This window comes from Aliirhizobium wenxiniae (assembly GCF_014201355.1).
Classification (GTDB): Bacteria; Pseudomonadota; Alphaproteobacteria; order Rhizobiales; family Rhizobiaceae; genus Neorhizobium; species Neorhizobium wenxiniae.
Window position 1 is genome coordinate 1 of sequence record NZ_JACHEG010000007.1, and the last position, 114,017, is coordinate 114,017.

General features: G+C 59.8%; 103 protein-coding genes, 1 tRNA gene and 1 pseudogene (1 of these 105 running past the window's edge). 50 read left to right on the forward strand and 55 right to left on the reverse strand.

Annotated elements, in window-relative coordinates:
* Positions 1 to 253: 253 nt before the first annotated feature.
* Positions 254 to 970: a response regulator transcription factor gene (locus HNQ72_RS23055; protein WP_183995705.1), complete on the reverse strand. Its 717-nt coding sequence runs from the start codon at positions 968 to 970 to the stop codon at positions 254 to 256.
* Positions 971 to 972: 2 nt separating this feature from the next.
* On the reverse strand, positions 973 to 2,217 hold the full coding sequence (locus tag HNQ72_RS23060; RefSeq protein ID WP_183995707.1) for a GAF domain-containing sensor histidine kinase: 1,245 nt from the start codon (positions 2,215 to 2,217) through the stop codon (positions 973 to 975).
* Between the two features lie 243 nt (positions 2,218 to 2,460).
* Between HNQ72_RS23060 and HNQ72_RS23065 the strand changes: the two genes are divergently transcribed.
* The 5 genes from HNQ72_RS23065 (at position 2,461) to HNQ72_RS23085 (ending at position 7,842) form a co-directional block, all read left to right on the forward strand.
* On the forward strand, positions 2,461 to 3,468 hold the full coding sequence (locus HNQ72_RS23065; protein ID WP_183995709.1) for an ABC transporter substrate-binding protein: 1,008 nt from the start codon (positions 2,461 to 2,463) through the stop codon (positions 3,466 to 3,468).
* 86 nt (positions 3,469 to 3,554) lie between these two features.
* Positions 3,555 to 5,015, forward strand: a complete 1,461-nt coding sequence (locus HNQ72_RS23070) for an ATP-binding cassette domain-containing protein (RefSeq protein ID WP_183995711.1) — start codon at positions 3,555 to 3,557, stop codon at positions 5,013 to 5,015.
* Entirely contained in the window at positions 5,012 to 5,953 is a 942-nt protein-coding gene (locus tag HNQ72_RS23075; RefSeq protein ID WP_183995712.1) for an ABC transporter permease, read from the forward strand. Before HNQ72_RS23070 ends, HNQ72_RS23075 begins: the two co-directional genes overlap by 4 nt.
* The gene (locus HNQ72_RS23080) at positions 5,950 to 6,897 is read left to right on the forward strand and encodes an ABC transporter permease (protein WP_183995714.1); all 948 of its coding nucleotides are present in this window, start codon (positions 5,950 to 5,952) and stop codon (positions 6,895 to 6,897) included. Before HNQ72_RS23075 ends, HNQ72_RS23080 begins: the two co-directional genes overlap by 4 nt.
* 27 nt (positions 6,898 to 6,924) lie before the next feature.
* The gene (locus tag HNQ72_RS23085) at positions 6,925 to 7,842 is read left to right on the forward strand and encodes an SMP-30/gluconolactonase/LRE family protein (protein WP_183995716.1); all 918 of its coding nucleotides are present in this window, start codon (positions 6,925 to 6,927) and stop codon (positions 7,840 to 7,842) included.
* A gap of 7 nt (positions 7,843 to 7,849) precedes the next feature.
* Here HNQ72_RS23085 and HNQ72_RS23090 read toward each other — a convergent pair whose 3' ends face one another.
* From HNQ72_RS23090 to HNQ72_RS23105, 4 genes are all read right to left on the reverse strand, one after another.
* Complete coding sequence (locus HNQ72_RS23090) at positions 7,850 to 9,532, reverse strand: ABC transporter permease (protein ID WP_183995718.1); 1,683 nt, start codon at positions 9,530 to 9,532, stop codon at positions 7,850 to 7,852.
* A gap of 62 nt (positions 9,533 to 9,594) precedes the next feature.
* The gene (locus HNQ72_RS23095) at positions 9,595 to 10,572 is read right to left on the reverse strand and encodes a Fe(3+) ABC transporter substrate-binding protein (protein ID WP_244654517.1); all 978 of its coding nucleotides are present in this window, start codon (positions 10,570 to 10,572) and stop codon (positions 9,595 to 9,597) included.
* Between the two features lie 182 nt (positions 10,573 to 10,754).
* The gene (locus HNQ72_RS23100; RefSeq protein ID WP_183995722.1) at positions 10,755 to 11,789 is read right to left on the reverse strand and encodes an ABC transporter ATP-binding protein; all 1,035 of its coding nucleotides are present in this window, start codon (positions 11,787 to 11,789) and stop codon (positions 10,755 to 10,757) included.
* Between the two features lie 114 nt (positions 11,790 to 11,903).
* Positions 11,904 to 12,056 carry a hypothetical protein gene (locus HNQ72_RS23105; protein ID WP_183995724.1) on the reverse strand — a complete coding sequence of 51 codons (153 nt, stop codon included), beginning with the start codon at positions 12,054 to 12,056 and terminating at the stop codon, positions 11,904 to 11,906.
* A gap of 155 nt (positions 12,057 to 12,211) precedes the next feature.
* Here HNQ72_RS23105 and HNQ72_RS23110 point away from each other — a divergent pair, with 155 nt between their 5' ends.
* From HNQ72_RS23110 to HNQ72_RS23125, 4 genes are all read left to right on the forward strand, one after another.
* Positions 12,212 to 13,861, forward strand: a complete 1,650-nt coding sequence (locus tag HNQ72_RS23110) for a phosphoethanolamine transferase (protein WP_308422360.1) — start codon at positions 12,212 to 12,214, stop codon at positions 13,859 to 13,861.
* Complete coding sequence (locus HNQ72_RS23115) at positions 13,858 to 14,325, forward strand: diacylglycerol kinase (RefSeq protein ID WP_183995726.1); 468 nt, start codon at positions 13,858 to 13,860, stop codon at positions 14,323 to 14,325. The genes HNQ72_RS23110 and HNQ72_RS23115 overlap by 4 nt, the downstream gene beginning before the upstream one ends.
* A 95-nt stretch (positions 14,326 to 14,420) precedes the next feature.
* The gene (locus HNQ72_RS23120) at positions 14,421 to 15,083 is read left to right on the forward strand and encodes a response regulator (protein WP_148145010.1); all 663 of its coding nucleotides are present in this window, start codon (positions 14,421 to 14,423) and stop codon (positions 15,081 to 15,083) included.
* Positions 15,080 to 16,456, forward strand: a complete 1,377-nt coding sequence (locus HNQ72_RS23125) for a sensor histidine kinase (protein ID WP_244654512.1) — start codon at positions 15,080 to 15,082, stop codon at positions 16,454 to 16,456. The genes HNQ72_RS23120 and HNQ72_RS23125 overlap by 4 nt, the downstream gene beginning before the upstream one ends.
* A gap of 65 nt (positions 16,457 to 16,521) precedes the next feature.
* Here the strand turns inward: HNQ72_RS23125 and HNQ72_RS23130 are convergent, their stop codons facing one another.
* From HNQ72_RS23130 to HNQ72_RS23140, 3 genes are all read right to left on the reverse strand, one after another.
* Entirely contained in the window at positions 16,522 to 17,100 is a 579-nt protein-coding gene (locus HNQ72_RS23130; protein ID WP_183995728.1) for a YceI family protein, read from the reverse strand.
* A gap of 76 nt (positions 17,101 to 17,176) precedes the next feature.
* Entirely contained in the window at positions 17,177 to 18,040 is an 864-nt protein-coding gene (locus HNQ72_RS23135) for a hypothetical protein (RefSeq protein ID WP_183995730.1), read from the reverse strand.
* Positions 18,041 to 18,093: 53 nt separating this feature from the next.
* A complete protein-coding gene (locus HNQ72_RS23140; protein WP_183995732.1) occupies positions 18,094 to 19,077 on the reverse strand; it encodes a glutathione S-transferase family protein in 984 nt (327 codons plus the stop codon).
* 126 nt (positions 19,078 to 19,203) lie between these two features.
* Between HNQ72_RS23140 and HNQ72_RS23145 the strand changes: the two genes are divergently transcribed.
* A complete protein-coding gene (locus tag HNQ72_RS23145; RefSeq protein WP_183995734.1) occupies positions 19,204 to 20,136 on the forward strand; it encodes a LysR family transcriptional regulator in 933 nt (310 codons plus the stop codon).
* A gap of 43 nt (positions 20,137 to 20,179) precedes the next feature.
* On the opposite strand, the gene HNQ72_RS23150 is transcribed toward HNQ72_RS23145, so the two are convergent.
* The 3 genes from HNQ72_RS23150 to repA all read right to left on the reverse strand — a co-directional run bounded on the left by HNQ72_RS23150 (position 20,180) and on the right by repA (position 23,516).
* A complete protein-coding gene (locus HNQ72_RS23150) occupies positions 20,180 to 21,052 on the reverse strand; it encodes an MBL fold metallo-hydrolase (protein WP_183995736.1) in 873 nt (290 codons plus the stop codon).
* 134 nt (positions 21,053 to 21,186) lie between these two features.
* Positions 21,187 to 22,248 (reverse strand): plasmid partitioning protein RepB, encoded by a 1,062-nt coding sequence (repB, locus tag HNQ72_RS23155; protein WP_183995738.1) that lies wholly within the window; start codon positions 22,246 to 22,248, stop codon positions 21,187 to 21,189.
* A gap of 23 nt (positions 22,249 to 22,271) precedes the next feature.
* A complete protein-coding gene (repA, locus tag HNQ72_RS23160; RefSeq protein ID WP_244654516.1) occupies positions 22,272 to 23,516 on the reverse strand; it encodes a plasmid partitioning protein RepA in 1,245 nt (414 codons plus the stop codon).
* A gap of 299 nt (positions 23,517 to 23,815) precedes the next feature.
* Between repA and HNQ72_RS23165 the strand changes: the two genes are divergently transcribed.
* From HNQ72_RS23165 to HNQ72_RS23180, 4 genes are all read left to right on the forward strand, one after another.
* Entirely contained in the window at positions 23,816 to 24,934 is a 1,119-nt protein-coding gene (locus HNQ72_RS23165) for an anhydro-N-acetylmuramic acid kinase (RefSeq protein ID WP_183995742.1), read from the forward strand.
* 136 nt (positions 24,935 to 25,070) lie between these two features.
* Positions 25,071 to 26,069, forward strand: a complete 999-nt coding sequence (gene gnd / locus HNQ72_RS23170; protein ID WP_183995744.1) for a phosphogluconate dehydrogenase (NAD(+)-dependent, decarboxylating) — start codon at positions 25,071 to 25,073, stop codon at positions 26,067 to 26,069.
* Between the two features lie 65 nt (positions 26,070 to 26,134).
* The gene (locus HNQ72_RS23175; protein WP_183995746.1) at positions 26,135 to 27,247 is read left to right on the forward strand and encodes a carbohydrate kinase; all 1,113 of its coding nucleotides are present in this window, start codon (positions 26,135 to 26,137) and stop codon (positions 27,245 to 27,247) included.
* 14 nt (positions 27,248 to 27,261) lie between these two features.
* Positions 27,262 to 28,185: a pseudouridine-5'-phosphate glycosidase gene (locus HNQ72_RS23180; protein WP_183995748.1), complete on the forward strand. Its 924-nt coding sequence runs from the start codon at positions 27,262 to 27,264 to the stop codon at positions 28,183 to 28,185.
* Between the two features lie 24 nt (positions 28,186 to 28,209).
* Here the strand turns inward: HNQ72_RS23180 and HNQ72_RS23185 are convergent, their stop codons facing one another.
* The 3 genes from HNQ72_RS23185 to HNQ72_RS23195 are packed head-to-tail and all read right to left on the reverse strand — an operon-like array spanning position 28,210 to position 32,271.
* Positions 28,210 to 29,871 carry a urocanate hydratase gene (locus HNQ72_RS23185; protein WP_183995750.1) on the reverse strand — a complete coding sequence of 554 codons (1,662 nt, stop codon included), beginning with the start codon at positions 29,869 to 29,871 and terminating at the stop codon, positions 28,210 to 28,212.
* Between the two features lie 54 nt (positions 29,872 to 29,925).
* The gene (locus HNQ72_RS23190) at positions 29,926 to 31,014 is read right to left on the reverse strand and encodes a DUF917 domain-containing protein (RefSeq protein ID WP_183995752.1); all 1,089 of its coding nucleotides are present in this window, start codon (positions 31,012 to 31,014) and stop codon (positions 29,926 to 29,928) included.
* A 9-nt stretch (positions 31,015 to 31,023) separates the two neighbouring features.
* Positions 31,024 to 32,271 (reverse strand): Zn-dependent hydrolase, encoded by a 1,248-nt coding sequence (locus HNQ72_RS23195; RefSeq protein ID WP_183995754.1) that lies wholly within the window; start codon positions 32,269 to 32,271, stop codon positions 31,024 to 31,026.
* Positions 32,272 to 32,606: 335 nt separating this feature from the next.
* Between HNQ72_RS23195 and HNQ72_RS23200 the strand changes: the two genes are divergently transcribed.
* The 6 genes from HNQ72_RS23200 (at position 32,607) to HNQ72_RS23225 (ending at position 37,762) form a co-directional block, all read left to right on the forward strand.
* The gene (locus HNQ72_RS23200) at positions 32,607 to 33,434 is read left to right on the forward strand and encodes a transporter substrate-binding domain-containing protein (RefSeq protein WP_183995756.1); all 828 of its coding nucleotides are present in this window, start codon (positions 32,607 to 32,609) and stop codon (positions 33,432 to 33,434) included.
* Between the two features lie 98 nt (positions 33,435 to 33,532).
* Positions 33,533 to 34,174, forward strand: coding sequence for an amino acid ABC transporter permease (locus HNQ72_RS23205; RefSeq protein ID WP_183995758.1), 642 nt, complete (start codon positions 33,533 to 33,535; stop codon positions 34,172 to 34,174).
* Positions 34,171 to 34,839 (forward strand): amino acid ABC transporter permease, encoded by a 669-nt coding sequence (locus tag HNQ72_RS23210; protein WP_183995760.1) that lies wholly within the window; start codon positions 34,171 to 34,173, stop codon positions 34,837 to 34,839. Before HNQ72_RS23205 ends, HNQ72_RS23210 begins: the two co-directional genes overlap by 4 nt.
* Positions 34,836 to 35,627: an amino acid ABC transporter ATP-binding protein gene (locus tag HNQ72_RS23215; protein ID WP_183995762.1), complete on the forward strand. Its 792-nt coding sequence runs from the start codon at positions 34,836 to 34,838 to the stop codon at positions 35,625 to 35,627. The genes HNQ72_RS23210 and HNQ72_RS23215 overlap by 4 nt, the downstream gene beginning before the upstream one ends.
* Positions 35,624 to 36,376 (forward strand): histidine utilization repressor, encoded by a 753-nt coding sequence (gene hutC / locus HNQ72_RS23220; protein WP_183995764.1) that lies wholly within the window; start codon positions 35,624 to 35,626, stop codon positions 36,374 to 36,376. Before HNQ72_RS23215 ends, hutC begins: the two co-directional genes overlap by 4 nt.
* 33 nt (positions 36,377 to 36,409) lie before the next feature.
* On the forward strand, positions 36,410 to 37,762 hold the full coding sequence (locus tag HNQ72_RS23225) for an LLM class flavin-dependent oxidoreductase (RefSeq protein ID WP_183995766.1): 1,353 nt from the start codon (positions 36,410 to 36,412) through the stop codon (positions 37,760 to 37,762).
* 62 nt (positions 37,763 to 37,824) lie between these two features.
* Here HNQ72_RS23225 and HNQ72_RS23230 read toward each other — a convergent pair whose 3' ends face one another.
* Positions 37,825 to 38,217, reverse strand: coding sequence for a DUF1236 domain-containing protein (locus tag HNQ72_RS23230; RefSeq protein WP_183995768.1), 393 nt, complete (start codon positions 38,215 to 38,217; stop codon positions 37,825 to 37,827).
* Positions 38,218 to 38,401: 184 nt separating this feature from the next.
* Between HNQ72_RS23230 and HNQ72_RS23235 the strand changes: the two genes are divergently transcribed.
* Together HNQ72_RS23235 and HNQ72_RS23240 are read left to right on the forward strand one after the other, a co-directional pair.
* Positions 38,402 to 39,802 carry a sensor histidine kinase gene (locus HNQ72_RS23235; RefSeq protein ID WP_244654511.1) on the forward strand — a complete coding sequence of 467 codons (1,401 nt, stop codon included), beginning with the start codon at positions 38,402 to 38,404 and terminating at the stop codon, positions 39,800 to 39,802.
* A complete protein-coding gene (locus tag HNQ72_RS23240; protein ID WP_183995770.1) occupies positions 39,799 to 40,467 on the forward strand; it encodes a response regulator in 669 nt (222 codons plus the stop codon). Before HNQ72_RS23235 ends, HNQ72_RS23240 begins: the two co-directional genes overlap by 4 nt.
* 53 nt (positions 40,468 to 40,520) lie before the next feature.
* Here HNQ72_RS23240 and HNQ72_RS23245 read toward each other — a convergent pair whose 3' ends face one another.
* From HNQ72_RS23245 to HNQ72_RS23275, 7 genes are all read right to left on the reverse strand, one after another.
* The gene (locus HNQ72_RS23245; RefSeq protein WP_183995772.1) at positions 40,521 to 40,976 is read right to left on the reverse strand and encodes a hypothetical protein; all 456 of its coding nucleotides are present in this window, start codon (positions 40,974 to 40,976) and stop codon (positions 40,521 to 40,523) included.
* A gap of 126 nt (positions 40,977 to 41,102) precedes the next feature.
* Complete coding sequence (locus HNQ72_RS23250; protein ID WP_183995774.1) at positions 41,103 to 42,176, reverse strand: AI-2E family transporter; 1,074 nt, start codon at positions 42,174 to 42,176, stop codon at positions 41,103 to 41,105.
* Between the two features lie 121 nt (positions 42,177 to 42,297).
* The gene (locus HNQ72_RS23255) at positions 42,298 to 43,731 is read right to left on the reverse strand and encodes an aldehyde dehydrogenase family protein (protein WP_183995776.1); all 1,434 of its coding nucleotides are present in this window, start codon (positions 43,729 to 43,731) and stop codon (positions 42,298 to 42,300) included.
* A 79-nt stretch (positions 43,732 to 43,810) separates the two neighbouring features.
* The gene (locus tag HNQ72_RS23260; RefSeq protein WP_183995778.1) at positions 43,811 to 44,614 is read right to left on the reverse strand and encodes an NAD-dependent epimerase/dehydratase family protein; all 804 of its coding nucleotides are present in this window, start codon (positions 44,612 to 44,614) and stop codon (positions 43,811 to 43,813) included.
* Positions 44,615 to 44,757: 143 nt separating this feature from the next.
* On the reverse strand, positions 44,758 to 45,579 hold the full coding sequence (locus HNQ72_RS23265) for a bifunctional allantoicase/(S)-ureidoglycine aminohydrolase (RefSeq protein WP_183995780.1): 822 nt from the start codon (positions 45,577 to 45,579) through the stop codon (positions 44,758 to 44,760).
* Between the two features lie 113 nt (positions 45,580 to 45,692).
* Positions 45,693 to 48,095 carry a PIG-L family deacetylase gene (locus HNQ72_RS23270; RefSeq protein WP_183995782.1) on the reverse strand — a complete coding sequence of 801 codons (2,403 nt, stop codon included), beginning with the start codon at positions 48,093 to 48,095 and terminating at the stop codon, positions 45,693 to 45,695.
* A 24-nt stretch (positions 48,096 to 48,119) separates the two neighbouring features.
* On the reverse strand, positions 48,120 to 49,340 hold the full coding sequence (locus HNQ72_RS23275; protein ID WP_183995783.1) for an ROK family transcriptional regulator: 1,221 nt from the start codon (positions 49,338 to 49,340) through the stop codon (positions 48,120 to 48,122).
* Between the two features lie 244 nt (positions 49,341 to 49,584).
* On the opposite strand from HNQ72_RS23275, the gene HNQ72_RS23280 reads away from it, so the two are divergent.
* The 7 genes from HNQ72_RS23280 (at position 49,585) to HNQ72_RS23310 (ending at position 56,678) form a co-directional block, all read left to right on the forward strand.
* A complete protein-coding gene (locus tag HNQ72_RS23280; protein ID WP_183995785.1) occupies positions 49,585 to 50,850 on the forward strand; it encodes an extracellular solute-binding protein in 1,266 nt (421 codons plus the stop codon).
* Positions 50,851 to 50,878: 28 nt separating this feature from the next.
* Positions 50,879 to 51,832 carry a carbohydrate ABC transporter permease gene (locus HNQ72_RS23285; protein WP_183995787.1) on the forward strand — a complete coding sequence of 318 codons (954 nt, stop codon included), beginning with the start codon at positions 50,879 to 50,881 and terminating at the stop codon, positions 51,830 to 51,832.
* Positions 51,829 to 52,671: a carbohydrate ABC transporter permease gene (locus HNQ72_RS23290; RefSeq protein ID WP_183995789.1), complete on the forward strand. Its 843-nt coding sequence runs from the start codon at positions 51,829 to 51,831 to the stop codon at positions 52,669 to 52,671. The genes HNQ72_RS23285 and HNQ72_RS23290 overlap by 4 nt, the downstream gene beginning before the upstream one ends.
* Before the next feature lie 4 nt (positions 52,672 to 52,675).
* Positions 52,676 to 54,190 (forward strand): argininosuccinate lyase, encoded by a 1,515-nt coding sequence (gene argH / locus HNQ72_RS23295; protein WP_183995791.1) that lies wholly within the window; start codon positions 52,676 to 52,678, stop codon positions 54,188 to 54,190.
* Positions 54,190 to 55,233, forward strand: coding sequence for an ABC transporter ATP-binding protein (locus HNQ72_RS23300; protein WP_183995793.1), 1,044 nt, complete (start codon positions 54,190 to 54,192; stop codon positions 55,231 to 55,233). Before argH ends, HNQ72_RS23300 begins: the two co-directional genes overlap by 1 nt.
* Positions 55,230 to 56,129: a carbohydrate kinase family protein gene (locus tag HNQ72_RS23305; RefSeq protein WP_183995794.1), complete on the forward strand. Its 900-nt coding sequence runs from the start codon at positions 55,230 to 55,232 to the stop codon at positions 56,127 to 56,129. Before HNQ72_RS23300 ends, HNQ72_RS23305 begins: the two co-directional genes overlap by 4 nt.
* An 84-nt stretch (positions 56,130 to 56,213) precedes the next feature.
* Positions 56,214 to 56,678, forward strand: coding sequence for a CBS domain-containing protein (locus HNQ72_RS23310; RefSeq protein ID WP_183995796.1), 465 nt, complete (start codon positions 56,214 to 56,216; stop codon positions 56,676 to 56,678).
* Between the two features lie 47 nt (positions 56,679 to 56,725).
* On the opposite strand, the gene HNQ72_RS23315 is transcribed toward HNQ72_RS23310, so the two are convergent.
* The 8 genes from HNQ72_RS23315 to HNQ72_RS23350 all read right to left on the reverse strand — a co-directional run bounded on the left by HNQ72_RS23315 (position 56,726) and on the right by HNQ72_RS23350 (position 64,643).
* On the reverse strand, positions 56,726 to 57,097 hold the full coding sequence (locus HNQ72_RS23315) for a response regulator (protein WP_183995798.1): 372 nt from the start codon (positions 57,095 to 57,097) through the stop codon (positions 56,726 to 56,728).
* Positions 57,087 to 57,497, reverse strand: a complete 411-nt coding sequence (locus HNQ72_RS23320) for a response regulator (RefSeq protein ID WP_183995800.1) — start codon at positions 57,495 to 57,497, stop codon at positions 57,087 to 57,089. The genes HNQ72_RS23315 and HNQ72_RS23320 overlap by 11 nt, the downstream gene beginning before the upstream one ends.
* Before the next feature lie 119 nt (positions 57,498 to 57,616).
* Positions 57,617 to 58,396: an ABC transporter ATP-binding protein gene (locus HNQ72_RS23325; RefSeq protein WP_183995802.1), complete on the reverse strand. Its 780-nt coding sequence runs from the start codon at positions 58,394 to 58,396 to the stop codon at positions 57,617 to 57,619.
* Positions 58,393 to 59,400 carry a FecCD family ABC transporter permease gene (locus HNQ72_RS23330; RefSeq protein ID WP_183995804.1) on the reverse strand — a complete coding sequence of 336 codons (1,008 nt, stop codon included), beginning with the start codon at positions 59,398 to 59,400 and terminating at the stop codon, positions 58,393 to 58,395. The genes HNQ72_RS23325 and HNQ72_RS23330 overlap by 4 nt, the downstream gene beginning before the upstream one ends.
* Positions 59,397 to 60,383, reverse strand: a complete 987-nt coding sequence (locus HNQ72_RS23335) for a FecCD family ABC transporter permease (RefSeq protein WP_183825840.1) — start codon at positions 60,381 to 60,383, stop codon at positions 59,397 to 59,399. Before HNQ72_RS23335 ends, HNQ72_RS23330 begins: the two co-directional genes overlap by 4 nt.
* Positions 60,380 to 61,477, reverse strand: coding sequence for an iron-siderophore ABC transporter substrate-binding protein (locus HNQ72_RS23340; RefSeq protein ID WP_183995806.1), 1,098 nt, complete (start codon positions 61,475 to 61,477; stop codon positions 60,380 to 60,382). The genes HNQ72_RS23335 and HNQ72_RS23340 overlap by 4 nt, the downstream gene beginning before the upstream one ends.
* A 95-nt stretch (positions 61,478 to 61,572) precedes the next feature.
* Positions 61,573 to 63,798: a TonB-dependent siderophore receptor gene (locus HNQ72_RS23345; protein ID WP_183995808.1), complete on the reverse strand. Its 2,226-nt coding sequence runs from the start codon at positions 63,796 to 63,798 to the stop codon at positions 61,573 to 61,575.
* Between the two features lie 182 nt (positions 63,799 to 63,980).
* Positions 63,981 to 64,643, reverse strand: coding sequence for a TetR/AcrR family transcriptional regulator (locus HNQ72_RS23350; RefSeq protein ID WP_183995810.1), 663 nt, complete (start codon positions 64,641 to 64,643; stop codon positions 63,981 to 63,983).
* A gap of 219 nt (positions 64,644 to 64,862) precedes the next feature.
* Here HNQ72_RS23350 and HNQ72_RS23355 point away from each other — a divergent pair, with 219 nt between their 5' ends.
* Genes HNQ72_RS23355 through HNQ72_RS23370 form a run of 4 tightly spaced genes read left to right on the forward strand, consistent with a single transcriptional unit; the run spans position 64,863 to position 68,083 of the window.
* A complete protein-coding gene (locus tag HNQ72_RS23355) occupies positions 64,863 to 65,471 on the forward strand; it encodes a YkoF family thiamine/hydroxymethylpyrimidine-binding protein (protein WP_183995812.1) in 609 nt (202 codons plus the stop codon).
* Between the two features lie 19 nt (positions 65,472 to 65,490).
* On the forward strand, positions 65,491 to 66,297 hold the full coding sequence (locus HNQ72_RS23360; protein ID WP_183995814.1) for an ABC transporter permease: 807 nt from the start codon (positions 65,491 to 65,493) through the stop codon (positions 66,295 to 66,297).
* A complete protein-coding gene (locus tag HNQ72_RS23365; RefSeq protein ID WP_183995816.1) occupies positions 66,294 to 67,073 on the forward strand; it encodes an ABC transporter ATP-binding protein in 780 nt (259 codons plus the stop codon). Before HNQ72_RS23360 ends, HNQ72_RS23365 begins: the two co-directional genes overlap by 4 nt.
* The gene (locus tag HNQ72_RS23370; protein ID WP_183995818.1) at positions 67,070 to 68,083 is read left to right on the forward strand and encodes an ABC transporter substrate-binding protein; all 1,014 of its coding nucleotides are present in this window, start codon (positions 67,070 to 67,072) and stop codon (positions 68,081 to 68,083) included. Before HNQ72_RS23365 ends, HNQ72_RS23370 begins: the two co-directional genes overlap by 4 nt.
* Before the next feature lie 85 nt (positions 68,084 to 68,168).
* Here the strand turns inward: HNQ72_RS23370 and HNQ72_RS23375 are convergent, their stop codons facing one another.
* Complete coding sequence (locus tag HNQ72_RS23375) at positions 68,169 to 69,266, reverse strand: RHE_PE00001 family protein (protein WP_183995820.1); 1,098 nt, start codon at positions 69,264 to 69,266, stop codon at positions 68,169 to 68,171.
* 244 nt (positions 69,267 to 69,510) lie between these two features.
* Here HNQ72_RS23375 and selD point away from each other — a divergent pair, with 244 nt between their 5' ends.
* From selD to HNQ72_RS23390, 3 genes are all read left to right on the forward strand, one after another.
* Complete coding sequence (gene selD / locus HNQ72_RS23380; protein WP_183995822.1) at positions 69,511 to 70,560, forward strand: selenide, water dikinase SelD; 1,050 nt, start codon at positions 69,511 to 69,513, stop codon at positions 70,558 to 70,560.
* An 89-nt stretch (positions 70,561 to 70,649) separates the two neighbouring features.
* Complete coding sequence (locus tag HNQ72_RS23385) at positions 70,650 to 71,042, forward strand: hypothetical protein (protein WP_244654510.1); 393 nt, start codon at positions 70,650 to 70,652, stop codon at positions 71,040 to 71,042.
* Positions 71,043 to 71,211: 169 nt separating this feature from the next.
* Positions 71,212 to 72,279 carry a transglutaminase-like domain-containing protein gene (locus HNQ72_RS23390; RefSeq protein WP_183995824.1) on the forward strand — a complete coding sequence of 356 codons (1,068 nt, stop codon included), beginning with the start codon at positions 71,212 to 71,214 and terminating at the stop codon, positions 72,277 to 72,279.
* A 66-nt stretch (positions 72,280 to 72,345) separates the two neighbouring features.
* On the opposite strand, the gene HNQ72_RS23395 is transcribed toward HNQ72_RS23390, so the two are convergent.
* The 9 genes and pseudogenes from HNQ72_RS23395 to fdnG form a co-directional block, all read right to left on the reverse strand.
* Positions 72,346 to 72,729 (reverse strand): hypothetical protein, encoded by a 384-nt coding sequence (locus HNQ72_RS23395; protein ID WP_183995826.1) that lies wholly within the window; start codon positions 72,727 to 72,729, stop codon positions 72,346 to 72,348.
* 13 nt (positions 72,730 to 72,742) lie between these two features.
* Positions 72,743 to 72,838, reverse strand: a tRNA-Sec gene (locus HNQ72_RS23400).
* A gap of 27 nt (positions 72,839 to 72,865) precedes the next feature.
* A pseudogene (gene selB / locus HNQ72_RS23405) lies at positions 72,866 to 74,779 on the reverse strand (selenocysteine-specific translation elongation factor); the annotation flags it as partial.
* The gene (locus HNQ72_RS23410; RefSeq protein ID WP_183995828.1) at positions 74,776 to 75,597 is read right to left on the reverse strand and encodes a tetratricopeptide repeat protein; all 822 of its coding nucleotides are present in this window, start codon (positions 75,595 to 75,597) and stop codon (positions 74,776 to 74,778) included. The pseudogene selB and the gene HNQ72_RS23410, both read right to left, overlap by 4 nt.
* Positions 75,584 to 76,984 carry an L-seryl-tRNA(Sec) selenium transferase gene (gene selA / locus HNQ72_RS23415; RefSeq protein ID WP_183995829.1) on the reverse strand — a complete coding sequence of 467 codons (1,401 nt, stop codon included), beginning with the start codon at positions 76,982 to 76,984 and terminating at the stop codon, positions 75,584 to 75,586. Before selA ends, HNQ72_RS23410 begins: the two co-directional genes overlap by 14 nt.
* Positions 76,985 to 76,988: 4 nt before the next feature.
* Entirely contained in the window at positions 76,989 to 77,912 is a 924-nt protein-coding gene (gene fdhE, locus HNQ72_RS23420; RefSeq protein WP_183995831.1) for a formate dehydrogenase accessory protein FdhE, read from the reverse strand.
* Between the two features lie 129 nt (positions 77,913 to 78,041).
* Positions 78,042 to 78,758: a formate dehydrogenase subunit gamma gene (locus HNQ72_RS23425; RefSeq protein ID WP_183995833.1), complete on the reverse strand. Its 717-nt coding sequence runs from the start codon at positions 78,756 to 78,758 to the stop codon at positions 78,042 to 78,044.
* Entirely contained in the window at positions 78,758 to 79,738 is a 981-nt protein-coding gene (gene fdxH, locus HNQ72_RS23430) for a formate dehydrogenase subunit beta (protein WP_373289483.1), read from the reverse strand. The genes HNQ72_RS23425 and fdxH overlap by 1 nt, the downstream gene beginning before the upstream one ends.
* A complete protein-coding gene (fdnG, locus tag HNQ72_RS23435) occupies positions 79,738 to 82,833 on the reverse strand; it encodes a formate dehydrogenase-N subunit alpha (RefSeq protein ID WP_183995835.1) in 3,096 nt (1,031 codons plus the stop codon). The genes fdxH and fdnG overlap by 1 nt, the downstream gene beginning before the upstream one ends.
* A 294-nt stretch (positions 82,834 to 83,127) precedes the next feature.
* Here fdnG and osmF point away from each other — a divergent pair, with 294 nt between their 5' ends.
* The 4 genes from osmF to HNQ72_RS23455 all read left to right on the forward strand — a co-directional run bounded on the left by osmF (position 83,128) and on the right by HNQ72_RS23455 (position 86,919).
* Positions 83,128 to 84,039, forward strand: coding sequence for a glycine betaine ABC transporter substrate-binding protein OsmF (osmF, locus tag HNQ72_RS23440; RefSeq protein ID WP_183995837.1), 912 nt, complete (start codon positions 83,128 to 83,130; stop codon positions 84,037 to 84,039).
* A 77-nt stretch (positions 84,040 to 84,116) separates the two neighbouring features.
* On the forward strand, positions 84,117 to 85,250 hold the full coding sequence (locus HNQ72_RS23445; RefSeq protein WP_183996123.1) for an ABC transporter permease: 1,134 nt from the start codon (positions 84,117 to 84,119) through the stop codon (positions 85,248 to 85,250).
* A complete protein-coding gene (locus HNQ72_RS23450; protein WP_183995838.1) occupies positions 85,247 to 86,185 on the forward strand; it encodes an ABC transporter ATP-binding protein in 939 nt (312 codons plus the stop codon). The genes HNQ72_RS23445 and HNQ72_RS23450 overlap by 4 nt, the downstream gene beginning before the upstream one ends.
* Positions 86,182 to 86,919 carry an ABC transporter permease gene (locus HNQ72_RS23455; RefSeq protein ID WP_183995839.1) on the forward strand — a complete coding sequence of 246 codons (738 nt, stop codon included), beginning with the start codon at positions 86,182 to 86,184 and terminating at the stop codon, positions 86,917 to 86,919. The genes HNQ72_RS23450 and HNQ72_RS23455 overlap by 4 nt, the downstream gene beginning before the upstream one ends.
* Before the next feature lie 18 nt (positions 86,920 to 86,937).
* Here the strand turns inward: HNQ72_RS23455 and HNQ72_RS23460 are convergent, their stop codons facing one another.
* The 3 genes from HNQ72_RS23460 to HNQ72_RS23470 all read right to left on the reverse strand — a co-directional run bounded on the left by HNQ72_RS23460 (position 86,938) and on the right by HNQ72_RS23470 (position 92,851).
* Positions 86,938 to 89,487 carry a DNA translocase FtsK gene (locus HNQ72_RS23460; protein WP_183995845.1) on the reverse strand — a complete coding sequence of 850 codons (2,550 nt, stop codon included), beginning with the start codon at positions 89,485 to 89,487 and terminating at the stop codon, positions 86,938 to 86,940.
* Positions 89,488 to 89,660: 173 nt separating this feature from the next.
* Complete coding sequence (locus HNQ72_RS23465) at positions 89,661 to 91,013, reverse strand: sigma-54-dependent transcriptional regulator (RefSeq protein ID WP_183995847.1); 1,353 nt, start codon at positions 91,011 to 91,013, stop codon at positions 89,661 to 89,663.
* Positions 91,014 to 91,015: 2 nt separating this feature from the next.
* Positions 91,016 to 92,851 carry a sensor histidine kinase gene (locus HNQ72_RS23470; protein ID WP_183995849.1) on the reverse strand — a complete coding sequence of 612 codons (1,836 nt, stop codon included), beginning with the start codon at positions 92,849 to 92,851 and terminating at the stop codon, positions 91,016 to 91,018.
* A gap of 216 nt (positions 92,852 to 93,067) precedes the next feature.
* On the opposite strand from HNQ72_RS23470, the gene HNQ72_RS23475 reads away from it, so the two are divergent.
* Complete coding sequence (locus tag HNQ72_RS23475) at positions 93,068 to 94,393, forward strand: dicarboxylate/amino acid:cation symporter (RefSeq protein ID WP_183995851.1); 1,326 nt, start codon at positions 93,068 to 93,070, stop codon at positions 94,391 to 94,393.
* 82 nt (positions 94,394 to 94,475) lie between these two features.
* On the opposite strand, the gene HNQ72_RS23480 is transcribed toward HNQ72_RS23475, so the two are convergent.
* Together HNQ72_RS23480 and HNQ72_RS23485 are read right to left on the reverse strand one after the other, a co-directional pair.
* Positions 94,476 to 95,594, reverse strand: a complete 1,119-nt coding sequence (locus HNQ72_RS23480) for a mandelate racemase/muconate lactonizing enzyme family protein (protein ID WP_183995853.1) — start codon at positions 95,592 to 95,594, stop codon at positions 94,476 to 94,478.
* A 25-nt stretch (positions 95,595 to 95,619) separates the two neighbouring features.
* Positions 95,620 to 96,642, reverse strand: coding sequence for a GntR family transcriptional regulator (locus HNQ72_RS23485; RefSeq protein WP_183995855.1), 1,023 nt, complete (start codon positions 96,640 to 96,642; stop codon positions 95,620 to 95,622).
* 118 nt (positions 96,643 to 96,760) lie between these two features.
* Here HNQ72_RS23485 and HNQ72_RS23490 point away from each other — a divergent pair, with 118 nt between their 5' ends.
* The 9 genes from HNQ72_RS23490 to HNQ72_RS23530 all read left to right on the forward strand — a co-directional run bounded on the left by HNQ72_RS23490 (position 96,761) and on the right by HNQ72_RS23530 (position 106,473).
* The gene (locus HNQ72_RS23490; protein WP_183995857.1) at positions 96,761 to 97,819 is read left to right on the forward strand and encodes an Ldh family oxidoreductase; all 1,059 of its coding nucleotides are present in this window, start codon (positions 96,761 to 96,763) and stop codon (positions 97,817 to 97,819) included.
* A 93-nt stretch (positions 97,820 to 97,912) separates the two neighbouring features.
* Positions 97,913 to 98,626: a FadR/GntR family transcriptional regulator gene (locus HNQ72_RS23495; RefSeq protein ID WP_148145078.1), complete on the forward strand. Its 714-nt coding sequence runs from the start codon at positions 97,913 to 97,915 to the stop codon at positions 98,624 to 98,626.
* A gap of 60 nt (positions 98,627 to 98,686) precedes the next feature.
* Positions 98,687 to 99,661: a sialic acid TRAP transporter substrate-binding protein SiaP gene (locus tag HNQ72_RS23500; protein WP_183995859.1), complete on the forward strand. Its 975-nt coding sequence runs from the start codon at positions 98,687 to 98,689 to the stop codon at positions 99,659 to 99,661.
* Positions 99,662 to 99,719: 58 nt separating this feature from the next.
* Positions 99,720 to 100,295, forward strand: a complete 576-nt coding sequence (locus tag HNQ72_RS23505; protein ID WP_183995861.1) for a TRAP transporter small permease — start codon at positions 99,720 to 99,722, stop codon at positions 100,293 to 100,295.
* A gap of 3 nt (positions 100,296 to 100,298) precedes the next feature.
* Positions 100,299 to 101,705 (forward strand): TRAP transporter large permease, encoded by a 1,407-nt coding sequence (locus HNQ72_RS23510; RefSeq protein WP_183995863.1) that lies wholly within the window; start codon positions 100,299 to 100,301, stop codon positions 101,703 to 101,705.
* A gap of 61 nt (positions 101,706 to 101,766) precedes the next feature.
* Positions 101,767 to 102,804: an L-idonate 5-dehydrogenase gene (locus HNQ72_RS23515; protein WP_183995865.1), complete on the forward strand. Its 1,038-nt coding sequence runs from the start codon at positions 101,767 to 101,769 to the stop codon at positions 102,802 to 102,804.
* Between the two features lie 12 nt (positions 102,805 to 102,816).
* On the forward strand, positions 102,817 to 104,016 hold the full coding sequence (gene uxuA / locus HNQ72_RS23520) for a mannonate dehydratase (RefSeq protein ID WP_183995867.1): 1,200 nt from the start codon (positions 102,817 to 102,819) through the stop codon (positions 104,014 to 104,016).
* Complete coding sequence (locus HNQ72_RS23525) at positions 104,013 to 105,419, forward strand: mannitol dehydrogenase family protein (RefSeq protein WP_183995869.1); 1,407 nt, start codon at positions 104,013 to 104,015, stop codon at positions 105,417 to 105,419. The genes uxuA and HNQ72_RS23525 overlap by 4 nt, the downstream gene beginning before the upstream one ends.
* Before the next feature lie 43 nt (positions 105,420 to 105,462).
* Positions 105,463 to 106,473 (forward strand): zinc-binding alcohol dehydrogenase family protein, encoded by a 1,011-nt coding sequence (locus HNQ72_RS23530; RefSeq protein WP_183995871.1) that lies wholly within the window; start codon positions 105,463 to 105,465, stop codon positions 106,471 to 106,473.
* A gap of 65 nt (positions 106,474 to 106,538) precedes the next feature.
* Here HNQ72_RS23530 and HNQ72_RS23535 read toward each other — a convergent pair whose 3' ends face one another.
* The 9 genes from HNQ72_RS23535 to HNQ72_RS23575 all read right to left on the reverse strand — a co-directional run.
* Positions 106,539 to 107,828 carry an L-fuconate dehydratase gene (locus HNQ72_RS23535; RefSeq protein ID WP_183995873.1) on the reverse strand — a complete coding sequence of 430 codons (1,290 nt, stop codon included), beginning with the start codon at positions 107,826 to 107,828 and terminating at the stop codon, positions 106,539 to 106,541.
* A 75-nt stretch (positions 107,829 to 107,903) separates the two neighbouring features.
* On the reverse strand, positions 107,904 to 108,749 hold the full coding sequence (locus HNQ72_RS23540) for a fumarylacetoacetate hydrolase family protein (RefSeq protein WP_183995875.1): 846 nt from the start codon (positions 108,747 to 108,749) through the stop codon (positions 107,904 to 107,906).
* A 41-nt stretch (positions 108,750 to 108,790) separates the two neighbouring features.
* On the reverse strand, positions 108,791 to 109,525 hold the full coding sequence (locus HNQ72_RS23545) for an SDR family oxidoreductase (protein ID WP_183995877.1): 735 nt from the start codon (positions 109,523 to 109,525) through the stop codon (positions 108,791 to 108,793).
* Positions 109,526 to 109,537: 12 nt separating this feature from the next.
* The gene (locus HNQ72_RS23550) at positions 109,538 to 109,867 is read right to left on the reverse strand and encodes an L-rhamnose mutarotase (protein ID WP_183995880.1); all 330 of its coding nucleotides are present in this window, start codon (positions 109,865 to 109,867) and stop codon (positions 109,538 to 109,540) included.
* A 9-nt stretch (positions 109,868 to 109,876) separates the two neighbouring features.
* A complete protein-coding gene (locus HNQ72_RS23555; RefSeq protein WP_183995882.1) occupies positions 109,877 to 110,689 on the reverse strand; it encodes an amidohydrolase family protein in 813 nt (270 codons plus the stop codon).
* 4 nt (positions 110,690 to 110,693) lie between these two features.
* A complete protein-coding gene (locus tag HNQ72_RS23560; protein WP_183995884.1) occupies positions 110,694 to 111,701 on the reverse strand; it encodes an aldo/keto reductase in 1,008 nt (335 codons plus the stop codon).
* Positions 111,702 to 111,770: 69 nt separating this feature from the next.
* Entirely contained in the window at positions 111,771 to 112,715 is a 945-nt protein-coding gene (locus tag HNQ72_RS23565; RefSeq protein ID WP_183995886.1) for an ABC transporter substrate-binding protein, read from the reverse strand.
* A gap of 105 nt (positions 112,716 to 112,820) precedes the next feature.
* The gene (locus HNQ72_RS23570) at positions 112,821 to 113,888 is read right to left on the reverse strand and encodes an ABC transporter permease (protein WP_183995888.1); all 1,068 of its coding nucleotides are present in this window, start codon (positions 113,886 to 113,888) and stop codon (positions 112,821 to 112,823) included.
* A gap of 4 nt (positions 113,889 to 113,892) precedes the next feature.
* On the reverse strand, positions 113,893 to 114,017 hold the 3' portion of the coding sequence (locus HNQ72_RS23575) for a sugar ABC transporter ATP-binding protein (RefSeq protein WP_183995890.1). It continues 1,435 nt past the right edge of the window; only the last 125 of its 1,560 coding nucleotides appear in the window; its start codon lies off the right edge, out of view; the stop codon is at positions 113,893 to 113,895.

Below are 114,017 nucleotides of genomic sequence, written 5' to 3' on the forward strand. Positions count from 1 at the left end.
GATTTCTCTAGAACGAAGGACATCGTCGCTAGCAGCGCCGCCGCCCTCGTCAGTGAGCGGGTTATAGTCCCACGCCCCCGAAAACGTCAACAGGCTATTTTCACAAATCTGCAAAAATCGAACAAGTTATTGATCATGTTCAATTTATTCGAATGGAAGCGAAGACCCAGCCGGTTTGCCCCACCAAACACCCCGCCAAGTCCCGCAGATAAGACGGCAGCGGCCACAGGTCTGTCTGAGTGCATCCTATCGCCTAGACCCCTGCAGATTGCCTTAGGTCTCTTTCGGCCCGTTCGATGGCGCTCGCGTTCAAAACCTTGCGTGAAAGTGCTACCGCGACTGCTCTCGTACGAAGGTTGAACCAACCTTCGCTCCCCTGCCCCGGCGTCTCATAAACACCGAGCTTTTCATAAAGCTGCTGCAGGCGGTTCTGTACGCTGCGCAGTGACAGATGTTTTCGCTTAGCGATCGCCTTGTCGGTCAACCCCAGCGCCACATCGACGAGGATTTCGTATTCGACGTCGGTAAGGCCGAGGGAATTACCAAAAGTCTTCTGCTGAATACCACGCACTTCCCGGTCGATCACACACTGGGATTCAACGAAGACGCTGCGCAGTGCAAGTTTCAGCCGTTCTTCCGAAGCCGACTTCAGCACATAGCCATAAGTCGCGCCTTCAGGCACTATCCGCGCCACGCCCCGCACATAGGCTTCGTCGGAATAGTTCGACCAGAAAAGGATTTTGGTATCTGGACGCTCGCGCCAGATCGTGCGTGCCGCCTCGATCCCGTTGCGTTCGCTCATCTGCAGATCCATGACGACATGCTCGACGCGCAATGTGCGGGCCTGTCCTTCGCCCTTCAGACCGTTTTCCGCCTCGATCACGTGCCCGCATTCCGGCAGGGCCGCACGGACTGCCTCATTGAGAAATGCGCGGTGAAGGGCATCGTCCTCGACAATCAGCACATTCATCGTCACACCTCAACCAAAACCGGGAAATCCGGCGAGAGGGTCAGCCGCATCCGGGTTCCCCTCCTCTCGCGGCGACCGGCCGGATTGCTGCCAATTTCGAACCGAGCCGCAATCAATCGAGCGCGGGTCCTCATGTTGTCGATACCATGTCCGGCCGTTTCCTTGATATCGGCGAGGCCTCGACCATCATCTTCGACCTCGATGCAAAGTGATTGGCCGCTCCGCGCGATCCGCACCGTGATATTGTCCGATTGCCCATGACGAATGGCGTTATTGACTGCCTCCTGGACGATACGGAACAGCGCCACAGCAACCGTCGGATTGAGATCACGAAGGCTGCCGCCGCTCTCATCGATCATCCTCCATCCTATCGGCTGGCCGCTTTCCCGAACCGACCGTTCCAGATGGTTCTCAATCGCTTCCGCAACACCGAAGAGCTGCAATACAGTGGGCTTGGCCTCTTCGATGATCTGGCGAAGGTCATGCATACACTGCTGCATCGCCCGACATAGTGGTTCCAACGCGTCGCCCGAGACTGCAGGCAGATGGGTCAGTCGCTCCATGCGGCGCGTCAGCCTTGTCAGGTCAGCAAGCGTCTGGTCGTGCAGATCCATGCCGATGCGCTGGCGCTCTGCCTCCAGTGCTTCCGTTAGCTTCAGCGCGCCGAAACGCAGCCCCTCTTCCCTAGCGCGCGCTTCCGTTTCTATGACGGCCGAGCGTTTCGCCTGCTCGGCTGCACGCAAAGCAAAGAAATAGGGCGCCAGAAGATCGGCCACGGCACGGGCGTTTTCGACATCTTCCTGGGTATAACAATCGCTCTGCCGGCTGGAGCAGCTTAGCGCACCGATCACATCACCCTGCACTTTCAGCGGTACATGCAACCGGCTATGCAGCGAAAGCTCGATGATCGGGCTTGAAAACGCGCCTTTGAAATGAAATCGCGGGTCGGTGCATGCGTCGCCTGAAAGCAGGAAATCCACCTCGCCCGAAAGCAGTGTGCGAATAGGGCTTCCGGTCAGAAGCGCCGGCGGGTGCTGGCTCCAGGCGGTATCCAGTCCGCTCTCATAGGCAATATGGTATTTTCCATCCAGCATCTTGATGCAGACGTCGAGATGGTCATGCGGGATGATATGGCTGATCTCGTCCGCCACCGCCTTGATGATGGAATCGAAATCGAGCTGGCCCGCCAGAAGCCGGGAAATCCCCAGATAGCGGTCGAACAGCGAGTTGCGCGCCGGATTGAGCATGGGCGGACCTCCTCCAGTCCTTCAGCCGTCAATTAAGCGTGAGCTTTTCAAGTCTGTCCTGCGGGAACCCGCAGATTTTGCGCGCAAACCCGCAGAAAGCCTGCTTGGATGCGCCTGTACTTTGTCAAGAAACTCCTCCATCCTCGATTTACTGAGCAAAAGGGGCTCAGGGCAATCATTATCTCCGGATCACCGTTGAGGAGCGGCCCGGACGATATGCAGGGAGCTATTTGGGAGGAAATCATGACCATCAGAACGATGCTGGCGGCATCCGTCGCCTTTGCATGCCTGTGCGCACCCGCGCTCGCCGATACGTCATCGAAAAAGATCGCGCTGTCGAACAACTATGCCGGCAATTCATGGCGTCAGGCGATGCTGACAAGCTGGGACAAGATCACCAAGGAGGCCGTCTCCAAGGGCGTGGTCGCGGCAGCCGACCCGTTCACCACCGCCGAGAACCAGGCGACCGAGCAGGCAGCCCAGATTCAGAACATGATCCTGCAAGGTTATGATGCGATCGTCATCAATGCAGCTTCGCCGACCGCCTTGAACGGCGCAATCAAGGAAGCCTGCGACGCCGGTATCACCGTTGTTTCCTTCGACGGCGTCGTTACGGAACCCTGCGCATGGCGCATCGCGGTCGATTTCAAGGCGATGGGCGAAAGCCAGATCGACTATCTCGCCAAGAAATTGCCCAAGGGCGGCAATCTTCTCGAAATCCGCGGTCTTGCCGGTGTCTCGGTCGATGACGAGATCCATGCAGGTATCGCGGCGGGCGTTGCCAAGAACTCGCAGTTCAAGATCGTCGGTTCGGTCAATGGCGACTGGGCACAGGATGTTGCCCAGCGCGCTGTCGCCGGTATCCTGCCGAGCCTGCCGGAAGTGGCGGCTGTCGTCACCCAGGGCGGTGACGGATATGGTGCAGCCCAGGCCTTTGCCGCCGCCAAGCGCCCGACGCCGACCATCGTGATGGGCAACCGCGAGGACGAACTCGTCTGGTGGAAGGGACAGAAGGACAAGGACGGTTACGAGACCATGTCGGTCTCGATCGCGCCCGGCGTCTCGACGCTCGCCTTCTGGGTGGCGCAGCAGATCCTCGACGGCAAGGAGGTCAAGAAGGACCTTGTCGTGCCGTTCCTTCGGATCGATCAGGCCAATCTCGAGGAGAACCTTAAGAATACCCAGAAGGGTGGCGTGGCGAATGTCGAATATTCGCTGGAAGACGCCCAGAAGGTGATCGACGCCAAGTAGCGTCGCCTCCCGCGTGCCGGGGCGCGAAGGCGCCCAACCCTTCGCGTCCCGGCATTGTCCGACACAACAGAATCGACAGCGATTGCATGACCAAAACCTTGAAGCGAGAAGAGGTTGTGGCAGCGCGTGGCGTCCGTGTGACGTTCGGCGCCGTCAAGGCGCTCGATGGCGCAGACCTCGTGATCCATGCCGGAGAATGTATCGGGCTGGTCGGCCATAACGGTGCCGGCAAGTCCACCATCGTCAACGTCATCAATGGCGGGCTGACACCGCATGACGGTTCGCTCACCTATAGCGGCCGTGAAATTCACGGGATCTCGGCGGCCCGCGCCAATGGCGTGCGCTGCGTCTTTCAGGAACTGTCGCTTTGTCCGAACCTGACGGTCGGCGAAAACGCCCGCATCATGCATGCGGAACTCAAGGGCTGGACCTGGCGCAACCGCGCGCTCTCGCTTGTCGAGACCCAGCTCAAGGACATATTTCCCGGTCATTCGATCGATTGCGACTCGACAGTCGATGATCTGTCGATTGCCGAGCGACAGATGGTGGAGATCGCCATCAGCTTTGCCGGCATCGACAAGCGCCCCAAACTCGTCATCCTCGACGAACCGACATCCTCGCTGGATGCCGGGCTTGCAGCACAATTGATGGCCTATATCCGCAAATTCGTCGGTGAAGGCGGTTCGGTTCTTTTGATTTCGCATATTCTCGGTGAGATTCTTTCCACCTCCGACCGCATCGTGGTGATGAAGGACGGCCGCGTGGTCGCGGACCGGGCGGCATCCGAGTTTTCGACCCGCAGCCTTGTAGAAGCGATGGGTAATGTCGTGCGCGAGCAGGAATTCTCGCGCTCAGTCGCTGCCCGGGCAGGCGATGCGGTCCTTTCCATGCCGCCGCGACGTGGCCACGGGCTTGCCTTTCAGGCCTGGCGTGGCGAGATGATCGGCCTTGCCGGCCTCGGTGGCCACGGCCAGACCGAAGCCCTGCTCGACCTCTATCTCGACCGCAACAGCAACTGGTGGCCGAAAAGGCAGCGGGAGATCGCCTTTGTCGCCGGGGATCGCGGCTTGAACGGCACATTCCCGCTGTGGAGCATCCTCAAGAACCTTTCGATCGCCTCGCTCGGTCAGCTTGCGACCAACCGCATGGTCGACAGGGCGCGGGAGGAAACGCTGGGGGCCGGATGGAAACAACGGATCGAAATCCGCACGCCGAATATGGAAAACCGCATCCTGTCGCTCTCGGGCGGCAACCAGCAGAAGGTTCTTTTCGCCCGGGCCCTGGCGACCACAGCCAGCACCGTGCTGATGGATGACCCGATGCGCGGCGTCGACATCGGCACCAAGCAGGAGGTCTACGAAATCCTCCGCTCGGAAGCCGCCAACGGACGCACCTTCATCTGGTATTCGACGGAAATGGACGAAATCCGCCTCTGCGATCGGGTCTACGTTTTCCGCGATGGCGCGATTGCGGCCGAACTTGTCGGCGAGGAAATCACGGAGAAAAACGTTCTGGCAGCCTCCTTTCACGAAGGAGACGCCGCATGAAGCTGTCTTCCGGCACGATCCGCCTGATCATCCCCGCCGCATCGCTGGTGCTGCTGCTCGCCGCCGTCTTCTACATGCAGCCGCGCGCCATGAGCTATACGGGGCTCAATCTTCTGTTCAATCTCGCGGTCCCGATCGCACTCGCGACCATCGCCCAGATGCTGATCATGTCGGTCAACGACCTCGATCTGTCGATGGGCACATTCGTGAGCTTCTGCGCCTGCGTTTCCGCTACGTTCCTGCAGTCGTCACCGGCGCTCGGCATCCTGATCTTTCTCGGCGCGATTGCCACCTATGCGCTGATCGGCGTCGTCATCTATGTGCGCGACCTGCCGTCCATTGTCGTAACACTCGGCATGAGTTTCGTCTGGGGCGGAATTGCCGTTCTCATCCTCCCCTCGCCCGGCGGCACCGCGCCGACCTGGGCACGATGGCTGATGACGGCCAAGCCGCCATTAGTGCCGATGGCAATCGTCGCCAGCATCCTGATTGCAGCAGTCACGCATTATATCGTCATGCGCTCGTCCTTCGGCGTGCTGATGCGCGGCGTCGGCGGCAATGACCGCTCGGTGGAACGTGCCGGCTGGTCGGTCCTCGGCCTCCGCGCTGCTACCTATGCCTTGGCGGGCTTTTTCGCCGTGCTTGCCGGCATCGCACTGGTCGGCCTCACGACTTCCGCCGACGCCAATATCGCGCTCCGCTATACGCTGCTTTCGATCGCCGGCGTCATTCTCGGTGGCGGCCAGTTCGTCGGCGGCAAGGTTTCACCGATCGGCGCCGTCATCGGGGCGCTGACACTGACGCTCGCGGGATCCTTCCTGTCCTTCATGCGCATCTCGCCGGACTGGCAGATCGGCGCGCAGGGCGCGATCCTGATCGTCGTGCTCGCCCTGCGCCTTGCCCTCAACCGTCTGGAAAAGCGGGAGAAGAGCCAATGAGCCTCAATCGCCTTCTGATTGCCAAGCCGTGGATCTGGTCGTTTGCCGCAACGATTACCGTCTGGATCGTCACGGTGCTTTTCACCGGCGGCGCAAGTTCCTTCGGCCTGTCACAGGCAGCGCTCACCTTCGCAGCCTTCTCGGTCGTCGTCGGTATCGGCCAGATGTTCGTCATCACGCTCGGGCCAGGAAATATCGATCTCTCGGTACCCGCCACGATGACGCTGTCCGGCACGCTCGCCTTGAAACTGATGGATGTGCAGGACGGCATGATCGTCGTCGGATTGCTTGCCTCGATCGGTATCGGTCTCATCATCGGGATAGGCAATTATGTGTTGATCAAGGCGCTGCGCATACCGCCGATCATCGCCACGCTGTCGATGAGCTTCATCGTCCAGTCTGTGGCGATCTGGAGCAATCGCGGCCTGCGCATTAAACCGCCGGAAACGCTCGCCTCCTTCGCCACATCCAGCCTGTTCGGCATCCCCAATGTCGCGCTCGTGGCACTGATCCTCTCTATCATCGCCTGGGTGCTTCTGGAAAAATCCATCTATGGCCGCTGGATTTCGGCGATCGGGCAGAGCACGTTCGCGGCCCGCATGGCTGGCATCCCGGTCGATGGGACGCGGCTTGTCACCTATATGCTCTGCGCCGTGCTCGCCTCCGTCTGCGGTTATCTGCTGGCGAGCTTTTCCGGTGGTGCCGCTCTCAACATGGGCTCGGAATATCTGCTGATGTCGATCGCCGTCGTCGTCATCGGCGGCACGGCGGTGGCCGGCGGCAATTCCAATATCCCGGGCATCTGGGGCGCCTCGCTGTTCATGTTCCTCGTCGTCTCGATGCTGAATACCTACGGCTTCGGTGCCGGTTTCCGCCTCATCCTCACCGGCCTCATCATCATCGCCGTCATCCTGCTTGCCGGTGGCCGGCAATCGCTTCGCTAGTCGATAAATCCAACCGGACACAATGCCATGTCACAGACCTCATCCATCTACGAAATCCACGATGATCGCTTCCGGTTCCTGATCGTTCCGACCTCGCCATTGGACGAGCTTCATTCCGAATGCCGCTGGGCGGAGGGGCCGGTCTGGTTTGCCGATCAGGGCTCATTGATCTGGAGCGACAATCCGAATGAGCGGATGCTGCGCTGGGTCGAAGGCGGCGGTGTTTCCGTCTTTCGCAGCGCATCGAATTTTTCCAACGGCAATACGAGAGACCGGCAGGGCCGACTGGTGACCTGCGAACACGGCACCCGCCGTGTCACCCGCACCGAGATCGACGGCTCGATCACCGTGCTTGCCGACAGCTATCAGGGCAAACCGCTGAATTCGCCCAACGATGTGGTGGTGCGCTCCGACGGCAGCGTCTGGTTCACCGACCCGACCTACGGCATCATGTCGAATTACGAGGGTTATCGCGCCGATCCGGAACAGGAAACCCGCAACGTCTATCGGCTCGATCCGCAAACCGGCGAGATTGATGCTGTCGTCACCGATTTCGGCCAGCCGAATGGCCTCGCCTTTTCGCCGGATGAAACCATCCTCTATGTGGCGGATTCCTCATCCAGCCACGATCCAGACAGGCCGCGCCATATCCGCGCCTTCGACGTCGTGGACGGCCGAAAGCTCACGAACAGCCGCGAATATTGCACGATCGACACCGGCCTGCCGGACGGCTTTCGCGTTGATGTCTATGGCAATGTCTGGACCAGTGCTGGCGACGGCGTGCACTGCTTCGGACCGGAGGGAAAGCTGCTCGGCAAGATCCTGATCCCGCAGACGGTGGCGAATGTCACCTTCGGCGGACCACGGCGCAACCGCCTGTTCATCACCGCCACCAGATCGCTTTATGCAGTCTATACGGCGACGATCGGCACGTCCCTCGGTTAGTCGATGTTTACGCGCTTCGCTCGGAAGCGCCTACTCTCGAAAGCAGAATGACCGGCAGGACACTGATCGCGACGATGGCAAGCGCCGCGATCGATGCTTCCTCATAAGTGCCGCGCGCCGCTTCGCCGTAGAGATGGGTCGCGAATGTTTCGACATTGAGCGGCCGCAGGAGAAGCGTCGCCGGCAGTTCCTTGATGCAATCGACGAAGACAAGCAGGGCTGCCGCCGAGATCGCGGCCTTCGATAGCGGCAGATGCACATGCCGGAACGTGCCGGCCGTCGATTGTCCGAGCGTGCGCGATGCATGATCGAAGGACATGGGAATACGCGAAAGCCCCGCTTCGATGCCGCCGGCGGAGATCGCCAGGAAACGGACGGTCAGTGCATAGACCACGGCCGCGCCCGATCCCATGAACAAAAGCCCCGTCGAGACGCCGAACCAGTCAAGCGCGGTGCGATCGATGAAACGATCGAGGCCGGCCAGCACGATCAGCACTCCGATCGCAACAACAGTACCCGGTGCGGCATAACCGACGGTCGACATGCGAAGCAGCGTGGCGGAGGTCCTGCCCGGGCGCAAACGGGTCGCATAGGCAACGACAAGCCCGAGAGAAATGGTAGCGACCGTCGCCAGTATCGCGATGGTGAGCGTGCTGATCGCCTCGCCGACAAGGCGCGAGGAAAGGCCGGCGAACTGGTAGCGTTTCCAGGCTTCAGTGGTGAGATAGAGCGCCGGAGCGATGAAACCGAGCAAGATCGGCACAGCTCCGGCGACAAAGAGCAGCAGGCCCTTCAAGGCTGGCACCTTCGCGGGTGTCAGGCCGCGGCTGCGGCGGGCATCGGTCGCGTAACGCTGTTTTCGCCGCGCCCAGCGCTCGACCGCGACCAGCGCAACCACGATCAGCAGAAGTGCGAGCGCGATCTGCGAAGCGCCCGGAAGATCGGTGCGGGTGATCCAGGTCGTATAGATCGAGACCGTCATGGTTCTGACCCCGAGAAACTCGGCTGCCCCGACATCGTTGAGCGTTTCCATCAGGGCAAGCGCGACGCCGATCGCTACGGCTGGCCGCGCCAGCGGCAGCGCAACGCGCCAGAAGATCGCCCGGCGGGACACACCAAGCGTGCGGGCCGCATCCACGAGATTGCCAGATTGGGTGAGAAACATCGCTCGTGTGGGAATGTAGACATAGGGGTAAAGCACGAAGCCAAGCAGCAGGATGCAGCCGGTCATCGAGCGGATATCGGGCAAGCGAAATTGCCGCGGGGTCTCGTAACCTAAAAGCCAACGGATAGCCCCCTGCACCGAGCCGATCGGATGCAGGATATCGAGATAAGCATAGGCGATGATGTAGGTCGGCACCGCAAGCGGCAGCAACAGCGCCCATTCCAGCACTCTGCGTCCGGGAAAATCATAGGCGGTGACCAGCCAGGCGGTCGTCGTACCGAGCACTGCGGTAACCACCCCCACTCCGAGAAGCAGGATGACTGTATCGATCAATGCCACCGGCAGTATGCTGGAAAAAAGATGCGCCCAGAGACCGACAGATCCCTTCAGCGCCTCGACAGCCAGACCGGCAATCGGCAGGATGACGATCAGCGCGACGATGGCGGAAAGAGCAAGCCAGTTTCTGCCCGAACGGCCAGCATGGCTGACGACCGATGGTTCAGCGACCGGGTTGCTGGCAGGCATAGACATATCCATGAAATAAAAGACGCAAGGCGCCCCGTTTTCCAGAGCGCCTTGCAAATTCCTTAGTTGTCGAAGCCGACCTTGTCGACCAGTTCGCTTGCCTGCTTGCGATGGCTGACGATTTCGGAAAGCGGCTTGTTGTCGATCTTCAGCTCGCCGAAGGAGGCGATAATCGGATCGGCGGCAACGCCGGCCTTGACCGGGTATTCGTAATTGGCCTCGGCGTAGATCTTCTGGGCTTCGTCGGAGACAAGATATTCGAGGAACTTCACGGCTTCGGCCTTGTTCGGCGAATTTTTCGCGACAGCCGCGCCGCTGATGTTCACCTGGGTGCCGCCATCCTTGAAGGTCGGCAACACGACCTTGATGGCTTCGGCCCACTTGACCTGTTCCTCGCCGCCCTTGCCGGATTTCATCAGGCCGACATAGTAGGAATTGGCAATGCCAATATCGCAAATACCGCCGAGAATGTCCTTGGCCGCGTCGCGATCACCACCGGCAGCCTTGCGCGCGAGGTTGGCCTTTACGCCAGTCAGCCACTTTTCGGTTTCTTCCGCGCCGTAGTGGGCAATGTAATCGGCAAACAGCGCCGTATTGTAGGGATGCTGGCCAGAGCGGATGCAGACCTTGCCCTTCCACTTCGGATCAGCCAGATCCTCGTAATTGAAGGAGGCGAGGTCGAGATCCTTGGCGGCGTAGAGCACGCGCGCACGGTAGGAGAGACCGAACCAATGGCCCTTGCCGTCACGCAGCTCGGCCGGAACGGCGCCGCTCAGAACGGAGGATTCGATCGGCTGTGTCACGCCCTTTTCGGCGAGATCAACGAGATTGCCGGCATCGACCGCCATCAGGATATCGGCCGGAGAGCTTGCCCCTTCCGATGCGACGCGTTCAGCCAATCCATCCTTCAGGAATACCGTGTTGACCTTCGTGCCGGTCGACTTGGTATAGGCTTCAAGAAGCGGGGCGATCAGGGCCGGTTCACGCGTCGTGTAGACGTTGATCTCGGCAGCCGATGCCAGCGACGGAGCCACAAACATAGAGGTGGCCAGAAGCGTGGTGGTGAAGAAAGTGTGCGGGTTCATGGTACTCCCCCTTTGGAATGAACACGCAACGCTTGCAGCAGTTCTTGACCTGATTGGTCAAGTTTAAAGTTCAACCGAAGATACGCATCACGCAAACTTTATCAAGCCGCAAGGCACCAAGACAACCAATAGGAGCATTAGAATGCCAGAACGCGCTCTGCAGTAATGGAAATCCTGACTGTGTCCGTACCTTCCGGCAGGCGATCGAGAGCAATGGCCCTCAACGGCATCTCCACTCCCTCGACGGCGAGCAGGATATGTTCGGTTTCCCCGTGGAAGATCCGTTGCTTGACGCGTGCAGGAATATCGCCTTGGTCGAGCGAAATGGAAATTGCCTGTGGCCGGATATGGACGGTAGTCTTTCCGTCGTCTGCGGCCGCGTAGTTCAGCCGGAAGCTGCCGATCGCAGTCTCGATCCTGTCGCCTTTACGAATACCCGGCACCTTGTTCGAAAGGCAGAAGAAGTCGGCCGCATAGGCGCTTGTCGGCCGGTCATAAAGATCATAGCCGGATCCTGCCTGCACGATTTCGCCTGCGCGCATCAACACCACGCGATCACCGGTGGAAAGCGCTTCCTGCGGATCATGGGTAACCATGATAACGGTCGTGTCGAGCGATTTCAAAAGCGACAACGTTTCGGCCCGAACCTGCCCACGCAAGCCCTGATCGAGGTTGGAGAAGGGTTCGTCCATAAGAACGATGCCGGGCCTCGGCGCCAGCGCCCTTGCAAGCGCCACACGCTGCTGCTCACCACCTGAAAGCGTGTGCGGAAAGCGTTCCAGCAGATGCTCAATCCCGATGCGCCGGATGACATCCTCGGCATTGGCAGAAGCCTCCGTCTGTGCGTGTCGCTTCAGGCCGAAGAGGATGTTTTCGCGGACGCTGAGATGCGGGAAAAGTGCGTAATCCTGGAAAACGAAGCCAACCCCGCGCTTTTCCGGCTCGACGAACTGTCGGCCGTCAACCTCCTGACCATCGAGAAAGACCTGGCCGGAATCGACGGTTTCCACTCCCGAAATGATACGCAGCAGCGTGGACTTTCCGCAGCCCGAGTGCCCAACGAGAGAAACGACCTCGCCTTTGCGAATATCGATCGATATGTCGCGGACGGCTGGTGTCGTTGCGAATGAGCGACTGACATTGACAAGCTTTACGGCGATATCTGTTTTCATGGCGTTCCTGCCCCCTGTGGCGTGGGAAACTGCCATAGCGGCCAGACAGAGTGAAGACCAACACAATCACGATGAGGCGAAATCAACATCGCCTCGTTCGTTCCTGTCCGGTTTCTACCCCAAAAAACCGTGATGCGGTTGGGCGTCTGTCGGCCAGTTCTGAAGCGTGTGGATACGCTTTGCCTCATGCATCAAGGGAATTGAGCAGACCACAAGCACGAGAACGGCAACATAGATCATGCCGGGACGGGTTCTAAATGCATTCACGAGACGCCAACTCCTACTCCGATTGTCGCAAAATGCAGCGCCAAGCTGACATCCGGCTGAACGCGACGCGCGCAGGAGAAGATTTTTGACATTCAGGTGACAGTCAGGATCGGATGCGATTTCGCCGGCAACAGAAACTGCCGGGAGCCTTCTCCTTGTCCATTACCAGCATGTCCCGCCCTGCCCGTCGCTTCATCCGACCACAGATCGGCAGCGTCACTCTCGCCGTCCTCGGGGCTCTCTACCTGATTGCCTTTACCAACCGCATGTTCTTCACGCGCGCCTATAGCTATTTCGACAGCCACCTGGCGTTTGGCGCTTTTGCCCTGGGTCTGACGTGCCTTTTTGCCGCCTTCATGATCGCGGTCTCGGTCAAGTATCTTCTGAAACCCGTCCTGATCCTGATGATCTTCAGCGCCGCCTCGGCCTCATGGTTCATGGACCGGTTCGGCACCATTATCGATGTCGACATGATCCGCAACGCGGCGCAGACGACACCGTCCGAAGCCGGCCACCTGATCACCCCCGCCTACCTGCTGCACATGACGATATTCGGCCTGATACCGGCGCTGCTGGTCTGCTGGGTGCGCATCGAGCACCGCAGGTTCTTGTCCAAGGTGGGCTGGAATCTCGCGGCGATCGTGCCGCTCCTGCTTGTAGCACTCGCCTGTGGCGTTAGCAGCTCGCGCAGCATCGCCGCCGTCGCGCGACTGCACAAGGACATGATCCTGACGCTCAACCCGTTCCTGCCAATCGGAAGTGCGGTTGCCTTCACCCTGGCCAGCGAAGCAGACAAGAATATCGTGGCAAAGCCACTCGGTACCGATGCGAAAGTTGCCTCCTCCCCGGCATCGGGCAAGCCACGCGTGCTGGTCATCGTGACCGGAGAAACAGCTCGCGCCGAAAACTTTTCACTCAGTGGTTATAACCGCGAGACCAATCCCGAACTCAAGAAGCGTGACATCACCTATTTCCCGCAAACCTCGAGTTGCGGCACGGCGACGGCGGTCTCGGTGCCTTGCATGTTTTCCAACCTGACACGGCACGGCTATTCCCATCGCGCCGGACTTGCGAACGAAAACCTGCTCGACGTGCTTGGCCATGCCGGCATCAAGACCGAATGGTGGGACGACAATACGGGCAGCAAGGGCGTCGCCGACCGCACCGTTTACAGGTCCTTCTCCGATGCCAACGACCCGCGTTACTGCAAGGATCACGAATGCCTCGACGACGGCATGGTTGCCGAACTCAACGGCTGGCTTTCAAATATCAAAGGCGACAGCGTTCTGGTTCTGCATCAGCTCGGCAGTCACGGTCCGGCCTATTACCAGAGATACACGCAGGAATTTGCCCGTTTCACGCCGGAATGCCGCACAGCCGAACTCGGCACCTGTGATCGCCAGGCAGTCGTCAACGCCTACGACAACAGCATTCTTTACACCGACCATATCCTGGCCTCGGTCATCGACATCCTGAAGGCGCGCGAAGACAAGATCGCTCCCACGATGATCTATATGTCCGACCACGGCGAGTCGCTCGGTGAAAACGGGCTCTATCTGCATGGCGCGCCCTACATCATAGCCCCGTCGCAGCAGACCCATGTTCCCTTCGTCCTGTGGCAGGGATCCGAGATGAAGGCCTCGGTCGACGCTTCCTGTGTCTCGAAACGAGCGGGCGAAGAAGCCTCGCACGACAATCTCTTCCACACCGCACTCGGCGTCATGGCGGTGAAGACCTCCGTCTACAATCCCAATCTCGATGTGCTCGGCGCGTGCCGCAAGACGGAAGGAAAGCCAAACTCATGACTGTTCCCGATTATGCCCCCATCGGAACGGTCGGAAGGCCGGTCACAAAAAAGGCTGATGAACTGCCGCCTGTCTCCATCAGCCCCTCGTCCCCCATCGAGAAAGTGACCGGCAGCCGGCACCTCAAGGCAGCGTTCGGTTATTCGCTGAACGGTGCCTTGAGGTTGCTGCGCGAAACCGCATTCCGCCACGAGATTATTGCCGGCGTGGCAATATTCGCAGCTTTTGCCGCAGTCGGTGCGAGCTTCTCCGATTACGTGATGATGGCAATCGTCATGCTGGGCCTCTTTGCGGCGGAAGCGCTCAATACCGCCATTGAGGAGATCATCGACCGCATCTCGCCCGAATGGTCCGACACCGGCCGGCATGCCAAGGATCTCGGCTCCTTTGCCGTCTTCTGCCTGCTTGTCGTGAACGGCCTCACCGCCGCTTTCGTCATCATCCCGAAATTCGTCTCGTCATGATCCCGCAGACGCCTCCTTCCCCTCTCGAATTTTATCCCCCTACTCTGCTAAACGGTGGGTATAAGATAATATCGCGATGGGACGGAGCAGGCAGTTTGAGGGTTCTTCTGGTTGAAGATGATGCAACGCTTGGAGAAGCGGTGCGCGATCATGTTGCAAGTGGTGATCATGCAGTCGATTGGATGAAGACGATCGACACGGCGACAAGCGCGCTTGCAACCACCAGCTATGGCCTGATCCTGCTTGACCTTCGCCTGCCCGATGGCAGCGGGATTGCTCTTCTGAAGGAATTCCGCGCCCGTGGGGTTACCACGCCGGTAATTATCCTGACGGCACATGACCAGATATCGGACCGTATCGAGGGCTTGAATAGCGGCGCAGACGACTATCTGGTGAAGCCGTTCAATCTCGGAGAACTGACGGCCCGGATGCTGGCGGTGAGCCGCCGTTACAGCGGCCGGCCGGTGTCTCTGGTGCGCATCGGGGATATAGAGATAGACGCAGCGACCCGCCGGGTAACGGTGGGAGGCGAAGTCATCGATCTGTCCAGCCGCGAATGGGCGGTGCTGGACAGCCTTTCGGCGCGACCGGGCGCCGTCGTGTCCAAGCCTCAGATCGAGGAAGCCCTTTACGCCTTTGGTTCCGAAATCGAAAGCAACACCGTCGAGGTCTATGTGAGCCGGCTGCGCAAAAAGCTCGGTCGGGATCACATCGCCACGCTGCGCGGTATCGGCTACCGGCTGGGACGCGAACAATGAGCCTTTTCAGCCGGGCAACAGGCCCGTCTATGACCCGGCGGCTGATCCTGTCGCTGACATTTGCAATGACATTCCTCTGGCTGCTGGCGGTAGGCCTTGGTCTTGTCGTGATGGAGGAAGAACTTGCCGAAATCTTCGATGGCACGCTTCAGGATACGGCCGAACGGCTCGTACCACTTGTCGTCGACGATCTCGAACATCGCGGGATGTTGGGGGTCCCCTCTGACAATAGCCCGGGAGCAGCACCACAACAGTTGCAGACAGCCAGTTCAAGCGGCGATCACGAGTATCTGATCTACCAGGTACGCGACCCATCCGGCCGTGTGCTGATAAGGTCCCATGACGCGCCGGAAGGGGCATTCGAAACGCCATTGAAGGCCGGTTTCTGGAAAAATGCGACCTACCAGTTCTACACGGCCACAAGCGAGGATCGCCGGATCTTCGTTCAGGTTGCCGATGCCTTCGAGAACCGCGAAGAGGCCGTCCGGGAAGGCGCGATCGCGCTGTTTCTTCCGCTTATACTGCTGATACCGGTCAGCGGCATGATGATCTGGCTCGTGGTTCGCCGCGCCGTGCGGCCTGTCGGCGAACTGCGCCGCGAGATCGAGACCAAGGATGGCGGCAACATGGAGCCGATCGATGCTTCCATCCTGCCGCGCGAACTGCAGCCGATCGCGGTTTCCGTCAACCTGTTGATGACACGGCTCAGAACCGCGCTCGATGCCGAGCGGGAGTTCACCTCCAACAGCGCGCACGAACTGCGCACACCGATCGCCGGCGCTCTGGCGCAAACGCAGATGCTGATCGCCGAGCTGACCGACAGTCCCAGCCGTCATCGCGCCGGCCAGATCGAGGCATCGTTGACACGCCTCAGCCACCTTGCCGAAAAGCTGCTCCAGCTATCGCGTGCCGAGGCGGGTATCGGCATTGCCGACAAGCCGGCTGATCTCGGCCGCATATTGGAAATGGTGCTGACCGATTTCTGGCGCGGCATGGCCAACCCTTCGCGCCTGATATTCCATCGCGCACCCGGTGCGCAGCTGACAGGTCCGTTCAGCGAAGACGCCTTTGCCATTGTCCTGCGAAACCTGATCGAAAACGCGCTTGTACATGGCAGACCAAAAGAACCGGTCGAAGTGTTTCTCGAAGACGGCGGGCCCGTGCGCATCGTCAATGCTGCGCCTGCCATGACGGAAGCCGACCTTGCCTCAATCCGCAGACGTTTCAGCCGCGGCAAGACAGAAGCTGCAGGCTCAGGGCTTGGCTTGTCGATTGTCGAAAGATTGCTCGGGCAGATGAACGGCCGTCTCCAACTGCTATCACCGGCGACAGGCAGAGATGACGGGTTCGAGGCAAGAATCGTTCTGTCTTAGAACGGCAAACGCGACCGGATATGATACCGGTCGCGCCATTTTCAGCTCGACATGTGAGACTGTTATTACTTCTTGATGGCTTCAACATCGATATCGAGAGCAATCTCCGGGCCGATGCCGAAATCGTTCATCTTGGCGATGCCGAAGTCGACGCCATTGAACGAACCGGTTGCGGAAAAGCCGGTCTTGATCGTGTTGGCATCCCAGGGCAGCGCGGATTCTGCATTCCAGGTAACGTCGAGAACGATCGGCTTGGAGGTGCCGAGCAGGGTCAGGTCACCGGTTACCTTGGCGGTCTTGTCGCCGGTCTTTTCGATCGAGGTGCTCTTGAAGGTGATCTGCGGGAATTCCTCGGCGTTGAGGAAGTCCGGGCTCTTCAGGTGCGTGTTGCGCTTTTCGTCATTGGTGTCGATGCTTGCGGCTTCGAGGGCGATTTCAACCGTGCTCTTGGTGACGTCGTCCTTGTCGAAGGAGATGGTGCCGGATACGGCCTTGAAGGCGCCGTGAGCCTTCGCCCAGCCGGCATGGCTCGTCTTGAAGCCGACCCAGGCATGCGTCGGATCGATTTCATAGCTGTCAGCTGCGAATGCAGCGCCGGTCATGAACATGCCGGCAAGGGCAGTGGCGAGAATCAGGCGTTTCATGGTTTTTCCTTATATGTGTTGAAGGTGTTCGTGATGAGGATGGTGTCCGGCAAGCCGGATTGGTGAAACTGTGAGCTCAACCGCCGGCAAGCACGGCGACAAGAATGGCGGCGATTGCAGGAATTGCGGTCAGCGCGCCGATGATCAGCGGCTGCAGGAACCGCGCGCGGTTCGCAAATCCGACTTCTCGCCAGTTGAGAACCGCGAAGATGGCGACAGGCAGAAGCGAAAGAACGAGCGCGACCGGCGCAGCACTCGGCGACAGCAGCACAGTCATCGTGGCGCCCATAGCGGCGGTCCAGATAAAGGAAAGCGCGGCAAAGTCCCCAAGAACGAAGGCTGCATCGTCGCCTCGGATATAGGAAATGTAGCGAACCAGCAGCCAGCCACCGAACAGGGCAGCCAGCGCGCCGTTCATCTGCGCCATGCCGATATAGCCGCCCATGATCGCAGTCAGTGCCGTTCCGATTGCGGTGGCGAGCAGCGCAGCCGGCAAGGCTGCCGCGGAGGATTTTCTGGCCTGCGGCCCTGACACAGCCGCAATCTCGATGGCGACGATGACGAGCACGATCGCAAGTGTCGTCGCCTTCGTCGCGTTGGCTGCGAGAACGTTCTTGCCCAACCACCAAGCGGGTGCTGCAAGAGAGACGACACCCACCAGCGCGATGATCCATCGGTTCACAAACTGCCGGAGCAGAACGGCAAGAATTGCGAAAACAACACCACCGATGACCAGCAACAAGGGCAGCTTCTGTTTTGCTGCAATCGGCGGGAATGGCGGCAGGCCTTCGATCGAAACGCTCGCGATGGCAGCGGCAACAGGTATCAGCAGTGCCGTTAGCAGAACGGCTCGAGAAGTCGTTCCCTTACCAGCCAGTGCGATGACCGCGCCAAGAACGAGCGGCAGCAGGACGGAGGTCAGGAGAATTTGGGTCAGCATGCGTATCAATCCCGAATATTTGCCGATTGCGGAGAATGTCTTGAGCGGCTTGCCTAGATCGCAGCCGATGGCCCGGAGGTCAGCAGATCCTCGAACTCCAGTGCCGGGCCGACAGGAATGATCCCCGTCGGATTGAGGCTCTCGATCGAATAATAACCACATTTGATGTGATCGATGCTGACCGTCTCCGCGATGCCCGGAACGGACAATATCCGGCGCAGGTAGCGGCTGAGGTTGGAATAATCCGCAATGCGACGGAGATTGCACTTGAACAGGCCATGATAGGCCGCGTCGAAACGCACCAGCGTGACAAAGAGGCGAATATCGGCCTCGGTCAGTTGCTCGCCGACCAGGAAGGTCTTCGTCGCCAGCAGGCTCTCCAATTCGTCGAGCATGCCGAACACGTCATGAAAAGCCTCTTCATAGGCTTGCTGCGTGGTAGCGAACCCCGCGCGATAAACGCCATTGTTGAGGCGCGGATAGATGCGCTCGTTCAGGGCATCTATCTCATGGCGAAGAGCTTGCGGATAAAGATCGACACTCTCGTCTGCCAGAGAACCGAAGCCGCTGTTGAACATGCGCAGAATGTCGGCCGACTCGTTGTTGACGATCGTGCCTGTCTTCTTGTCCCACAGGACGGGAACCGTCGCGCGGCCGGTAATATGCGGATCCACCCGTGTGTAGAGCTCGTGCATGTAACGGGCACCGTTGACCGTGTCCTCCGTAGAGCCAGGATAGGTGCCGAACCGCCAGCCTTCCTTTGTCAAAGCCGGCTCCACCACCGAAACGGAGATGAGGTCATCGAGCTTCTTGAGCTTGCGGCCGATCAACGTTCGCGATGCCCAGGGGCAGATGAGTGCGACATAGAGGTGATAACGGCCCGCTTCGGCGGCGAACCCGCCTGCTCCGGTCGGACCAGCCGATCCATCCGGCGTGATCCAGTTCCGGAAGCTGGACGTCTGGCGTACGAATCCGCCCTTCGCATCCTTGGCCTGTACCGGTTGCCAGTCAGCAGTCCATTTGCCATCTACGAGCACGGTCGTTTCCCAACATAGTTATATTGACGGCGCGAAGCCATCATCGGCCACACTATGCAATCACTCCGGTAACATGATAATCAACTATCTGAGCATTACAGCTCACACCTGTGGAGTGATGTAACTATGCTGGATCGCATCGCCGGAATGGAAGTTTTCGCCAAGGTCGCCGCAATCGGCAGCCTGTCCGGAGCTGCAAGGGCGCTCAACATGTCGCCAACCATGGCCACCAAGCACATGGCAGCGCTGGAAGACCGGCTCGGCGTTAAACTTCTGCATCGCACCACCCGCAAGATAACACTCAACGAAGCCGGGCGGCGCTATCTGGAAAGCGTCGAGCGCATTCTCCTGGAACTCTCGGAAGCCGACGCGACGGCGGCCGCCGAACGTATGGAAGTCGGCGGAACGCTGCGCGTCAATGTTCCGGTTTCCTTCGGCGTTCGGGAAATCGTACCGTTATTGGCGGAACTGGCAGACCTGCATCCGGCATTGAGTGTCGATCTGGGATTGAGCGATCGTACCGTCGATCTCGTCGAAGAGGGCTGGGACGTTGCCATTCGTATCGGCAGGATAGAAGATCAGAGCCTGATCGCGCGCAGGATCGCGCGCTGTCGCATGCTCCTTGCCGCATCTCCCGCCTATCTCGCCAAGCGATCGCCCCCCGCATCGGTGTCGGAACTGGGGTCGCATAATTGCCTCGGCTACACCCTGTCGAGCTCGGTTGGACCCGATCGTTGGCGATTTGGCTTCGATGGTTCGATCATCGTCCCGGTTACGGGAAACCTCCATGCCAATAACGGTGACGCCCTTGTGGCGGCCGCCCTGGCAGGTCAGGGCATGATCTACCAGCCGACCTTTCTGGTCGGCGATGAAATCCGCGCCGGCCGGCTGGTGTCGATCACGCTCGACGAACCTCTGATGGAATTGCCTGGTGTGTTCGCCATCTATGCAAGCAATCGGAGACCGCCGGCAAAGGTACGCGCTTTCATCGATTTCCTGGCCGGAAAATTCGCGCCTGCTCCCCGCTGGGATCGCAATCTCCCAATTTCGGCCGAATAGATCGTAATCCAGCTACAGAATTCGACAGCCGGAAGTCGGTGGCCTACCAGGCGTTGATGGTGAAGGCGTCGATCGGGATTTTCAGATAGCTCGTGCCATTTTCTTCCGGAACCGGCATCCGCCCGGCATTCAGGTTGATCTGCAAGGCATGCAGCATCAGGCGCGGAAATGGCAAGGTCGCATCCCGCCCCTCGCGCAGCCGGATAAATGCCTCCCGCCCTTCACCAACATGCGGGTTTTCCGCCTTCTGCTGGCCAACCGTGCTCTCCCACAGGGCCTCGCGTCCGCCCGGACGGTAGTCGTGCCCGGTGAACAGCCGCGTATCGTCGGGAAGAGCAAGAATCGCGTCGACCGAAGACCAAAGACTTGCGGCACTGCCGCCGGGAAAATCTGCACGGGCACTGCCGCTATCCGGCATGAATAAAGTGTCGTGAATGAAAGCCGCATCGCCGACGACATAGGTCACTGATGCCAGCGTGTGGCCCGGCGAATGGATGACCCTGCAGACCATGTTGCCGATCCGGAAGTTCTCGCCATCGGCGAAAAGCCGATCCCATTGCGATCCATCCGTCTTCATTTCAGGCATGTTGTAGATTTTCTGCCAGAGTTTTTGAATATCGACCACTTTGGCGCCGATCGCGGTCGGAGCGCCTGTCTTTGTCTTCAGATAGGTTGCCGCAGAAAAATGATCCGCATGAGGATGCGTATCCAGAATCCATTTAACCGTAAGCCGCTCATCTTCGACATAGGCAAGGATGGTATCCGCGCTCGATGTCTTTGTGCTTCCCGATTTCTCATCGTAATCGAGCACTGGATCGATGATCGCGCAATCTCTCGTGTCCGGATCGCTCACCACATACTGAATGCTGCCGGTGCGCTCGTCGTAGAAACCTTTGACCAGAGGATTGGCGTTCATGACGTGAGTTCCGGACGGTTGAAAAAATCAGTTACGATATGCGTATTCTTTCGACGACTTTTCCATCCGGAACAAGGCCGGCTTATCTACTCTGCTTCTCGTTTCCACTGTCGTCTGGACGAGCTGTCAGCGCCTCATCCCTTCGATGACTGAGCGGAGACAAACGCGTCATACTGCTGAATGAGGGCCTTCACGGCAGCATCGACAAACCGACGATCGATCCCCGCAGCAAACTCAATCCGGCTTTTCTTGCCATCAGTATGTACCTGCGCGAAAATCTTTCCCTTGTTGTCCTTCAACAGCACAGGCTCTGCAGGCTGGCGTTTTTCTGGCTTGGAGAGATGATTGAAGACGAGCTGGAACCGGTCATCGCTTACGGATGACTGGAACTCGGTGCCGGAAATCTCGGCCATTGCTGAGGCCTGAGCTGTCTTCGAGGTGAGCAGTTCACCAAGCTTCATCCACCGGTCACGGCCAGCCTTCGGAGCTGCGCCGATCGCCCGGATGAGTGCATCCGGCACGGCCTCGACAACCTGTAACAGCCGCGACAATTCGCTTTTCTGAACCGACAGCGCTTCACCGATCACCTTGCGGTCGAAACCGCCGGCGAGAAGGTTTCTGGCAAAAACGGCACGCTCGATGAAGGAGAGATTGCGGCGTTCGGCATTTTCCTTGCCCTGCGCCAAGACCAGTTCGTCGTCAGACAACGACCGAACAATTGCCTTGACCTCGATCCCGAGGCGCGAAGCCGCACGGATGCGTCGATGGCCATAGGCCGTCTGGTATCGGCCCGGCTTTTCCGGATGATTGCGTAACAGCACCGGCACCTGCTGTCCGCTCTCGCGCATGCTGTCGATGAGGGTCGCAAGATCCTCATCATCCTGATCATCCAGTCGCAACCGGTCTTCGACGAAGGAAGAATCGATCTTGTCGGGATGAATTGCGACGACCCGCTCGCCTTCGCTGAGCGCCTGGCGCAGCAAACGTGCCTCTTCGGCCTCCCGGGTCATGGCATTGAGCGAAAGGCCCATCGCCTTTACCGCGCCGGCAGAACTGCGACCTGCCGGAGCTGCAGCGGGAACCGGTACTTCGGTTTCCGGCTTCGGTGCCGATTGCGCCTCGGGCGCTGGTGTAGCGCCGGGCGCAAGACCGCCTCCAAACAGCGCTCTCAGTTCGTTTTTTCGGCTACCCGCCATGATCTGAAACCTTTCCTTCTGTCCTATCGGCCCCAGGCCGCGTGGATCAGAGCCTCCAACTCGCTGTTGACGGCATTCATGGCCTCGACTGCGCGGTCATAGGTCGAGCGCGTGAAGTTCTCGCGTCCGACCTCGTACAATGTCTGCTTCGTCAGGCCGGCGTCGGAAACCGCAGTGGATTTCAACATCGGCGCAGTCAGAACCCGGTCCCCGAACAGCGAGCGCATGAAACCGACGATCTGGGCCTGAGGCCCGTCATTGGGCTCATAACGGGTCACGAGATACCGCAGGAAGTCGAAATTGAGCGTGCCTCCCGCCTCGCGGACCACAGAGAGAAGATCGGATGTCATGAACAGGAACTGGTTCATCGAGGCAACATCCAGCATCTGCGGATGCACCGTCACAACAACCGAGGTCGATGCACAAAGAGCCGACAAAGTCAGGTAACCGAGCTGCGGCGGGCAATCGATGACGACGACGTCGTAATCCTGCTCCACTGTCGCCAATACGGCCTGGATCCGTGCGAAAAACAGCGGTCCGCTATCCTTGCCGCTCTGCCGGTTCGCCAACGCCTGCGGGGTAACATGCTCGAATTCCTGCAACTCGATATTGCCGGGAACGAGGTCGAGGCCCGGAAAATAGGTGCCGCGAATAACCTCCGAGAGCGGGCGTTGCTCGTCATCGTAGCGGATGGCGCCGTAAAGCGTGTCATTGCCGGTCAGGTCGAGTTCCGGCTGATAACCGAACAACGCCGACAATGAAGCCTGCGGGTCGAGATCGATCGCAAGCACCCGGTGTCCCGTCAGGGCCAGATACTGGGCCAGATGCGCGGCAGAAGTGGTCTTGCCTGAGCCACCCTTGAAATTCGTGACCGAGATGACCTGCAGATGCTCGTTCTGCGCCGCATCCCGGCGCGGCAGATAGGATTTCGCCTTGGCGATATTCCCTTTGGCCACCGCCTGCTCTGCAAGATGACTGCGCAAGGCATTGATGTCCGAGAGCGAATAGAACCGGCGTCCACCTATACCGGTCTCGGGCTGTGGCCCTTCTCCGGCTAGGGACAGCTGGCGCAGGTAACCATCGGACACACCGATGAGCTTGGCGGCCTCACCGGAAGAGAAGCTACGCAACGTCTTGCTTGCGAGCGGCGGGAAAAGCCGCTCCCGCATCGCCTTCAGCTGCTCGGAAAGCGCGCGTGCATCGCTTGCGATGGCCTCGTCGGCAAGTTGCCGAGCGCCTGGCACGAAGTCGCCTTTCGAGGCTCGCATTTGTTCAGCCGATCCGGCCATCCCACACTCTCCCTGATGTTTGCCGACGAGATCGGCATTCATCGTTATGATCGACCAGAGAGCAAATTGTCCCGGCAGCCCAATACGCCGCTCTACTCGACTTACACCGAAGACTGGCAGTAACGCCAAGTTTCAGAAAATCCGCAAGAAGCCGTTACAAGGTGCTCGCATCGGTGATTCGCGTCAAGGAATTTCTGCGAGAGGGACAACTGGCCTCTTTTGCCGGAAGAGTGCGTATAGACTGATCTGATTCGGTCAATCATGATTGGAGACAAGCAATGAAGCCTATCTGGGCGGTCGGGCTGATGACCGGAACGGTACTCGACGGCAATATCGATGTCGCGCTTATCAAGACGGACGGAGAAAGCGTCGAAACCTTCGGCGCCTATACGCTTGCGCCCTATTCAGAAGAAACCCGGCTTCTGTTGGAAGAAACCTTGCGGCGGGCGCGAGGCTGGAATTTCGAAGGTCCGGAGCCTCTGATTTTCAAGGATGCGGAAGAAGCGCTGACGCGTGCCCAGTCCAAGGCCGTTCAGGAGCTTGTCAAAAGCGCCGGGCTCACCATCCAGGAAATCGGTGCCGTCGGTTTCCATGGTCAGACCGTGCTGCATCGCGCTCCGACCGAAGAGCGCTTGGGCGATACCCGCCAACTCGGCAACGGCCAGCTGATGGCCGATATTCTCGGAACAAAGGTCGTCTATGATTTCCGCACGGCAGATGTCCGCGCCGGTGGTCAGGGCGCTCCTCTGGCCGCCATCTATCACACTGCCCTGTTGCGTGATGTCGATCGAAGCGGCGACACCGCAATCCTCAATCTCGGCGGTGTCGGCAATATTACATGGTGGGATGGCGAGGATCTGGTGGTCGCCTTCGACACCGGCCCGGCCAATGCACCGCTCAACGATTTCATCAAGGGGCTAGATCTCGGCGAGATGGATCGCGACGGCACGCTCGGCGCGTCGGGCAAGGTGGACGAAGCGCGGCTCGAACGCCTTCTGCAACATCCATACCTGACCGCCGCTTATCCGAAATCTCTCGACCGGTTCGATTTCACCGCCGCAATGGCGGATGGTCTGAACCCTGCCGATGGTGCTGCCACTCTTTCCGCCTTCACCGCATCCGCCGTCGGCAAGGCGCTCGATCTTCTGCCGTACAGGCCCAAGCGCCTGATCGTCAGCGGCGGCGGACGGCGCAATCCCACGATCATGTCGATGATCGAAGAGAGGGCAAAAGTTCAGGCTGTTTCAGCCGATGGTTTCGGCTGGCGCGGTGATGCCGTCGAGGCCGAATGTTTCGCATTCCTTGCCGTGCGAACTTTGCGCGGCCTGCCGATCAGCTTTCCGACGACGACCGGTGTTCCCAATGCTCAGGTGGGCGGCCGGATCGCCAATCCTTGAAAGATCAGACCAGTTTTTCCCATCCTACCGAAAACGTGACCATCGCCAAAAATAAATCGATTTAAATAACTTGAGGCCTGCGACACATAGTCCTAGTTATCCTGACGATTCTAAAACTGCATCGAGAGGCTTACACATGCAGATCGGAATGATGGGACTGGGCCGCATGGGCGGCAACATGGCACGGCGCCTGATGCGTGCGGGCCATGAATGCGTCGCCTACGACGTCAACCCGGCAGCTGTTGAGGCACTTGTCGGCGAAGGCGCCATCGGCATTTCGTCCATCGAACAGTTCCTTGAAAAATTGACACCACCGCGTGCCGTATGGATCATGCTTCCGGCGGCGATCACACCCGGCATCGTCGACAAGCTGGCAGCCTTCATGCAGCCCGGTGACATGATCATCGATGGCGGAAACTCCAACTACCGAGATGCGGTAGACCAGAGCGCCAAGCTTGCTGAAAAAGGCATTTCCTACATCGACGTCGGCACGAGCGGCGGCGTCTGGGGCCTTGAGCGCGGCTTTTGCCTGATGATCGGCGGCCCGGACGAAGCGGTCAAACATCTGGATCCGATCTTCGCGACACTGGCGCCGGGAGCGGATCTCGATCCGTCGCTTCGCCCAGCTGAGCGCGGTTATCTGCATTGCGGCCCGAGCGGCGCCGGCCACTTCGTCAAGATGGTCCATAACGGCATCGAATACGGAATGATGCAGGCCTATGCCGAAGGCTTCAATGTGCTGAAACAGGCAAATGTCGGCCATGCCCATCGCGAGGCGGACGCGGAAACGACACCGCTGCCGGACAAGCAGTATTACCAGTTCGACATGGATATCGAGGCGATCAGCGAAGTCTGGCGCCACGGCAGCGTTATCGGCTCATGGCTGCTCGATTTGACGGCGGACGCCCTGAAGGTCGACCCCTCGCTCAGCAACTTCGGCGGACGCGTTTCGGATTCCGGCGAAGGGCGCTGGACGATGAAGGCCGCGATCGACATGGGCGTGCCGGTGCCGGTTCTCTCTGCAGCCGTATTCAGCCGCTTCGACAGCCAGGGCAATGCCGAATACGCCAACAAGATGCTGTCGCTGATGCGCAAGTCCTTTGGCGGTCACGTTGAAAAGCCGCACGGCAAATAAGACGACAAAACAACTGTTGACACAATAAACAATTGTCTGCATGGGTTTCGCAAGGAGCCCATGCAATGACCCAGCCGCTTGCACCACAGGAAAGCGCCGTTCTGGCCTTGATCCGCGAAAACCCTTTCGTCGGTCAGCAGGAGATTGCCACCGCTCTGGGGCTCGCCCGCTCGACGGTTGCCGCTCATATCGCCCAATTGATGAACAAGGGATATATCCTCGGGCGGGGTTATGTTCTCTCATCCGAGGTCCGCGCGTTCTGCATCGGCGGCGCGGTGCTGGACCGCAAATATCACGCCCGTACCAAGATCGTGCTTGAAACATCCAATCCCGTAGAAAGCACCCGCAGCCTCGGCGGTGTTGCCCGCAATGTGGCCGAGAACCTTGCCCGGCTCGGCTCGGCGACCGGCTTCATATCGATTGTCGGCGATGATGACGGCGGGCAGTCGCTGCTCAAATACATGCGCGAAATCGGGATCGACGTCAGTCAGGCCGTGACGACCAGTGAACGCCCGACCGCCGAATATGCGGCGATTCTCGATGCAGAAGGCGACCTCGTTCTCGGCATTGCCGACATGAACATATTCGACCTGTTTCAGCCGGATCACATCGAGCGCGCCTGGCCTCATCTTGCGGCTTCGAACTGGGTCTTTGCAGACTGCAATCTTCCGGCCGAAGCGCTTTCGGCGCTAATCGATCGTTGCAGAAATGCGTCCTGCCGGCTGGCGATCGATGCCGTATCGACCCACAAGGTCATGCGCCTGCCGAAAGACCTGAACGGGATCGACCTCCTGTTCATGAATATCGACGAGGCGAACGCCATTCTCGGCCAGACAAGCCCGCACACGTCTGAAGGCGCCAAACAGGCCGCATTGGCGCTGCAAAAAGCAGGTGCCGGCATGGCCGTGGTCAGCGCCGGCGCTCAAGGGATGGCGGTTGCCGGAGCGGACACGATAGAATTCATCAATGCCGTGAGGGCTGCCCCCGTCGACATGACCGGCGCAGGCGATGCGATGATCGCCGCGACCCTTCACCGGCTGCTCGAAGGCGACGAGATTTTCGATGCGGCCCGCACCGGCGCGCTTGCCGCCACACTCACCACCGAATGTAATGCCAGCGTGCACCCCGACCTGTCTGCCGAGCTCATCGAAGCCAATCGGCACAGGCTGACGAACTGAAAGGACAAGACGACATGCAACTGATGAAGCCTAAGCTCAACAAGGAAGTCGCCGACGCGATTGCGAAGGGCGGACCGGTCGTGGCGCTCGAATCCACCATCATAACCCATGGCATGCCCTATCCCGCCAATCTCGAAACCGCCAAGGCGGTCGAGGATGTCGTGCGTGCAAACGGCGCCGTCCCGGCAACGATCGCTGTCATCGATGGCGAGCTGCGCGCCGGCATCGACGCCGATGAACTCGAAAAGCTCGCGCAGGCCAAGGATGTCGTGAAGGCCTCCGGCCGAGACCTCGCAGTTGCCATGGTGCGCAAGCAGACGGCCGGCACGACCGTTTCCGCAACGATGCTTTTGGCTGATCTCGCCGGCATCGAGATTTTCGCCACTGGCGGCGTCGGCGGTGTTCACCGCGGTGCCGAGCAGACCTTTGACATTTCCGCCGACCTGACCGAGCTCGGCCGCACGAAAACCGCCGTTGTCTGCGCCGGCGTCAAGTCCATCCTCGATATCGCCAAGACGCTCGAATATCTGGAAACCCAGCGCGTTCCCGTCATCGCCTACGGAACAGACGAATTCCCGGCCTTCTTCACGCGCAAGAGCGGTTACAAGGCCGATCACAAGCTGGACAGCGCCGCCGAGATTGCCAAGGCCATGTGGCTGCATCACCAGCTCGGGACCGGCACAGGTCTTCTGATCGCAAACCCGATCCCGGAAGCTGCGGCTCTGACGCCGAAATTCATCGATGGCACGATTGCCGACGCGGTTCGCGAAGCCGATGAACGCGGTATCGGCCGCAAGGAACTGACGCCCTTCCTGCTTGCGCGCATCAACGAGCTCTCCAAGGGCGAAAGCCTGAAGGCGAATATCGAGCTGGTGAAGAACAATGCGACGCTGGCCGCCAAGATGGCTGTCGCCTATTCGGCCTTCAAGAAAGGCTGACCGCCCAAGAGATACGGCTGGGTCTCAACCCAGCCGTATGTGAGGGACCTTTCCCCGCTCGGCGGCCTCGACCGCATCTTCATAACCCGCATCGGCATAACGGATGATGCCGAGCGATGTGTCATTGGTGATCGCCATGTCGAGCCGCTCGGCTGCGGCTTCCGTACCGTCGGCCACGATTGTCACCCCGGCGCTGGTCATATAGCCGGCATAACCGCCGCCTCCCGAATGAATGACGACGAGATCGGCCATGGACGAACAAAGCGCCATGGCGTTGATCAGCGGCCAGTCGGCAATCGCATCCGAGCCATCCTTCATGTTTTCGGTCATGATATTCGGATGCGCCATCGCTCCGGCATCGAGATGGTCACGCGAGAAGGCAATAGGCCCCCTGAGCTCGCCATTTGCCACCAGTTCGTTGACAGCAAGCGCCAATTTCGTGCGTTCGCCATGGCCAAGCCAGGCAATCCGTGCCGGAAGCCCCTCAAACGGAACGTTCTCCCGCGCCAGCCGGATCCAGTTCGTGACGATATGATTGTTCGGGAAAAGCTCAAGAACGAGATCGTCGATACGACCGATATCGCTTTCCTCACCGGATAACGCCATCCAGCGGAAGGGGCCGATCGCACGGCAGAAAAGCGGCCTTAGATAGGCTTCGGTAAAGATCGGGATGTCGAATGCATTTTCGACCCCACCCTCCCTGGCCTGGGTGCGGATGAGATTGCCATTGTCGAAAACCTCGGCTCCCCTCTCTTGCAGGGTCAGCATGGCGCGGACATGATCGGCGATCGAGGCGCGGCTCGCCGCCATCAACTGCCCCTGCCCTTCCTTTCGAAGCCGCCGTACTTCCTCAAGGCTCATGCCTTTCGGGACATAGCCATAAACCAGATCATGCGCCGAGGTCTGGTCGGACACGACGTCCGGCACGATGCCGCGCTTGACGATCTGCGGATAGATATCGGCGGCGTTGCCGACGAGGCCGATCGACACCGCCCGCTTCTCTTTCACTGCCTCATCGATCATCGCAAGCGCGGTGTCGAGATCGGGCGCGACCTCATCGAGGAAACCGATCGCCTTGCGTTTGGCCACGCGTTCGGGATCGATATCGACGACAAGGATCGCCGCCCCCGCCATGCGGCCGGCAAGCGGCTGCGCACCACCCATTCCACCGAGCCCCGCAGTCAGCACGAACCGGCCGGCAAGCGTGCCGCCGAAACGCTTTTCGGCAATCCGCATGAAGATCTCGTAGGTCCCCTGGATCACGCCTTGGCTGCCGATATACTGCCAGGCCCCTGCCGTCAGCCCACCCCAGCAGATCAGTCCCTTTTCCTGCAATTGGTAGAAATATTCCGCCTTCGCCCACTGGCCGACAATATTGCAGTTCGCCATGATCACCAGCGGCGCCTTGGAATGGGTCTTCAGCAACCCGACCGGTTTGCCGGACTGGATGATCAGTGTCTGGTCTTCATCCATCTCCTTCAATGCCCTGACAATCGCATCATGCGCCGCCCAGTTGCGCGCGGCCTTACCCAGCGCCGCATAAACGATGAGATTATCGGGATCTTCGCCGACCGAGAGAACGTTTTCGAGAAGTCTCAGCAACGCCTCCTGCCGCCAGCCTTTGGTCCGCAACTCCGGCCCTCCGGGGATCGGGAATTTAGGATGGCGCGGATTGGGCTTCGGCATGCTGTTCTCCTGATCGCTCTGCTGTTCAGCTCTGCCCCTCATCCGCCTGCCGGCTCACCCCAGTGCGTAATCGGCAATGCTGATCCCGAGCGCCTTCTCGACGATCGGGTAGACCGAGGGATCCTTGACGCTCGACGACAGCGGAATGATCGTCTTCGGCACATGCAGAAGAAATACAGGCATGCCGATCTGCAGCTGCCCGACGCTCATCGGCTCGCCCTCCGGAGACAGCGTCGAAATGATGTCGGGAAAGGTCGCGAGCCGGTTTCCACCGGCATCATCCACCGCCATGTATTCGTTCATTACATGCAGCGTCACTGCCCTGTCGCCGCGACCGACCGTGATCGTGCCGACATCGAATGCTTCCTTCGTATAGACGACCGATTTTGCGCTGATCTCGCCCTCTGCGATGATCGAGCCCCCGGTCGTCTTGACGATCGCGTCGATGATCGCATGCCCTCCTCTGGCATCCGCCTCGATGATCGCTTCCCCGAGTTTCAGCGTGAGACTGATGCCACCGAGCGCCGCATTCCGGCGAACATAGGAGGCCCGTAGCGGATTGCGGCAGGAGGCAATGAAGCCGCCCGACATGTCGGAAGCCGTGCGCAGCACCGGCGAGACCTTGGCGGTCGCACCACGAATAACCAGCTCGATGTAGCGGTTCTCGGCACGATTGCCGCCGACAGCCGTCTGGATCATCTCGTCCGGCGAATTGGCCATGCCGATCGAGCCCATGTCGCCGGTCGGATGGGCACGCACATCGCCGACAGCATCCAGCACCTTGGTGCCGAGAATGGCGGAAGGCAGCCAGCCGTTCAGCGTCGAGGACTTGCCGTTCTGGCCGATCATCAGGGCCGAAACCTTCTCGCCCAGCGCATCCTGCAGAAGCTGCACCGCCTTGACGTAGTCGACGCCCTGCATTTCCCATGCGGTTGTGGAAGCCGGAGCGCCGATCGCAGCCGCAGTCGCGACCCAGTCGTCATCCCGCAACTCGTCGATCGTGATCAGCTCCGGCCTGCCGATCGAGACCGCCGCATAACCCAGCATGCGGCCATGATCAGACCAGCCACCGCCACCGGCCGCATAAACGGAACCTCCGCGAACGGCGGCTTCGACATCCTTCTCCGTCAGTATGCGCCCCATGCAATCTCCCTATCTTTTATCCAGATCCAGAACTGCCTCGTATAAAACAGCGGCCCCGAGCGTTATCGCGTCATTCTCAGACCATTCTTCCGCCGCATGGCTGCGCCCGTCCTTGCTGGCGATGAAGATCATCGCAGCCGGCGCCACCTTGGAAAGGAAGGCGGCGTCATGGCCGGCACCGGAAACCATCGGCCTGCTGGTGGCGCCGATACGAGCCGCACTCGATGCCAATATTTCCGTCACCATCCCGGACATAGGCGTCGGTGCCGCATTGGAAACCCTGCGGGGCTCAGCAATCGTGACCTTCCGTTTTGCAGCGGTCTGCACACAAAGCGCAGACAAGGCCGCAACGAATTCATCCATGAGAGCAGGATCGACCGCCCGGGCGTCGATCAGCATGCGAACATGGGACGGAATGACATTCGCGGCATTCGGCTCCATCGAAAACTCACCGACAGTGCCCGCGAAATAGCTGGATCCGAGAGCGAGTTCCTTGGCGATACGCTCGATGCCGAGCACAAGGCAGGATGCGGCCCCCAAGGCGTCGTAACGCGCATTCATCGGTGTCGTGCCGGCATGGTCGGCACGACCTTCGACCAGGATCTCGAAGCGGGAAATGCCGGTGATCGCCCCGACGATGCCGATATCGATACCTTCCCGCTCGAGCACGGTGCCTTGTTCGATATGCAATTCCAGAAAGGCCTTGATGTCATCGCGGCCACCGGTCTGTATCGGATCGCCGCCAACCTCGCGGATGCCTTCGGCAAGATCGACACGTTTTCCTTCGATATCGGCAGTCCGCTCAAGCCATTCGCTTGGCCGAACACCGGTCATGCCCCGGCTGCCGATGCAAGATACGCCGAAAATCGACACTTCTTCCGCAAGAAAATCGACGATTTCCAGATCATGCTCCAGCTCGATGCCGGCGTCATCCAGCGCGCGCGCCACTTCGAGAGCAGCGATCACACCAGCGATCCCATCGAAACGACCGCCATTCGGCACTGTGTCCGTATGTGACCCGAGCATCAGCGTACCACCACCCGTTTTTCCACGGCGTAGGCCGATCAGGTTACCGGCAGCATCAATGCGCGTTTCAAGGCCCGCCTCTCGAAAGACCTTTTCCACATAGGCACGTCCCCTGAGGAACATCGGTGTGAATGCACGGCGCGTCCAAGGCCGGTCGAGTTCGGTGATATTGGCCAGAGCATCGATATCCGCCGCGATACGGCCGGCATTGACGACGAGATTGGAAGTCATATGGCATGATCCTGAAATGAAATGCTGGCAGTAGATCGGGCGAAGTATTCGCGCCGGCTCGACACCTGGCTTCGCCCTTTCCTCGATGAGTATCCAGAGAAGATAGGTTCACGAAACCTGGCAAGGCAAGCTGATTTGATCGGAAATCGGCCTACCGATCGCGGCAATCATCGGCCCGACGCGACACGCGGGAAAGCCCGATTGAAGCCGTTGACGGCTCAGAAAACATCGGTCATTTGTATAGGCAATAATACGAACAGCGGAAAATTCGCTGTCACACGGTGGGAACAGCCGAACTGCGGTCCTTAAGGTAGAACAACGCGGAGAAATCACCAATGCTCAAAAGACAACTGATGAAGGCTGTCGCCGCCGGCGCCCTTCTGCTTGCCACATCTTTCTCGGCCCACGCGGAAGACGTGCTGGCCAAGGCCAAGGCTGCAGGCGTGCTGAAAGTCGGCACGGAAACGGCTTTCGCCCCCTTCGACTTCATCGATGCCGGCGAACACAAGGGCCTGAACGTCGATTTCTTCGAGGCGCTCGGCAAGGATCTTGGCGTCAAGATCGAATGGGTAGAACTGCCCTGGGATAGCGTTCTGCCAAGCCTTGAAGCAGGCAAGTTCGATGTCGTTGCCGGCCCGGCAACCATCACCAAGGCCCGTATCGCGCGTTATCGCATGAGTGCCCCGGTCGCAGAAGCTTCCGTCGCCATCCTGAAAAAGGCCGGTGACACCTCGATCACCAAGCCGGCCGACATTGCAGGCAAGGCCGTCGGCGTCGGCAAGGCAACCGCACAGCTGGCACAGCTGCAGGAATATTCCGCGACGCTTCCGGAAAAGGTCAACGTCCGCGAATACGTCTCATTCAACGATGCTTACGCCGACCTCGCAACCGGCCGCGTTGTCGCCGTCGCGAACTCCCTTCCGAACATCGCCTTCGTCGCCAAGCAGCGCAACGGCGCATTCGAAGTCGTGACGCCTGCCTTCGGCAAGAAGACCTATTTCGGCTTCATCGGCACCAAGGACGACGATCACAAGTCGCTGCTCGATTATATCGACAACGAAATCATCGCGATGAAGAAGGACGGACGTCTGGGCAAGCTGCAGGAAAAGTGGTTCGGCACGACGTTCGACACGCCGGACTCGGTGCCTGATCCGGCATTCTGAGCTTCAGTCGATAGGGGGATGTGCCTTGCGCATCTCCCATCACTCGTTCCTTCCGTTTCGCCCTGCGCTCTGCGCCCGCGACCAACGAAGCGTAACCGATGACACCGAAACTTTTCACGCTGCTCCTGGAGGCGGCTCTCTCGACCCTTGGCATCAGTCTGATCTCTATTGCGATCGGGTTCGTGATCGCCATGCTGCTTTCTGCCGCGATGCTGACGGGCAAGTCGATCTATGTTCTGCCGGCAAGGCTGTTCATCAGCTTTTTCCGCGGCGTGCCACTGCTGGTCCAGCTTCTGCTTATCTATACGCTGTTGCCGGTGATCGGCATCAACGTTCCAGGCATCGTTGCCGCGATCGTCGGTCTGTCACTCTGCACGGCTGCCTATCAGGCTGAAAACCTGCGTGGCGGATTTGCCAGTGTCCCGCCTGGGCTGATTGAAGCCGCCGATGTAGCAGGCTTTACCGGTGCTCAGACATTCATCCGCATCCGAGCGCCGATCGCGCTTAGGCTCACTTTTCCTGCGTTGGTAAATGAGGCGATCATGATCCTCAAATCCTCATCGCTCGTCTCGGTGGTGGGGATCATCGAAATCACCAAGATGGCGCAGGATCTTGCCTCCAGCACCTATCAGCCGATCCCGATCTTCGCGTCCGCAGCGCTCATCTATTTCATCATCAACTCCGCAATCGCGCTTCTTGGGCGCTATGCCGAACGATCCCTGAAGGGAGCCTCGGCATGATGTTCGATCCGCAAGTCATTATCGAAAAACTGCCGGAAATCGGCAGCGGGTTGTTCGTTACCCTGTGGCTATGGATCGCTGGCGTTCTCGGCGGCGTCATTGCTGGTTTCATCGTCGCCACGGCGCGGCGCTTCGGAGGCAAGATCGTCAATGTGGTGCTAGGCGCCATCGTCGAAGTGCTGCGTGGCACGCCGTTCCTGATCCAGATTTTTCTGCTTTATTATGGCGGCCCGTTCGTCGGCCTGATGCTCGATCCCATCCCCTGCGGATTGATCGGGCTTACCGTCTATAGCGCCGCCTATTACAGCGAAGTCTTCCGCGCCGGTTACGCATCGGTGCCGGTCGGCCATGTCGAAGCCGCCGCCTGCCTCGGCATGACGCGGTTCCAGACGATCAGCCGTATCCAAGTGCCGGAAATGGCGCTGATCGTCCTGCCGCCCGCGATCAATCTCGCAGTCATCCTGCTCAAGGAATCCGCCGTGTTGTCGATCATCACCGTGCCGGAACTGACCGCCACCGTCAGCGCCATCGGCTCGCAGCAATACGCATTCCTCGAAGCGATCTTCATCCTGGCGATCGTCTACTGGATCATCGTTGAACTCACAGACCGGCTTGGCCGCATGGCCGAGAACCGTCTCTCCCGACTGAGGTTTTCGAAAGCATGAGTGTACCCGCCATCGCCATCCGCAAACTCGTCAAGCGGTTCGGAGAATCCACAGTGCTGCAGGACATCGAGCTGGAAATTCCGGAAGGCAAGGTCTCCTGCCTGATCGGCCCTTCGGGTTCCGGCAAGAGCACATTGCTGCGCTGCCTCGCCTTTCTGGAAGAACCTACCAGCGGCATGATCACCATCAACGGGGAGGCATTGGGCTTTTTCGAAGACGCCAACGGCCGCCGCGAACGTCTGCCGGCCAACCAGATCCGCGCGGTGCGCACAAAGACCGGCATGGTCTTCCAGCAGTTCAATCTCTGGCCGCACATGACGGCACTCGGCAATGTCAGCGAGGCCCTGAAGCTCGTCCGCAAGGTACCGAAAGCCGAGGCGGAAGAACGCGCCATGGTGCAGTTGCGCAAGGTCGGTCTGGAAAATCGCGCGGGGCATTACCCCTCACAGCTATCCGGCGGCCAGCAGCAACGCGTGGCGATTGCCCGGGCGCTCGCGCTCGAACCGAAAATCATGCTGTTCGATGAGCCGACATCTGCGCTCGATCCGGAATTGACCGGCGAAGTCCTGAATGTCATGCGGGATCTGGCGAGCGAGGGCATGACGATGGTGGTCGTCACCCACGAAATCGGCTTTGCCGCGAGCGTCGGCCAGCAGATCAGCTTTCTCGATCACGGACGGCTATTGTTCTCAGGGCCGCCGGCGGAAATCTTTGCCAAGCCGCGCCACCCACGCCTGGAGCAATTTCTCGACACCTATCTCGATCGCGGCGCCAGCATGCTCGCATGATTGACGCGGATATTACTGCCGACACTATTTCCGAGACGCCGCTTTCGCTTCATCAGCGAATACTTCTCGATATCGAGCAGAATATCCTGACCGGCCGCTGGCAACCCGGCTTCAAGATCGCATCGGAACAGCAACTGGCCTTGGAATACGGCTGTTCGCGCATGACCGTGAATAAGGTCGTGACTCAGCTGGCACGCGCCGGGCTGATACAGCGGAGGCGCAAGGTCGGCAGTGTCGTTCTCCCCCAGAAGGCGCAAAGTGCAATTCTCGAAATCTACGACATTCGCGAAGAGGTGAAGGCAACAGGTGAAATCTATACCCACCGGATTTTGAGCCGCACGGTAAGGACAGCCAACAGTGAAGAGGCCGAGCGCCTCGACATCCCGCGCAAGAGAGCGATCGCCGATATTACCTGCCTTCACTATGCGGGCGAACACCCCTTCTGCCTCGAGCAGCGTCTGATCAATCTGGAAGTCGTGCCGGATGCCAGGGGAGAAACATTCGAAACCCTGTCTCCCGGTCCCTGGCTTCTCGATCATGTGCCATGGAGCGCCGCCGAGCACCGGATTGCAGCCCGTGGCGCCGGCCCCGCGGAAGCTGCTCATCTGACGATCCCCATCGGTAGCCCCGTCATGGTTGTCGAGCGTCAGACATGGCGGCTCGATCAGTCGGTGACGGCTGTTCGGCTGACCTATCCCGGCAAAAGCCACACTCTCACCGCCCGCTTCACCCCATCTCAGGCGGGCTGAAACACGAAGACTATCAAGAGGAGTCGAGGAACCATGGCCCGCGAAGACAAGCTGAAACTTGGAACCTTTGTCTATACGTTTGGCTTCAACCCGGCGAGCTGGCTGCATCCGGCAGCCGACGTCAATGGTGCGAACAGGATCGAGCACCTGCTCAATGTCGCCCGTATTTCGGAACAGGCCAAGCTCGACTTCATGTTCGTGGCAGATTCGCCGGCGGCTGCGATCGGCGATCCGGAAGCTCTCTCCCGCTCACCGACAAAGATGAACCGGTTCGAGCCCCTGACGCTGATCACTGCCCTTGCAGCCATGACGGAGAAGCTCGGTTTCGTGGCAACAGCCTCGACCAGCTATTACGAGCCTTACAACATCGCTCGCATATTCTCGTCCATCGATCATTTGAGCGGCGGCCGGGCATGCTGGAACGTCGTCACCTCCGACCACGACGAGACCGGCTACAACTTCAATCGCGAGGGGCTCGATCCGCATGCGATCCGCTATGAACGCGGTGAAGAATTCGTCGATGTCGTTTTCGGCCTGTGGGACAGTTTCGAGCCAGACGCGCTGCTGCTCGATCGCGAGAATGGCGTCTATTACGACAAGGACAAGCTGCATACGCTGAACCACAAGGGCAAGCATTTCCAGGTCCGCGGACCGTTGAACATTGCCTCAACCCCGCAAGGGCGTCCGGTCATCGCCCAGGCCGGCGGCTCCGAAGCGGGCATGGAGCTCGCCGCCCGAACTTCCGAAATCGTCTTCAGCCTTGCCTCCAGCATCGAGCGCAACGGTGCATTCTACCGCAATGTCAAAGGCCGCATGGCAAAGTATGGCCGCATCGAGGACGACCTGAAGATGATGCCGGGCATTGTCGTCAATGTCGGCGAGACGAAAGCGGAAGCCCAGGCCAAGGTCGATTTCCTGATCGACAACCTTCACCCCGATGTCGGCCGCTGGATGCTGGGCGAATTTCTGGAAACTGATCTTTCCGGCGCTGAACTCGACAAGCCCTTCCCCATGGAACGCCTGCCGCAGCAGCCGAAGGGCTCGAAGGCGTTGTTCGAGGAACTGACCGACTTCATCAAGCAGGGCCACACACTTCGCCACCTGATCCACCACTATGCGGAAAAGAGCACCGGCAACGGCATTACCGGCACTCCGAAGGAAATCGCCGATTTCATGGAAGAGTGGTTCGAGGCGCGCGCGGCCGATGGTTTCATCCTGATGTTCCCGACCCTGCCGGCAAGCCTGACCGACTTTACCGAACTCGTTTTGCCGGAACTCCGCCGTCGCGGGCTTTTCCGTGAAGAGTACGAGGGCTCAACACTTCGCGAGAATCTCGGTCTTTCAATGCCCGCCAATCGCTACGCTGCGGCCCGCCAGAAGGGTTGAGGCAAGTCATGAGAAAAGGCGCCCGCGATGTCACGAGCGCCTTTTTGATCTTCGACTTAATATCAGTTGAGAATGCGAACGACCGTGTGTGTCTGCGGATCAACGATAACGCGTTGCTGGTTGACCACCGCATAGGCATAGGTCGGATCTTCCGGCACGGGCGTCAACACCACCTGCTGCGGGATGGGGCGGCCGACGACCACCTGTTCCTGGACGACGACCGACTGTGCCGGCATCGGCTGGGTCTCTACGTAATGCACGACGCGTTCCGGCGGCGGGTCGATTGCCGTGCCGGCTGCAGCGCCAACGATGCCGCCAACCGCAGCGCCGACCGGGCCGCCGACGATTGCGCCAGTGACGGCACCACCGACGGCACCATTTACAGTGCTCTGCTGGGCCAGCGCGCCGGTGGCGAAGGCTGCGATGGCAGCGGATACCAGAATCATCTTTTTCATCACAGAACTCCTTGCTTGCGATGGCAGGAAAACGTGAAGCATGCTGAGCCGTTCCCCATCCGGGACCTTTGCGTTTGAGGATGCGACTTTGGTCCCGCCGGACAAATTAGTGGTGATGCGACCCCATTGACGCCATGAAGCCGAGCCTTAATTATCTTCTTCTGATGCACCCACCGAGGCTTTCGTGCGCCTACCCAACGTTATTGCTTTTTGGACCGGACAGTCGCTCGCCCGCCAGTTTCTGCTCGCCGGCGGGTTAATTTCGATCATCGCGACATTGATCGTGGGTACTTTCGTTGCCAGCCTGATTGAAGAGGCCGTAACGAGGAACTCCGCCGCATCGACAGCTCTTTACGTCGACAGCATAATCGCTCCGATCTTGCCGGACATGACGACCACGGAAAAGCTCGACGAGTCGATAGAACGCGTGCTCGACGAGACGCTGTCGCAGGGAGCGCTTGGTCAACGCCTCATTTCCTTCCGCCTCTGGCGCAAGGACGGCACGATTCTGTACGCCAATGACAAGACGCTGATGGGGAAGAGACTTGCTCCAAGCGAAGACCTGAAAGCGGCCTTTTCCGGTAAGATGGTGTCAGAATTTAACCGGATTGATCCGGAAGAGGCGGAAGCCCTCGGTAACCAGACACAGCCGCTTCTGGAAATCTATAATCCCGTGCTGCAGCCATGGTCAGGCGAGGTCGTGGCGGTATCGGAATTCTATGAAGTGGCGACCGATTTCGAGCGAAGCCTCCAGAGCGCAAGACTACGTGCCTGGCTGGCGGTCATTGCGGTGATCGCGGCAATCTTCTCGCTGCTGTCGCTGATCGTTTTTCGCGGCAGCCGGCTCATCGAGCTGCAGCGCGGCCTTCTCAATGCCCGGGTCGGTGAGCTTTCGCATCTTCTCAAGCAGAACCGGGAACTGCATTCGCGCGTTCAGAAGGCAAGCCAGCAAACGACCGCCATCAACGAACGTTTTCTAAGGCGGCTGGGAGCCGATCTCCACGACGGGCCGGCGCAGCTTATTGCCTATGCATCCCTGCGGATAGACAGCCCCGCCATTCTCGGCGCCCAGGCACTTCGCGAAGCGCGCGAGGCGGAGGTCACCTCGATCAAGAAGAGCCTGCAGGAAGCGATGCGGGAAATCCGCAGCATTTGCCACGATCTCATCCTTCCGGAGATCGAGGCTGCGAACTTCCAGGATGCGATCCTGCAGGCCGTTCAGCGCCACCGGGAAAGGACCGGCGTTCCGATTGCCCTTACAATGGCCGCAGTCGAGTGGCAGCCAAGCCCTGCGGAAAAAATCTGCGTCTACCGCTTTGTTCAGGAGACGCTTAATAATGGCTGGCGGCATGCGGGAGGATTGGGCCAGAAAGTGCTGCAACGTTTGGAAGAGGATTGCGTTGTGGTGGATGTCATCGACACCGGCCCCGGTTTCGATCCGACACAGATCAAGCCGACGAGCCTTGGCATCGCCGGTCTGAGGGAACGGATCGAGAGCCTCGGAGGGCGCTTCGAGATCGTTTCGAATAGCAGCGGTACGACAGTGACGATGACTTTGAAGATTTGCGAAACGGAGAAAACTTGATGACGGATCTGCGGGTTGCCGTATGCGACGATCACCCTCTTTTCAGGGAAGGCGTTGCGCGCACATTGACCGAACTCGGCTTCGACATCGTGGCTGAGGGGGGAAGCCGCGACGATGCAATCGAAATCGCCCAGCGGCACCAGCCCGACATTCTGCTGATGGATATCTCGATGCCGGGTGGCGGCCTTGGTGCAATCGGCCCCATCCTTGCCGAGCGGCCCGACCAGAACATCGTGATGCTGACGGTATCGGAAACCAGCGATGATATTCGCCAGGCGCTGCAGGACGGCGCGAAGGGTTATGTCCTCAAAGGGATCGGATCAGGCTCACTTGCGGAAATCCTCCGCTCGGTCGCCGCCGGTGAAGGATATGTGGCGCCGGCGCTTTCCGCCAAACTCCTGGCAGAGCCGCCGGCATCAGCCATCGAGGACAGCCTCTCCGTCGCCATGCGCGACCTGACGACACGCGAACGCGAGGTCTTGGGTCTTGCAGCAGAAGGTCTGAGCAACAAGGCGATCGCCATCGAGCTCGACCTGCACGAGAAGACGGTCAAGCATCACATGACGCGCATCTTCGCCAAGCTGAACGTGACCAACAGAACCGCCGCGGCAATCGCCTGGAATGATGCGGCACGGGAAATCTCCGGGCGTACGCTGTACTCGTAGCAGCGAAACCAGCAACATGGCGGGCCGTCCGGAAATGATGGCTCGCAAATCACTCACTTTATCAATGAACGCAATCTGTCGAGATCGGATTTGGTGGCGGCGCGATTGACGATCGTCCTGCCGCTTCGATCGCGCATGACATAACGGCCTCGATCATTCACCTCTTCGGCAATACCGCTACCGTGCCTCACCCTGATGCCACGATTGTCGACATTGACGGCGTCTTTTTGAGAGAGGCTATCCGTTGTTCTCGCCTCCACCGCAGTATCAGTGCTGCGACCGCGATTGCCGCGGCCGCGATTACCCTCGCGGCTTTCCGCCCCACCGCTCCTGCCGGAATTTCCGGAATTGCCGCCGCCTCCTCCTCCGTTGCCACCACCCTGTCCGCCATTGCCCTGTCCGCCATTGCGCGCCATCGCGGACTTCGCGCCAAACGACACCAGGCCCGGGATAAAGGCGAGCATCAGGCCTGAAATGATCTGTCGGCGGGAGCGAATGGCAACCTCCATCGGACAAGCGTCAGTAATTGAACCCTACTATCATTCAACATTTGCGCCCAGCCATAGTTCCGCCATGGGACCTTTGCGAATGCCCGAATTGGACCATGGTCCAACCATGTTTACAGATATTGTGTTTCAATCAACAGCATTCCCGCCGCCGCCCCGCTCCTTTTCAAAAAGCGACCATGCCGCAATGAAGAGCGCTGCAATCAGCGGGCCAATGACAAAACCGTTGACGCCGAAAAGAGAAATCCCGCCAACGGTCGAGATCAGCACGACATAGTCAGGAAGCTTCGTTTCCTTGCCGACCAGCGGTGGCCGGAGAATATTGTCGATGAGGCCGATCACGAACACACCGACTGCAACGATGACAGCAGCCTTCAAAACCTCACCCGTGACGGCAAGATAGATCGCCGTCGGCACCCAGACGAGGGCAGCGCCCACCGCGGGCACCAGTGACAAGATGACCATCAGGACGCCCCAGAGAAGTGCCGGCTGCACGCCCAGCAACCAAAAGGTAACGCCTCCGATGACGCCTTGAATGATGGCGATGATGATATTGCCGCGAACCGTCGCTCGCACGACCGAGGCAAATTTTGCCATGAACTGAGTCGTGTGCTCATCGCTCAGAGGCGCCGCGCTTCGGATTGCGGCCGCCAGCGAGCGTCCATCACGAAAAAGGAAGAAAAGCAGATAGAGCATCAGACCAAAGGCAATGAAAAACTCTGCAGTGCTCTGGCCAAAATTCAATGCGCGCCCCGCAAAGAAGCTTCCGCCTTGCATCAGCGACGACGAAAAGCGATCGCGCAGGGCGGCGAAGCCGCCGGTCTCTATGGTCTGCAGCCAGTCCTGCATGAAGGCGGGAAGAGCCGTTACTACCTCGTTGAGCATCCGGTTAAGATCGATCTGTCCGCTCGAGATTCTCTGATAGAGACCGGTCCCCTCCTGAATGAGCGAAGCCAGGATGGCCATACCCGGCAGGATCACGAGGCAGAGGCAAATCAGCACGGAGAGAACGGCAGCACTATTACGCCGCCCGCCAAGCGCTTCTTCCAGCTTGGCATAGAGCGGGAAGAAGATGATGGCGAAGACTACCGCCCAGAAAACCGCTGAATAAAACGGGATGAGGATTGCGATGAATGCCAGCGTCACGAACACAAGCAGAATATAAAAACTGACACGCTGAACCACGAATATCCCATCCTGCATCTGAACGTTCTTTCGCAGACAGAGATAACGCGCAAAAACGTTCCGTCTACAGAGCTTACTCTGCAGACGGATCGCTCACAGGTCTTTTACATTTCTACAGCCGCAACGATTGCGGCCATCATCAGGCCTGAGTGTAAGCCGTCTTTACAACGGTGAAGAATTCGGCGGCATATTTGCCCTGCTCGCGCGGGCCAAAAGACGAGGCCTTGCGCCCACCGAAAGGCACATGGAAATCGACACCCGCCGTTGGCAGGTTGACCATCACCATGCCGGCTTCCGAGTTGCGCTTGAAATGCGTCGCGTATTTCAGGCTTGTTGTCGCAATACCCGCCGAGAGGCCGAAAGGCGTATCGTTGGCCATGGCCAGCGCCTCGTCATAATCCTTGACGCGAATGAGGCTGACGACCGGGCCGAAAATTTCCTCGCGGCTGATGCGCATCTGGTTGGTCGCTTCGGTAAACAGCGTCGGCTGCAGGAAGAAGCCGGGTGTGTCACGCTCCAGGCGCTCACCGCCAAACGCGAGCTTGGCACCTTCCTTGACGCCGATCTCAATATAGTCGGTGTCCTGCTTCAACTGGCGCCCGTCGACGACCGGGCCGACATGGGTCTCGGGCCTCAGCGCATGCCCTACCTGAATGCTCTTCATCCGTTCGGTCAGCGCGTCGACGAACTTGTCATGGATGCCTTCGGTGACGATCAGGCGCGAAGATGCCGTGCAGCGCTGGCCGGTAGAGAAGAAGCCGGAGTTGGCAGCAGCCTCCACAGCGACGCCCAGATCGGCGTCGTCGAGAACGATCATCGGGTTCTTGCCGCCCATTTCCAGCTGGAACTTTCGATTATGCTCGATCGAGGCCGCAGCAACACGTTTGCCCGTGCCCGTCGAACCGGTGAAGGTAATGCCGGCAATATCCGGGCTGTCGAGCATCGTCTGGCCGACGACCGAACCTGGTCCCATCACCAGATTGAGTACGCCCTTGGGAAGGCCTGCGCGGTGCAGGATATCGACGATCGCCCAGGAGCAGCCGGGCACGAGTTCCGCTGGCTTGAAGACCACCGTGTTGCCGTAGCAGAGCGCCGGCGCGATCTTCCAAGCCGGAATGGCGATCGGAAAATTCCAAGGGGTGATGATACCTATGACGCCGAGAGGTTCGCGCGTGATCTCGACACCGATACCGGGCCTTGCCGATGGCAGGACTTCGCCCGCCAACCTCAGCGTCTCGCCGGCAAAGAAATCGAAGATTTGTGCTGCACGCGTGACTTCGCCGATCCCCTCGGGCAGCGTCTTGCCTTCCTCGCGGGAGAGAAGCGTGCCGAGTTCCTGCTTGCGCGCCAGGATTTCGTCAGCGGTCTTTTTCAGGATCGCGTGGCGTTCGAGAATTCCGGACCGGGACCATGCCGGAAAAGCAGCCTTTGCTGCGGCAATCGCCTGGCTCACGTCATCGGCCGTTGCCTGCGCGTAAAGCCCGACAATGTCATTGGTATCGGATGGATTGACGTTTTCCGAGCCGGTGCTGCCGACCCATTCGCCGGCGATGAGATTTTGATGGATCGTCATGCTTTTTCCTTCCCAAGCGGCTTTTCAATCCAGCGGATATGGCCGCGACATATGAATGGAGGGCATCTTTGATGCGATGTTATAAGTTGTCGTCGGGATGACCAGAGCCGGCGAATGCCCCGCCCTGGTAGATCACCATGGGATCGTTCGGATCCTGCTCGCCGGTTGCAGCCTCGACTTCGGCGCGCCATTTTTCCGAACTGTCCTGCGGCTGCCAGCCGAGAAAATCAGCGTTGCTATTGTCCCACCACGTGGGCTGGTTCGCAGATGCGCCATAAACGATCGTGTGCGCGAGTTTCGGGGCAAGGAAGGCCCGCTCACACAAGGAAACGAAATCGCGATAACTCAGCCAGCTTGCCAACATGCGCGGATTGAGCGGTCTGTCGAAGCAGGAGCCGATGCGAAGCGAAAGCGTCTCCTGCCCGAACTTGTCGTAATACATGCTCGCGACAGCCTCGCCGAAAACCTTGGATACGCCATAGAGTGAATCGGGACGCGGATAGACCGTATTGTCTATCTTTTCATCCTGCCGGTAGTAGCCGACGACATGGTTGGAACTGGCAAATACGATGCGGGGTTTGCCCTGATGCCGAGCGGCCTCATAGAGATTGTAGAGACCGATAATATTGCCCTGAAGAATAATATCGAAGGACCGTTCGACAGATACTCCGCCGAGATGGATCACGCCGTCCACGCCTTCAAGAAGTCGCAAAACCCCTTGGGCATCGGCGAGATTACATCTGACGAATGTTTCCTTCGGTCCGAGGTCAAAGACGTCACCAAGGTCTGATAATACGACCTTTTCCGCCAACTGCGACAGCAACGGGCGGATGTTCTGACCGACACCACCCGCGGCGCCCGTCAGCAACAATTTCTTCAGCATATATCCTCCCCAGGACAGGCATCACCGACACTTTATCGGCGTTGTCATACATGACGGCCAAATAGATACTACAAGTGGGAGGGATGGCGTCAACAAGTTTATCATTGACGCCTTAAATTCATGCGGAAAGCAGGGCTTGCCGCCTACCAGAGATCGGCGTGGCGGTTGACGTCCTTGTAGAGGAGGTACCGGAAACGGCCGGGACCACCGGCGTAACAAGCCTGCGGGCAGAATGATCTGAGCCACATGTAATCCCCGGCTTCGACCTCAACCCAATCCTGATTGAGACGATAGACGGCCTTGCCTTCGAGCACATAGAGGCCGTGCTCCATGATATGGGTTTCCATGAACGGGATGGCCGCGCCCGGCTCGAATGTAACGATGTTCAGGTGCATGTCGTACCGAACATCCGACGGATCGATGAAACGCGTCGTCGCCCAGCGGCCCTCGGTATCCGGCATCGGATCCATGACGCATTCGTCCTCATGCGTGAATATCGCCGGCGGTGCCTCCAGACCTTCCACGACCTTGAATGCCTTGCGCACCCAATGAAAGCGGCAGGGCTTGTCGCCTTCACCACGCAGGGTCCATTTCGAACCAGCAGGAAGATAGGCGAATGATCCCTCGCGCAGATGATGCGAGGCTCCCTCGAATTCGATCGTCAGATCGCCTGTCACCACGAATATGGCTGCCGAGGCCCGGATATCCGGCTCCGGGCGCAGGCTACCACCACCCGGCAAAACCTCGACGATATATTGCGAGAATGTTTCGGCGAAACCGGAGAGCGGACGGCTGATGATCCATGCCCGCGTCTTTTCCCAATGCGGCAGAACGCTGGTGACGATGTCGCTCATCACCGTCCTGGGAATGACCGCGTACGCGGTGGTGAAAACGGCCTTGCTGGAGAGGAGTTGCGTCTGAGGCGGCAGTCCGCCCACCGCACTGAAATACTTGCTGTCAGTCATGTCTGTTCCCTGATTATGCTGACTAAGGTTTAAGCGCGCCTCCCCGATTCATCAATCGGCAAACCACTGCCCCTTCGCACTTGCTAAGAGGTTGCCGCACCCGAAACAGCATCTCAGGCGGGCTGAACAAGATTGGCCATAAGCCGGAAGGCGCCTGGAACGAGGCGATCCATCTGGTGATGCAAGGTTAGACTGACATGCGTATGCCTGCCCTTGCCAATCTCGGCGGAAAGCAGCGCGCCTTTCAGTGGTTGCTCATTGACATCATGCATAGAGAGAAGCGGCACATAACACTCGTCCCAGCTCGACGCAAAATAGAGACCGCGCTCCTTGTTCCATCCCTCCCAATCTCCAGGGTGGATGGCATTCGGGCCGGAGAGCAGCACATGGTCAGGCGAAAGCACCGTAACTTCGGCGCGGGGGTCGGTAACCCGCCAACGGACGGAAGGAGATCCGATCTGCAGAGGAAGAACCGGTGTCTCATCAGGATGCCAGCCGTCAGAGGGACGATGGTACAGCGTAACCAGGTGCCCACCGTTTTCCACGAACTGATGCAGCCGCTGCGTTATCGCTGCCAGATCCTCGCGAAGGCCGAAGGCAAATATGCCGACGACGATTGTGGTGAATTGCGAAAGATCTCCCGCAAGACCAACGGCATCGAGGTCGATTACATCAAGCCCCATGCGGGCTAGCCAGAGACCAACCTTGTCGGCACCACCACCGACATAGGCAATGCGGGCTCCTTCGGGAAGTTGCAAGTCCAACGCCAGGACGTTCAATACCGCAGGCCGGCGGAACTCGGCTCTGCCGATATGGGGATAATAGATCGTTTCAGCTTCAAATGCCGGATGACTGCCTATGCGGGCTCTAATGTCGAACAAGCCCGGTTCAATTTTCCCTTGGGCCGCAGCAATCCAGTTATCGCCATTTGCATTCATCGCCCAGCCAGCGGGCGCGTCAAAGGCTATCGTTGCCGGCGCGCCGGCGAGATCGGCCTTGATCGGCCATTCCCGGCATGCCGTTCCAACGGGGATGATCAGGGCATCGGGATGCAGCGCCAGCGTCTGTGCAGCATTGACGGCAAACGACTCCTCCAGATCGAACAGCCCGACAACGTTGCGGCCCTCGATTTCCGCTGAAACCTGAATACAGGCATGACCATTGCCGCCCAAGGCAGCCCATCCGGGCAAAAAATGGCTCGAGAGAGATGTATGTGTTTCCGCGGTCAGCAGAAACGTTGGCTCCTGGCCGAATGATGCCGGTTCGGCAGCAATGCCGGCAGGCAGCAAAGGCGAGATACGGATCTTGTATTCGCCGGCATTTTCGCCCAGCTCGGCTGTCAGCACCGATCGTCCACCCGGAGCAATCGAGCGCGGATCGGCAGATGCGCGCTCAAATACGGAAGCCGCCTCCAAGATCGCCGCGTCTATCTCGATGATTTTGCGTTCAATGCGATGGCCGTGCAATCCCAGAAACGCGTCGGGAGCATTCGCGGCGACCCTTTCGAGGTGCCTCGCGGCATGTGTCAACATGGAAACGATGGCTTCACGATGTGGGAAAGCCTCGATGGCCGCGGCTATTGCAGTGTCAGCGGAGATGAGCGCCGCCGCGACCTCGTCCGGCAGATCAGGAAACGCCGCAAGCTGCTCAAGGAAATTTGGCAGTCCATCGGAAATGAACCGCTCTTCGCTAGCGGCAATCGAAGTCAGCTTGAGGTGGAGCGGCCAGACTGATTTTGCCTGCATCGGCCAATCGCCCATGCCCTGCGATGCGTGAAAATAACGTGACCACTCGCCGATCCGGCCATATTCCGCACCGGTAGCCTTGTCGCGACTGCAAGCCTCCACAGTAATGGTTGCATCGGGTGGCGGCAGCGCATCGTCATATGTCCCGCCCCCGCCGGACCAGGCTGGCAGATAGTATTTGGCAACCCTCCAAGGTTTTAGGCCTTCAGCGAGATGTTCGGGAAACGCAGTCGCATCTGCAGCAAGCACAATGGCGGCCTCGGCTGCGCGGGTCATCGCCCTGTGGTGGCCGTGCTGTCCCGGTACGTCGAGAAAAGTCGGGATGACGATATCCGGCCTCTCTTTGCGATAATCTCGCACAAGGCGCTCGACGATACGCGCCTCACCCCAACGGGCAAAGGTCGCATCCCCGTCCTTGGAAAACCCGAAATCGTGGATCGTATCGTCCGGACCATGCCCAAGCCAGGCGACATCCGCATCAATGATCCGGGCCGCCTCCTCCATCTCGCGCGAGCGCAGGACACCGAGAGCACCATGTCGCTCCGGTCCGAGTGCATTCTGCCCTCCCTCGCCACGCGTCGAGCAGGCAACGATCACCCGCATGCCATGTTCGAGCCGCAAAAAGGCGAGCAGGCCGTTCTGCTCATCGTCAGGATGGGCGCCGGTATTCATCACCGTGACAGTCGATTTCAACCGGGAAAGCTTGCGGTGGAGCCGGACCAGAGCGGGAGCGCCCATCTGTTTTTCGATACGTTCGCGCGCGCTCAGCATTTTGGCTATCACCTCATTATGCGTTCAGGCTGAAATCGTATTTCCTGGTGAAATCTCGAGTTTCGGTGTGACGATGTCGAACAGGGGAATGGCTGCGGCGCCGAGAGCCGCGGTCAGTTGCCCGGTCTTTCCGCGGATAACGCGCGGCAGTTCGCGCTGCCTGCGGCTGGCGACGGATGTTGGAAGCGGCCCCATGCGAACCACGATCTCGTCGATGATCGCATCCGGCAAAGCCCCCCCGAGAATGACGGTCTGCGGGTCGAGAATGTTTTCCAGCATGGCAACCATCGGACCGAAATAGGTGGCTGCATCCTCTATCCATGCCATGAGGGTCGGATGGCCTTCCGCGTGCAGTCGCTCAAGGTCGGAGAATTCGCTATCGGCGATCCCGACCGCAGCCAGCTGCTGCTTGAGCACATAGACCGAGGCATAGGCTTCGAGGCAACCACACTGGCCGCAGGACGGGCACAGCCGCCCTTTCGGCACAACGGTCACGTGACCGATTTCTCCGGCATTGCCAAAGGCGCCACGATAAGGCGCACCGTCCTGGATGATGCCAAGACCGAGGCCGACACCGAAATAGATCATGCAGAAATTGGAAATCGAGAGACCGGATCCGAACAGCCGTTCACCCACTGCCGCAGCCGTCGCATCATTCTCGACCACAACGGCATGGCCGCAAGCCTGGCTAAGCGCCTCAGCGGCATCGACACCTGCCCAACCGGAAAGCGTGGTAGGCCCGACGGACGTCATGCCGTCGATCTCGAAGGGACCGGGCATAACCGCACCCACGCCAAGTAATTTGCTGCCAAGCGATCCTGCCAACCCAGAGAACTCTCGCGAGAAGGCAGATATGATGGAGCCAGGCGTCGTATCTTTGAGTGGCGTAATTCGCTGTCCGCGGAGCCGGCCGGCAAAATCGAGCGCGACCGTTACCATATGGTCTGCCGCGATCTCCACACCAATCGTAACACCACCCTCCGGGTTAACCGCGAACTGGATCGGCGGCTGACCTCGACCAGAACGCAGCCGGCCGGTCTCCATCAGAAGGCCCTCACCCATCAGCTCATCGACTATGTTGGCGACAGCCTGCGGCGTCAGTTGCGTAAGTTTGGCGATGTGAGCACGACCAAGCGAGCCGTGACGACGCACAATATCGAGCACCACCCGGCGATTGTGATCGCGGCTTCGCTCGGGATTTTTCCCGATGGCCACTGGATGAGCGCCGATCGTGTGAATCGTCATTTCTGCAACCTCTTCCGCTTTCAACCACAGGATCCCGACCGACGCCACCACAAATACAATAACTCAAGTAAATTATCTTATTGACAAACCCGGCCGCTCAGGGAAGCCTACGGTAGCCGGGAAAGTCCCCGCGATACCGGATGATCCGTTGGATCCATCCGCACGGATAACAACGCATCGGGCGTGACACGGCCGAATGCAGGGAACAATCGAACCCTTAAAGCCGGAAGAACCGGTGGGGTAAATGGAGGCTCACATGCGTAAGTCAGTTCTGCTGGCCGGGCTCGTCGCCGGATTCAGCACTTTCGCGTTCAACGCGGCACAGGCAGTGGAAATCGAATACTGGCAGTATGTTTTCGACACGCGCGTAAAGGCGATGGATCAGCTCATCGCCGACTTCCAGACGAAGAACCCTGACATAACGGTCAAGCAGGTTACCTTCCCCTATGCCGACTACCAGACGCGCGTGATCGCCGCCAATATGGCAGGCAACGGTCCCGACGTGATGCAGCTTTTTTACGGCTGGCTCGACAAGTTCGTCGCCGGCGGCATTCTTCAGCCTCTACCAACCGATGCGTTCCCGCACGAAAAGATCGAGAAGGATTTCTTCCCGATCGTCAGCGCCATGAAGCGCGACGACAACTATTACGGCCTGCCGACCGCCGTGCGCTCGCTCGCCGTCTTCTATAACAAGAAGCTGTTTACCGAAGCAGGCCTTGACCCGAACAAGCCGCCGCAGACGCTGGATGAATTCGTTGCCGCGGCCGAGAAGATTGCCAAGCATGATGCCGCCGGCAATGTCACCGTTGCGGGTTCAACGCTGGATATGACCGGACAGGATCACCAATGGTGGCGGGAAGTGCTGATCCGGCAGTTCGGCGGCGAACCCTATACCGACAACGATACCAAGGTTGCCTATAACAGCGAGGCAGGCGTTCAGGCGCTGAAATTCTACACCAGCCTGCAGACGGAAAAGAAGGTCGGCGCTGTCGGCTTCATGGACGAGGGACAGGCCGCGTTCCGAGCCGGCAAGGCCGGCATGACGATCGACGGCACATTCCGTCTCGGCGCCTTCTCGACTATCAAGGATTTCGAGTGGGGCGTGACCGAGCTGCCGGCCAACAAGGATGGGTTGCGTTCCAACTATGCCAGCTATTTCGCCAATGGCATCGGCGCCAAGACCACCGGCGAGGAACTGGAGGCATCGAAGAAATTCCTCACCTATCTCACTTCGCCGGAAGCGATGGCCATTTGGCTAAAGGTTGTTGGCGAACTGCCGGCCCTGCGCTCGGCGGCCTTGACGGACGCCAACCTAAAAGACCCGATCTACGGGCCGTTCCTGAAGGGGCTGGATTACGCCCATACGACAATGTTCAAGGATGAGCTCGGCCAACGCCAGAACGCCATCGACATGGTCAACCGCGTTCTCCTCGAAGGGCAATCGCCCGAGGATTCTCTCAAGCAGGCAGCAGAAGCCGAGCAGGAAATGATCGACGCGGCAAAGCCATAAACGCCGATCAGCGAAAGCGGAGTTGATGATGGAATCGGACAATCTGCGGGGGGCGGCGGGCGGCCGCCCCGGCGGGACTGCGGCAGCCATGCCCGCGGACCGTCTCTCGATGCGCACCAAAAGGCTACTCTGGGTATGGGGATTTCTGGCAATCCCTGTCCTGTTTTACACAGTCATCCGCTTTTATCCGACATTTCAGGCCTTCTACCTGTCGATGACCAATTGGGATCTGGTGCGGCCGGCAAAATTTGTTGGTTTCGCTAATTACGTCAAACTGTTCAAGGATCCGCAATTCTGGAAGGTTTTTCGCAATACCTTCACCTATCTCATCATCGGCACGCCACTCAGCCTGCTGATCGCGTTCACGGTCGCATTCTTCCTCGACCGGGTGCGGTTCATGCACAACTTCATCCGGGCTCTCTATTTCCTGCCTTACCTGACCACCGCCGCGGCCATGGCCTGGGTATGGCGCTGGTTCTACCAGCCCCCACCGATCGGCGTGATCAACGACGTTCTGGCTCTGATCGGCATTCCGCAACAGCCCTTCATCCGATCAACCGACCAGGCGCTGTTCTCCATCATGGTCACGGCAATCTGGGCAGGGCTCGGCTTTCAGGTCATCATTTTCATGGCCGGACTGCGCGCCATCCCAACCACGTTTTATGAAGCAGCCCGGATCGATGGCCTCGGTGAATGGGCGATCCTGCGCAAGATCACCCTGCCGCTTCTGAAACCCACCACCGTTTTCCTCGTGGTCTTTTCATCGATCGCGTTCCTGCGGATTTTCGATCAGGTCTACAACATGACCACGAACGATCCCGGCGGTCCGCTGGGCTCGACCAAACCGCTGGTGCTGATGATCTACCAGACTGCCTTCGGTTCCTACGCCATGGGTTATGCGGCGGCACAAACGGTCGTGCTCTTCACCATCCTGCTGATCGTGTCGCTTCTGCAGCTCTGGATTTTGAGGGAAAAGAAATGACCGATACGCCAGCACTTTCCCACGCCAATATCCGCCCAGGACGGATCATCATCTGGACGCTGCTCTTCATCGGCGGACTGATCATGATCTCGCCGCTCCTGTTCATGTTTTCGACCTCGCTCAAAACCGCCGATCAGGTCTATGATCTTCGTCTGATCCCGGCAGCACCCACACTCGCCAACTACATCTCGGTTCTGGCCGATGGCCGGTTCATGCGGTGGTTCCTCAATTCCATGTTTGTGGCCGTCACCGTCACGATATCCAACTGCTTCTTCGACAGTCTGGTCGGCTACACGCTTGCCAAATTCGAGTTTCGTGGCCGTTATTTCGTTTTCATCGCCATTCTGTCGACACTGATGATCCCGACCGAGATGCTGGTCATTCCGTGGTACCTGATGTCCAGCCAGCTCGGCTGGCTGGATAGCTACTGGGGCATCATGTTTCCCGGCATGATGACCGCCTTCGGCACATTCCTGATGAAGCAGTTCTTCGAGACCGTTCCCAACAATTTCATCGAGGCTGCGCGCGTTGATGGCCTCAACGAATTCCAGATTTGGTGGAAAGTGGCGATGCCGCTGGTCACGCCGGCACTCTCAGCACTTGCCATCTTCACGTTCCTCGGCAACTGGACTGCCTTCTTCTGGCCTTTGATCGTCACCACCAGCAAGGAGCTCTATACGCTGCCGGTCGGTCTTTCGAGCTTCGCCGTCGAACAATCCATCCAGTGGGAAATGATCATGACGGGTGCCGCGATCGCCACCCTTCCCACCCTCATCGTCTTCCTCGTCCTGCAGCGCTACATCGTCCGCGGTGTGATGCTCGCCGGCCTGAAAGGATAAAGCCATGGCGGACAAAGACCCGCGCCTTTCCGACACAAGCAAGTTTCCCGATCCGGTCTACAAGGAAACGGTACTGCGCCCGCTCTTCGATGGTGCAAGGAACCATCATGTCGACGGCTTTCGTCGCATCGATCGCGCCCATCTGGTGATGCTTGCCGAAACCGGTATTCTTGATCGGACAATTAGCGCAAGGATCGCCGAAGCCCTCGTTGCAATAGACAAAGAGGTCGACCCGGCGACGCTGGTCTATACCGGCGAAGTCGAAGACTTTTTCTTCCTGATCGAGAAAGAATTGAAGGCTCGCCTCGGCATCGATATCGCCGGTCGTCTGCATACGGCACGCTCGCGCAACGATATAGACCACACGCTCTTCAAGATCGGCCTGAAAGAGAAGATCGACGTGCTGATGTCGAAGGCACGGACACTTCTTGCCGCGATGATCGATGCGGCGGACCGGCAGAAATCGACACTCATCGTTGCCTATACCCACGGCCAGCCGGCACAGCCTACGACGTTCGGACACTATCTTTCCGCCGCAATCGAGGTGCTGATCCGCGATATCGAGCGGTTCTCCGACGCACGGCGCATTGTCGATCTGTCGCCTATGGGTGCTGCGGCGATCACCACCTCGGGCTTTCCGATCGACCGGGCGCGGGTCGCGCAACTGCTCGGCTTTTCCGCACCCTTGCGCAATTCCTATTCCTGCATCGCGGCCGTGGACTACACGACATCGACCTATTCGGCGATAGAACTGATGTTCCTGCATCTCGGCCGTCTTATTCAGGATTTCCAGTTCTGGACGAGCTTCGAGGTCGGCCAGATTTACGTACCGAACGCACTGGTGCAGATTTCCTCGATCATGCCGCAGAAGCGCAATCCGGTGCCGATCGAGCATCTGCGGCACCTGGCAAGTCAGACCTTCGGTCGTGCCCGCACCGTACTGGATGTGATGCACAACACGCCATTCACCGATATGAACGACAGCGAGGGAGAAACCCAGGGCATGGGCTACGAGGCATTCGCCTCGGCCGCCCGCGTGCTCGACCTTCTGGCCGCATTGATCGCCCAGATCAGCATCGATCCGGAGCGGGTGGACCAGAACATCCGCCGCTCCTGCATCACCATCACCGAACTTGCCGATTCCCTGGTTCGCATCGAGGGTCTGTCCTTCCGTGAGGCACACGAAATCGCCGCGGCCACGGCCAAAAGCGTCGTCGCGGCGAAGGGCAGTCTGGTGGATGATGGCTACGCTCCGTTCACTGAGGCCTTCAAACATTCAACTGGCCGCAATCCATCCCTGTCTCTCGGTAAATTCGAAGAGATCGTCTCGCCGGAGCATTTCGTCGCGGTGCGCAGCCGCTTCGGTGGTCCGGCACCCGAACCGATGCAGGCAGCGCTTACCGCCTATCGCGAGCGCCTCTCGTCCTTTGATACCGAGGCGAAACAGATCGAGCGCAACGAGGCCGCCGCCGCCGCCGAACTTGAAGACAAATTCGCCGCACTGATGGGAGACCGCTGATGTCGACGATTGAACTGACAAAACTGATCAAGCGCTACGGCAAGGTCGAGGCGGTCAAGGGCATAGACCTTGCGATTGCCGATGGCGAATTCGTCGTCTTCGTCGGCCCGTCCGGCTGCGGCAAATCCACGACGCTCAGAATGATCGCAGGGCTTGAGGAAATCTCAGGCGGCACGCTGAGGATCGGGGATGAAGTGGTCAACGAGCGCGAGCCGAAACAGCGCAATATTGCTATGGTCTTCCAGAATTACGCGATCTATCCGCATATGACGGTGCGCCAGAATATCGGCTTCGGGCTTTACACATCTAAACTCGACAAGGCCGAAAAGAACCGCCGGATCGAAGAAGCCGGGCGTATTCTGGGGCTGGAAGCCTTGCTCGATCGACGCCCTGCGGCACTTTCCGGTGGCCAACGCCAACGCGCCGCGATCGGCCGCGCGATGGTGCGCAATCCATCCGCTTTTCTCTTCGATGAGCCTCTTTCCAACCTGGATGCGCAACTCCGCTCGCAGATGCGCATCGAGATAAAGCGTCTGCATCAGCGGCTTAAAACGACCACTGTCTACGTCACCCATGACCAGGTCGAGGCAATGACCATGGCCGACCGGATCGTGGTGATGAGAGATGGACATATCCTGCAGGTCGGCACGCCCACAGAGCTTTACGAGAGCCCGGTAGACATGTTTACCGCCCGTTTTATCGGCAGTCCGTCGATGAACCTGCTGCCGGGCAGCAAGTGTTCCATAATGGCCTCAACCGCAACGGAAGGCGATATCCTTATCGGCGTTCGCCCGCATGACCTTATCGCCCGCGCGACGGCAACGGATGAGAAGACGGACCTTAGTTTAACGGGAACGGTCACCGCAGTCGAACCGCTCGGTCCCGAGACACTGGTTCATCTGGATATCGATGGCACGGCAATCATCGCCACGGCAAAGGACAAGTTCGTGCCAGCGGTGGGCAGCACCCTCACCTGCACGGCCGCTCGCGGTAGCCTTTACCTCTTCGACGCCAAGACAGAGAAACTCCTGAGCCGCTCATGATGACCGATACAGACAAGCGGTCCGCGGTGTTAAGCATCGGGCGGATCTATTGCGACCTCATCTTCACCGGTCTCGAGGAGCTTCCGGTGCTCGGGCGCGAACTCTTTGCCGACAATATGAGGATAGCAGCCGGTGGTGGCGCCTTCATTTCGGCTGCCCATATGATCCATGCCGGGCGTAAGGCCGCGCTCGTGGCGAGGCTTGGAACCGACGCGCTTTCTTCCGATGCAGGTAGACAGATTCAGGCGAGTGGTGTGGATCTGCGTTTTGTCGAACATTCGGCTGACGCGGGTCCACAGGTGACGGTGGCAGCTGTCATAGACGAGGAACGGGCATTTCTGACCCGTCGGGCTGGCGCCGCCATGCCTTCAACACTGGATGAAGCCCTGAACTGGCCTGAAGCGAAGCACCTGCACATCGCCGAATATGCAACGCTCCATGAAATCCCTGCACTTGTCCATCTGGCCAAAAACAGAGGCCTTAGCGTCTCGCTCGATCCGAGCTGGGACGCCGCACTGATCTATGACAAGGGCCTGCTTCAGGCCTGCACCGGTGTCGATCTTTTTCTGCCCAACCTCGAAGAGGCGGAAGCCATCACGGGCTCGGCCTCTCCGGAAAAAGCAATGCTCATGCTCTCCGCCACTTTTCCACACGTCGCCCTGAAGGGTGGCGCGCAAGGGGCATGGAGCATGTCGGACGGCGTGGTACTTCATGCGGCGGCCGAAGCGGTACCTGTGGTGGACACAACCGGCGCCGGCGATGCATTCAACGCCGGTTTTATCCATGCATGGCTGGACGGCAAACCTCATCTCGCCTGCCTGACAGCCGGCATCCAATCGGGGAGCCTTGCGGTGCAATCGGCAGGCGGCTTCGACACGTCGCTCGGGCAGCCGTAGCGACGAAGTGCGCGTCGTAGCCACCTCAGGCGCATGCTATAAAGTTACTGTTGAAGAGGCACGCCACTACGACAGGAGGAAAAAATGGGTGTTCGAGTCAAGGATATCATGACGCGGAACGTGGTCACGGTCTCGCCGGATGCTACGTTGAAAGAGATCGCGGGGCTTCTCGTGAAGCACTCCGTCAGCTCTGTCCCGGTTTGCGACGAAGCCGGACGGGTTGTCGGCATCATCAGCGAACGTGATCTCCTGCGCCCCTTTGGCAAGACTATCGCCCAGCGCCGGGACTGGTGGATTTCGGTACTCGCCCAAGGCAATGATCTTGAGCCTCAGTTCGAAACGCTGATCGGTGTCGACCAGCATCGTGCAGCTCTTTTGATGACACAACCGGTGAGGACGATCGAAGAAGAGACCGAACTCAGCGATCTCGCCGAAATAATGTCGCAGCACGATATCAAACGCCTACCGGTCCTTCGTGACGAACGCCTCGTCGGCATTGTAAGCCGCGCAGACGTGGTCAGAGCGATTGCGGGTCTGGATGCTGCGTAAGCCAGCGATACTCAGCAGTCATTTTGGCAGACGACCTGCTGAGCCGCTCAGCGAACCGCACGCAGCCGCTTGATTTCATCGACCAGACGCTGCGGATGATAAGGTTGATCCAGCGGTCCCTGTTCGCAGAGATCGCCGGCGACCTGCGCAGTTTTAACCAGAGATTGCGTCAGAATGATCTCGATATCTAAATGTCGTGAACGGATATAGGTAGAAAGATCGAAGCCGGTCCCATCCCGCATCTGGGTATCGGAAACAACAACATCGACCTCGTAGTGTCCGATCGCAATTCTCGCATCGTCAAAACCGGTTGCCTCGATAACGCTATAGCCGCACTCACGCAGATATTTGGCGATCATCGAGCGCTGCAGGGCATCGCTGCTCGCAACCAGGATCGTCTCGACTTCGTCAGCCTGCATTTCGGTCTGCCTCCATCAGCTTGATCAGGGTTTCACCCACATTCCAAAGCGGCTTTACCACCATGAGTTCAAACAAATGCGGGTCGATAGGCCGATCGGCACGATCCTCCGACATGATCACTATTTTCATTTCGGAATGAGCTGATCGCACATAACGCGCCAAATCCAGCCCGTCCGCCTGTCCCGGCATATCGATGTCGGTCACAAGAAGATCAAAGGTCACTCTGTAGCGCAGCAGTTCCATGGCCTCGTCAGCGGAAGATACTTCCACGACTTCCCAGCCCAGCCGCCGCATGCTGTCGGCGGCATCAAGGCGAAGGAGAAACTCATCTTCGGCAATGAGAACGCGTGTAAGATCTTTCACCGCCCCCACTGACCCGGAAAAAAATGCAGGTAACATTCCGCCTAGCCCTCACGTTCAGGTATCAGAATTCCCGAAACCATCTTTGGTTCCTCAACTTTGCGACCGAGACTATCTCGAGAATGACGTTGCCCCGAAGCCGTGAGCCGGGACGTGGATCAGTAGGGCACGATCATTGGCCGCCCGGTTAACGGATCCGGCATGACCAGAGCTCTCAGCCCGAAAGCAGCTTGCAGATTGTCCGGCGTGATGACCTCTTCCGGAGTGCCTTCCGCCACCAATCCATTCGCACCGAAAAGAAAGAGGTGATCGGAAAACCGCACGGCCAGATTAAGATCATGGAGTACGGTGACAACTGTCGTTCCATGATCGCGATTACGTTTTTGCAACAGGGAAAGGACTTCCAGCTGATGTGCAAGATCAAGCCAAGTCGTTGGCTCGTCGAGCAAGAGATAAGGCGTGTTCTGTGCCAGCACGAGCGCGATCCATGCCCGTTGGCGCTGGCCACCGGACAATTCGTCGATAGGCCGCTCGGCCAGATCGCTCAGCCCGACCTGTTGCAATGCCTGCGCGCAGATCGAGGCGTCCTCCTCGCTCCATGGCGCAAGCAGCCCGCGCCAGGGTGTTCGGCCGCGTCTGACAAGATCCGAGACAGTAATACCTTCCGGCGCCTTGGGCGATTGCGGCAGGATGGACAGACGGCGCGCCAGTGTACGCGTATCGATCTTGCCGATATCGTCTCCTGAAAGACGCACCTGACCGGAAGCCGGAGCAATAAGCCGCGCGAGGGCCTTGAGAAAGGTCGACTTGCCGCAACCGTTGGGTCCGAGGATGGACGTCACCCGCTGATCGGGCACAGCAATCGAAAGCTCGCGGATCACCACACGCTCGCGATAACCAAGCGTGAGGGACGTGGTGGTCAGCCCGTTTCCGGTCATAGTTCTCCTGCCTCCACTTCTTTCCAGAGAAGCCACAGCAGATATGGCGCCCCCATTATTCCGGTCATGACACCGACGGGCAATTGCAGTCCGGGAATTGCCGAACGTGAGATGACCTCCGCAAGAACCGTGATCGTGGCGCCCGCGATGGCTGCTGCCGTGAGGCGCGAAGCCGGATGTCTGACACCGGCAATCCGCATGCCGAGCGGTCCGGCCATCATCGCGACGAATGGCACAGGCCCCGCAACTGCGACGCCGACAGCAGCAAGCAGAACGCCAGTGCAGATGAGCCCGTATCGGGCTCGCTCGACATGCGCACCAAGACCTGCGGCGAGTTCATCGCCAAGCTCGAGAAGCGCCATGGCCCGAACCTGCAATGCGAGCACCACAAAGAGCAGCGCCCCCAGCCCGAATACCTGCAGGACATGACCCCAATTGCGTGCCGTCAGAGAACCGGCGAGCCAGCGCTGTGCGTCAGCGGCCTCCTGAGGCGGCATCCGAAGCACCAGGAAACTGCTCACCGCCGACGCAAAGAAACCGATGCCGATGCCGACCAGGATCAATGTCAGCGGCGACTGCCGGCCACTTCGGTGAAACGCCAGTCCAGCCACGAGCAGAGCCGCGACAAGCCCTCCGATTGCGGCAAGGATGGGCAAGGGAATGAACAGTCCGAAGGCAACACCGGCGACCACGGCACAGCCTGCCCCGGACATGAAGCCCATGACATCTGGGGCCGCCAGTGGGTTACGCAGCAGGATCTGGAAAATCGCTCCTGATGCACCCAGCACCGCCCCGGCTCCAACAGCTGTCAACGTGGAGGGACCGCGCAATACTCTCAGCGTCAGCGAACCCGGTCCGGCTCCGGTCATCAGCCCGCGCAGAAGCTCGGCCGGTGTTATCATGATCTGTCCAACCATCAGCGACAGAAGAATGGCAGCAGCCAGAAGGCCGCCGAGCAGCAACCATCCTCCCACGATCTTTCTCGCGGAACCTTCGCCACTCATGTCAGTGCTCCGGGTCTCAGGCGGCGTACGACAAAGATGAAAACAGGTGCCCCGACGAGTGCGGTCATGATCCCGACGCGAATTTCCGCAGGCGCAACCACGAGCCGACCGGCTGTATCCGCGAGCAACATCATCGATCCCCCAAGAACCGCAGACACGGCAAGCTCATGACGCAGCACGTGTCGCCCGATACGCCTGGCCAATGGAGGCACGACCAGACCGACAAAGGCAATCGGCCCGGCTACGGCCACCGCAGCTCCAGTCATCAACATGATTGCCAAAAGCGCGCAAAGCTGCACGGCGCCCGGCTTGGTTCCAAGACCACGCGCCAGAGAAGAACCGAGGGCAAGCGCTTCGATGCGTGGTGCGATGATCACAGCTATGGCAGCGCCCAGAACGAGCGCGACGAACATCGCTTCGAGCGGACGGGTATTCGCCTGCGCGAGCGAACCGGTAACCCAGAAGCGAAAAATCTCGAGAGTTTCGTTGCGGGAGAGAATGATCGCCGACACGAGGGAAAGCAGCAACGCGTTGATCGCGACGCCCGCCAGCGTCAAGCGCACGGGACTGCCTGCACCGCTTCGAGCGCCACCGACAAGGAAGACGGCGACAGAGGCAATCGCGGCTCCCGGAAAGGCGAGGGCTGCCATCATGCCACTGTCGGCATAACCGGTCAGCAGCGCCCCGACAACGACCGCGAATGCGGCACCAGCATTGACACCGAGCAGGCCGGGATCAGCCAGCGGATTGCGTGTCACGGCCTGCATCACGGTGCCCGCCATACCGAGACCTGCACCAGCAATTAGACCGGCAACAAGGCGAGGCACACGAACGGAGCGGATGACGGCATGCGTGGGATCGTTGGCGTCGAAAGCGAAAAACGCATTCCAGAGATCGGAGATACCGGCATCACGAACTCCCACGACTAGCGTCAATGCCATCGCAATGAACAACAGGAGCGCAAGCCCGACAACAGCCTTCAAGGCGCCAGCCCCGCCGCAGTACTTGAGGCAACCGGCGTTTTCGGATCGCCATCGAGCGCCAGAACGATATCATCCTTCAAGCCATCGAGAGCATAGGGCAAAGAGAGGATGCTGCCGAAGCTCAAGGCCGCGGCCATCACTTCACCGGCAAAGACCTCACGCCCCTCGATATGAGCACGGAGGGTCCTGCGCAGCGGCAGAGCTTGAATATCAGGCACCTTGTCCGTGGTAGACACCCAGATCAGCAGGTCCGCATCAAGCGGTGATAAATCCTCAGGCGACAGGCGCGCATAGAAACCCTGCGTTTCGGAAAGCGACTGGATTTTCAGCGGCGGCTTGAAACCGAGTTCCGCCAGGAACGTGGCGCGGGTATCGGAACCGATGAAAGCGCCAGTCTCGCCGCCGAAATTATAGGCGCATACTGCGGTCATTCCACTCCATTCAGGATGGGCGGCACGCACCGACTGAAATTTCGCGTCAACCTCCGCAATGCGTTTTTCGGCGAGTTCCGTTTTGCCTACGGCCTTACCGACCATTCGGGCCAGCTCATCCCATGTCGTACCATAAGCTGGCTTGTCCTTCGGCTGCATCAGAACGGGCGCGATCTGCGACAGCACATCATATTCGTTCTTCGATATGCCGGCCCCGGCAGCAACGATCAGATCGGGCTGCAGGCTAGCCACCACTTCCATCGAGACTTCGCCGGAAATCAGCTGCGGCTTGGCATCACCCAGACGGGACTGTGCCCATGGCCACACACCGTAGGGCTGGTTGCCGAACCACTGACGGATGCCGACAGGCACGACATCGAGCGCCAGAAGCGCATCGTGGACGTTGTATCCCAGGGACACGACACGTTCCGCCGGCTTCGACAGAACGGTCTCGCCATAGACATGCTCGAAACGCAGTTCCTCACCGGCAGCAAAGGCCGTGCGGGTAGAAGAGAAGACAGGGGCAAGACCCGAACTCACGACAACCGCACCGGATACGCCTGCGGCCATGCGCATCAGGAACTCGCGGCGTTTCACGTCATTGCCGGCATCCACCGAGCCTTCGCCAGAACCGCCCTTTCGCATCGCTCTTCCTATCATCATCTGCCGCGACGCTCCGTTGGCAGAAAGCCAAAATCACATCGCAAAAATAAAGGCATCCCTCGACTGCGCCGAGGAATGCCTGAACTTGAGCGGATTTACCAGGTATATTTCAAGGTCGCCAAAACCTTGCGGCGGTCGCCGTAATAGGCGCTGTAGCTATAGTTATCGACCTGGCTGATATATTCCTTGTCGAACAGGTTGGTGGCATTAACGGCCAAAGTGGTGCTGTCGGTAACCTTATACCTGATCGCAGCGTCGAACACGGTACGCGACGGCAGAGAGATCTGGTTCGACTTGCCGGGGCGGCTCAGAGTCGCGTTGTCGGCATATGTCTGCCCGATAAAGCGGGCACCAAGACCAAGCGTCAGGTCACCCAGAATACCGTTTCCGGGGATCGTGTAGTCGGCCCAAAGCGACGCCATGTGCTTCGGAACAAGCGCCGGACGCGTCCCTATGTTTTCCGAAAGAATGTCGTCCTCAATCTCTGCATCCCAATAGGAATATCCTGCAGTCAGGTTGAGACGATCGGTCAGCGCCATCTTGCCTTCCAACTCGATGCCGCGAACGTTTATCTTGCCCACCTGGTACTGCGCATAAGATGCATCATACTGCGGAACATTCGTCTGTGTCAGGTCGAAGAGTGCCACAGTGAACATCGCATCCATGCCTTCCGGCTGATACTTTGCTCCGATCTCGTACTGGGTGCCTTCCTGCGCCTTGGGTTCACTGACATAAGACGAGCGACTTGCCCCTACAGGAAGGAAGGATTCCTGGTAGCTGGCATAAAGAGACAATTCGTTCGTCGCCTTGTAAGTCAAACCGGCGCGCTTGGTGAACTGCTCATCGACCGATGTGTCGTCTGAAAGAGTGGAGGAGGCAGACAAATAGTCAGTATACAGGCTTCTGGAGTTTGTCTTCACGTGATCATATCTAGCACCAAGCGTCGCGATCCAGCGATCGTCGATTGTCAGCTCTTCCTGAAGATAGACGCTCTTGGCGGCCTGTGAGCCATTGTCGTCGAAATCCCGATAAAAGCCAGAAACCACATTATCGCGACCACTATAGGTCGGATCGTAAGGGTCAATCCCGTTCAAACTTCCATCGTAGCGACGCTCTTCCAGCTTGGCTTTCTGGTAGCTGACGCCAAGCAAGGTCTTGCTGTCGAACTGGCCAATGCTGGCATCATATTGCAATTGGTTGTCGACATCGAAACGCCTTGAGTGGCCGTAAATGGCGAGAGAACTTCTGCTGCCGCCGATGCTTGTATAATCACCGATACCGGTCGCGTATGGCGCGAAAACACCTTCGTACGTCAAGTCGAGGTCCGTGTAGCGTGTGTTTTGCCGAAACTCGAGACCGTTGCCAAAGTCATGACGGAACTCGTAGCCGATGTTCCGTTCGATCGTATCCATGTTGTCGAAATCGGGTTCGCCCAGATAAGTTTCCGAATCGATCTGGCCGCGCAGGCTGTAGGGAGTACCATGCGACGTGCTGCCATTGCGCTTGTTATAACTCGTCAGCAGAGTGAAGTCGGTATCGGCAGATGGGCTGAAGGTGAGCGCCGGCGCAATGTAGATGCGGTCATCGTCACTGTATTCGATACCCTGTTTGGCATCCTGCCATTTGGCGGTCAGACGGTAGGACCAAATCCCATCCGGGTCGATTGGACCACCGAAATCGGTTCCCGTTTCGATATGGTCTTCACCGAATGTCGTGTAGACCTCGCCGAACTTGTAGTCCTGCGGCCGCTTGGAAATCGCGTTAACGACACCACCCGGCTGCGACATGCCGAACAGCGTGGAATTCGCGCCCTTGAGAACCTCAAGACGTTGCAAGCCATAGGGTTCCATCCGGCTGCCGGTGAAGTTGTCGCTACGCACCTGCAGACCGTCCTTGAACGTGCTCTGCCCGGTAGAGTAGAAACCGCGGATCAGATAGTGGTCATAACGATTGTCCGAACCGTAGATATCGGTGGAAACACCCGGCGTATAAGACAGCGCCTCATCAAACGTCTTCACCCCGCGCTCATCCATCTCCTTCTGCGTCACCACCGAAACGGCTGCTGCCGAATCGAGGATTGGCGTATCGGTCTTCGAACTCGTGCGTGAACTTTTTGCAACGATCGTGGAATCAGGCCCGACCGGTGAGCCGTCGCCCTGCAAGATAATCGGCTTCAACGTCGTGCCGGCATCGGTCTCTTCGGCATTCTGAGCAAAAGCGTGCAGCGGCAGAACAATGGCGCAGCTGGACAAAAGCACGAGAAAATGACCGCGATTGCGGGACTTTTTTGCAAAAGCATTGGGAACAATAGAGCCAGACATAAGAGTGCTCCTTCAGTGTACGCGAGCAAAATCAGAGGCTTCGCGGCATCAAACGCAAAGCCAAAAAAATATGATTGATAAAATCAGGAATTATCGGTCGCCGGAAAGTGAGTCAATGCGCGAAGACTTACACCGGCGGCGTATCAACAATATCTGCGGCCGATATGCCACAGGCTGATCGATCAGCCTTCGCCGGAAGGCACGTCCGGCGTTTTCAGATAGCTGACGACTGCATCCGAAATCATCTGCTTGTGGCGCGCCATCAGCCCTACCTCGGAAAGATCGCGCCTGAAAATCGCGCCGAACGTATAGCGATTGGAGACACGGAAGAAACAGAAGGCGCTGATCAGCATGTGAACATCGATTGCATCCGTGCGGCGCAGGAAAACGCCATCGCGCCCGCCCCTGTCGATGATTTTTTCCAACATCTCAATGATCGATATGTTCAGATCGAGAAGCGTTTCCGACCGGCGCATGTGAGCGGCACAATTGATGTTCTCGCTGCTGACGAGGCGGATGAAATCGGGATGTGCCTCGTCATAGTCGAATGTTTCGGAGATCAGCACCCGCAACGCGTCTTCCGCCGGCAGGTCCTCTAGCAGAAGATCAGCTTCCAGCGTTCTGATCTGCCGATAGGATCGCTCCAACACCGCCAGATAGAGGTCTTCCTTGCCGCCGAAATAATAGTAGATCATCCGCTTGGACGTGCGCGTCTTCTCGGCGATCGCATCGATGCGGCCACCAGCCAGACCATGGGTCGCGAACTCCTCGGTCGCAGCATCGAGAATGTCTGCCTTCGTCCGTTCGGGGTCGTTTTTTCGGCGCTGTTGCGGTCTGGCAGACATGGAAACGAAACTCCGGAGCTCCACCGGCCGGAGCGAATTCATACCCGTCTCGTACTCCGCTTGAAACGGTCATTCAACACTGCCCTCTTGCAAGTGCTGCATCATCTGATCTATCAGGGGCCGAACAGGGGTGCTCCGTATCGCCGGGGTTGAGATTCGGTCGTCATGACCGTGGACCCTAAAGCTGATCTGGATAATGCCAGCGGAGCGAGGTGCAAGATGTTTTCCGGCGCGCAGATTTCCCTTTACCCGATGTCCGACGATTTCGCCGACGTCATCCTCGGTGCCTTGTCCGCGCTTGATCCCTATCGGGATCAGTTGAGGATCGAGACCGACGACATTTCGACGCTTCTTGTCGGCACGCCGGATGTCGTCATGGCCGCGATGCGCGACCTCTTCGTTGCCGCCGCAAAATCCGGCAAACATTGCGTCATGCATGCAACGCTGTCGCGCGGCTGCCCAGGCGAGCCGGACGATCCGATCTGCCATGTTCCCGAGATGACCGGGCCACTCGCACCCCTTGAGGAGCGCAGGGCACAGGCATTGGCCGCAGTCTCCTCGATTCCGCTTGCCGGACAGCCGACAGCCGCGCAATTTTCACTCTACACGCTCGGCATCGGCCAGCACATGGACGAGATCTACGGCTGCATCGACTTCATCAAGTCGTCTGGCGTGTTCGACAAGTCGAAGAACTTCTGCACAAAACTGCGCGGCGATGCCGCGCCGGTTTTTGCAACGGTTGGCGAGGCTTTCGTCCGTTTCGGGCCGCCGCAGGGCCATGTCACCATCGATCTGACCGTTTCGGCCAACAGCCCGAGCGCCATCTAACGCCCTCACGGACAAGTCGATGTCGTCGAGCACTTCGCCCATGCGCGGACGTATGCTCCGCAATCATGCCTTCCGGGCATTGCCGGCTCTCGTTGCCGCGAGCAGCCTGCTTCTCGCATGGGAGATCTATTGCCGCGCCTCCGGCATTTCGGAGACAACCCTGCCCGCGCCATCCCAGGTGCTTCTCCAGGCATGGCTCAATCGCGAAGCCCTCTGGGCCAATACCGTGCCGACCCTTCGCGCGACGCTTCTGGGCTTCTCGTTATCACTCGTCCTCGCTTTCCTGCTGTCGATGGCGATCGATTTTTCCGCCCTGATGCGGCGGGCGCTTTTTCCGATCTTCATCGCCAGCCAGACCCTGCCGCTGGTGGCAATCGCACCGCTGGTCGTCTTGTGGTTCGGCTTCGGGCTTTTGCCCAAAATCCTGCTCGTGGCGCTCGTCACCTTCTTTCCGATGCTGGTCGCCCTGGCTGAAGGTTATGCCTCCACCGAAAATGAAGTCGAGGACCTGCTCGCCTCGATGGGCGCATCCCGCTGGAAGCGCTTCCTGCTTGCCCGCCTGCCCTCGGCGCTTCCCTATTTCTTCGCCGGTTTGCGCATCTCGATCACCTATGCCGTGGTCGCGGCGATCTTCGCCGAATATGCCGGGGCAGCCAAAGGGCTCGGTATCTACATGCTCAATGCGAAGAACAATTTCCGGCCGGACCTCGTGCTCGCCGCCGTGCTGGTCAGCTCACTGCTGACCTTGCTTCTGTTCAGCGCCACCTGGGCCGTGCAGCGACTGGCTGCACCGTGGATCGACAGCACATCGGGGCGACGCCCATGACCGAACCGCTGCTCCGCCTCGACAGGATTTCGCTGAGCTATAGCGAAATCGATGTGCTGCAAGACATTTCGCTAGATGTCCTGCCCGGCGAATTCGTCTCGATCCTAGGGCCTTCCGGCGCGGGCAAATCGACCATCTTCAAGCTCCTCACCGGCGCGGCAAATGCCGGCAGCGGCGAGATCCAGTTTGCCGGCAAACCGCTTATTGCCACCGATCGGCCGTTCGCCTTCATGCCGCAACGCGATGCACTGATGCCCTGGCGGCGGATCATCGACAACACGACGCTCGGGCTCCAAGTACAGGGAATGCGGAGAAAAGAGGCTCGAAAGCGCGTCGCGCCGCTGTTTAAGGAGTTCGGCCTTGGCGGTTTCGAGCAGCATTATCCGCAGGCGCTTTCCGGCGGCATGCGCCAGCGCGCCGCCCTGCTGCGCACCGTTGTCCAGGACAGGCCCGTACTGCTGCTCGATGAGCCTTTCGGCGCGCTGGATGCGCTCACCCGCAACCAGATGCAGATCTGGCTCGAAGCCATGTGGCTCAAACATCGCTGGACCATCATCCTGATCACCCATGATGTGCGGGAGGCCGTGATGCTTTCCGACAGGATCCACCTTCTATCGCCGCGCCCCGCACGCGTTGAACGGACGATCGCGGTTCCCCTGCCGCGCGCCCGTTTCAGCCACCCCACGGCCCGTGCCGAGGCTGCAGCCATAGAAACCTCGATACTCGATTTTCTCCTCTCTCCTCAGATCCGGGAACCGGAAGGACTGTTGCCATGAGCCAATTATTGTTGAGCCGACGCGCCACGCTCGCGGCACTCGCCGCACTCGCCGTGCCGGCGCTGCCTGCCCGATCCCAGGCCGCTTCAAAGGTTACGGTCGCCCTCGATTGGACGCCGAATACCAATCACATCGGCCTGTTCGTCGCCCGGGACAAAGGCTTCTACAAGGATGCCGGCCTCGACGTCGAAATCCTCCCCTATACGGACACCTCGGCCGGAACGCTGGTTGCCAATCACGTGGCCGATTTCGGCATTCTCGGCTCGATCGCTCTTCTCACCCAGCGCACGGCAGGTGCAGATCTCGTCGGCACCTATGCCATCGTGCAGACCGAAACAGGCCGCCTCGTCTTCAAGGGAGGCCGTTCCGACATCACCCGCCCGAAGGATCTCGATGGCAAGACCTATGGCGGTTTCGGCTCTGCCTGGGAAAATGCGCTGATATCCTCGATCATTCGCCATGACGGCGGCAAGGGCGAGTTCGAAACGATCACGCTCGGCACATCCGCCTATCAGGCCCTGGAAAACGGCGCCGTCGATTTCACGCTGGAAGTCTATACCTGGGAAGGTGTGAAGGCTGAACTGGAAGGCTTGAAGCAGGGCGCGTTCCGTTATGCCGATTTCGGCGTGCCGGACGAGCACACGGCCCTGATCGGCTCCAGCCGGAAATTCCTCGACGAAAATCCGAAAGAAGCAGCGACCTTCCTCCAGGCGACCCGCAAGGGCTATCGGTTCGCCATCGAAAATCCGGATGAGGCGACCGACCTGCTGATCTCGGCCAACAAGGATGCCTTGACCGATCGCGCGCTGATCCGGGCGTCGCTTAAGGCGCTGATCGAAGGCAAATATCTGGAAAGCGCCGAAGGCGCGATCGGCACGATCGATCCTTCGAAATTCGAAGCGATCGGCGCTTACGCCTATAAGGCAGGCATTCTCAAGGCCGCCGGCGGCAAGCCTCTCGAAGCGAAACCGGATTTTACGAGCTATTACGCCAACGACTTTTTGAAATAATCCCCAAGTGTCAAGGGTGCCGGCGATCCGGCACCCTTGACACCTCCCCCTTGGCCGCCAGCCTGCCGACAGGCCGGATATGGCATCAGATGATGCCCCAGGCACGAAACCGCCCTCGCCCCGTCAGCTCTCTCAGATGCAATTCCGAAGCGATCTTCAGCGCGCCTTGCGGCGTCACGCAAAGCGATTTTGCGATCATGCCCGAAGACACGATCGGTCGGGAGAGAACAAGATCGACAAGCTGGGGCAGTTTCGATGACTGACGCCGTCCGGCGATCCGGTGCTGCATCTGCTGCTGCGCCAGCACAAGGCGATCATGTTCCTTAAGGCCTGTCTGGCCGGCTTCGGTGATCGCCTCGAGAAAGGCCAGGATACGAACCTCCTGCTTCGGACTTGTCCGCAATTCCCGCCCGACCTGTTTCAGCCCCAGATTGAACGCCGCCAGATGTGCCGTCGTGATGCCCTCTTTCCTCAGAAGCGAGGCGGCGAGCAACCGGCCCAGCCATGGAGCATGCTGAAGCACCTGCAGCTGGTTCCAGGCATCCAGCAACAAGACGGCCCGAAGCACCGGCGGCAGGCTCGCACTTGCGTCGACCACATCCTGCCATTCGGCAAGCCGCTCGTCCTCGTTCCAGTCCGGTTCGTAAAGAAGTGCTGCGCGTTCCTTGGGATAAGACGGCGCAGATGGCCTCAGAACCTGAGAAAGTGCTGCCTCGCTTCTGGCGACGGCAGCGTCGATTTCGGCCAGATATTGCGCCAGCGGATCATCTTCATCCTGCAGACCGGCGGATTTCGTCTCCAGTGGCGTCTCCGCGGGCATGGCAGATGGACGCTCCACCGCCTTTCCCCGCAACTGGTTCAGCCCTTCCCGGCTCAGCGCCCAACCGGGCTCATTCTCGATGATGCGCCGCCTGGTTCGCAAAATATCGTGGGCTATCGTCAGTTCATGCGTCGGCGCACGAATGCCCATCGCCGCATCGTGCAACACCAGATCTTCCAGATGCACAAGTTCGCCATCGATCCAGAGCGACGCCACCGCATCGACGAAATGTGATCTTTCGCTCCAGCCCGGACCGACTGCCGACCGAGAAATCCGCTCGTCGAGACGCGTGATCGCTGCAGTCGCCCGGCAGGCCGGCTCCATCAGCCGATGCAACGGCAGATCCGCGAAATTGTAGCGCATGCTCTTTACCGATCCCAGAATCGTTACGATCATCATAGCGAATGAAGCGTGCTGTAAGAACAATCATGTCGGTAAACCGGATGCTGGCTGTCTCGCCCCGCTCAAACCCGGCCCTTTCACCACTCAGTGATTGAATTAGAACATCGGCCTAACGTGATAGACGCGCGGTTATCAAGGCGTTATCACCTCCATAACCCATGCCACACGAACCGCAATCTGCGGCACGCTCCGAAGGAGGAATACCATGGATATGTCGTCTCCCCGTCTGACCGAGCTTGCCCATGGTGGCGGTTGCGGCTGCAAGCTTGCACCCGCCGTCCTGCAGAAACTGTTGGCAGGCCAGCCGGCCGCGCAGCCTTTCGCACAGCTTCTGGTCGGAAACGAGATGTCCGACGACGCCGCTGTCTGGCAGATCGACGACAATACATGCGTGATCGCCACCACGGATTTCTTCATGCCGATGGTGGACGACCCCTACGATTTCGGCCGCATCGCCGCCACCAACGCAATTTCCGATGTCTATGCCATGGGCGGAAAGCCGATCATGGCGCTTGCGATCCTGGGTATGCCGATCAACAAGCTGGAGCCGGAAAAGATTTCCAGAATCCTCGAAGGTGGCGCATCGATCTGCGCTGAAGCTGGCATCCCGGTTGCGGGCGGTCATTCCATCGACAGCGTCGAGCCTATCTATGGTCTTGCCGTAATCGGCATCTGTCACCCTAGTCAGGTGCGCCGCAATGGCGGAGCAAAGGCCGGCGACAAGCTCATCCTCACCAAGGGCATAGGCATTGGCATCTATTCCTCTGCTATCAAGAAGAATGCTCTCCCGAAAAAAGCTTATGACGAGATGATCGCCTCGACGACACTGCTCAACAAGGTCGGCACAACGCTTGCCGCCGATCCCGACGTTCACGCCATCACCGACGTTACTGGCTTTGGCATTCTCGGCCACGGTCTGGAAATGGCCCGCGCCTCCGGGTTGACCCTGAGGCTCAGCCTTGCCGACATCCCGTTTCTGACGAAGGCCGAGGAACTTGCGCAACAGGGCTTTATTACCGGAGCGTCGGTCCGCAACTGGGCGAGCTATGGCGATGCGATTACGCTGCCGGAAGATATGCCGGAATGGCAGAGAATGTTGCTGGCCGATCCGCAGACGTCTGGCGGCCTGCTGGTCGCCGTCGCGGCCGACAAGGCAGATGCGTTGGTAGGTCAGGCGCGGGATGCGGGTTATCCCCTGGCGACCGTTGTCGGCACGGTAGAAGACGGCGCAGCCGGCATTGTCGTCAACCGCTGATCGACTTCATCTGATCCGTTCACCCAATCGGATTATCCAAGGGAACTCGCCTTTGTGCACAAGCGTTGTGGGCAAAGGAAGGAGTTCCCATGATGCCCGTTTTCCGCGCCACACTTCTGGCCTCTCTCGCCGCCTCCGCCTTGGCGATGGCAAGTGTTCCGGCGATAGCCCAAACACCTAATAGCGGCTCTCCGCCTTCGGCCCAAAGCCTTGAAGGCAAGGGCAACTGCAATTCAGCCAATAAGGCAGAAGCAGCAACTGCGCCAGATCGCCGGAGTGCTGATGGGACCGCGCCCGGAAATATAGGTTCGACCGGCTGGACCGGCGGTACAGGCGGCGCCCATATGGGAACTAATCCCCAAGGCGCGCTGCCGGAATCCAGAACATGGCAGCCACCAACTGCGCGCGGTCTTGATCTCGCCATGGCAGTACCCAGCGAGCAGCCCGCAGGTGGTGGGGCAGAGGTCAGACAGGGGTGCTGATTTCCGACTGAACCGCTCAAAAAAGCTTGAAAATTGCGATTCCTGTTTCGCCGACTGCGGCAAAGGAGTAAGTCCAGGCGACATTATATCGCAATTTGAGCCGCGCATTGTACGCCTTGAAACAAGTTTGGTTCAGCGTGATGCGCAGTCGACAGGAGTTGGACCCATTATGTTGAACCGTCGCCGTTTTCTCAGCCATGCCGCAACTGCCTCTGTTGCCGCTGCATTCGCTTCCCGCGGCGCCAGCCCGGTTTTTGCTGCCGACAAAGTGGCTGATACCGGCGCATGGCGCACATTCGAGGTAACCACCAAGGTGGACCTCACCGACACGACAGGCTCGGCAAAGCTGTGGCTGCCTGTTGCCCAGTCGGCCGGCGAATACCAGAAGGCATCTGCGCCGCACTGGATGTCCGATTCGAAGCAGATCGCAATCAAGAAGGATTCCACATCCGGCGCTGATATTCTTTCTGTCGAGTGGCAGGCTGACGGAAAGCGAAGCATCGAATTCACCCAGACGGTCCAGACACGCAATCGCACCGCCGACGGCGTTTCGGTATCACGGGCCGAACTTGATGCCGCTCTCGTCGCCACGCCGAGCGCGCCGATCGACGGCATCGTCAAGGATACGGCGATGAAGATCGTCGGCGCCCGTGAGAAAGACGAGGACAAGGCCCGCGCCATCTATGACTGGGTCGTCGAAAACACCTTCCGCGATGCCAATGTCGCCGGCTGCGGCGTCGGTAATGTGAAGGACATGCTGGAAAGCGGTTATTTCGGCGGGAAATGCGCCGATATCAATAGCCTGTACACGGCGCTTGCCCGGGCCGCCAGCCTTCCTGCCCGTGACGTCTTTGGTGTTCGCGTGGCGACATCGGAACAATTCAAGGCGCTCGGCCGCGCCGGCGACATTACCGGTGCACAGCACTGTCGCGCCGAAGTCTATCTTGAAGGCCAGGGCTGGGTTCCTGTCGACCCGGCCGATGTCCGCAAGGTCGTGCTTGAAGAAAAGCTGCCGCTCGACAACGATGCCGTCCAGGCTTTCCGCCAGAAGGCTTTCGGCAACTGGGAAATGAACTGGATTGGTTACAACACAGCCCGTGACATCACCCTGCCGGGCAACGAAATCCGCCAGAATTTCTTCATGTATCCCGCAGCCTTCACATCGCGCGGTGAAGTGGATTGTCTAAGCCCGAAGACATTCGCCTATTCGATTTCCTCCAAGGAAATCACGGTCTGATACCCGTCTCCTGATCGAATAAAGCCGCCTTTCGGGCGGCTTTTTATTTGAGGAAGTATGCTGCGATCAGTGCGGTTTGATTTCCTCAATCATCAGCCGAAGCCCATCCTTATTGAAAAACTCGCCATCGCGGATCAGCGAGCGGTCCTCTTCCAGCTTACGCACCAGTGAAGCCAAACGCACCTTGGCCTCCCGATCTTCGACAAGCCCCTCACGGCCGGCACGGTAGAACACGGCGCCCGACCAGTTGACACCAGCGCCCTTAAAAAGGTTCGTCATATCGGGCCAGCGCAACTCGTCGCCCACCACATGCAGATAAGCGGAGCGCAGCAGTTCCACTTTGATTTCCGTGATCGAGACCAGAATGAAGAGCATGGTGAAAGAGCCGGTCTCGGCATAGGTGTCGATCACCCAGTCGTCGAAATCGCTATCGGCGGGAGCACTACTCATGACTTTCTCCTGATGGCGGAAGAGAATGGGAGTCGAACCCACCCAAGACAGCGTCGCTGCCCCACCCGGATTTGAAGTCCGGACGCCCCACCGGGGACGATTCTCTTCCATTTTCGGCATCAGGACCGGACAAGCCGAACAGGTCGAGCCGATGCGGGTTGATACGGCGAAGATCCCCTCGCCGCAAGGTCACACCATGGCGATCGAAAAACTCGAGGATTTCGATCGCGACCTTTCTACCGTTGTTGACACGGTCCCGGAAGGATCCGGCAACGAATTCCCCATGTTCCGCCACGGTTGCCAGCTCGCGCACGAACCGCACCATCTCCGCCGTGGTTTCGCGGGTGAAGAAGTGGTCGTGGCGGATCTGGTCAACACGACCAAGCCGGGCACAAAGTTTCAGTACACGCCGGATCTCGCGCTCTTCGGCACTGATCAGTTCGACAAGATCGCGCACGCGCGGCGGGCGGAAACGGTTTTCACCGGTGAGATGCGGCAGAATTTCGGAATAAAGTGCTTCCTCTTCCTCCCCCAACTGCGCCACATGGGTGGGCAAGCGTAGAAACGCGCCTTCAAGCACGATATTGCCGACCGCGGCTTCGGCGCGCATGACGGCGAGAAAAGCAGGTGCCGGAAGACGCGGCGTCATAGCCATGCGCAGCCGCTCGCGCCCTTGGCCCTGCAACTCCGGGTTTTCCGCGTGGAAGGTCGTCAACAGTTCGATCAGTTGGGTGGAGAAGGCCGCGCGATGGGCGGCCGACATGGCGTAACCGACACCTCCAGCTTCGACCAACACGATACCGGCTGCGTCCGTCACGGCCGTCAATTGCGGTAGTGACATCGCACGGTCGCGGGCAAATGCGTCGAGATCGACCAAATAGGGCGCGGTATCCAGCAATGCGGCAAGCTGTTCGGCTGCAGTGGGCCTGCTCGCGGCCGTTAACTGTTCTAGCCGCTCAGGCGTGCGCCGTTTTCTGGCGGGCGGCCTCAGGTCGATGAGGTATCCACCGCCAATGGTGCGTTGAGCCGAGACATCGCGCAGGATGAAACGATCACCAACCGCTGCTGCGATCGCACGATCGAGCACAAGCTGCACGCGACCGGTCGTGCCCGGCGCCACCGGTCCTTCGAGCGGCACTATGCGCACTCCGGTTTCAACGCTTTCATGATGAAAACGCGCCGAAAACCACTGGCCGATCGCCTTGGGCTCGTTCGCCAACACCGAGAGCTCGGCATCTATCCGGTCAGTCGGAGCGTGCAGGAGAGGATCGACCACCATGTCGCCGCGATGGATTGCATCCTTGGCGATCGCCTCTCCGGCGAGATTGAGCGCGCAGCGTTGCCCGGCAAACCCGCGCTCGACTTTCTGGTTTTGCGCGTGGATGGAGCGGATACGGGCCGACAGGCCCGAAGGCGACACGGTCACCGCATCGCCAATAGCAACAGAACCGGAAAGAACCGTGCCGGTGACGACGGTGCCGGCACCCGAAAGCGTGAAAGAACGGTCGACGGCAAGACGGAAGCGGCCCTCGATCGCAGTCTCAACAGTTGCCCGCTCCGCCTCGGCAAGGATCGACTTCAGCTCCTCGATGCCCTGACCTGTCAGCGCAGAGACCGGCAGAATATCGATACCGCTCAAGCGCGTAGGGGCAAGCAGGTCCTGGATCTCATTGGAAACCGTGGCGGTCCGCTCCTCATCCGCCAGATCAGCCTTGGTCAGCGCTACGACACCACGGTCGATGCCGAGCAGGTCCAGAATGGCGAGATGTTCTCGGGTCTGCGGCATGACCCCGTCATCGGCCGCCACCACCAACAGCGCGTAGTCAATTCCACCTGCACCCGCCAGCATGGTGTGGATGAAGCGCTCATGGCCGGGCACGTCGATAAAACCGGTGACGGCATCGCCTGAAAACCTGGCATAGGCAAAACCGAGATCAATGGTGATGCCGCGCGCCTTTTCTTCCTTCAGTCGGTCGGCATCGGTACCGGTCAGCGCTTTAACAAGCGCCGTCTTGCCATGATCGATATGGCCTGCGGTTCCGATGATCATGACTTGTCTCCCGCAGCTATCATCTCCGAGAGCGGCAGTTTCGCGCGGCGTTCAGCGTCCGTCGTTTCGGCCAAAGTGAGGTTTTCGCGAGCCGCATTCAGAAATGGCTGGGCCAGAGCGCTGCCGCCAGCCAGGGCACGAAGCAGCCATGCGAGTGCAGCAACGCGGTCGGCCGGCACTCCTGCACCCATATGGTAGGCAGCTCCCAGCATCGCCTGCGCATCCGCGTCGTCTCCTGCGGCCCCCTTGCGCCACCAGGAGACGGCCTTGACAGGATCGCGATCGACACCGATGGCGTTGTGATAGAGCATGCCGAGCCGGGTCATCGAAGTGGCAACACCCGCTTCGGCCGCGCGTTCGGCCCAGAGCTTTGCCTCTGCCGGATCAAACCCAATGATTTCGCCCTCAAGCAAAAGCCAGCTCAGCATATCCTGCGATGGCGCGTCATCCTGTTCGGCCGCAAGCCGATAAAGTACTGCGGCTCTAGCTGGATCGGCATCCAAGCCAGTGGCATCCGAACCTTGCATGTAAAAAGCCGCGCAGTTACGCTGACCGACGGGATCTCCAGCTTCCGCCGAAAGCGTCAACCATTTCAACGCCAGCGGACGATCTGACGGCACGCCAAGCCCTTCGGCGAAACAGGCCCCAATATTGTTTTGTGCGCGGGCAACGCCCATACGCGCCAAGGGCTCCCAAAGCGCAAGCGCCGTATCGTAATCTCCGCTATTGGCCGCAGCCAGAGCATGTTCCATCTTGACAGAAACCGTATCAGCCGCAGTTTCCGTCGCCTTGCCGCGCAGCCGGTCAAGCCAGCGCATGACCGGTCCCCTCGGAAAGGCTCGCGATGAAGGAATTTTCATCGGTAAGGCAACGCAGATCCAGCACCATGGCGCCATCCTGCAACCGCCCAAGGATCGGCCGCGGCAACGAGCGAAACAGTGACGCCAGTCCTTCCAGCGCACTGCCCGATGCGGCAGTGATCCGCAACCCGGCACTCGGGACAGTATCGACCGGCAACGCCCCGGAGCCGATCTGGCTCGAGCACGGGCAAATCTCGACACCGTAACCTTGTCGCTGCAGCAGCGATGTGACTTGTGGCAACAAACGCTCCGCCTGCGCCCGGATTTCCGGCTGCTTGCGCGACAGCATGCGCAGAGTCGGCAGGCGTTCGCCCAGTCGGTCCGGATCACGATAGAGTTTCAGAGTTGCGGCAAGCGCAGCGATGCGGATCTTGTCGACCCGCAGCGCCCGCTTCAGCGGGTTACGGTTGATTTCGGCGATCAGGTGCTTGCGGCCGACTATGAAGCCCGCCTGCGGCCCGCCAAGCAGCTTGTCGCCGGAAAACGTCACGAGATCGGCGCCTTCCGCTACAGCCTCGCGCACGGTCGGCTCCTTGGCGAGCCCGTAGCGAGAAAGATCGACCAGCGTGCCGGATCCGAGATCGTTCAGCAGCGCAACCCCCAGATCCCTGGCGATCCTCGCAAGCTCGGCACCCTCAACCTCCGCCGTAAACCCTTCGATCCGGTAGTTGGAGGTGTGAACCTTGAGGATCAGCGCCGTCTCCGGCCCAACCGCCTTAATGTAGTCTCGCGCGTGCGTGCGGTTGGTCGTGCCGACCTCAACTAGCTCAACCCCGGCGCGCTCCATAATGTCGGGCATTCGGAATGCGCCGCCGATCTCGATCAGCTCACCGCGTGAAACGATCGCCTGACGCCCGGCACCGATCGCATTGAGCGAAATCAGAACTGCCGCTGCATTGTTGTTGACGATCGTCGCATCCTCGGCGCCGGTCAGTTCACAGAGCAGTTCGCGCAGATGGCTGTCACGTTCACCACGCCGGCCGGTATCGAGGTCGAATTCGAGCGCTGCTGCATCCCGCATCGCGTCAACTGCCGCGGCGATTGCTTCTTCGGCGAGTAGCGCCCGTCCGAGATTGGTATGCAGCACTGTGCCTGTGAGGTTGAACAGCGGCCGAAGGTTTGATTTATCCAGATAACCGAGGCGGCTGATCAGCGAGGCGAGCACACCCGCCTCATCCGGAACATCGGCGCCGGCCTTCACCGCTTCCCGGATATCGACAAGCACGCCCCTCAACTCGTCGGTCACCACGACGCGGCCATGGCGCTCTAGCAAAGGCGCAATTGAATGCAGGTTCATCATCCGGTCAACTGATGGCAGATGGCGAAGATCGGCTAATCCCGGCATCGGCTCAGTATCCGATCAGAAAGGGATTAAAACCCGCACGGCGATAGTCGGTTTCCTTCATCAAAAGGTCGAGGCCGAGGCTTGAAACATCATCGGCAATCATTTCCAGCGTCGGGTTCTTATTCTGGTAGAGGATCTTGCTCCAGCTGTTGCAGCTGTCGCAGGTCTCGGCCTTGATCACGGCGTCCTCGCCGCCATCGATCTCGACCGCGCGATAGCCGACACCCTTGGTTGAGCCGCAGACGATGCATTTCACCCGGACTTCGTTCCACATCGTCGAGCAACAGGAGCAGCACGCGTAACGCGCTCCTTCCGCCCCCTGCACGCCGATCACCATCGAGCCAGCCGGTTTTCCCCCACAGGAAGGACAGACACCGACCGATACCGGCACCAGCGCCTTGCCATCAAGCCCTGCTGCGAGACGAGCCGCATGAACCTGCGTCGCGGCTGCAACATAGAGATGGTGCGCGAGGCTTTCGACCGGCAGGCTGTCGGCAATGACGTTCTCCGCCATCCAGCCAACCGTCTCTTCATCGGCGGCGCTCACTGCTTTCAGCGCTTCCGCCGCTGCTGCCGGCATTTCCAGGGCCTTTGCACGGTCGAGGAACAGCCGCAAGGTTTTGCGGTAATCATCCGACCGGATCATCGCAGAACGATCGATCGGCGGCATGGCGGCTTCGCGGGCACGAGCAATCTGTTCGGCCTCGACCGGCTCCACCGGCTCAAGCTCGGAAACGATATCCGCCTGGATACGTGCGATACTTGCGAGGAATTTGAGATAAGGCGCGAGATTGCTGGTCTCGGCCAGAACCTCGAAGCGTGTCGCCCGTTCCCTGAAAAAACGGGCCGGGTTCGGCATCAGGGAGAAAGGCGCCTTGGAGATGCCCCCGATCATCGAGGGATCAGGCTGTAGGGATGATACGGACATTCTACCTCGCAGGGCCGACCGGCCACAGCTTCCTGTCGCGCATTGCTTTGATGGCAAAGAGCCTCACAAGCAGATGCGTCATTGAAACCTATGGGGGCGTCGCACGCACAGGCGCGCAACGCCCCGTTTTCATTCTGCCGGATCGATCCTGCCGCGTCCAGCCATGTCCTTGAACCACTTGCGATGGTGGCGCCATGCCCAGCCACCAGTCACGGTTCCCCGCGTCATGGCGCTGATCGTGCCACGCGTCCAGATCGCCGCATAGACATGCAGTATGAAGACCAGGATGATCGCAACCGCTGCAAGCGAATGAACCAGAAGCGCGATGCGCTGGGTCGGAATGCTTGTCAGCAGACCGAAATACTGTTCCCACGCCATGATGCCGGTCGCAATCAGCACGATGATCAACGAGGCCATGCCCCAGAAGATGAACTTCTGACCGGCATTGTATTTGCCGAGTTCCGGCAAACGCTCCTCATGTCCGCCGATCACGTCGCCGATCTGCGAGGCCCATTTCACATCGTCCCGGTTCGGCAGGTTCAGCTTCCACAACTGTGCGAAGAGGATGAAGAACGAGAAGAACAGCACGATGCCGATCCATGGGTGGATCCAGCGCGTCATCTGCCCACCGCCGAAGAGTTCGGTCAGGAAAAACAGCGACGGATGGAACATGGCGAGGCCGGACAGCAACAGTAGGATCAGGCTGATCGCCGTGATCCAGTGGTTGATGCGCTTGCCGACGCCATAGCGAACGACCTCGACTGGCGGGCCACGCCGGATCGTGTCTTCGGCACCAGCCTTGGCGGCTGCGACGTTGGCGGAGGTGTTATCCGTTAGACTGCTCATCAGGCGTTCTCCTCACGCTTGTCGGCGTGATCAACGGCTTCCTGGGCTTCCTGTTCCTCGTGTTTCGACACGCGATTGGCCTTGGCGAACAGGCCGTGCAGGATTGTGCCTGCCGCAGCAAGCCCCATCACTGCGAGGCCAGCATATTTGGTCGCCCCCTTCCACGTCTGCACGACGGCGGAAATGGCAGGGTTGTCCGGCAGGTCCGCATAGATATGCGGCTTGTCGTTATGGTGCAGCACATACATGACGTGTGTGCCGCCGACGCCCGGCGGATCGTAAAGACCGGCATTGGCATAACCGCGCGACTTCAGATCGGCGATGCGGCCTTCCGCATGTTTCTTCATGTCTTCCTTGGTGCCGAAGACAATCGCCTGCGTCGGGCAGGCCTTGGCGCAGGCAGGCCCCTGACCGACGGCAACACGGTCGGAACAGAGCGTGCATTTGTAGGCACGGTGATCCGTCTTCGAGATGCGGGGAATATTGAAGGGGCAGCCCTTCACGCAATAACCGCAGCCGATGCAGTTCTCATGCACGAAGTCGACGATGCCGTTCGAATACTGCACGATCGCACCCGGCGAAGGGCAGGCCTTCAGACAGCCAGGATCGGCGCAGTGCATGCAACCGTCCTTGCGGATCAGCCATTCCAGATTGTCGGTCTCAGGGTTTATCCATTCGGAGAACCGCATGAGCGTGAACATATCGGCGGAAAGGTCGTGCGGGTTGGTATAGACGCCGACATTCTCGCCGATTTCCGGATTGGTGTCGTTCCACTCCACACATGCCGACTGGCAGGCTTTGCAGCCGATGCATTTCGACACGTCGATGAGCTTTGCGACGGGAGTGAGCTGCCGCTCGGGTTGCGGCAGCTCGGATGTTGCAGAGCGCCGGATGAGGTCGCGCTGCGTGAGGTTGGTCTCCATCGGTTGCACCGGCGGATTGCTGACGGCGGTGCGCGGGCTGTCCATGGTATTGGCCATCAGACGCTTGCCTCCTTGTCCTTGGGTGCGGTCGAAGGCTCGATATTGACGAGGAACGCCTTCGATTCCGGGGTCTCGATATTGGCGTCACCGACAAAGGCTGCGAGCGAGTTCGGGCCAAAGCCCTTTTTCGCCGAGCCGGTAAAGCCCCAGTGCAGCGGTATGCCGACGATATGAACCGGCTTTCCGTCGCAGATGAGGGGCCGGATGCGCTTCGTCACCACGGCCTTGGCCTTTACCGAACCACGTTTCGACCACACGCGGACCCAGCCGCCATGTTCGATCTTCTTTTCCGCGGCCAGCTCTTCCGAAATCTCCACGAAGAATTCCGGCTGAAGCGCCGAGTTCACCCGGTTGTGCTTCGTCCAGTAGTGGAAATGTTCGGTCAGGCGGTAGGAGGTCGCCGCATAGGGGAACTCCGCCGACGTGCCGAGCTGGGCTGCATCCGATGCGAATACACGGGCAACGGGGTTGCCGCGCATCTTTCGATTGAAGACGTTTTCGACCGGGCTTTCGAAGGGCTCCATATGAGCCGGGAAAGGACCGTCACGCATCATGCCGCGAGCGAACAGACGCGAGACGCCTTCCTGGTTCATAATGAAGGGGCCGACATCCTGGGGTTTCGCCGTGGGGGCGATATCCGGAACGTCATAACCGGTCCACTTGGAACCATCCCATTCGAGTAGCTTGCGGGTCGGATCCCACGGCTTGCCGTTGATGTCCGCCGACGCGCGGTTATAGAGCGTACGGCGGTTCAGCGGCCAGGCGAAGGTCCAGCCCAGATAGGCACCGGTATCGTCCGGATCGTGGTTGTCACGACGGCCCATATTGTTGCCCTGCTCGTTCCAGCAGCCGGAATACACCCAGCAGCCGGCCATGGTCGAACCGTCGTCGCGAAGCTGCGAGAAGTTGACCACTTGCTTGCCGGCGGCAACCAGAACCTTGCTCGGATCGGTCGGGTCCATGAGATCGCTCAGCGCACGGCCGTTGATCTCCTTCGCCAGCTCTTCCGCCGTCGGTTCGTTCTCGTCCTCGTAGTTCCACGACAGGTTGAGGATCGGATCGGGGAAGGCGCCGCCTTCCTTGCGATACAATTCTCTCATGCGCAGGAAAAGCTGCGCGATGATCCAGCTGTCATGCTTGGCTTCGCCCGGAGGCGAACTTGCCTGCCAGTGCCACTGCAGCCAACGGCCCGAATTGGTCAGCGAGCCGTCTTCTTCTGCAAAGCAGGTTGTCGGCAGCTGGAACACTTCGGTATTGATGGATGCGGTATCCACGTCGTTGAAGTCGCCGTGATTTTCCCAGAACCGCGAGGTCTCGGTTTCCAGCGGGTCCATGGTGACCATGAACTTCAGCTTCGACAGAGAAGACGTGATCTTGGCCCGGTTGGGGAAGGCCAAGATCGGGTTGAAACCCTGGCAGATATAGCCGTTCACCTTACCGCTGTTCATCAGTTCGAACATGCGAAGGACATCGTATGCCGGAACGTCGAGTTTCGGTATGTAGTTGAACGCCCAGCCATTTTCGGCTGTCGCAGCGTCACCCCACATGGCCTTCTGGAAGGAGACCATGAACTTCTTGTAGTTCTGCCAGTAGCTGGTCTGACCCGGACGAAGCGGCTTGAACTGACGCGTCGACATATAAGTGTCGAAGTCGGTGTCCTTCTCCGTCGGCATCGTCAGATAACCGGTCAGGAGATGGGACATCAGGCCGAGGTCCGTCAGACCCTGGATGTTCGAGTGGCCGCGAAGGGCGTTCATGCCGCCACCGCGTACGCCGATATTGCCGAGGATCAGCTGCAGCATCGCCATGGCGCGGATGTTCTGCGAACCCTTGGAATGCTGGGTCCAGCCGAGCGCATACATCGACGTCATCGTCTTGGTCGGCGTCGAGCATTCCGAGATCATCTCGGCAACCTTGAGGAATTTCTCCTTCGGCGTACCGCAGACCTGTTCGACCAGTTCCGGCGTGTAAGGGGCGAGATGCTCCTTCAACAGGTTCCAGACGCAACGTGGATGCTCAAGCGTCGGGTCGGTCACGGCAAAGCCGTCATCGCCCAAGACATAATCCCATGTGGATTTGTCGTAGTCACGCTTTTCCTCGTCATAGCCGGTAAACAAGCCATCCTTGTAGCCGAAACCGTCTTTCACGATGAACGAGGCGTTGGTGAACGCCTTCATGTATTCCCACTGCACCTTGCCGTTATCGATGCAATATTTCATCACCCCGTTGAGGAAGGCGATGTCGGTACCCTGGCGGATCGGCGCGTAATAATCCGATACGGAGGCCGTACGGGTATAGCGCGGGTCAACGACGATCAGCTTGGCGCCGCGATGGGCCTTTGCTTCCGTCACCCATTTGAAACCACAGGGGTGAGCTTCCGCCGCGTTGCCGCCCATGACGACGACGAGGTCGGTATTCTTGATGTCGGTCCAAGCATTCGTCATTGAACCACGGCCAAAAGTTGGGCCCAAACTGGACACCGTGGGGCCGTGTCAGACGCGTGCCTGATTATCGAAACCGACTATACCTATGGACTTGGCGAACTTGAAAGTTGCCCAAGCCGTTTCGTTGGAAGTGGCCGACGCTGCAAGCATGCCCGTCGTCGTCCAGCGGTTGACATCCAGTCCCTTCTCGTTCTTGGCGAGGAAGTTGGCGTCGCGGTCGTCCTTCATCAGCCGCGCGATGCGGTCGAGAGCCTCGTCCCAGGACATACGTTCGAACTTGTCCGAACCGGGCTTGCGATGCATCGGGTACAGGAGGCGTGTCGGGGACTTTACGAAGTCCTTGAGCGCCGCCCCCTTGGGACAGAGCGTCCCGCGATTGGTGGGGTGGTCGACATCGCCTTCGATGTGGACGACTTCCGCATTGCCACCCTTGCGCACATCGCCCTTCGAATAGATGATGATGCCGCAGGCGACGGAACAGTAGGGACAGGTCTGGCGGGTTTCCGTGGTTGTGGCCAGCTTGAATGGCCGCACATGAGCGATTTCAGCGGCTTCAGCTTCGCTGAAACCCAGAGCGCCCATGGAAGTCGCCGCAACCCCTGCCCCAGCGAGCTTCATAAAGCTGCGCCTCGAGAGGTCCATATTCATCGTGAATCTTTCTCCATTCTAATAGAACGAACCAGGTGCGACATTATGCCGGAGCAACCTCATGTCAAGTTAACGGCGACCCGAGTGCCGACATTGTGACGGATTTCGACAACCAACTTTCCAGTGCACCCCCTTTCGCCTTAACTCGATAAAAAAACGAAGGTTTTTCCACTTCCGGGCATTCGTTAGTCGAATCGTCCTCGACACTTTTGACCGGCGCTCTAGCTTTCCTGCGAACCACTTCATCAAACGCGCCGGCATTGCGGCCGGTTCCAGGAAACCAGGGAAGTTCCGATGTCGCTCACCACTAAGTTCGCGGGCTTTATACTCGCCTTGTCCCTCTCTGCCACGGCGGCATCGGCACAGGTCGTCGTCTCGTCGAAGATCGACACCGAGGGCGGTGTCCTCGGAAACATCATCCTGTCGGTCCTGAAAGCCAATAATATCGAGGCGACCGACCGCATCCAGCTCGGTGCTACGCCCGTGCTGCGCAAGGCGATCACCGCCGGAGAGATCGACATCTATCCGGAATATACCGGCAACGGCGCCTTCTTCTTCGAGAAGGCCGATGATCCCGCCTGGAAGGATCCGGCACAGGCTTATGAGACCGTCAGGAAGCTCGATCTTGACGCCAACAAGATCGTCTGGCTCACACCTTCGCCCGCCAACAACACCTGGGGCATCGCCGTCCGCCAGGATGTTGCCGAGGGAAACAAGCTGAAGACGCTCTCTGATTTCGGCAAGTTCATCGCCGGCGGCGGCGAGATCGTGCTGGCGGCATCCTCCGAGTTCGTCAATTCGGCAGCCGCGCTCCCCGCCTTCCAGACCACCTATGGCTTCAAGCTCAAGCCGGAACAGCTGATCACGCTTTCGGGCGGCGACACCGCGGCAACGATCGCGGCAGCCGCCAATCAGACGAATGGCGCGAATGCGGCTATGGTCTATGGCACGGATGGCGGCATCGCCCCCTCGGGCCTCGTCGTGCTCGATGACGACAAGAAGGTGCAGCCTGTCTATCAACCGGCCCCGATCATTCGCCAGGCTGCGCTCGAAAAGAACCCGAAGATCGCCGAATTGCTGAAACCCGTCTTCGAGAAGCTCGATCTCGTGACACTGCAGGATTTGAACGGCCGCGTACAGGTCGGCGGCGAGCCGGCAAAGACTGTCGCCGAGGACTTTTTGAAGAAAAACGGCTTCCTCAAGTAAGGCCGACAGGGCTTCGACACGATAGAAGGGGCAACCGCTTGCACAAAGGCAGAGGGCTGGAAAAGACGGGTGTGCTGATGGCCGCTCTTATCTTGGTTTCGACCTTTTTGCTGCCCTTCATCGTGGTCAAGCCGAACCGTATCCTTGAGGGTCAGGGGCAGATGCTGATCGATGCGCTCCCTTCCGTGAGCAGTATCGCGCTTGCTGCTGCGCTGGTTATCGTCGGCTTGTGCCTGCTTCTTCGCCTTCCGGCTTCGGCACGGCTGGCAATCGTGACGGCCGCGTTGCTTGCCGTGATACTGGCCCTCGGTAGTGCCGCCAATGCGGGACTGCCGCCGGGCAATTCCTATGCACGCGTGTCACCCGGCTCTGGCTTCTGGCTGCTTCTCTTCGCTCTCTCGCTGGCCTTCATCGATGTCATCGCCAAGCTCAAGCTCTCACCGACCGTCCGGCTGATGCTGCTCCTCATCGCGATCGTGGCCGTTGGCGGCATATTCGCATCCGGCATTCTCGCCGATATCTCGGTAATGAAGGAATATGCCAACCGGGCCGACGCCTTTTGGGCAGAGATGTCGCGTCATGCGATGCTCGCGCTCGGCTCCATGCTGGTCGCCTTCCTGATCGGTCTGCCGCTCGGCGTCGTCTGCCATCGCGTATCATGGCTGCGTGCGGCAGCGCTCAATATGCTCAATATCCTGCAGACCATCCCCTCGATCGCGCTGTTCGGCCTTCTGATCTTGCCGCTTGGCTGGATGGCGGCGCACATTCCCGGTGCTGCGGCAATCGGCATATCCGGCATCGGCACGGCTCCGGCCTTCGTAGCACTTGTGCTCTATTCGCTTCTGCCGGTCGTTGCCAACACGGTCGCCGGTCTCGAAAACGTGCCGCGCGAGGCAAATGATGCGGCCCGTGGAGCCGGCATGACCGACCTGCAGCGTCTCTTCTCCATCGAGTTCCCCTTGACCTTTCCGAGCCTGCTTGCGGCAATCCGCATCGTCCTCATCCAGAATATCGGCATGGCGACGATCGCGGCGCTGATCGGCGGCGGCGGCATGGGCGTCTTCGTCTTCCAGGGGCTGGGTCAGTCGGCGATGGATCTTGTCCTGCTTGGCGCGCTCCCGACCGTCGCCATGTCCTTCGTCGCCGCCATCGTGCTCGATGCGCTGGTGGATTTCAGCAAAGCACCCGGCAGCGAGGTCCGTCCCGCATGATCGATATCCAGTCCGTCACCAAGCGTTATGGCGGCAAGGCCGTGGTCGACAGCGTGTCATTCGCGGTTCCCGAGGGCACGATCGCCGTTCTTGTCGGCACATCCGGCTCGGGCAAGACGACGCTCCTGCGGATGATCAACCAGCTCGTTTCGCAGGACGAAGGTACGATCCTGATCGGCGGGGAAGACACGCGAAACATCCCCGGCCACGAACTCAGACGACGGATCGGTTATGCGATCCAGGGCCATGGCCTGTTTCCCCATCGCACGGTGGCCGAAAACATCGCAACCGTGCCGCGCTTGCTCAAATGGGACAGGACGCGGATCAACGCCCGGGTTGACGAACTTCTTGATCTCTTCCAGCTCGATCCGGCCGCTTTCGCCGACCGTTATCCGCATCAGCTCTCCGGCGGCCAGCAGCAACGTGTCGGCGTTGCCCGCGCGCTTGCCGCCGAACCGAAAATCCTGCTGATGGACGAGCCCTTCGGCGCGCTGGACCCGGTTCTGCGTGGCAAGGCGCAGGACGAGTTGCTGGCGATCCAGAAACGCTTCGGCACGACGATCGTCGTCGTCACCCATGATATCAACGAGGCATTCCATCTCGGCGACACGATCGCCGTGATGGACAAGGGCATGCTCCTGCAATACGGCCGCCCCATCGACCTCCTGAAGGCACCGGCGACACCCTTTGTCGAAGGGCTGGTCGGCGCGTTCGACCGTCCGTTCCGGCTTCTTGCGCTCGACACTGTCGCCGGGCTCATCGAACCGGGAGAGGCTCAGGGAGAACCTATCGAAGCGGTTAGAACCCGGCAGGACGCTCTGGCGGCCCTGATGTGGAGCGGCGCGGATGCGCTTCCTGTCGTCTCGACTGACGGAAAACCGCTCGGTCGTGTGAGATTGCAGACACTGTTGCGCCAGGCGGTCAGGCCGCAATGAGCCTTGTTCGCCTTGCACCCCGCATCATTCTTCTCCTGCTGGTGGTCGGCTTTCTCGCCTCACCGGAGAGTTTCGACTTCGTCTTCAGGCCTCTGGTTCAGGCCAATGCACCGGCAATCTACAATCAGGGCGATCTTGCCGCCCTGACGCTGCTGCATGTGCGCATGGTGTTCATCGCCACGCTTTTCGCAACCATCATTGCGGTGGCGCTGGCGATCCTCGTCACCCGCCCGTTCGGTGCCGAATTCCTGCCGCTTGCCCGAACCGTGGTGAATATCGGCCAGACATTTCCGCCGGTCGCGGTGCTGGCACTGGCCGTTCCCGCCATGGGTTTCGGCAACGGGCCGACGCTGGTCGCACTGTTCCTCTACGCTCTTCTGCCGATTTTCGAAAATACGATGACGGCGCTGACGACGGTGCCGCCGAACATAACCGATGCCGCCAAGGGCAATGGCATGACGCCCATCCAGATTTTTCGGCAGATCGAACTGCCGCTCAGCCTGCCGATGATCGTCGGCGGCATCAAGATCTCGACCGTCATCGGCTTCGGCACCGCCACGATCGGCTCGACGGTGGCGGCAAAGACGCTCGGCGAGGTCATTATCGCAGGATTGCAGTCGAACAATCTCGCCTTCATCTTACAGGGCGCGCTTCTTGTCGCCGCCCTTGCGATCCTCGTCTTCGACCTTCTGTCGATGGCCGAACGATCACTGATGAAATGGAAAGCCGCCTAAGCGGCTCTCTGATAAATCCTATTCCTCAGCGGGACGCGGCTGTACCTGCTGTGGGCCAAGGATTTCGCGCTTGCCGACATGGTTCGGCGCGCCGACGAGGCCTTCCTTCTCCATCCGCTCCACCAGCGAGGCGGCGCGGTTGTAGCCGATCGACAGGCGGCGCTGGATGTAGGAGGTCGAGCACTTCTTGTCGCGCTGGACGATCTTGACGGCACGCTCGTAAAGATCGTCGCCATTGTCTTCCGCACCCATTGACGTCTGGTCGAAGACAGCTGCATCTTCCTCCTCCTCGACGCCATCCTCTTCCTCGTCCTCGGTGACGCTGCCGAGATAGGAAGGCTGGCCTTGAGTCTTCAGATGCGCGACGACCTTCTCGACTTCGTAATCGGAGACGAACGGGCCGTGGACACGGGCAATCCGCCCGCCGCCCTTCATATGCAGCATGTCGCCCTGGCCGAGAAGATGTTCGGCACCCTGCTCACCGAGGATCGTGCGGCTGTCGATCTTCGACGTGACCTGGAAGGAGATACGGGTCGGGAAGTTCGCCTTGATCGTGCCGGTGATGACGTCGACGGACGGACGCTGGGTCGCCATGATGAGGTGGATACCGGCGGCACGCGCCATCTGCGCCAGACGCTGGATCGCGCCTTCGATTTCTTTGCCGGCAACCATCATCAGGTCGGCCATCTCGTCGACGATGACGACGATATAGGGCAATGCCGTCAGATCGAGAGCCTGTTCCTCGAACACCTGCTCGCCGGTCGAGCGGTCGAAACCGACCGGCACGCTGATCATGATCGTCTCGCCCTTGTTGCGCGCTTCGGCAACGCGGGCGTTGAAGCCGTCAATGTTGCGAACGTTGAGGCGCGACATCTTGCGATAACGCTCTTCCATCTCGCGCACGGCCCATTTCAGCGCCAGAACGGCTTTCTTCGGATCTGTCACGACCGGCGTCAGCAGATGCGGGATGCCGTCATAAACGGAGAGTTCCAGCATCTTCGGGTCGACCATGATCAACCGGCATTCTTCCGGGCGAAGATGGTAAAGCAGCGACAGGATCATCGTGTTGATGGCGACCGACTTGCCGGAGCCGGTCGTGCCGGCGACGAGAAGATGCGGCATCTTTGCGAGTTCGGCGATGACCGGTTCGCCGCCGATCGTCTTGCCGAGGCAAAGCGGCAGACGGTAATCGGTGCCGATATAGGAATTGCTTTCGACCAGTTCGCGCAGATAGACGGTCTCGCGCTCTACATTCGGCAATTCGATGCCGATGACGTTGCGGCCCGGGATCACGGCGACACGGGCGGACAGAGCCGACATCGAACGGGCGATATCGTCCGACAGGTTCATCACGCGGGAAGATTTCACGCCCGGAGCCGGTGCGAATTCATAGAGCGTCACGACCGGACCGGGACGAACGTCGATGATCTCGCCCTTTACGCCGAAATCTTCGAGAATGCTTTCCAGGAGCCCGGCGCTCTGTTCCAGCGCCTCCTGGCTCATCGTCTGCTCTTCGCGCGGCTCGGCAACCTGCAGCAGATCGATATCCGGGAATGTGTAGTCCTCGGCAAAGGTCAGCATCCGCGGCTTGCGTACGGCAACCGGCGCGGGGGGCTGGATCTCGACCGGCTCCGCCACCAATACAGGCTGTTCAACCACTGCTTCGACCGGCGTTGCAAGAGCGACGGTATCGATGAATGGGACGGCCTGAGGCTCGATAGCGATCCGAGCGGGTGCCGCCTGCCTGATCGCAATCTGGCGATAAAGATCGATCGCGGACGGCGCTTCGTGAACGACAGGAGCAATGACCGGTGCGGCCACGACGACAGGCGCAGCAGGAGCATGCACGGGGGTCGGCGGCACGAAACGGGTGACGGTCGGCTTCAGCGCCGCGGGAACTGGCTTCGGCGCGACCTGAGGTGCGGCAGTCAATGCGCGCGGCGAGGCTTTCTGCTCGATGTTTTCAGAAGCGCCAAGGCTCATCATCTCCCAGATCAGGTGATCCGGGATCGACGTCACGCGGCGGACGGGTGCGTTTTGCGCCGGCATGCTTTCCGGCTGCACAGGGGCAGGCGTCGGATCAGCGGCAACCGGCTGGCGATAGATCGGCTGTTCAACGACCCGCTGCATGGCTGCCTCGATCGGCTGCGAAACGGGAGCGGCAGGCGCGGAAGATGCGAATGCCTGGCCGATGCGGCGCTGGAGATTAGTCACTTGGGAACCTGTATTTGCATGATGTGGAGCCGGCTGGCCCGCGGGCATGGAGATGGCGATCGGCTGCGGCGCCTGCGCTGGAGAGATGTTCTCAGCATGGCCGGCCTCCTCGACGATAACGACGTCCTGCTTGGCAGGGCCGCGGCCGGGCGTGCGGGTAAAGCGCACATTGGGCGCCAGAATGAAAGCGCGCTGCCATGTCGGCAGCTTTTCCGGATCAAGCTCGACCGCCGGTATCGGCTCCGGCAACGGCAGAGGCTGCTCCGCATCATTGGCGGCCACGAACTCCTGTTCGTCACTCCAATTTGCGTCTTCGACTGGGGAAATGTCTTTGCGGGAAGGCGGAAAATGCATGTACGCGAAACCATCAAACAACGTGATCACACCGGTCCCTGTTAATAAAAAGAAAACCTTAACCAGGTGTTTCCGAGACCAGTCTTTTCCGCATCATTTTAGGCCGAGCGAAGATTAGGCCATCCCGTCACCCCACGCGACAGCGCGGTAAAAACCTCGCAAATCCAGGGCTTTCAGCGGCGTTCCGCGTAGTCACTTCGAACGATTCCATGACGTTGAAGCTTGTCATAAAATGTCTTGCGGGGGATGCCGAGCGCCATGATCGTCTGCTGAACGTCCCCGCCGAACTCGGTCAGCGTCTCGCGAATGATATCGGCCTCGAAACGCTCCAACCGCTCCGGCAGACCCACACCATCTTCGGCCTTGGCCATCGGTGCCGACAGCGGTGCAGACGGTTCGAGACCGAGCACGAATCGCTCTGCATAATGGGAAAGCTCGCGGACATTGCCCGGCCACGCATGATCGCGCAGGTGATCGACCACCTGGCGTGGCAGGTCCGAAACCTCGCGACCAAAACGCTGTCCTGCCTTTCTGGTGAAATAGTTGAACAGGAGCGGAATGTCTTCGCGCCGTTCCCTCAGCGGCGGGATCGTCAGCGTGACGACGTTCAGCCGGTAATAGAGATCTTCGCGAAAGACCGCCCTTTGGTCAGGGTGACCAAGATCGACCTTGGAGGCTGCCACGACGCGCAAATCTACCGGGCGCACCTCGTTTGTGCCGAGCGGCGTGACCTCGCGCATTTCCAGAACCCGCAGCATCTGCACCTGGGTGGAAAGCGGCATGCTCTCGATCTCGTCGAGAAACAGCGTACCGCCGCTCGAATGCTCGATACGGCCGACCCGCTTCTTCTGCGCCCCGGTAAAGGCCCCCGCCTCATGGCCGAAAAGCTCGCTCTCGATCACCTGTTCCGGAAGAGCGCCGCAGTTCAGCGCAACGAAATTGCCGGCCGATCGCCGGCTCCATGAATGGAGAATGCTTGCAACCACTTCCTTGCCGCTGCCCGTTTCTCCGGTCACCAGCACATCGACGTCCGTATCGGCGATCTGGCGAAGCATATGGCGCAACCGCTCCATGACCGGTGTCTGGCCGATCAACGGCAGGCCTTCGTCAGCTTCGGCACCGGCAGTCCGCAACCGCCGGTTTTCCATCACAAGGCTCCGCTTTTCCGCGGCATGCCGGACACACTGGATCAACCGTTCGGTTGCAAACGGTTTGGCGATGAAGTCGTAAACGCCATTCTGGATGGCCTTCACCGCCATCGGTATATCGCCGTGACCGGTCATCAAAATAACCGGCAATTCACGATCGAGGCCCGAGATCCTGTCGAAAATCTGCAATCCGTCCAGCCCCGGCATGCGGATATCCGAGACGACCACGCCTGGAAAACCGTCGCCGAGTTGCGACAGGGCCTCGCTGCCGGCAGAAAACGAGTGGACATCGAAACCGGCCAGGCTCAGCGTCTGGGCGGTTGCCTTCAACAGGTCCTTGTCGTCATCGATGAGAAAAACGGGAACGGCTGCGGTCATGTTCAGGCTCTTTTCAGATGAACGGTAAATCGGGTCCCGGCGTCGCCGGTCTCGACATCCAGCTGACCGCCATAGTCCGCCACGATGTCCTTGCAGATGACCAGCCCGAGCCCCAGACCTTTTTCCTTGGATGAATTGAACGGCTGGAACAGTTCGGCGAGAATGTCGGACGCGATGCCCGGACCATTATCCGCCACGCCGATCGAAACCTTGTCATCGGTCGCCATTGCCGAAACGGTGACCTGTCCCGTCTCACGTCCCTCGACCGCTTCAAGCGCGTTCTGCAGAAGGTTGATGAAGATCTGCTCCAGCCTCAGCCGGCTTCCCATCACCTCCAGATTTTCCGCAATCGGCTCGATGACCAGCATGTCCAGCGACCCGGTGAACCGGCTCTGCAGCAAAAGGACCGCACCTTCGAGCACTTCCGAAAGCGATACCGGTTCGGCCGCCGTGCGGCCGCGCCGCGAAAGCGCCTTCAGATCGTCGGTAATCGCGCCGATGCGTTCGGTGAGTGAGGCGATCAGATCGAGATTTTCCTGCACCGGCTGTATCTGCTGCCGTTCGAGAAAGATCTTTGAATTGTCGGCATAGGCGCGGATCGTCGCCACCGGCTGGTTGATTTCGTGCGCTACGCCGGCGGCAACCTGCCCGAGGATGGCGAGACGGTTGGCCTGTACCAGATCCTGCTGCACCGCCTGCAGCTTCACTTCGGTGGATTTGCGATTGGAGATTTCCGCCTGCAGGTTGTCACGCGTCAGGCTGAGATCGCGCGTTCGTTCATCGACACGCCGTTCGAGCTCCTCACGCGCCGCCAATGCGCCGATGATCTGCGCCTGCGCCATCTGCCGGCGGCGGATCCAGACCGCCGTCAGGGCCAGCACGGCGAGAAGCACGAGGGCGGCAATCAGCCGGAACTCGCGCATATCCGCGGCAACCGCTCCGTCGATCGGCAGAAGATACTGGAAGTGCCAGCCGGTCGAGGCGACGGGTATGGAGATCTGCAGGTAGCGGATCTGCCCGCCGCCCGGCAGAAGAACCCGGATAATATCCGCATCCGGCGCCAGAATTTCCAGCCGCGTCACCGGCAAGGGGAGAAGCGGCGCATCACCGAATTGCAGGCTTTCACGAATGGACGAGAGGCTGGATTGCGGCAGTGGTTCCGTGGTCATGAAACGCCAGGATGGTATGGTCGTGATCAACACGACATGATTGTTGTCGGTGACGAAAGACGGCCGCTGCGTATCGCCCCAGTCAGCCTCAAGCTGATCGAACTCCATCTTGGCGACGACGACGCCGAGCGGCTTTTCCGGCGGACCGACCCGGTATGAAATGTAGAGACCCGGCCGGTTACTGACGGAACCGAGCGCAAAATGCTCAGCTCCGCCCTCCTTCATGCCGCGGGAAAAATAGCTCCGGAACGTGTAGTCATTGCCGACAAAGCTCTTTTCCTCGCGCCAGTTGCTGGCCGAAACCGCGATACCGTCGGCTGCAACGACATAGATCACCGCCGCCTTGGTCGGTGCGATCAGTTCCTCGAGCTTGCGGCTGAGGGCAATCCGTGCAGCAGGATCGTTGGAGGATAGCGTGTCGACCACATCGCGATCCTGCGCCAGGAGCAGAGGCAGCGCGCGCGGCCGTTCAAGCACTGCCTGCAGCAACGCCACTTTAAGGCTTGCTTCGGTCCTGCCCTGCAAAGACAGGCCGGCAAGTGCCGTCGCGCGTCCATAAACACCCGCGACGTAAAAAGCCGCGCCAAAGGCCGCAAGAGCGACAAGGCAGAAAACGATCCAGGTGCGGCGCATTGCCGGCAGGCGCTCGGCTATCTGAGGAGTCGACATAAATGAACTTGAGCATAAATCCGCACGCAATACAAATATGCCCGTGCGGAAATCCGCTCAAATTCAAGCGAGCAAATGACGAAATGCAATTTAATCGATTGTAATCAAGACTTTATGCCGCAGGCGGCAAACTGGCACACCTCTTGCTGCCTTCATTCCGACATCAATGCGCCCGGGAAGAGCCAGCTGGTTGGTTGTGGCGCGATGGAGGACAAAATGATTGCAATACCCGAATCCACGCAGCCGCGTGCCCCCGTGCCGCTGTACCGCCAGCTTTATGTTCAGGTTCTGACCGCCATCGTCATTGGCATGCTGATCGGCCATTTCTGGCCTGATTTCGGCGCCAGCCTGAAGCCGCTCGGCGACGCGTTCATCAAGCTCGTCAAGATGATCATCGCACCGGTGATCTTCCTGACCGTCGCCACCGGCATTGCCGGCATGTCGGACCTCAAGAAGGTCGGGCGCGTCGCCGGCAAGGCGATGCTCTACTTCCTGACCTTCTCGACGCTGGCCCTGATCGTCGGCCTCATCGTGGGCAACGTACTGCAGCCCGGCGCCGGGATGAACATCGATCCGGCCACGCTCGACGGCAAGGCTGTTGCGGCTTACGCCACCAAGGCGCACGAAACCACGATCACCGGCTTCCTGATGAACATCATCCCGGACACGATCGTCGGCGCTTTCTCGCAGGGCGATATCCTGCAGGTGCTGTTCTTCTCCGTCTTGTTCGGCATCGCGCTCGGCATGGTCGGCGAAAAGGGCAAGCCAGTCCATGACTTCCTGACTGCGCTTACCGCTCCGATGTTCCGCCTCGTCGCCATCCTGATGAAGGCAGCTCCGATCGGCGCTTTCGGCGCCATGGCCTTCACCATCGGCAAATACGGCATCGGTTCGGTTGCCAACCTCGCCTTCCTCATCCTGTCGTTCTACATCACCGCGATCCTGTTCGTTGTCGTGATCCTCGGCGCGGTTGCGAAATATAACGGCTTCTCGATCTTCGCCCTGCTGCGTTACATCAAGGAAGAACTGCTTCTCGTACTCGGCACCTCCTCCTCGGAAGCTGCCCTGCCGAACCTGATGCAGAAGATGGAACGTGCCGGCTGCAAGCGCTCGGTTGTCGGCCTGGTCATCCCGACCGGTTATTCCTTCAACCTCGACGGCACCAACATCTACATGACGATGGCGGCTCTGTTCATCGCCCAGGCAACTGGCATCGACCTGTCGCTCGGCGACCAGATCCTGCTTCTGCTCGTGGCAATGCTCTCCTCCAAGGGTGCGGCAGGCATTACCGGCGCAGGCTTCATTACGCTCGCTGCAACGCTTTCGGTCGTTCCGTCCGTTCCGGTCGCCGGCATGGCGCTTATCCTCGGCATCGACCGTTTCATGTCGGAATGCCGCGCGCTGACCAACCTCGTCGGCAATGCGGTCGCCACCATCGTCGTTGCACGCTGGGAAGGCGAACTCGACAAGGACATGCTGGACGCGGCGCTTGCCAAGGGTTCCAACGTCAACGTGCCGGGCAACCTGCAGCCCGCCGAATAAGCCTCCCAAGGCTTGGATGGGGTGAGATCCCCCACCCCAATCTGCCGCCTCCGGGCGGCAGATCTGTTTTTGTCACCAGTGATCAGCCAAGGCTCTTACCGAAGCGCGCAAAGCTGTCGGCCAGCACCGTCGTGCCGGCACCCGGCTTTTCGGGCCGCTTGTAGACCCCACCCACGACATCCGCCGGTTCTTCGAAGTGATCCTTGATCCAGGGAATATATTCGAGAATGGTCGAGGCCGGATGCCAGTAGCTCAGGTGCACATGCACCTGGCTCATCTCGCCCGCATGCGGCACGACCGGCAGCCGGTTCGCCAGCGCCAGATCGGCGACCTGGATATATTCGGTAATCCCGCCAAGCCGCGTCACATCGGGCTGCACATAGGCAACCGCCCCGGCATTGATGAAGCTGCGGAACGCATCGACCGTATAAAGCTGCTCGCCGAGCGCCACCGGAATGGTCGAGGATCTCGCCAGCAATCTATGGCTCTCGACGTCGTCATACCACATCGGCTCTTCGAACCAGTAGATATCGAGATCGCGCGCCCGTTCGCAGAAGCGCAGGCAGGTCGGCAGGTCCCATTTGCCGTTGCCGTCGATGGCGATGCGGACATCCGGCCCCAGGCGCTTGCGCACGGCCGCAAGCCTGCGAACATCGACATTCGGATCGTCGTGACCGACCTTCAGCTTGATCCGGGTGAAGCCGTCCTCTTCGACGGCGCGCGCCGAGCCGGACAAAAGGTCGTCCAGCGAAAAGGACAGCCAGCCGATATCGGTGTTATAGGCTTCGAGCCTATCGGTTCTGGCGCCACCGAGATAAGCCCAGAGCGGCAGGCCCGCCTTCTTCGACTTCAGATCCCAGATCGCCACATCGACCGCGGCAAGCGCCAGATGCGTGATGCCTGCCCGGCCAACCCATTGCAGCGAAGGATAACGTGCAAGCTTGGTCCACAGCCGCTGATGGTCATTGGCATCCTCGCCGATCAGAAGCGGCGCGTAGCAATCCCGAATGCAGGCCGTGATCAGCCGGTCGGATGCCAGATGCGCATGCGTTCCGGTAAAACCGTAGCCGGTCAGCCCATCGGTCGTGGTGATCGCCACCCCGACCACGCCCCAATGGGTGATGCTATGGGTCGAATCCGAAATCGAAGCCGATGTTAGCGGCAAGTGAAGGATGAATGGTTCCAGGGACTTGATCTTCAATGTCGGCTCCTCCCGATGATCATGATCACAAACTGAATTCGACGTCGCGCAAGTGCTCCAGATAGGCCACATCCGGCAATGAAAGGTCGCGCGCGGTATTGGCGATGCGCAGCATGGCGCGCTCTCGCGAAATCTTGAGGTGGTTTGAAAGCGCCGCGCTGGCTTCCGCGATCCGGCCCGCCACCAGCCGCTCGAAAACCTCCACATGCTCGAGCAGGAACGGCTCGTCGGTGATCGGCGGCGTCTTCGGCTGGTAAAGCCGGTGATGCGCGACCAGAATGGCCTGCGGCAGGCTGATTGCCTGCATAAGCGGGGCATTGTCGCAATAACCGAGCAAATGACCGTGAAGCTGCTGCTCGACCGCGTCCAGCATTGCCCCGTCCGCGGCATCTCCCGCCTCGATCGCCTGCTGCAGATCGATGAACAGGGCCGGCAGCAAGTCATCCGGCAAATGCGGAAAGGCCTGCTCCAGCGCCAGCGGTTCAAGCGTCCAGCGCAATTCGTAGAGCTGGTTTACATGCCTAGCGGTCAGTGCCGGCGCATGCCAGCGACCGGCATCATCCTTGCTGACGATGCCGCGCTGCTGCAGCCTGGCCACAACCTCGCGGGCAACCGTGCGGCTGACACCGAAGGATTTCGCCAGCGCCACCTCGTTGATGCGCCAGCTGGCGATCGATGTGCGGGAGACGATCTCCAGCTCCACCTGCCGGTAGATCAGCTCCCAGCTTGCCAGAAAATGAAGCTGCATGTCGTCCGGCCCCGAAGGACCGGCCGGGTCGATGACGTCCTGGCCAACGGATCCGGCCCCCGCAACGACCTTGTACCCGCGTCCCTCGGATTTGCGCACAAGCCCCAGCGTCTCCAGTTCCGCCAGAGCCTGCCGCGCCGGTGCGCGGCTTATCCCAAAGCGTTTGGCAATCGCGGTCTCATTCAGCCTTGCGGCGTCATGCCACCCGCCGGAGCGGATTTCCGACGCGACCACCGCAAGCGCTCGCTGGTAAAGTTTGGGCGAACGCCCCGATACGGCATCACTAGGCCCCTCCGTCATTTCACCTTCCTCATGATGCCGCCCTGGCGAAAATCGCAACCGATCGTCTTTCATTCATTTACATTCACGAAGAAGAATGTCTAGTGTACACAAAAGACAATAATTTTGAGGAAATGCCATGGACGCCGCCCATCACACAGTCACGCTTTCAGATCTCGACCGCTTTTGCCGTCAGGTGTTAGCGGCTTGTGGTGCAAACGATGCGACGGCTGACGCGACAACCCGCGCCCTTATGCACGCCACACGCTGCGGCGTGGATAGCCACGGCGTGCGGCTGTTGGCGCACTACATCAAGGCCCTCGAAGGCGGTCGACTGAACAAGACGCCGGACATCCGGAAGGTCTCCGGGTTCGGGGCGGTTGAAACACTCGATGGCGACCATGCCCAGGGCGCGGTCCCTGCCTATGCCGCCATGACGAGAGCGATCGATTTGGCCGGCAAATTCGGCATCGGCGCCGTCGGCATCCGCAACAATTCGCATTTCGGCGCAGCCGGTGCCTATTCGGTGGAGGCGGCCAGACACGGGCTGATCGGCCTGTCCTTCTGTAACTCCGACAGTTTTGTCCGGCTGCATAATGGTGCTTCGCGTTTTCACGGCACCAATCCGATTTCGATGGCCGTCCCGGTTCCCGGCGAAGATCCCTGGTTCCTCGACATGGCAACCAGCGCCGTCCCCTTCAATCGAGTACTTCTCTATCGCAGCACCGGCGCCAAGCTGCCGGAGGGGGTCGCCTCAAATGAACTCGGCATCAACACGACGGACCCGCATCTGACCGAAATGCTCGCCCCTCTCGGCGATGCCTTCGGCTTCAAGGGCGCGGGCCTTGCCGGCATCGCTGAAATTTTCAGCGCGGTGCTCACCGGCATGCGCCTCAGCTTCGATATTCCGTCGATGATGGGTGAAGACATGCAGACGCCCCGCCAGCTCGGCGCTTTCGTCATGGCAATCCAGCCCGAGGCATTTGTCGACAGACCGACCTTCGAGGCCGGCATGAAACGCTATGTAGAAACGCTGCGGACATCGCCTGCCCGTGCCGGCGCATCCGTCATGGCGCCTGGCGACCGCGAATGGAAGGTCGCACGCCATCGCGATGCCCATGGCGTCGAGCTCGATCCGGTAACAAGATCCGCATTTCTGGAGCTGTCCGGGACCTACAACGTCCCGATGCCGGCCTGAACAAGTTTCTGTGAGGGAGCCACTTGACGAATGATAATTGGTAAGACAATCTGACCACATGACGCGGGAGGAGAGACGCGTCAGGAGGTTTTCATGTTTGTCGCGCTTGAACCACGCCGGCTTTATCGCCAGGCCGCGGAACAGCTTCGTGTACTCATCCAGTCGGGAGAGATCGCCGTCGGGGAGCGGCTGCCTGCCGAACGCGAGCTGGCCGAGCGCCTCGGCGTATCCCGTCCGACCGTGCGGGAAGCCTTGATCGTTCTTGAAGTCGAGGGTCTTGTGCAGATCCGCATGGGGTCCGGTGTCTATGTCAGCCCCAAGGCTGCAGGAGCGCCGAAGGTTCTCGCCGCGGACGACAGCGAAGCCCCGTTCGAAATCCTCCAAGCCCGCTGCATCATCGAAAGCGCTATTGCGGAAGAGGCCGCACGTTGCGTCGACGAGGCGGGCATTCGAAGCCTCGACGTCATTCTGGAAGAGATGGAAGGCGTACTGGAAAACTCCGAGCGGGCGTTGGCGCTGGACCGCGCCTTTCATACGGCAATCGCCGACATCATCGGCAATTCGTCGCTCAATGTCTTTATCGGCCTGATCTACGACAAGCGCGCCTCGCCTTTCTTCGAAAAGCTGGCGAGCTATTTCGAAGGCCCCCACACGTGGCGGGCAGCACTGGATGAACACAGAATCATACGCGATGCGCTGGCGGCAGGAGACCCGGCAGCAGCGCGCGAAGCGATGCGCATGCATTTGACGCTGTCGCAAAAGAGATTCTCGGAAAGCTTCGGAGAGGAGCCAACGAGAGAGGAGTGACCGAGACCGCGAGGAGGCGGCCGGTTGGGGAGTAATCTGAACGCTATTCGGGAGGACAGAATGAGTTCAAGATTGAAGACGCTGCTTGGTGCAGCGGCAGTCATCATCGCGTCGGCAATGTCGGCACACGCGGTGGAAACGCTAAAATGGGCGCATGTCTACGAGACATCCGAACCCTTCCATACGGAATCGGTATGGGCCGCCGGAGAAATCGCCAAGCGCACGAATGGACGTTACAAGATCGACGTCTATCCGGCATCGCAGCTCGGCAAGGAAGCCGACATCAACCAGGGCCTCAAGCTCGGCACGGTCGACATGATCATCTCGGGTTCGAGCTTCGCCGCCCGCGATTTCAAGCCGATCGGCGTTACTTATTTCCCTTATATCTTCCGCGATCCGAGCCATCTGATCACCTATACCAAGAGCGATGTCTTCAAGCGCCTTGCCAAGGGGTATGAGGACAAGACCGGCAACGTCATCACCGCCGTCAGCTACTACGGCACCCGTCACACGACCTCGAACACCGCTATCACCAAATGCGCCGACCTGAAGGGCGTGAAGATGCGCGTGCCGGACGTGCCGGCATACCTCGCCATGCCGCGCGCCTGCGGCGCCAACACCACGCCGATCGCTTTTGCAGAAGTCTATCTCGCGCTGCAGAACGGCACGGTGGATGCCCAGGAAAACCCGCTGACGACGATCGAAGCGAAAAAATTCTTCGAAGTTCAGAAGAACATCGTTCTCTCCGGCCATATCGTCGACCACCTCAACACGGTCATCTCCAAGAGCCGCTGGGCGAGCCTCTCTGACGAAGACAAGCAGATTTTCCGCGACGTAATGCAGGAAGCTGCCGCCAAGACCACGAAGATCATCGAGGAGCGTGAAAAGGCTCTGGTCGACGACTTCAAGAAGCGCGGCCTGAACGTCGTCGAGGTCGACAAGGCCGACTTCGAGAAGAACGTGCTCGAAAAGGTCAAGTTCGAGGACTTCGGCTACGAAAAGGCCGATTGGGAAGCGATCCGCGCCATCAAGTGATCCCGTTCGGCGCGGTCGAAAGACGGCCGCGCCGGCTTCTCTTTAATGGGACAAACTCATGTCGACAGCACAGGAAATTCACACTCAGGTCACTCCTGAGGAGATAGCGCATACCTTTGACGAGGCCCCCGCCGAAGTCGATCTCAAGGTCTACGCCTTCGAAGACTGGATCACGCTCGGCCTATTCTGGCTGATGACGGGCTGCGTCTTCCTGCAATTCTTTACCCGTTACGTCCTGAACGACAGCTATGCCTGGACTGAGGAAATCGCCGTCAACTGCCTGATCGGAGTGGTGTTTCTGGGCTCCGTCATGTGTGTGCGGATGTCGCGCCACATCCAGGTGGACGTGCTTTACCACTATCTGCCCGCCCGTGTGACACGCGTCATGGCGACGATTGTCGACATCATCCGCATCGGATTCTTTGCCTACGGCTCCTGGCTGATGTGGCGGTACATGGAAGTCGTTGCCGGCGAGGAAATGGTCACGATCGACCTTCCGCGCGACATCATCTTCTATTCCGTGCTCGCGGCATTCGTTCTGATGCTGTTCCGTTCCATTCAGGTCTTCATCGCCAATATGCGCCGTGGTTACTCGGTGCTTGAGCGACCCGAAGCCTTCCAGAGCGAGGGCTGAGATATGCTTCTTCTTATTGGATCCTTTCTGGCGCTGATGCTGCTCGGCGTGCCGGTCGCCATCTCGATGGCCGTGTCGTCGGTGTCCTACATCATCTTCTACGGCGTCGCGCCGGATATCATCGCCGCGCAGCGTCTAATCGCCGGCGTCGAAAGCTTTCCGCTGCTCGCCGTTCCCTTTTTCATCCTTGCCGGCAACCTGATGAATGTCGCCGGCGTCACCGGCCGCATCTATTCCTTCGCCGTCGCACTCGTCGGCTGGATGAAGGGGGGCCTTGCGCAGGTCAACATCATCGGCTCGGTTGTCTTTTCGGGCATGTCCGGCACGGCGCTGGCCGATGCCGCCGGCATCGGCACGATCGAAATCAAGGCGATGAAGGACCACGGTTATCCGGTCGAAGCCGCGGTCGGCGTCACCGCCGCATCGGCAACGCTTGGGCCCATCTTCCCGCCGTCGCTGCCCTTCGTCATTTACGGCATGATGGCAAACGTCTCGATCGGCGCCTTGTTCATGGCCGGCATCGTGCCCGGCGTCGTCATGACGGTGCTGATGATGATCACGGTCGCCGTCTTCGCTTTCGTGAAGCGCTGGGGTTCGGATACGCCGTTCAACATCCGCAACCTGTTCGGCGCCTCGCTGGAAGTCATCGTCGTCATGATGGTGCCGCTCGGCATCTATCTCCTGACCCTGATGGGCCTGTCGCTGAACTTTGCGGTCGGCATCGCCCTCATTGTCCTGATCGCCGCCGATTGGTATTTCGACTTCTCGGCCGTGATGGCGCTGATGACCCCGGTCATCCTGATCGGCGGCATGACGATGGGCTGGTTCACACCGACGGAAGCGGCGGTCGCAGCCGTTCTCTGGTCGCTCTTCCTTGGCCTCGTGCGTTATCGCACAATGACGTTCAAGAGCCTCGCCAAGGCGACCATGGACACGGTGGAAACTACCGCATCGGTTCTGTTCATCGTAGCAGCTGCCTCGGTTTTCGCCTGGTTGCTCACCGTCAGCCAGACCGCTCAGCTGCTTTCGACGGCCATCACCAGCCTTACCGACAGCAAATGGGTGTTCCTGATCCTCGTGAACCTGCTGATGCTCTTCGTCGGCTGCTTCCTTGATACGATCGCGGCGATAACCATCCTCGTGCCGATCCTGCTGCCGCTGGTGCTGCAGTTCGATATCGACCCGGTGCATTTCGGCCTGATCATGACGCTGAACCTGATGATCGGTCTCTTACATCCGCCACTCGGCATGGTGCTGTTCGTACTCTCGCGCGTCGCCAAACTGTCGGTGGAGCGTACGACGATCGCCATTCTGCCCTGGCTGGCACCGCTGTTCATCGCGCTGATCCTCATCACCTTCATCCCGGCCATCACGCTCTGGCTGCCGACCGAAATGGGCCTGATCCGCTGACGATAATCCGCCTGCGCCGTAGAACGGCGCAGGCACCCCATTCCAATCGAAGGCATACATCATGTTGACGAAGATCGTTCGTCTTTACGGCAAGCAGGACTTGCACGTCGAAACACAGGAATGCCCCGAACCCGGCCCCGGCCAAGTCCGGCTGAAGATGGCCTGGGGCGGCATTTGTGGCTCCGACCTCCACTATTTCCAGGATGGCGGTTTCGGCCCGGTGCGCGTCCGCGAACCGATCATTTCCGGCCACGAGGCCTCGGGGCATATCGAGGCGATCGGCCCCGGCGTCACGGGCTTTGCGCCCGGCATGCTGGTCGCCGTCAACCCATCCCAACCCTGCGGCCATTGCCGCTATTGCGACATCGGCCAACCGATCCATTGCCTCGAGATGAAATTCATGGGTTCGGCCATGCGCCTTCCACATGAGCAGGGCATGTTCCGCGAACAGCTTGTCGTCCCGGCGATCCAGTGCTTCCCGATAGAGGGCGAAGCCTCATCCGCCGAAGCCGCCTGCGCCGAGCCGCTGGCCGTCTGCCTCCACGCGGTTGCACAAGCCGGTGACCTCGTTGGTAAAAACGTGCTCGTCACCGGCGCCGGCCCGATCGGCCTGCTGGTCGTTGCGGCTGCCCGCTACGCCGGTGCGGGTCGGATCATCGTTACCGATCTCGCCGATGCGGCCTTGTCCCGTGGCCCAGCGATGGGCGCAGACAAGACGATCAACGTTTCAAAACCCGATGCGCTTGCGCCTTACCAGACGGACAAAGGCTCGTTCGATGTCGTGTTCGAATGCTCGGCGGCCGGCCCTGCTCTCGTCTCGGCCTTCCAGAGCGTCAGGCCGCGCGGCACGATCGTGCAGGTTGGCGTCACCGGTGACCTGTCGATCCCGGTTAACATGCTGGTCGGCAAGGAAATCACCTGGCGTGGCTCGCAGCGTTTCCATGAGGAATTCGCCCGCGCCGCCGAACTGATCGGCAGCCGCGCAATCGATGTTCGCCCGATCCTCTCCCACACATTCCCGATCGACGAGGCGCTTGCCGCCTTCCTGCAGGCCGGTGATCGCACCGCCGCCTGCAAGGTCCAGATCGCACTCGGCTAAAAGGAAAAACAGATGCGACACACATGGCGATGGTTTGGCCCGGTTGACAAGGTCACGGTAAGGGATGCGGCCCAGGCAGGTGCCGAGGGTATCGTCAGCGCCCTGCATCACATCCCGACCGGCGCGGTCTGGCCGGTGGATGAAATCGAAAAACGCCACCAGGCGATCCGCGACGGCGGGCTGTTCTGGGATGTGGTGGAAAGCGTTCCCGTCTCCGAAGAGATCAAGACCCAGACCGGCGACTGGCACGAACATGTGAAAAACTGGCAGGAAAGCCTGCGCCGCCTTTCCGCTTCCGGCATCAAGACCGTCTGCTACAATTTCATGCCGGTTCTGGACTGGACCCGCACCGACCTGCGCTGGGAAACGAAACACGGCGCCAAGGCCATGCGTTTCGATCTCACCGATTTCGTCGCCTTCGATATCCATATCCTGAAACGTCCCGGTGCAGCACAGGACTATCCTGAACGGCTGCAGGACGAGGCTGCCAAACGCTTCGCCTCGTTCGACGACGCCCGCATCGTCGCGCTCGGCAAGAATATCGGCGCCGGCCTGCCGGGCTCTGCGGATGGCTACACGCTCGACCAGCTTCTGGAAAAACTCCGCACCTATCAGGGCATCGACGCGAAAAAACTTCAGTCGCATCTCGTTGACTTCCTCTCGCAAGTCACGCCGGTCGCCGAAGAGGTCGGTATCAACATCTGTGCTCATCCGGATGATCCGCCGTGGCCGCTGCTCGGCCTGCCGCGCATCCTGTCGACCGAAGCTGATTACGCGCATATGCTCACCCAGGTGGACAGCCGCGCCAATGGCGTGACGCTCTGCTCCGGCTCGCTCGGCGCGCGCGCCGACAACGACTTGCCGGCGATCGCCAGACGTTTCGCCGATCGCATCCATTTCGTCCATTTGCGCAACGTCACCCGCGATGAAGACAGCCTGCCCTGCTCCTTCTTCGAAGACGAGCATCTGGAGGGCGGTACGGACATGGTGGCAGTGATCGCCGCCCTCTTGGCGGAGGAAAAGCGCCGCAAGGCGGAAGGCCGCGAAGACCACCAGATCCCGATGCGCCCCGACCACGGACAGGAAATCCTCGACGACCTGACCCGCGGCGCACAGCCCGGCTATCCCGCCATCGGTCGCCTGAAAGGGCTGGCGGAACTGCGCGGCATCGAACGAGCACTCAGCCACAACCAGTTCGGGATCGGTCGATGAGCAACCAACTCTCTGCTGAAACACAGCTCCCGCCGACCGTCGCAAAACCCGGCTTCGATCGAAGCGCGCTGAAACCGGGCATCCTGCATTTCGGCCTCGGCGCTTTCCATCGCGCCCATCAGGGCATCTACACCCAGCGCGCGCTTGAGAGCGACTTCGGCCCGTGGGGTATCGTCGCCGTCAATCTGCGCTCGCCCGAGCCGGTCGATGCACTGGCAATGCAGGATGGTCTCTATTCGATCACCGTGCGCGACAGCAATGGCGAAACGAGCGAGGTCGTCGGTGCCACAGTCGACTGGCTCTGCGCCGCAACCGATCGCGACCGGGTACTCACCTATCTCGCCAGCCCCTTCATCCACGTCGTTACCCTGACAGTCTCGGAAAAGGCATATGGCCTGCATCCGTCAACCGGCGGGCTCGACGAGGCGCATCCGGCCATCACCAACGACCTCGCCAATCCCGGCGCTCCCGTTGGCGCGGTCGGTTATCTCGTTGCGGGCCTTGCCTCCCGCCGCGAAAAGGGCATGCGCCCCTTCACCATTCTCTGCTGCGACAACTTGCCTTCCAACGGCAAGGTCGTCCGGCGGCTGGTCCTGGAAATGGCCGAGAGGCGCGACCCGCAACTGGCGAAATGGATCGAAGAGGAAGTGACCTTCCCCTCCTCCATGGTCGACCGCATCGTACCCGCCGCGACCGACGAAACCCGCGCCCGTGCCAAAAGACTGATCAGCGTGGATGATGCATTGGCGCTCGATACCGAACCCTTCATGCAATGGGTGATCGAGGACGAATTCGTCTCCGGCCGTCCCGCCTGGGAAGCTGGTGGCGCTCTGTTCGTCCAAAATGTCGAACCCTATGAGAAGATGAAGCTTCGGCTTCTCAACGGCTCGCACACGATGATCGCCCATCTCGGCCTGCTCAAAGGGCTGGAATGCGTGCGCGACGTGATGGCAGTGCCGGAATTCGTGGCGATGACACGCGAGCATATGCGAGCGGCAGCCGCGACGCTCGATCCGGTCCCCGGCATCGATCTCGATCATTACATGAACCAGCTGATCGAGCGTTTCAGCAACCGCGCGATTGCCCATCGCAACATCCAGATCGCCATGGATTCCAGCCAGAAGCTGCCTCAGCGCATCCTTTCACCGGCGGTGGATGCATTGGCTTCAGGCTCAGACAGCGCAAGCTTTGCCCGCGTCGTCGGCCTCTGGATCGCCGCGCTCATCCGCTTCAAGGATTGCAACGATCCGCGTCGCGATGAGCTGTTGCAAGCAGCTCAGGCGGCCGATCCTCAGGATTACACGGCAGGCTTTGTCGCCATCGACGGCCTCATTCCGCCTTCGCTCGCCCAGTCGCGCGCCTGGCGCGATCGCGTCAACGCAGAGGTCGCGAAATGGTGCTGACGGAGAGTTTTAAGACACCCCAAAATCATCCCAGGAGTTCATCATGAAGGCGCTCGTCTGCATCGAGCCCGGCCGCCTTGCGCTGGAAGACCGTCCCGAACCGGCACGCGACGAAGGCGAGGTCAAGGTCCGCATCCGCCATGTCGGCATCTGCGGCACGGATTTTCACATTTTTGCCGGCAAGCATCCCTTCCTCGAATATCCACGGGTCATGGGTCACGAACTCTCCGGCACAGTCGCGGAAGCGCCGGCCGGCAGCAAACTCAAGGCCGGCGAGCCTGTCTATATCGTTCCCTATCTCTCCTGTGGCACTTGCCAAGCCTGCCGCCGCTGCATCAGCAATGCCTGCCGCAACATTTCCGTGCTCGGCGTCCATAGTGACGGGGGCATGGCCGAATATCTCTGCGTTCCCGAGGAGAACGTCATCCCGACGGGTAATATCCCGCTGGAGGATGCCGCGATGATCGAGTTCCTCGCGATCGGCGCCCATGGCGTCAAGCGCGGCGGCATCACCGCTGAAGACCGCGTGCTTGTCACCGGCTCCGGCCCGATCGGCATGTCGGCGATCATCTTCGCCAAGGCGCGCGGCGCGCATGTCACGGTCATGGACACGCGCGAGGACCGGCTCGCCTTCGCCGTCGAAAAGCTCGGCGCCGACGAAACGATCTTTGCCGATGCCGACGCGGAGCAGGTGGCCGAGCGCCAGACCGGCGGCGAATGGTACGACGTCGTCATCGATGCCACCGGCAATGTCATTCCCATGCAGCGCGGTTTCCATTTCCTCGCCCATGGCGCGCGCTACGTGCTGCTTTCGGTCGTCCGTCAGGACGTCACCTTCTCGGACCCGGAATTCCACAAACGCGAGGCGACCCTGATCGCCAGCCGCAACGCCCAGCCGGATGATTTTGCCGAAGTCGTGCGCCAGATCGAAGCCGGCAAGGTCCCGACCCGCGCCCTCAACACCCATCGGGCGCCGCTTGCCGATGCGGTTAAACTCTTTTCCGAGTGGTCGAAACCGGAAGCCGGCGTGATCAAGGCCATTCTCGAGGTCTGATACCTCCGCATCTCATAGAAAAGGCGCCGAAAGGCACCTTTTAGATATCCCGATTGCAGTTCCGATCACGCCGCCTTGGGCCGTCCGAACTGATAGGCCTGGATCGACTGCGGCTTCATCTCGATCGAAAATCCGGCCCGCAACGGTGGCATATAGGCGGCATCCTTGATCACGCAGGGATCAAGGAAATGTTCGTGCAGATGGTCGACATATTCGATCACCCTGCCCTCTTTCGTACCCGACACCGCGATGTAGTCGATCATCGACAGGTGCTGCACATATTCGCAAAGGCCGACGCCACCCGCATGCGGCCAGACCGCCTTGCCGTATTTGGCCGCGATCAGCAGCACAGCCAGCACCTCGTTCAGCCCGCCCATGCGGCAGGCATCGATCTGCACGATATCGATCGCGCCCTCGGCGATGAACTGCTTGAACATGATGCGATTCTGGCACATTTCGCCGGTCGCCACCTTCACCGGCGCGATCGCCTCGCGGATCTTCTTGTGCCCCGCCACATCATCCGGGCTGGTCGGCTCCTCGATGAAGAAAGGTTTGGCGAAAGCGAGCGCCTTCACCCAGTCGATCGCCTGATCGACATCCCAGACCTGGTTGGCATCGATCATCATGTAGCGATCCGGACCGATCACCTCGCGGCAAATGGTGAGCCTGCGGATATCGTCTTCCAGATCACGTCCGACCTTCACCTTCACATGGCTGAATCCGGCGTCGACGGCCTCCTGCGCCAGGCGGCGCAGCTTGTCGTCGGGATAACCGAGCCAGCCCGCCGAGGTCGTGTAGCAGGCATAACCTTCCTTCTCGAGGATGGCGATCCGCTCCGCTTTGCCCGCTTCGGCCTTGCGCAGGATGTCGAGCGCCTCGTCGCGTGTCAGCGCATCGGTCAGATAACGGTAGTCGACGATATCGGCGATCTCTTCCGGCGACATGGTGGCCACGAATTTCCACACCGGCATGCCCGCTTCCTTGGCAAGCGCATCCCAGAACGCGTTGACGACGGCACCGGTCGCCAGATGCATGGCCCCCTTGTCCGGGCCGATCCAGCGCAACTGGCTGTCGCCGGTCAGGTGCCGCCAGAATTTGCCGGGGTTGGCGCGCATTTCCGACAGGTCCTTGCCGATCACCAGATGCCGCATCGCCTCGATCGCCATGCAGACGATGTCGTTGCCGCGGCCGATGGTGAAGGTCAGGCCGTGACCCTCGATCCCTTCGCGATCGGTTTCGAGGATGACATAGGCCGCCGAATAATCCGGATCGGGGTTCATCGCATCGGACCCGTCAAGGCTTGCCGAAGTCGGGAAGCGAAGGTCGAAAACACGAAGATTGGTGATGCGGGTCATTGCGGCCTCCTCTGCCGGCTTAATTCTCATGAAATCGGCGCGCCAGCCTCCAAACCGGCGCGCCGATCAGTCGTCTTAGATATCGGCGACGAAGGTCTGCTTCTGCGTACCGAGACCTTCGATGCCGAGTTCCACGACATCGCCGGCCTTCAGGTAACGCGGCGGCTTCAGGCCCATGCCGACGCCCGGAGGCGTACCGGTGGAGATCACATCGCCCGGATGCAGCGACATGAACTGCGACAGGTAGGAGACGAGGAAGGCGACGCCATAGACCATGGTCTTCGATGAGCCGTCCTGCTGCGTCTCGCCATTCACCTTCAGCCACATGGCAAGGTTCTGTGGGTCCGGAATTTCATCCTTCGTCACCAGCCACGGACCCATCGGGCCGAACGTGTCGCAGGATTTTCCCTTGGTCCACTGACCCGAACGTTCGGTCTGGAAGGCGCGTTCAGAGACGTCATTGGTAACGCAGTAACCGGCAACGTAGTCCAGCGCTTCCGCCTCGCTCACGTATTTTGCGGTCTTGCCGATAACCACAGCGAGTTCGACTTCCCAGTCGGTCTTTTCCGAACCGCGCGGAATGGTGACATTGTCGTTCGGGCCGACGATGGCCGAAGACGCCTTCATGAAGATGATCGGCTCCGGCGGCACCGTCGCGCCGGTTTCGGCAGCGTGGTCGGAATAGTTGAGGCCGATGCAGATGAACTTGCCGGTGCCGGCAACGCAGGGGCCGAGACGCGGATTGCCTTCGACCAGTGGCAGGCTCTTCGCATCGATCGCGCCGAGCTTCGCGAGCGCATCGGGGGCAAGTGCTGCGCCCGAAAGATCGGAAACATGGGCGGAGAGATCGCGGATCTTGCCGTCGGCATCAACGATCGCTGGCTTCTCAGCGCCGGGCGCACCATAACGGAGGAATTTCATGGAATAGTCCTTTCAGTTCAAACTTCGCTTTTCAAAATGGCTCAGATCGACCAGCCGCCGTCGATACCGACAGCCTGACCGGTAGTGTAGGTAGCGCCGGCGAGATAGACCGCCAGTTCCGCGATTTCTTCCGGGCTGCCGAGGCGTCCCATCGGCTGACGGGCGATAAAGGCCGCGCGAGCCTCCTCGTAATTCCCTTGAGCGCGCATGCGCTGTTCCAGCGACGGGCTTTCAACGGTACCGGGGCAGATCGCATTGCAGCGAATGCCGCGCGTCACATAGTCGGCGGCAATCGCCTTGGTCAGGCCGATCACGGCTGCCTTGGTCGTGCCATAGGCGCAGCGGTTCGGCACGCCCTTGGAGCTCGATGCGATCGAGGCCATGTTGATGATCGCGCCGTCGCCGCGCTCCAGCATGCCCGGCAGCACGGCCCTGATCGTGCGAACCATGGCGCGGACATTGAGATCAAAGGCGAAATCGAGATCCTTGTCCGACATTTCCAGCACCGAGCCGCCATGCACGACGCCGGCGCAGTTGAACAGAACATCGACTGCCCCGACGCGCTCGAAAAATGCCGTCACCGACGCGCCGTCCAGCACATCGAGCTTTGCCGTCTCGATACCGGCTTCACCGTTCAGCGTCGCCAGTGCTTCATCATTGATATCGGTCGCCCAGACCTTGGCACCGGCGCTCGCATAGGCCAATGCGCTGGCCCGCCCGATTCCCTGACCGGCGGCAGTCACCACGACCACCTTGCCTCCTAGCTTACCTGTCATCTCTTCTCCCTTTCAGTCCAGATGGAACACCTCATCCATCGATGCCCACCATTCCCCATCCTTTCGCGTTGCGAAAGGCCTTTGGCAGGGAATACAGTACGACCACCATTCCTGGTTCTTTTCACTGGCCGCCATTTTCGCCATATCTGCAGCGAAATCAGTGCCATGATACTCCCAATAACCGAACAGCAAATTCTCCGGCTCGCGCAGGAATATCGAGTAGTTGGAGATATTGCAGCGCGATATGAGATCAAGGACCTCCGGCCATACGGCCGCATGCAGCGCCTTGTATTCCTCGACCTTGTCCGGCGCGAGGCCGATCACCATTCCCATCCTCTGCATGTCATTTCCTCACGGCCGATAGAAGCGCCGGGCGTTGCCGCCGAACACTGCCTCATGATCCAGCTTCGGCACGATCTCACGGCACTGTTCGATCCATCCCGCATAACTTCCGGCCAGATTGACGACAGGCCAATCGCTGCCCCAGATCACCCGATCAGCCCCGAACAGGTCGAGGATCGTCTCGATATAGGGCCTCAGCGCTTCGGGTTTCTGATCGCCCGCCTCCGTCAGCAGGCCCGAAAGTTTGCAGCAGACATTGTCGAGTTCCGCCAGCCGCAGCATGGCATGCCGCCAGTCGCGATAGTGACCGAATGCGATCCGTGGCTTCGCCCCATGATCGATAACAACGGGCAGGCCGGGATGGCGGCGGGCAAAGGCATGCAGCGCCGAAAGATGCGGCTCCAGAACCAGAGCATCGAAAACCAGGTGATGCGCCATCATCGCCTCGACAGCCGGCTCCAGCGCCGGATCGTCGATCCAGTCGGGATCGGCAATCCCCTGCAGCATCGGCCGCAGCCCTTTCAGCTTCGGCGACGTCGCAAGATCGGCGATCACCGCCGGCGCATCCGCGGCCTTCATGTCCATCCAGCCGACCACACCGAGGATGGTGTCGCTCTGTTCTGCAAGCCCCAGTATGAAGCGCGTATCCTCGACGCTCGGCAGCGATTGTACGAGGATCGTGCCGTCAACACCGGCTGCCTCGATCTCCGGCACCAAATCGGCCGGCAGGAAATCGCGATGGATCGCGGCGAGTTCCGGCGGCGGCCAGCCGCCCTTGCGGTCCTTCATCAGCCAGAAATGCTGGTGGGCGTCGATTATCATCGCCTCAGCCACCCGCAACCGCTGCATCGGTCGATATTACGCCCTTGTCCTTCAGCCGCGTCCAGAAGGATGCCGGAATCGCCTGCTCAAACCAGCCGACATTGGCCTTCATCTGTTCGGCGTTGCGCGCCCCGGAAACGACGGTGACCACGGCCGGATGCAAAGCCGGAAACGCCAGCGCCGCTGCCTGCATGGCTACACCTTCGGCCTCACAGGCCGCTTCGATTTCACCAACACGCGCTAAAATATCGGCCGGCGCCTCGGCGTAATTGAACTTGCGATTGCCAGCGAGAAGCCCGGAGTTGAACGCGCCGGCAACGACGATGCCGACACCTTCACGATGGCAGCGGTCGAGCAGCGCCAGGCTTTCCTGCTCCAGCAGCGTATAACGTCCGGCGAGCATCGAGACATCGATATCGCATTCGTCCATCGCGTCGGCGATGACCTGCCATTCGTTGACGCCGAGCCCGATCGCCTTGACCAGACCGGCCACGCGCAATTCGCCCAGCGCGCGGAACCCGCCGCCCTTGGTCAGTTGATCCCAGTAGTGCTGATGAAGATCGCCATGGGTCGCACGGCCGATATCGTGGACAAAAAGCACATCCGGCGCGAACATGCCGAGACGCTGCCGGCTGTCCTCAAAGGAGCGCATGATCGCATCATAGCTGTAATCGTATTTCGGCCGGAACGGCAGCGGTGCAACGAACGCATCCTCTTCTGCGCCCACCGTATTGTCCGGCAGCATCACCCGCCCGACCTTGGTGCTGAGCACATACTCGTCGCGCTCATGGTCCGTCACCATTGTTCCAAGCCGACGCTCCGAGCGGGTATAACCGTAAAATGGCGCCGTATCGAAATAGCGGATGCCCGCGTCCCAGGCCGCCTCGAAGGCGCCGAGCGATTCCTGATAGGGGGTGAGCCGGTAGAGATTGCCCATCTGGGCACAACCGAGCCCCATGAGCGTAAACGAGACGTCGCGATTGCGCAGTCTGCGCTTGTCTGAAACCTTCATGATATCCTGAATTCCCGATCGTGATCGAAAAGGAGCGCGCGAGCGAAAAACACCCGCGCGCCGGTCATTTTAGTAGAGAACGTTCTTGGCTTCCGGCTTGTCGATATTGTCCTTGGTCACCACGACGACGCCGGTATCGACGGTCTTTTCGACCTTCTGTTTGCCGAGGATGGAAAGCAGCGTCTCGATGCCCTTCTCGCCCATCTGGTAGGAACCCTGCACGACGGTCGCGGTCAGCGTACCGTCCTTGACGAATTCCTGCAGGTCTTGGTTACCGTCGAAACCGATCGCCACGACCTTGCCCGCCTTGCCGGCCTGCTTGATCGCCCGGCCCATGCCGATCGCGGTCGGTTCGTTGGCGCCGAAAATGCCCTTCAGGTCGCTATTGGCGGCCAGGACGTCGGTCGTCTGGTTAAGCGCCGTCGCCATCTGCGACTGCGAATAATAAGGCCCAACGACTTCGAGCTTGGAATTGGCCTTGATATAATCGGTGAAACCGCCGACGCGGCCGATCTCCGAACCGGCACCGGCAACATAGGACATGACGGCGATCTTGCCGGTCGTGCCAACCTTCTCGATCAGCGCCTTCGCCGCCAGTTCACCGGCCTTGCGGTTATCGGTGGCGAGGAAGGACTGGTAATATTTGTCCGAACCTTCGGAAAGCTGGCTGTCGATGATGACGACCGGGATACGGGCTTCCCAGGCCTTCTTCACCGCCGGCACAAGCGCATCGGGGTCGGACGGCGCAAGCAGGATCGCCGCGACCTTACGGTTCACGGCGTTTTCCACCATGTTGACCTCGTCGGCGATGGCCGATTCCGCCGCCGGGCCCTGGAAGGTCATCGTGTGTTCGCCCTTGGCAGAGCCGATCGCGGCTTCGGCACCCTTCTGCACGTTCTGCCAGAAGGTCGAGTTGACCGTCTTGACGATCACGGCGATTTCGCCGGCCGATGCGGCGGAAGCTCCGGCAAAGGCAAGTGCCGACGCCATCAGGACCGTTGCAAGTCTACGCATGTCTTTCCTCCTCGAATGGCCCCGAAGGACCTGTTGTGAGGGAAGGCTCCTCCCCTTCCCGTGGCTTGGCATTTTCAGGCCCGGCCCCCGGCCGTTCCCTTTTCTTCAGCGGCGGTTGCGCAGCTGGTCGATCCAGACGGTGACCAGAATGACGAGGCCGATGATGATCTGCTGGGTGAAGGCGGAGACGCCGTTCATGTTCAATCCGTTGCGCAATATGCCGATGACGAAGGCACCGATCATCGTGCCCGAGATCGTGCCGACCCCGCCGATCAGCGACGTGCCGCCGATCACCGCGCTGGCGATCGCATCGAGTTCATAAGCGACGCCCTCGTTCGGCTGTGCCGTCACGAGGCGGGACATCAACACGCAGCCGGTAAGACCCGCAAGCGTGCCGGAAACAACGTAGGTAAAGGCCGTGACGCGCGAAACATTGACGCCGGAAAGCCGCGCCGCATCGGCATTCGAACCGATCGCATAGATGTAGCGGCCGAGCACCGTGCGGTTCAGCACGAAGGCGGCAATGAAGGCAATCACGATCATCAGCACGACCGGATAGGGAATGCCGGGAAATGTCACGACCGGAAAACCCTGATCATCGATGGATTCGATGCGGAACAGCGAGCCGTTGCCCAGTTCGCCAAAAGCCTCGCCGAGCCCCGAAACAGCCCGCGCACCGGTGATCTGCAACGCCACGCCACGGGCAATCAGCATCATACCGAGCGTCGCGATAAACGGCGGCAGCTTGAGCTGGGTGATGACGAAACCGTTGATCAGTCCGCAGAGCGAACCGGTCAGGATGCCGAGAAGCATGCCGATCCAGATAGGCAGTTGCAGCTCCTTCACCGCAAGCGCTGCCACCACACCGGCCAGCGCCAGAACCGAGCCGACCGACAAATCGATACCGCCGGTGATGATGACATAGGTTGCGCCGATACCCAGAAGCGCAATCGACGTCACCTGCAGCGCGATCGTCATGCCGTTGCCGACAGTGAAAAAGGCGCTGCTGGTGGCAGAAAACACCGCCGCCAGCACGAGCAGACTGCCGAGGGCGGCAAATTTCTGGATGATGTCCTTCTGCCGCTCACTGAGACGGCGACCCTGACCTTTCGTGGTCTGGCCGGAAGACGGGGCCGGCTGCTGCGCCGGTTTTTCGCTGGTCATGTCGGCCATGCTCTCACAATCCCTGTTCGCCGCGCCGACCGCTGCCGGACGCGTAATGCATGATTTCTTCCTGGGAGGTGTCCCGCGTTTTCAGCGTCGCGGTGATGTGCCCGCCGTGAAAGACGGCAACGCGATCGG

What these genes read in the sequence shown, in the direction of transcription:
- HNQ72_RS23285 (WP_183995787.1), top strand. Translation starts at nt 50,879, where the DNA reads ATGGAATCGGACAATCTGCGGGGGGCGGCGGGCGGCCGCCCCGGCGGG.
- HNQ72_RS23300 (WP_183995793.1), top strand. Translation starts at nt 54,190, where the DNA reads ATGTCGACGATTGAACTGACAAAACTGATCAAGCGCTACGGCAAGGTC.
- HNQ72_RS23365 (WP_183995816.1), top strand. Translation starts at nt 66,294, where the DNA reads ATGACCGAACCGCTGCTCCGCCTCGACAGGATTTCGCTGAGCTATAGC.
- fdxH (WP_373289483.1), bottom strand. Translation starts at nt 79,738, where the DNA reads ATGGCCAATACCATGGACAGCCCGCGCACCGCCGTCAGCAATCCGCCG.
- gnd (WP_183995744.1), top strand. Translation starts at nt 25,071, where the DNA reads ATGCAGATCGGAATGATGGGACTGGGCCGCATGGGCGGCAACATGGCA.
- HNQ72_RS23145 (WP_183995734.1), top strand. Translation starts at nt 19,204, where the DNA reads ATGCTGGATCGCATCGCCGGAATGGAAGTTTTCGCCAAGGTCGCCGCA.
- HNQ72_RS23345 (WP_183995808.1), bottom strand. Translation starts at nt 63,798, where the DNA reads ATGTCTGGCTCTATTGTTCCCAATGCTTTTGCAAAAAAGTCCCGCAAT.
- HNQ72_RS23325 (WP_183995802.1), bottom strand. Translation starts at nt 58,396, where the DNA reads ATGACCGGAAACGGGCTGACCACCACGTCCCTCACGCTTGGTTATCGC.
- HNQ72_RS23410 (WP_183995828.1), bottom strand. Translation starts at nt 75,597, where the DNA reads ATGCGCTGGCTTGACCGGCTGCGCGGCAAGGCGACGGAAACTGCGGCT.
- HNQ72_RS23395 (WP_183995826.1), bottom strand. Translation starts at nt 72,729, where the DNA reads ATGAGTAGTGCTCCCGCCGATAGCGATTTCGACGACTGGGTGATCGAC.
- HNQ72_RS23490 (WP_183995857.1), top strand. Translation starts at nt 96,761, where the DNA reads ATGGACGCCGCCCATCACACAGTCACGCTTTCAGATCTCGACCGCTTT.
- selD (WP_183995822.1), top strand. Translation starts at nt 69,511, where the DNA reads ATGGATATGTCGTCTCCCCGTCTGACCGAGCTTGCCCATGGTGGCGGT.
- HNQ72_RS23225 (WP_183995766.1), top strand. Translation starts at nt 36,410, where the DNA reads ATGGCCCGCGAAGACAAGCTGAAACTTGGAACCTTTGTCTATACGTTT.
- HNQ72_RS23550 (WP_183995880.1), bottom strand. Translation starts at nt 109,867, where the DNA reads ATGCAGAGGATGGGAATGGTGATCGGCCTCGCGCCGGACAAGGTCGAG.
- hutC (WP_183995764.1), top strand. Translation starts at nt 35,624, where the DNA reads ATGATTGACGCGGATATTACTGCCGACACTATTTCCGAGACGCCGCTT.
- HNQ72_RS23565 (WP_183995886.1), bottom strand. Translation starts at nt 112,715, where the DNA reads ATGCGTAGACTTGCAACGGTCCTGATGGCGTCGGCACTTGCCTTTGCC.
- osmF (WP_183995837.1), top strand. Translation starts at nt 83,128, where the DNA reads ATGTCGCTCACCACTAAGTTCGCGGGCTTTATACTCGCCTTGTCCCTC.
- HNQ72_RS23445 (WP_183996123.1), top strand. Translation starts at nt 84,117, where the DNA reads ATGGCCGCTCTTATCTTGGTTTCGACCTTTTTGCTGCCCTTCATCGTG.
- HNQ72_RS23060 (WP_183995707.1), bottom strand. Translation starts at nt 2,217, where the DNA reads ATGCTCAATCCGGCGCGCAACTCGCTGTTCGACCGCTATCTGGGGATT.
- HNQ72_RS23455 (WP_183995839.1), top strand. Translation starts at nt 86,182, where the DNA reads ATGAGCCTTGTTCGCCTTGCACCCCGCATCATTCTTCTCCTGCTGGTG.
- HNQ72_RS23270 (WP_183995782.1), bottom strand. Translation starts at nt 48,095, where the DNA reads ATGCTGAGCGCGCGCGAACGTATCGAAAAACAGATGGGCGCTCCCGCT.
- HNQ72_RS23530 (WP_183995871.1), top strand. Translation starts at nt 105,463, where the DNA reads ATGAAGGCGCTCGTCTGCATCGAGCCCGGCCGCCTTGCGCTGGAAGAC.
- HNQ72_RS23090 (WP_183995718.1), bottom strand. Translation starts at nt 9,532, where the DNA reads ATGCCTGCCAGCAACCCGGTCGCTGAACCATCGGTCGTCAGCCATGCT.
- HNQ72_RS23080 (WP_183995714.1), top strand. Translation starts at nt 5,950, where the DNA reads ATGAGCCTCAATCGCCTTCTGATTGCCAAGCCGTGGATCTGGTCGTTT.
- HNQ72_RS23290 (WP_183995789.1), top strand. Translation starts at nt 51,829, where the DNA reads ATGACCGATACGCCAGCACTTTCCCACGCCAATATCCGCCCAGGACGG.
- HNQ72_RS23255 (WP_183995776.1), bottom strand. Translation starts at nt 43,731, where the DNA reads ATGACGATCCATCAAAATCTCATCGCCGGCGAATGGGTCGGCAGCACC.
- HNQ72_RS23310 (WP_183995796.1), top strand. Translation starts at nt 56,214, where the DNA reads ATGGGTGTTCGAGTCAAGGATATCATGACGCGGAACGTGGTCACGGTC.
- HNQ72_RS23185 (WP_183995750.1), bottom strand. Translation starts at nt 29,871, where the DNA reads ATGCCGAAGCCCAATCCGCGCCATCCTAAATTCCCGATCCCCGGAGGG.
- HNQ72_RS23095 (WP_244654517.1), bottom strand. Translation starts at nt 10,572, where the DNA reads ATGTTTGTGGCTCCGTCGCTGGCATCGGCTGCCGAGATCAACGTCTAC.
- HNQ72_RS23350 (WP_183995810.1), bottom strand. Translation starts at nt 64,643, where the DNA reads ATGTCTGCCAGACCGCAACAGCGCCGAAAAAACGACCCCGAACGGACG.
- HNQ72_RS23510 (WP_183995863.1), top strand. Translation starts at nt 100,299, where the DNA reads ATGCTTCTTCTTATTGGATCCTTTCTGGCGCTGATGCTGCTCGGCGTG.
- HNQ72_RS23175 (WP_183995746.1), top strand. Translation starts at nt 26,135, where the DNA reads ATGACCCAGCCGCTTGCACCACAGGAAAGCGCCGTTCTGGCCTTGATC.
- HNQ72_RS23180 (WP_183995748.1), top strand. Translation starts at nt 27,262, where the DNA reads ATGCAACTGATGAAGCCTAAGCTCAACAAGGAAGTCGCCGACGCGATT.
- uxuA (WP_183995867.1), top strand. Translation starts at nt 102,817, where the DNA reads ATGCGACACACATGGCGATGGTTTGGCCCGGTTGACAAGGTCACGGTA.
- HNQ72_RS23525 (WP_183995869.1), top strand. Translation starts at nt 104,013, where the DNA reads ATGAGCAACCAACTCTCTGCTGAAACACAGCTCCCGCCGACCGTCGCA.
- HNQ72_RS23500 (WP_183995859.1), top strand. Translation starts at nt 98,687, where the DNA reads ATGAGTTCAAGATTGAAGACGCTGCTTGGTGCAGCGGCAGTCATCATC.
- fdhE (WP_183995831.1), bottom strand. Translation starts at nt 77,912, where the DNA reads ATGTCCGTATCATCCCTACAGCCTGATCCCTCGATGATCGGGGGCATC.
- HNQ72_RS23470 (WP_183995849.1), bottom strand. Translation starts at nt 92,851, where the DNA reads ATGTCGACTCCTCAGATAGCCGAGCGCCTGCCGGCAATGCGCCGCACC.
- selA (WP_183995829.1), bottom strand. Translation starts at nt 76,984, where the DNA reads ATGCCGGGATTAGCCGATCTTCGCCATCTGCCATCAGTTGACCGGATG.
- HNQ72_RS23535 (WP_183995873.1), bottom strand. Translation starts at nt 107,828, where the DNA reads ATGACCCGCATCACCAATCTTCGTGTTTTCGACCTTCGCTTCCCGACT.
- HNQ72_RS23505 (WP_183995861.1), top strand. Translation starts at nt 99,720, where the DNA reads ATGTCGACAGCACAGGAAATTCACACTCAGGTCACTCCTGAGGAGATA.
- HNQ72_RS23375 (WP_183995820.1), bottom strand. Translation starts at nt 69,266, where the DNA reads ATGCGCTACAATTTCGCGGATCTGCCGTTGCATCGGCTGATGGAGCCG.
- HNQ72_RS23485 (WP_183995855.1), bottom strand. Translation starts at nt 96,642, where the DNA reads ATGACGGAGGGGCCTAGTGATGCCGTATCGGGGCGTTCGCCCAAACTT.
- HNQ72_RS23515 (WP_183995865.1), top strand. Translation starts at nt 101,767, where the DNA reads ATGTTGACGAAGATCGTTCGTCTTTACGGCAAGCAGGACTTGCACGTC.
- HNQ72_RS23425 (WP_183995833.1), bottom strand. Translation starts at nt 78,758, where the DNA reads ATGAGCAGTCTAACGGATAACACCTCCGCCAACGTCGCAGCCGCCAAG.
- HNQ72_RS23540 (WP_183995875.1), bottom strand. Translation starts at nt 108,749, where the DNA reads ATGAAATTCCTCCGTTATGGTGCGCCCGGCGCTGAGAAGCCAGCGATC.
- HNQ72_RS23320 (WP_183995800.1), bottom strand. Translation starts at nt 57,497, where the DNA reads ATGTTACCTGCATTTTTTTCCGGGTCAGTGGGGGCGGTGAAAGATCTT.
- argH (WP_183995791.1), top strand. Translation starts at nt 52,676, where the DNA reads ATGGCGGACAAAGACCCGCGCCTTTCCGACACAAGCAAGTTTCCCGAT.
- HNQ72_RS23195 (WP_183995754.1), bottom strand. Translation starts at nt 32,271, where the DNA reads ATGACTTCCAATCTCGTCGTCAATGCCGGCCGTATCGCGGCGGATATC.
- HNQ72_RS23230 (WP_183995768.1), bottom strand. Translation starts at nt 38,217, where the DNA reads ATGAAAAAGATGATTCTGGTATCCGCTGCCATCGCAGCCTTCGCCACC.
- HNQ72_RS23370 (WP_183995818.1), top strand. Translation starts at nt 67,070, where the DNA reads ATGAGCCAATTATTGTTGAGCCGACGCGCCACGCTCGCGGCACTCGCC.
- HNQ72_RS23065 (WP_183995709.1), top strand. Translation starts at nt 2,461, where the DNA reads ATGACCATCAGAACGATGCTGGCGGCATCCGTCGCCTTTGCATGCCTG.
- HNQ72_RS23330 (WP_183995804.1), bottom strand. Translation starts at nt 59,400, where the DNA reads ATGAGTGGCGAAGGTTCCGCGAGAAAGATCGTGGGAGGATGGTTGCTG.
- HNQ72_RS23205 (WP_183995758.1), top strand. Translation starts at nt 33,533, where the DNA reads ATGACACCGAAACTTTTCACGCTGCTCCTGGAGGCGGCTCTCTCGACC.
- HNQ72_RS23135 (WP_183995730.1), bottom strand. Translation starts at nt 18,040, where the DNA reads ATGCTGACCCAAATTCTCCTGACCTCCGTCCTGCTGCCGCTCGTTCTT.
- HNQ72_RS23465 (WP_183995847.1), bottom strand. Translation starts at nt 91,013, where the DNA reads ATGACCGCAGCCGTTCCCGTTTTTCTCATCGATGACGACAAGGACCTG.
- HNQ72_RS23305 (WP_183995794.1), top strand. Translation starts at nt 55,230, where the DNA reads ATGATGACCGATACAGACAAGCGGTCCGCGGTGTTAAGCATCGGGCGG.
- HNQ72_RS23085 (WP_183995716.1), top strand. Translation starts at nt 6,925, where the DNA reads ATGTCACAGACCTCATCCATCTACGAAATCCACGATGATCGCTTCCGG.
- HNQ72_RS23475 (WP_183995851.1), top strand. Translation starts at nt 93,068, where the DNA reads ATGATTGCAATACCCGAATCCACGCAGCCGCGTGCCCCCGTGCCGCTG.
- HNQ72_RS23390 (WP_183995824.1), top strand. Translation starts at nt 71,212, where the DNA reads ATGTTGAACCGTCGCCGTTTTCTCAGCCATGCCGCAACTGCCTCTGTT.
- HNQ72_RS23260 (WP_183995778.1), bottom strand. Translation starts at nt 44,614, where the DNA reads ATGCTGAAGAAATTGTTGCTGACGGGCGCCGCGGGTGGTGTCGGTCAG.
- HNQ72_RS23150 (WP_183995736.1), bottom strand. Translation starts at nt 21,052, where the DNA reads ATGAACGCCAATCCTCTGGTCAAAGGTTTCTACGACGAGCGCACCGGC.
- HNQ72_RS23190 (WP_183995752.1), bottom strand. Translation starts at nt 31,014, where the DNA reads ATGGGGCGCATACTGACGGAGAAGGATGTCGAAGCCGCCGTTCGCGGA.
- HNQ72_RS23125 (WP_244654512.1), top strand. Translation starts at nt 15,080, where the DNA reads ATGAGCCTTTTCAGCCGGGCAACAGGCCCGTCTATGACCCGGCGGCTG.
- HNQ72_RS23560 (WP_183995884.1), bottom strand. Translation starts at nt 111,701, where the DNA reads ATGAAGGTTTCAGACAAGCGCAGACTGCGCAATCGCGACGTCTCGTTT.
- HNQ72_RS23075 (WP_183995712.1), top strand. Translation starts at nt 5,012, where the DNA reads ATGAAGCTGTCTTCCGGCACGATCCGCCTGATCATCCCCGCCGCATCG.
- HNQ72_RS23545 (WP_183995877.1), bottom strand. Translation starts at nt 109,525, where the DNA reads ATGACAGGTAAGCTAGGAGGCAAGGTGGTCGTGGTGACTGCCGCCGGT.
- HNQ72_RS23210 (WP_183995760.1), top strand. Translation starts at nt 34,171, where the DNA reads ATGATGTTCGATCCGCAAGTCATTATCGAAAAACTGCCGGAAATCGGC.
- HNQ72_RS23280 (WP_183995785.1), top strand. Translation starts at nt 49,585, where the DNA reads ATGGAGGCTCACATGCGTAAGTCAGTTCTGCTGGCCGGGCTCGTCGCC.
- HNQ72_RS23495 (WP_148145078.1), top strand. Translation starts at nt 97,913, where the DNA reads ATGTTTGTCGCGCTTGAACCACGCCGGCTTTATCGCCAGGCCGCGGAA.
- HNQ72_RS23555 (WP_183995882.1), bottom strand. Translation starts at nt 110,689, where the DNA reads ATGATAATCGACGCCCACCAGCATTTCTGGCTGATGAAGGACCGCAAG.
- HNQ72_RS23570 (WP_183995888.1), bottom strand. Translation starts at nt 113,888, where the DNA reads ATGGCCGACATGACCAGCGAAAAACCGGCGCAGCAGCCGGCCCCGTCT.
- HNQ72_RS23275 (WP_183995783.1), bottom strand. Translation starts at nt 49,340, where the DNA reads ATGACGATTCACACGATCGGCGCTCATCCAGTGGCCATCGGGAAAAAT.
- HNQ72_RS23360 (WP_183995814.1), top strand. Translation starts at nt 65,491, where the DNA reads ATGTCGTCGAGCACTTCGCCCATGCGCGGACGTATGCTCCGCAATCAT.
- HNQ72_RS23385 (WP_244654510.1), top strand. Translation starts at nt 70,650, where the DNA reads ATGATGCCCGTTTTCCGCGCCACACTTCTGGCCTCTCTCGCCGCCTCC.
- HNQ72_RS23165 (WP_183995742.1), top strand. Translation starts at nt 23,816, where the DNA reads ATGAAGCCTATCTGGGCGGTCGGGCTGATGACCGGAACGGTACTCGAC.
- HNQ72_RS23200 (WP_183995756.1), top strand. Translation starts at nt 32,607, where the DNA reads ATGCTCAAAAGACAACTGATGAAGGCTGTCGCCGCCGGCGCCCTTCTG.
- HNQ72_RS23245 (WP_183995772.1), bottom strand. Translation starts at nt 40,976, where the DNA reads ATGGAGGTTGCCATTCGCTCCCGCCGACAGATCATTTCAGGCCTGATG.
- HNQ72_RS23100 (WP_183995722.1), bottom strand. Translation starts at nt 11,789, where the DNA reads ATGAAAACAGATATCGCCGTAAAGCTTGTCAATGTCAGTCGCTCATTC.
- HNQ72_RS23055 (WP_183995705.1), bottom strand. Translation starts at nt 970, where the DNA reads ATGAATGTGCTGATTGTCGAGGACGATGCCCTTCACCGCGCATTTCTC.
- HNQ72_RS23450 (WP_183995838.1), top strand. Translation starts at nt 85,247, where the DNA reads ATGATCGATATCCAGTCCGTCACCAAGCGTTATGGCGGCAAGGCCGTG.
- repA (WP_244654516.1), bottom strand. Translation starts at nt 23,516, where the DNA reads ATGCGAGCCTCGAAAGGCGACTTCGTGCCAGGCGCTCGGCAACTTGCC.
- repB (WP_183995738.1), bottom strand. Translation starts at nt 22,248, where the DNA reads ATGGCGGGTAGCCGAAAAAACGAACTGAGAGCGCTGTTTGGAGGCGGT.
- HNQ72_RS23315 (WP_183995798.1), bottom strand. Translation starts at nt 57,097, where the DNA reads ATGCAGGCTGACGAAGTCGAGACGATCCTGGTTGCGAGCAGCGATGCC.
- HNQ72_RS23070 (WP_183995711.1), top strand. Translation starts at nt 3,555, where the DNA reads ATGACCAAAACCTTGAAGCGAGAAGAGGTTGTGGCAGCGCGTGGCGTC.
- HNQ72_RS23355 (WP_183995812.1), top strand. Translation starts at nt 64,863, where the DNA reads ATGTTTTCCGGCGCGCAGATTTCCCTTTACCCGATGTCCGACGATTTC.
- HNQ72_RS23115 (WP_183995726.1), top strand. Translation starts at nt 13,858, where the DNA reads ATGACTGTTCCCGATTATGCCCCCATCGGAACGGTCGGAAGGCCGGTC.
- HNQ72_RS23460 (WP_183995845.1), bottom strand. Translation starts at nt 89,487, where the DNA reads ATGCATTTTCCGCCTTCCCGCAAAGACATTTCCCCAGTCGAAGACGCA.
- HNQ72_RS23130 (WP_183995728.1), bottom strand. Translation starts at nt 17,100, where the DNA reads ATGAAACGCCTGATTCTCGCCACTGCCCTTGCCGGCATGTTCATGACC.
- HNQ72_RS23340 (WP_183995806.1), bottom strand. Translation starts at nt 61,477, where the DNA reads ATGATGATAGGAAGAGCGATGCGAAAGGGCGGTTCTGGCGAAGGCTCG.
- HNQ72_RS23215 (WP_183995762.1), top strand. Translation starts at nt 34,836, where the DNA reads ATGAGTGTACCCGCCATCGCCATCCGCAAACTCGTCAAGCGGTTCGGA.
- HNQ72_RS23250 (WP_183995774.1), bottom strand. Translation starts at nt 42,176, where the DNA reads ATGCAGGATGGGATATTCGTGGTTCAGCGTGTCAGTTTTTATATTCTG.
- HNQ72_RS23265 (WP_183995780.1), bottom strand. Translation starts at nt 45,579, where the DNA reads ATGACTGACAGCAAGTATTTCAGTGCGGTGGGCGGACTGCCGCCTCAG.